The 108,236-nt window shown below is 69.6% G+C and carries 131 protein-coding genes, 2 tRNA genes and 3 pseudogenes (2 of these 136 cut by a window edge); 59 read left to right on the forward strand and 77 right to left on the reverse strand.

What is annotated here, in order from left to right:
- From Drose_RS06445 to Drose_RS06525, 18 genes and pseudogenes are all read right to left on the reverse strand, one after another.
- Positions 1-2,679: the 5' portion of a DNA methyltransferase gene (locus Drose_RS06445; protein WP_260727265.1), read on the reverse strand. It extends 927 nt beyond the left edge of the window; 2,679 of the gene's 3,606 nt are visible here — the first part of the coding sequence; its start codon is at positions 2,677-2,679; its stop codon lies beyond the left edge, outside the window.
- Between the two features lie 139 nt (positions 2,680-2,818).
- On the reverse strand, positions 2,819-3,163 hold the full coding sequence (locus tag Drose_RS06450; RefSeq protein WP_260727266.1) for a hypothetical protein: 345 nt from the start codon (positions 3,161-3,163) through the stop codon (positions 2,819-2,821).
- A gap of 569 nt (positions 3,164-3,732) precedes the next feature.
- Complete coding sequence (locus tag Drose_RS06455; RefSeq protein WP_260729986.1) at positions 3,733-3,975, reverse strand: hypothetical protein; 243 nt, start codon at positions 3,973-3,975, stop codon at positions 3,733-3,735.
- The gene (locus Drose_RS39325) at positions 3,962-4,069 is read right to left on the reverse strand and encodes a hypothetical protein (protein WP_425545098.1); all 108 of its coding nucleotides are present in this window, start codon (positions 4,067-4,069) and stop codon (positions 3,962-3,964) included. The genes Drose_RS06455 and Drose_RS39325 overlap by 14 nt, the downstream gene beginning before the upstream one ends.
- A 76-nt stretch (positions 4,070-4,145) precedes the next feature.
- Positions 4,146-4,334, reverse strand: a pseudogene (locus Drose_RS39330) (hypothetical protein); the annotation flags it as partial.
- Between the two features lie 54 nt (positions 4,335-4,388).
- Positions 4,389-4,814: a WhiB family transcriptional regulator gene (locus Drose_RS06465; protein WP_260727267.1), complete on the reverse strand. Its 426-nt coding sequence runs from the start codon at positions 4,812-4,814 to the stop codon at positions 4,389-4,391.
- Positions 4,815-4,884: 70 nt separating this feature from the next.
- The gene (locus Drose_RS06470) at positions 4,885-5,376 is read right to left on the reverse strand and encodes a single-stranded DNA-binding protein (RefSeq protein ID WP_260727268.1); all 492 of its coding nucleotides are present in this window, start codon (positions 5,374-5,376) and stop codon (positions 4,885-4,887) included.
- 9 nt (positions 5,377-5,385) lie between these two features.
- Positions 5,386-5,838, reverse strand: a complete 453-nt coding sequence (locus Drose_RS06475; RefSeq protein WP_260727269.1) for a hypothetical protein — start codon at positions 5,836-5,838, stop codon at positions 5,386-5,388.
- Positions 5,838-6,317, reverse strand: a complete 480-nt coding sequence (locus Drose_RS06480) for a hypothetical protein (protein ID WP_260727270.1) — start codon at positions 6,315-6,317, stop codon at positions 5,838-5,840. Before Drose_RS06480 ends, Drose_RS06475 begins: the two co-directional genes overlap by 1 nt.
- Entirely contained in the window at positions 6,314-6,808 is a 495-nt protein-coding gene (locus Drose_RS06485) for a YkgJ family cysteine cluster protein (protein ID WP_260727271.1), read from the reverse strand. The genes Drose_RS06480 and Drose_RS06485 overlap by 4 nt, the downstream gene beginning before the upstream one ends.
- Positions 6,805-7,320 (reverse strand): ASCH domain-containing protein, encoded by a 516-nt coding sequence (locus Drose_RS06490; RefSeq protein WP_260727272.1) that lies wholly within the window; start codon positions 7,318-7,320, stop codon positions 6,805-6,807. The genes Drose_RS06485 and Drose_RS06490 overlap by 4 nt, the downstream gene beginning before the upstream one ends.
- Positions 7,317-7,583 (reverse strand): hypothetical protein, encoded by a 267-nt coding sequence (locus tag Drose_RS06495; protein WP_260727273.1) that lies wholly within the window; start codon positions 7,581-7,583, stop codon positions 7,317-7,319. The genes Drose_RS06490 and Drose_RS06495 overlap by 4 nt, the downstream gene beginning before the upstream one ends.
- Complete coding sequence (locus Drose_RS06500; protein ID WP_260727274.1) at positions 7,580-7,921, reverse strand: hypothetical protein; 342 nt, start codon at positions 7,919-7,921, stop codon at positions 7,580-7,582. The genes Drose_RS06495 and Drose_RS06500 overlap by 4 nt, the downstream gene beginning before the upstream one ends.
- On the reverse strand, positions 7,918-8,418 hold the full coding sequence (locus Drose_RS06505) for a hypothetical protein (protein WP_260727275.1): 501 nt from the start codon (positions 8,416-8,418) through the stop codon (positions 7,918-7,920). The genes Drose_RS06500 and Drose_RS06505 overlap by 4 nt, the downstream gene beginning before the upstream one ends.
- 69 nt (positions 8,419-8,487) lie before the next feature.
- Positions 8,488-8,751, reverse strand: coding sequence for a hypothetical protein (locus tag Drose_RS06510; protein WP_260727276.1), 264 nt, complete (start codon positions 8,749-8,751; stop codon positions 8,488-8,490).
- Positions 8,751-9,077 (reverse strand): hypothetical protein, encoded by a 327-nt coding sequence (locus Drose_RS06515; protein WP_260727277.1) that lies wholly within the window; start codon positions 9,075-9,077, stop codon positions 8,751-8,753. Before Drose_RS06515 ends, Drose_RS06510 begins: the two co-directional genes overlap by 1 nt.
- On the reverse strand, positions 9,077-9,742 hold the full coding sequence (locus Drose_RS06520) for a hypothetical protein (protein WP_260727278.1): 666 nt from the start codon (positions 9,740-9,742) through the stop codon (positions 9,077-9,079). Before Drose_RS06520 ends, Drose_RS06515 begins: the two co-directional genes overlap by 1 nt.
- 65 nt (positions 9,743-9,807) lie before the next feature.
- Positions 9,808-10,656 (reverse strand): deazapurine DNA modification protein DpdA family protein, encoded by an 849-nt coding sequence (locus Drose_RS06525; protein ID WP_260727279.1) that lies wholly within the window; start codon positions 10,654-10,656, stop codon positions 9,808-9,810.
- 283 nt (positions 10,657-10,939) lie between these two features.
- Between Drose_RS06525 and Drose_RS06530 the strand changes: the two genes are divergently transcribed.
- A complete protein-coding gene (locus Drose_RS06530; protein ID WP_260727280.1) occupies positions 10,940-11,206 on the forward strand; it encodes a helix-turn-helix domain-containing protein in 267 nt (88 codons plus the stop codon).
- Positions 11,207-11,211: 5 nt separating this feature from the next.
- On the opposite strand, the gene Drose_RS06535 is transcribed toward Drose_RS06530, so the two are convergent.
- The 21 genes from Drose_RS06535 to Drose_RS06635 form a co-directional block, all read right to left on the reverse strand.
- Positions 11,212-11,553, reverse strand: a complete 342-nt coding sequence (locus Drose_RS06535; protein ID WP_260727281.1) for a helix-turn-helix domain-containing protein — start codon at positions 11,551-11,553, stop codon at positions 11,212-11,214.
- The gene (locus tag Drose_RS06540; protein ID WP_260727282.1) at positions 11,550-12,116 is read right to left on the reverse strand and encodes a RusA family crossover junction endodeoxyribonuclease; all 567 of its coding nucleotides are present in this window, start codon (positions 12,114-12,116) and stop codon (positions 11,550-11,552) included. The genes Drose_RS06535 and Drose_RS06540 overlap by 4 nt, the downstream gene beginning before the upstream one ends.
- Positions 12,116-12,535, reverse strand: a complete 420-nt coding sequence (locus Drose_RS06545; RefSeq protein WP_260727283.1) for a DUF3307 domain-containing protein — start codon at positions 12,533-12,535, stop codon at positions 12,116-12,118. The genes Drose_RS06540 and Drose_RS06545 overlap by 1 nt, the downstream gene beginning before the upstream one ends.
- Positions 12,532-12,729: a hypothetical protein gene (locus Drose_RS06550; protein WP_260727284.1), complete on the reverse strand. Its 198-nt coding sequence runs from the start codon at positions 12,727-12,729 to the stop codon at positions 12,532-12,534. The genes Drose_RS06545 and Drose_RS06550 overlap by 4 nt, the downstream gene beginning before the upstream one ends.
- A complete protein-coding gene (locus Drose_RS06555; RefSeq protein WP_260727285.1) occupies positions 12,722-13,174 on the reverse strand; it encodes a hypothetical protein in 453 nt (150 codons plus the stop codon). Before Drose_RS06555 ends, Drose_RS06550 begins: the two co-directional genes overlap by 8 nt.
- Entirely contained in the window at positions 13,174-13,614 is a 441-nt protein-coding gene (locus Drose_RS06560; RefSeq protein ID WP_260727286.1) for a hypothetical protein, read from the reverse strand. Before Drose_RS06560 ends, Drose_RS06555 begins: the two co-directional genes overlap by 1 nt.
- Positions 13,611-14,099, reverse strand: coding sequence for a hypothetical protein (locus Drose_RS06565; RefSeq protein WP_260727287.1), 489 nt, complete (start codon positions 14,097-14,099; stop codon positions 13,611-13,613). Before Drose_RS06565 ends, Drose_RS06560 begins: the two co-directional genes overlap by 4 nt.
- On the reverse strand, positions 14,096-15,013 hold the full coding sequence (locus tag Drose_RS06570; RefSeq protein ID WP_260727288.1) for an ATP-binding protein: 918 nt from the start codon (positions 15,011-15,013) through the stop codon (positions 14,096-14,098). The genes Drose_RS06565 and Drose_RS06570 overlap by 4 nt, the downstream gene beginning before the upstream one ends.
- A gap of 86 nt (positions 15,014-15,099) precedes the next feature.
- Positions 15,100-15,354, reverse strand: a complete 255-nt coding sequence (locus Drose_RS06575) for a hypothetical protein (RefSeq protein WP_260727289.1) — start codon at positions 15,352-15,354, stop codon at positions 15,100-15,102.
- Positions 15,351-15,686, reverse strand: a complete 336-nt coding sequence (locus tag Drose_RS06580; protein WP_260727290.1) for a hypothetical protein — start codon at positions 15,684-15,686, stop codon at positions 15,351-15,353. Before Drose_RS06580 ends, Drose_RS06575 begins: the two co-directional genes overlap by 4 nt.
- Positions 15,683-16,099: a hypothetical protein gene (locus tag Drose_RS06585; RefSeq protein ID WP_260727291.1), complete on the reverse strand. Its 417-nt coding sequence runs from the start codon at positions 16,097-16,099 to the stop codon at positions 15,683-15,685. Before Drose_RS06585 ends, Drose_RS06580 begins: the two co-directional genes overlap by 4 nt.
- Complete coding sequence (locus Drose_RS06590; RefSeq protein WP_260727292.1) at positions 16,096-16,395, reverse strand: hypothetical protein; 300 nt, start codon at positions 16,393-16,395, stop codon at positions 16,096-16,098. Before Drose_RS06590 ends, Drose_RS06585 begins: the two co-directional genes overlap by 4 nt.
- The gene (locus Drose_RS06595; protein WP_260727293.1) at positions 16,383-16,637 is read right to left on the reverse strand and encodes a hypothetical protein; all 255 of its coding nucleotides are present in this window, start codon (positions 16,635-16,637) and stop codon (positions 16,383-16,385) included. The genes Drose_RS06590 and Drose_RS06595 overlap by 13 nt, the downstream gene beginning before the upstream one ends.
- Entirely contained in the window at positions 16,634-17,518 is an 885-nt protein-coding gene (locus Drose_RS06600) for an adenine nucleotide alpha hydrolase family protein (RefSeq protein WP_260727294.1), read from the reverse strand. Before Drose_RS06600 ends, Drose_RS06595 begins: the two co-directional genes overlap by 4 nt.
- A complete protein-coding gene (locus Drose_RS06605) occupies positions 17,515-17,826 on the reverse strand; it encodes a hypothetical protein (protein WP_260727295.1) in 312 nt (103 codons plus the stop codon). The genes Drose_RS06600 and Drose_RS06605 overlap by 4 nt, the downstream gene beginning before the upstream one ends.
- A complete protein-coding gene (locus tag Drose_RS06610) occupies positions 17,823-18,254 on the reverse strand; it encodes a hypothetical protein (protein WP_260727296.1) in 432 nt (143 codons plus the stop codon). The genes Drose_RS06605 and Drose_RS06610 overlap by 4 nt, the downstream gene beginning before the upstream one ends.
- The gene (locus Drose_RS06615; RefSeq protein ID WP_260727297.1) at positions 18,251-18,478 is read right to left on the reverse strand and encodes a hypothetical protein; all 228 of its coding nucleotides are present in this window, start codon (positions 18,476-18,478) and stop codon (positions 18,251-18,253) included. The genes Drose_RS06610 and Drose_RS06615 overlap by 4 nt, the downstream gene beginning before the upstream one ends.
- Positions 18,475-18,918 carry a hypothetical protein gene (locus tag Drose_RS06620; RefSeq protein WP_260727298.1) on the reverse strand — a complete coding sequence of 148 codons (444 nt, stop codon included), beginning with the start codon at positions 18,916-18,918 and terminating at the stop codon, positions 18,475-18,477. Before Drose_RS06620 ends, Drose_RS06615 begins: the two co-directional genes overlap by 4 nt.
- Before the next feature lie 235 nt (positions 18,919-19,153).
- Positions 19,154-19,372 carry a helix-turn-helix domain-containing protein gene (locus Drose_RS06625; protein WP_260727299.1) on the reverse strand — a complete coding sequence of 73 codons (219 nt, stop codon included), beginning with the start codon at positions 19,370-19,372 and terminating at the stop codon, positions 19,154-19,156.
- A gap of 1 nt (position 19,373) precedes the next feature.
- Complete coding sequence (locus Drose_RS06630) at positions 19,374-19,649, reverse strand: hypothetical protein (RefSeq protein WP_260727300.1); 276 nt, start codon at positions 19,647-19,649, stop codon at positions 19,374-19,376.
- Position 19,650: 1 nt separating this feature from the next.
- On the reverse strand, positions 19,651-19,932 hold the full coding sequence (locus tag Drose_RS06635; RefSeq protein ID WP_260727301.1) for a helix-turn-helix domain-containing protein: 282 nt from the start codon (positions 19,930-19,932) through the stop codon (positions 19,651-19,653).
- 207 nt (positions 19,933-20,139) lie between these two features.
- Between Drose_RS06635 and Drose_RS06640 the strand changes: the two genes are divergently transcribed.
- From Drose_RS06640 to Drose_RS06660, 4 genes are all read left to right on the forward strand, one after another.
- Positions 20,140-20,550, forward strand: a complete 411-nt coding sequence (locus Drose_RS06640; RefSeq protein WP_260727302.1) for a helix-turn-helix transcriptional regulator — start codon at positions 20,140-20,142, stop codon at positions 20,548-20,550.
- 165 nt (positions 20,551-20,715) lie between these two features.
- Positions 20,716-21,099, forward strand: a complete 384-nt coding sequence (locus Drose_RS06645) for a hypothetical protein (RefSeq protein ID WP_260727303.1) — start codon at positions 20,716-20,718, stop codon at positions 21,097-21,099.
- A 106-nt stretch (positions 21,100-21,205) separates the two neighbouring features.
- Positions 21,206-21,281: transfer RNA gene (locus tag Drose_RS06650), tRNA-Ser, on the forward strand.
- Between the two features lie 1,237 nt (positions 21,282-22,518).
- On the forward strand, positions 22,519-22,788 hold the full coding sequence (locus tag Drose_RS06660; protein ID WP_260727304.1) for a hypothetical protein: 270 nt from the start codon (positions 22,519-22,521) through the stop codon (positions 22,786-22,788).
- A gap of 115 nt (positions 22,789-22,903) precedes the next feature.
- On the opposite strand, the gene Drose_RS06665 is transcribed toward Drose_RS06660, so the two are convergent.
- Both Drose_RS06665 and Drose_RS06670 read right to left on the reverse strand, forming a co-directional pair.
- Positions 22,904-23,353 (reverse strand): hypothetical protein, encoded by a 450-nt coding sequence (locus Drose_RS06665; protein WP_260727305.1) that lies wholly within the window; start codon positions 23,351-23,353, stop codon positions 22,904-22,906.
- A 232-nt stretch (positions 23,354-23,585) separates the two neighbouring features.
- A complete protein-coding gene (locus tag Drose_RS06670) occupies positions 23,586-24,149 on the reverse strand; it encodes a hypothetical protein (RefSeq protein WP_260727306.1) in 564 nt (187 codons plus the stop codon).
- A 125-nt stretch (positions 24,150-24,274) separates the two neighbouring features.
- On the opposite strand from Drose_RS06670, the gene Drose_RS06675 reads away from it, so the two are divergent.
- The 5 genes from Drose_RS06675 (at position 24,275) to Drose_RS06695 (ending at position 30,289) form a co-directional block, all read left to right on the forward strand.
- A complete protein-coding gene (locus Drose_RS06675; RefSeq protein WP_260727307.1) occupies positions 24,275-25,225 on the forward strand; it encodes a cobalamin biosynthesis protein in 951 nt (316 codons plus the stop codon).
- Positions 25,226-25,509: 284 nt separating this feature from the next.
- On the forward strand, positions 25,510-27,018 hold the full coding sequence (locus Drose_RS06680; protein WP_260729624.1) for a cobyric acid synthase: 1,509 nt from the start codon (positions 25,510-25,512) through the stop codon (positions 27,016-27,018).
- Positions 27,015-27,635, forward strand: coding sequence for a uridine kinase family protein (locus Drose_RS06685; protein ID WP_260727308.1), 621 nt, complete (start codon positions 27,015-27,017; stop codon positions 27,633-27,635). Before Drose_RS06680 ends, Drose_RS06685 begins: the two co-directional genes overlap by 4 nt.
- Before the next feature lie 114 nt (positions 27,636-27,749).
- Positions 27,750-28,859, forward strand: a complete 1,110-nt coding sequence (locus Drose_RS06690; protein WP_260727309.1) for a M48 family metallopeptidase — start codon at positions 27,750-27,752, stop codon at positions 28,857-28,859.
- Between the two features lie 77 nt (positions 28,860-28,936).
- A complete protein-coding gene (locus Drose_RS06695; protein WP_260727310.1) occupies positions 28,937-30,289 on the forward strand; it encodes a dipeptidase in 1,353 nt (450 codons plus the stop codon).
- 186 nt (positions 30,290-30,475) lie between these two features.
- On the opposite strand, the gene Drose_RS06700 is transcribed toward Drose_RS06695, so the two are convergent.
- From Drose_RS06700 to Drose_RS06710, 3 genes are read right to left on the reverse strand one after another with little or no spacing between them, the layout of a single operon-like run.
- Complete coding sequence (locus Drose_RS06700; RefSeq protein WP_260727311.1) at positions 30,476-30,928, reverse strand: response regulator; 453 nt, start codon at positions 30,926-30,928, stop codon at positions 30,476-30,478.
- Positions 30,925-32,514: a sensor histidine kinase gene (locus tag Drose_RS06705; RefSeq protein WP_260727312.1), complete on the reverse strand. Its 1,590-nt coding sequence runs from the start codon at positions 32,512-32,514 to the stop codon at positions 30,925-30,927. The genes Drose_RS06700 and Drose_RS06705 overlap by 4 nt, the downstream gene beginning before the upstream one ends.
- Complete coding sequence (locus tag Drose_RS06710; RefSeq protein ID WP_260727313.1) at positions 32,511-33,737, reverse strand: PP2C family protein-serine/threonine phosphatase; 1,227 nt, start codon at positions 33,735-33,737, stop codon at positions 32,511-32,513. The genes Drose_RS06705 and Drose_RS06710 overlap by 4 nt, the downstream gene beginning before the upstream one ends.
- Before the next feature lie 221 nt (positions 33,738-33,958).
- Here Drose_RS06710 and Drose_RS06715 point away from each other — a divergent pair, with 221 nt between their 5' ends.
- Together Drose_RS06715 and Drose_RS06720 are read left to right on the forward strand one after the other, a co-directional pair.
- Positions 33,959-35,533, forward strand: coding sequence for a Na+/H+ antiporter (locus Drose_RS06715; RefSeq protein ID WP_260727314.1), 1,575 nt, complete (start codon positions 33,959-33,961; stop codon positions 35,531-35,533).
- Between the two features lie 225 nt (positions 35,534-35,758).
- Positions 35,759-36,508 carry a DedA family protein gene (locus tag Drose_RS06720; protein ID WP_260727315.1) on the forward strand — a complete coding sequence of 250 codons (750 nt, stop codon included), beginning with the start codon at positions 35,759-35,761 and terminating at the stop codon, positions 36,506-36,508.
- Between the two features lie 68 nt (positions 36,509-36,576).
- On the opposite strand, the gene Drose_RS06725 is transcribed toward Drose_RS06720, so the two are convergent.
- Positions 36,577-37,746, reverse strand: a complete 1,170-nt coding sequence (locus Drose_RS06725; RefSeq protein WP_260727316.1) for a hypothetical protein — start codon at positions 37,744-37,746, stop codon at positions 36,577-36,579.
- Here Drose_RS06725 and Drose_RS06730 point away from each other — a divergent pair.
- Positions 37,745-37,999: a hypothetical protein gene (locus Drose_RS06730; RefSeq protein WP_260727317.1), complete on the forward strand. Its 255-nt coding sequence runs from the start codon at positions 37,745-37,747 to the stop codon at positions 37,997-37,999. The genes Drose_RS06725 and Drose_RS06730 overlap by 2 nt on opposite strands.
- Before the next feature lie 559 nt (positions 38,000-38,558).
- Here the strand turns inward: Drose_RS06730 and Drose_RS06735 are convergent.
- From Drose_RS06735 to Drose_RS06755, 5 genes are all read right to left on the reverse strand, one after another.
- A complete protein-coding gene (locus Drose_RS06735; protein WP_260727318.1) occupies positions 38,559-38,840 on the reverse strand; it encodes a YiaA/YiaB family inner membrane protein in 282 nt (93 codons plus the stop codon).
- A gap of 52 nt (positions 38,841-38,892) precedes the next feature.
- The gene (locus Drose_RS06740; protein WP_260727319.1) at positions 38,893-39,828 is read right to left on the reverse strand and encodes an AAA family ATPase; all 936 of its coding nucleotides are present in this window, start codon (positions 39,826-39,828) and stop codon (positions 38,893-38,895) included.
- Positions 39,829-40,147: 319 nt separating this feature from the next.
- Complete coding sequence (gene yidD / locus Drose_RS06745) at positions 40,148-40,579, reverse strand: membrane protein insertion efficiency factor YidD (protein WP_260727320.1); 432 nt, start codon at positions 40,577-40,579, stop codon at positions 40,148-40,150.
- A gap of 231 nt (positions 40,580-40,810) precedes the next feature.
- The gene (locus Drose_RS06750; RefSeq protein ID WP_260727321.1) at positions 40,811-41,224 is read right to left on the reverse strand and encodes a hypothetical protein; all 414 of its coding nucleotides are present in this window, start codon (positions 41,222-41,224) and stop codon (positions 40,811-40,813) included.
- A 108-nt stretch (positions 41,225-41,332) separates the two neighbouring features.
- Complete coding sequence (locus Drose_RS06755; protein WP_260727322.1) at positions 41,333-42,112, reverse strand: helix-turn-helix domain-containing protein; 780 nt, start codon at positions 42,110-42,112, stop codon at positions 41,333-41,335.
- Positions 42,113-42,199: 87 nt separating this feature from the next.
- On the opposite strand from Drose_RS06755, the gene Drose_RS06760 reads away from it, so the two are divergent.
- Both Drose_RS06760 and Drose_RS06765 read left to right on the forward strand, forming a co-directional pair.
- Positions 42,200-42,562 carry a nuclear transport factor 2 family protein gene (locus Drose_RS06760; RefSeq protein WP_260727323.1) on the forward strand — a complete coding sequence of 121 codons (363 nt, stop codon included), beginning with the start codon at positions 42,200-42,202 and terminating at the stop codon, positions 42,560-42,562.
- A gap of 56 nt (positions 42,563-42,618) precedes the next feature.
- Positions 42,619-42,858: a DUF4240 domain-containing protein gene (locus tag Drose_RS06765; protein WP_260727324.1), complete on the forward strand. Its 240-nt coding sequence runs from the start codon at positions 42,619-42,621 to the stop codon at positions 42,856-42,858.
- A gap of 75 nt (positions 42,859-42,933) precedes the next feature.
- On the opposite strand, the gene Drose_RS06770 is transcribed toward Drose_RS06765, so the two are convergent.
- The gene (locus Drose_RS06770) at positions 42,934-43,596 is read right to left on the reverse strand and encodes a permease prefix domain 1-containing protein (protein WP_260729625.1); all 663 of its coding nucleotides are present in this window, start codon (positions 43,594-43,596) and stop codon (positions 42,934-42,936) included.
- 154 nt (positions 43,597-43,750) lie between these two features.
- Here Drose_RS06770 and Drose_RS06775 point away from each other — a divergent pair, with 154 nt between their 5' ends.
- Positions 43,751-45,235 (forward strand): multicopper oxidase family protein, encoded by a 1,485-nt coding sequence (locus Drose_RS06775; RefSeq protein ID WP_260727325.1) that lies wholly within the window; start codon positions 43,751-43,753, stop codon positions 45,233-45,235.
- 309 nt (positions 45,236-45,544) lie between these two features.
- On the forward strand, positions 45,545-46,963 hold the full coding sequence (locus Drose_RS06780; RefSeq protein WP_260727326.1) for an MFS transporter: 1,419 nt from the start codon (positions 45,545-45,547) through the stop codon (positions 46,961-46,963).
- On the opposite strand, the pseudogene Drose_RS39000 reads toward Drose_RS06780, so the two are convergent.
- Positions 46,940-47,290 (reverse strand): annotated as a pseudogene (locus tag Drose_RS39000) (DUF2809 domain-containing protein); the annotation flags it as partial. The gene Drose_RS06780 and the pseudogene Drose_RS39000 sit on opposite strands and share 24 nt — an antisense overlap.
- On the opposite strand from Drose_RS39000, the gene pepN reads away from it, so the two are divergent.
- From pepN to Drose_RS06795, 3 genes are all read left to right on the forward strand, one after another.
- Positions 47,289-49,808, forward strand: coding sequence for an aminopeptidase N (gene pepN / locus Drose_RS06785; protein ID WP_260727327.1), 2,520 nt, complete (start codon positions 47,289-47,291; stop codon positions 49,806-49,808). The pseudogene Drose_RS39000 and the gene pepN overlap by 2 nt on opposite strands.
- 41 nt (positions 49,809-49,849) lie before the next feature.
- A complete protein-coding gene (locus Drose_RS06790; protein ID WP_260727328.1) occupies positions 49,850-50,206 on the forward strand; it encodes a YciI family protein in 357 nt (118 codons plus the stop codon).
- 120 nt (positions 50,207-50,326) lie between these two features.
- On the forward strand, positions 50,327-51,568 hold the full coding sequence (locus Drose_RS06795) for an RNA polymerase sigma factor (protein ID WP_260727329.1): 1,242 nt from the start codon (positions 50,327-50,329) through the stop codon (positions 51,566-51,568).
- A 90-nt stretch (positions 51,569-51,658) separates the two neighbouring features.
- Here the strand turns inward: Drose_RS06795 and Drose_RS06800 are convergent, their stop codons facing one another.
- The 10 genes from Drose_RS06800 to Drose_RS06845 all read right to left on the reverse strand — a co-directional run bounded on the left by Drose_RS06800 (position 51,659) and on the right by Drose_RS06845 (position 61,454).
- Positions 51,659-52,753 (reverse strand): winged helix DNA-binding domain-containing protein, encoded by a 1,095-nt coding sequence (locus tag Drose_RS06800; protein WP_260727330.1) that lies wholly within the window; start codon positions 52,751-52,753, stop codon positions 51,659-51,661.
- 39 nt (positions 52,754-52,792) lie between these two features.
- Entirely contained in the window at positions 52,793-54,772 is a 1,980-nt protein-coding gene (locus Drose_RS06805) for a helicase-associated domain-containing protein (RefSeq protein ID WP_260727331.1), read from the reverse strand.
- A 116-nt stretch (positions 54,773-54,888) separates the two neighbouring features.
- A complete protein-coding gene (locus tag Drose_RS06810) occupies positions 54,889-55,197 on the reverse strand; it encodes an MTH1187 family thiamine-binding protein (RefSeq protein WP_260727332.1) in 309 nt (102 codons plus the stop codon).
- Positions 55,198-55,251: 54 nt separating this feature from the next.
- Positions 55,252-55,815: a Uma2 family endonuclease gene (locus Drose_RS06815; RefSeq protein WP_260727333.1), complete on the reverse strand. Its 564-nt coding sequence runs from the start codon at positions 55,813-55,815 to the stop codon at positions 55,252-55,254.
- A 96-nt stretch (positions 55,816-55,911) separates the two neighbouring features.
- On the reverse strand, positions 55,912-56,139 hold the full coding sequence (locus tag Drose_RS06820; RefSeq protein WP_260727334.1) for a hypothetical protein: 228 nt from the start codon (positions 56,137-56,139) through the stop codon (positions 55,912-55,914).
- The gene (locus Drose_RS06825; RefSeq protein WP_260727335.1) at positions 56,140-57,471 is read right to left on the reverse strand and encodes a type I glutamate--ammonia ligase; all 1,332 of its coding nucleotides are present in this window, start codon (positions 57,469-57,471) and stop codon (positions 56,140-56,142) included. It lies immediately after the preceding gene.
- A gap of 440 nt (positions 57,472-57,911) precedes the next feature.
- On the reverse strand, positions 57,912-58,691 hold the full coding sequence (locus Drose_RS06830) for a hypothetical protein (protein ID WP_260727336.1): 780 nt from the start codon (positions 58,689-58,691) through the stop codon (positions 57,912-57,914).
- A complete protein-coding gene (locus tag Drose_RS06835; RefSeq protein ID WP_260727337.1) occupies positions 58,681-59,304 on the reverse strand; it encodes an RNA polymerase sigma factor in 624 nt (207 codons plus the stop codon). The genes Drose_RS06830 and Drose_RS06835 overlap by 11 nt, the downstream gene beginning before the upstream one ends.
- Before the next feature lie 204 nt (positions 59,305-59,508).
- Complete coding sequence (locus tag Drose_RS06840; protein WP_260727338.1) at positions 59,509-60,168, reverse strand: response regulator transcription factor; 660 nt, start codon at positions 60,166-60,168, stop codon at positions 59,509-59,511.
- Positions 60,159-61,454 carry a sensor histidine kinase gene (locus Drose_RS06845; RefSeq protein ID WP_260727339.1) on the reverse strand — a complete coding sequence of 432 codons (1,296 nt, stop codon included), beginning with the start codon at positions 61,452-61,454 and terminating at the stop codon, positions 60,159-60,161. The genes Drose_RS06840 and Drose_RS06845 overlap by 10 nt, the downstream gene beginning before the upstream one ends.
- Positions 61,455-61,494: 40 nt before the next feature.
- Here Drose_RS06845 and Drose_RS06850 point away from each other — a divergent pair, with 40 nt between their 5' ends.
- The 3 genes from Drose_RS06850 to Drose_RS06860 all read left to right on the forward strand — a co-directional run bounded on the left by Drose_RS06850 (position 61,495) and on the right by Drose_RS06860 (position 66,291).
- Positions 61,495-62,454 carry a CPBP family intramembrane glutamic endopeptidase gene (locus tag Drose_RS06850; RefSeq protein WP_260727340.1) on the forward strand — a complete coding sequence of 320 codons (960 nt, stop codon included), beginning with the start codon at positions 61,495-61,497 and terminating at the stop codon, positions 62,452-62,454.
- Positions 62,455-63,561: 1,107 nt separating this feature from the next.
- Positions 63,562-65,259, forward strand: a complete 1,698-nt coding sequence (locus tag Drose_RS06855) for a methyl-accepting chemotaxis protein (protein WP_260727341.1) — start codon at positions 63,562-63,564, stop codon at positions 65,257-65,259.
- 15 nt (positions 65,260-65,274) lie between these two features.
- Positions 65,275-66,291, forward strand: coding sequence for a Bug family tripartite tricarboxylate transporter substrate binding protein (locus Drose_RS06860; RefSeq protein WP_260727342.1), 1,017 nt, complete (start codon positions 65,275-65,277; stop codon positions 66,289-66,291).
- 20 nt (positions 66,292-66,311) lie between these two features.
- Here Drose_RS06860 and Drose_RS06865 read toward each other — a convergent pair whose 3' ends face one another.
- The 5 genes and pseudogenes from Drose_RS06865 to Drose_RS06885 form a co-directional block, all read right to left on the reverse strand.
- A complete protein-coding gene (locus tag Drose_RS06865) occupies positions 66,312-67,085 on the reverse strand; it encodes a phosphotransferase (RefSeq protein ID WP_260727343.1) in 774 nt (257 codons plus the stop codon).
- A gap of 66 nt (positions 67,086-67,151) precedes the next feature.
- Positions 67,152-67,663: pseudogene (locus tag Drose_RS06870) on the reverse strand (transposase); the annotation flags it as partial.
- Between the two features lie 615 nt (positions 67,664-68,278).
- Positions 68,279-69,688 carry a HEAT repeat domain-containing protein gene (locus Drose_RS06875; RefSeq protein ID WP_260727344.1) on the reverse strand — a complete coding sequence of 470 codons (1,410 nt, stop codon included), beginning with the start codon at positions 69,686-69,688 and terminating at the stop codon, positions 68,279-68,281.
- Positions 69,689-69,729: 41 nt separating this feature from the next.
- On the reverse strand, positions 69,730-70,380 hold the full coding sequence (locus Drose_RS06880) for a PDDEXK family nuclease (RefSeq protein ID WP_260727345.1): 651 nt from the start codon (positions 70,378-70,380) through the stop codon (positions 69,730-69,732).
- Positions 70,377-70,619, reverse strand: coding sequence for a helix-turn-helix domain-containing protein (locus Drose_RS06885; RefSeq protein ID WP_260727346.1), 243 nt, complete (start codon positions 70,617-70,619; stop codon positions 70,377-70,379). Before Drose_RS06885 ends, Drose_RS06880 begins: the two co-directional genes overlap by 4 nt.
- 64 nt (positions 70,620-70,683) lie before the next feature.
- On the opposite strand from Drose_RS06885, the gene Drose_RS06890 reads away from it, so the two are divergent.
- From Drose_RS06890 to Drose_RS06900, 3 genes are all read left to right on the forward strand, one after another.
- Positions 70,684-72,420, forward strand: coding sequence for a site-specific DNA-methyltransferase (locus Drose_RS06890; RefSeq protein WP_260727347.1), 1,737 nt, complete (start codon positions 70,684-70,686; stop codon positions 72,418-72,420).
- Between the two features lie 160 nt (positions 72,421-72,580).
- A complete protein-coding gene (ndk, locus tag Drose_RS06895; protein WP_260727348.1) occupies positions 72,581-73,075 on the forward strand; it encodes a nucleoside-diphosphate kinase in 495 nt (164 codons plus the stop codon).
- Complete coding sequence (locus tag Drose_RS06900) at positions 73,075-73,386, forward strand: hypothetical protein (protein WP_260727349.1); 312 nt, start codon at positions 73,075-73,077, stop codon at positions 73,384-73,386. Before ndk ends, Drose_RS06900 begins: the two co-directional genes overlap by 1 nt.
- Here Drose_RS06900 and Drose_RS06905 read toward each other — a convergent pair.
- Genes Drose_RS06905 through Drose_RS06915 form a run of 3 tightly spaced genes read right to left on the reverse strand, consistent with a single transcriptional unit; the run spans position 73,383 to position 74,867 of the window.
- Complete coding sequence (locus Drose_RS06905) at positions 73,383-73,784, reverse strand: NUDIX hydrolase (protein ID WP_260727350.1); 402 nt, start codon at positions 73,782-73,784, stop codon at positions 73,383-73,385. The two genes, Drose_RS06900 and Drose_RS06905, sit on opposite strands and share 4 nt — an antisense overlap.
- Positions 73,781-74,467 carry an NUDIX domain-containing protein gene (locus tag Drose_RS06910; protein WP_260727351.1) on the reverse strand — a complete coding sequence of 229 codons (687 nt, stop codon included), beginning with the start codon at positions 74,465-74,467 and terminating at the stop codon, positions 73,781-73,783. The genes Drose_RS06905 and Drose_RS06910 overlap by 4 nt, the downstream gene beginning before the upstream one ends.
- Before the next feature lie 49 nt (positions 74,468-74,516).
- Positions 74,517-74,867, reverse strand: coding sequence for a GntR family transcriptional regulator (locus Drose_RS06915; protein WP_260727352.1), 351 nt, complete (start codon positions 74,865-74,867; stop codon positions 74,517-74,519).
- A gap of 166 nt (positions 74,868-75,033) precedes the next feature.
- Here Drose_RS06915 and Drose_RS06920 point away from each other — a divergent pair, with 166 nt between their 5' ends.
- On the forward strand, positions 75,034-75,252 hold the full coding sequence (locus Drose_RS06920) for a hypothetical protein (RefSeq protein ID WP_260727353.1): 219 nt from the start codon (positions 75,034-75,036) through the stop codon (positions 75,250-75,252).
- A 109-nt stretch (positions 75,253-75,361) separates the two neighbouring features.
- Here Drose_RS06920 and Drose_RS06925 read toward each other — a convergent pair whose 3' ends face one another.
- A complete protein-coding gene (locus tag Drose_RS06925; protein ID WP_260727354.1) occupies positions 75,362-75,667 on the reverse strand; it encodes a helix-turn-helix transcriptional regulator in 306 nt (101 codons plus the stop codon).
- A 116-nt stretch (positions 75,668-75,783) separates the two neighbouring features.
- Here Drose_RS06925 and Drose_RS06930 point away from each other — a divergent pair, with 116 nt between their 5' ends.
- From Drose_RS06930 to Drose_RS06950, 5 genes are all read left to right on the forward strand, one after another.
- Positions 75,784-76,032: a DUF6284 family protein gene (locus Drose_RS06930; protein ID WP_260727355.1), complete on the forward strand. Its 249-nt coding sequence runs from the start codon at positions 75,784-75,786 to the stop codon at positions 76,030-76,032.
- Positions 76,033-76,057: 25 nt separating this feature from the next.
- Positions 76,058-76,282: a hypothetical protein gene (locus Drose_RS06935; RefSeq protein WP_260727356.1), complete on the forward strand. Its 225-nt coding sequence runs from the start codon at positions 76,058-76,060 to the stop codon at positions 76,280-76,282.
- Complete coding sequence (locus tag Drose_RS06940) at positions 76,279-76,410, forward strand: hypothetical protein (RefSeq protein WP_260727357.1); 132 nt, start codon at positions 76,279-76,281, stop codon at positions 76,408-76,410. The genes Drose_RS06935 and Drose_RS06940 overlap by 4 nt, the downstream gene beginning before the upstream one ends.
- Positions 76,411-76,484: 74 nt before the next feature.
- The gene (locus tag Drose_RS06945; RefSeq protein WP_260727358.1) at positions 76,485-78,101 is read left to right on the forward strand and encodes a cell division protein FtsK; all 1,617 of its coding nucleotides are present in this window, start codon (positions 76,485-76,487) and stop codon (positions 78,099-78,101) included.
- A gap of 708 nt (positions 78,102-78,809) precedes the next feature.
- A complete protein-coding gene (locus Drose_RS06950) occupies positions 78,810-79,508 on the forward strand; it encodes a hypothetical protein (protein WP_260727359.1) in 699 nt (232 codons plus the stop codon).
- 117 nt (positions 79,509-79,625) lie between these two features.
- On the opposite strand, the gene Drose_RS06955 is transcribed toward Drose_RS06950, so the two are convergent.
- From Drose_RS06955 to Drose_RS06965, 3 genes are all read right to left on the reverse strand, one after another.
- Positions 79,626-79,988 (reverse strand): signal peptidase I, encoded by a 363-nt coding sequence (locus Drose_RS06955; protein WP_260727360.1) that lies wholly within the window; start codon positions 79,986-79,988, stop codon positions 79,626-79,628.
- A 3-nt stretch (positions 79,989-79,991) separates the two neighbouring features.
- Positions 79,992-81,638 (reverse strand): hypothetical protein, encoded by a 1,647-nt coding sequence (locus Drose_RS06960; RefSeq protein ID WP_260727361.1) that lies wholly within the window; start codon positions 81,636-81,638, stop codon positions 79,992-79,994.
- 106 nt (positions 81,639-81,744) lie between these two features.
- The gene (locus tag Drose_RS06965) at positions 81,745-81,942 is read right to left on the reverse strand and encodes a hypothetical protein (protein ID WP_260727362.1); all 198 of its coding nucleotides are present in this window, start codon (positions 81,940-81,942) and stop codon (positions 81,745-81,747) included.
- Positions 81,943-82,654: 712 nt separating this feature from the next.
- Here Drose_RS06965 and Drose_RS06970 point away from each other — a divergent pair.
- The 19 genes from Drose_RS06970 (at position 82,655) to Drose_RS07060 (ending at position 96,796) form a co-directional block, all read left to right on the forward strand.
- Entirely contained in the window at positions 82,655-82,900 is a 246-nt protein-coding gene (locus tag Drose_RS06970; RefSeq protein ID WP_260727363.1) for a DUF6284 family protein, read from the forward strand.
- A gap of 10 nt (positions 82,901-82,910) precedes the next feature.
- Positions 82,911-83,186 carry a GIY-YIG nuclease family protein gene (locus Drose_RS06975; RefSeq protein ID WP_260727364.1) on the forward strand — a complete coding sequence of 92 codons (276 nt, stop codon included), beginning with the start codon at positions 82,911-82,913 and terminating at the stop codon, positions 83,184-83,186.
- Positions 83,187-83,251: 65 nt separating this feature from the next.
- Entirely contained in the window at positions 83,252-83,581 is a 330-nt protein-coding gene (locus Drose_RS06980) for a hypothetical protein (RefSeq protein ID WP_260727365.1), read from the forward strand.
- Positions 83,581-84,678: a hypothetical protein gene (locus Drose_RS06985; RefSeq protein ID WP_260727366.1), complete on the forward strand. Its 1,098-nt coding sequence runs from the start codon at positions 83,581-83,583 to the stop codon at positions 84,676-84,678. Before Drose_RS06980 ends, Drose_RS06985 begins: the two co-directional genes overlap by 1 nt.
- Positions 84,679-84,718: 40 nt before the next feature.
- On the forward strand, positions 84,719-84,883 hold the full coding sequence (locus Drose_RS06990; protein WP_260727367.1) for a hypothetical protein: 165 nt from the start codon (positions 84,719-84,721) through the stop codon (positions 84,881-84,883).
- Positions 84,884-84,962: 79 nt separating this feature from the next.
- Positions 84,963-86,705: a type IV secretory system conjugative DNA transfer family protein gene (locus Drose_RS06995; protein WP_260727368.1), complete on the forward strand. Its 1,743-nt coding sequence runs from the start codon at positions 84,963-84,965 to the stop codon at positions 86,703-86,705.
- The gene (locus Drose_RS07000; RefSeq protein WP_260727369.1) at positions 86,702-86,908 is read left to right on the forward strand and encodes a hypothetical protein; all 207 of its coding nucleotides are present in this window, start codon (positions 86,702-86,704) and stop codon (positions 86,906-86,908) included. The genes Drose_RS06995 and Drose_RS07000 overlap by 4 nt, the downstream gene beginning before the upstream one ends.
- Positions 86,905-87,105 carry a hypothetical protein gene (locus Drose_RS07005; RefSeq protein ID WP_260727370.1) on the forward strand — a complete coding sequence of 67 codons (201 nt, stop codon included), beginning with the start codon at positions 86,905-86,907 and terminating at the stop codon, positions 87,103-87,105. Before Drose_RS07000 ends, Drose_RS07005 begins: the two co-directional genes overlap by 4 nt.
- A gap of 4 nt (positions 87,106-87,109) precedes the next feature.
- The gene (locus tag Drose_RS07010) at positions 87,110-87,364 is read left to right on the forward strand and encodes a hypothetical protein (protein ID WP_260727371.1); all 255 of its coding nucleotides are present in this window, start codon (positions 87,110-87,112) and stop codon (positions 87,362-87,364) included.
- Between the two features lie 88 nt (positions 87,365-87,452).
- Positions 87,453-87,800: a hypothetical protein gene (locus tag Drose_RS07015; protein WP_260727372.1), complete on the forward strand. Its 348-nt coding sequence runs from the start codon at positions 87,453-87,455 to the stop codon at positions 87,798-87,800.
- Between the two features lie 109 nt (positions 87,801-87,909).
- Complete coding sequence (locus Drose_RS07020; protein WP_260727373.1) at positions 87,910-90,171, forward strand: cell division protein FtsK; 2,262 nt, start codon at positions 87,910-87,912, stop codon at positions 90,169-90,171.
- 137 nt (positions 90,172-90,308) lie between these two features.
- Positions 90,309-90,587 (forward strand): hypothetical protein, encoded by a 279-nt coding sequence (locus tag Drose_RS07025; RefSeq protein ID WP_313900001.1) that lies wholly within the window; start codon positions 90,309-90,311, stop codon positions 90,585-90,587.
- Positions 90,584-90,913 carry a hypothetical protein gene (locus Drose_RS07030; protein ID WP_260727374.1) on the forward strand — a complete coding sequence of 110 codons (330 nt, stop codon included), beginning with the start codon at positions 90,584-90,586 and terminating at the stop codon, positions 90,911-90,913. The genes Drose_RS07025 and Drose_RS07030 overlap by 4 nt, the downstream gene beginning before the upstream one ends.
- Positions 90,910-91,761, forward strand: a complete 852-nt coding sequence (locus Drose_RS07035) for an adenine nucleotide alpha hydrolase family protein (RefSeq protein WP_260727375.1) — start codon at positions 90,910-90,912, stop codon at positions 91,759-91,761. Before Drose_RS07030 ends, Drose_RS07035 begins: the two co-directional genes overlap by 4 nt.
- Before the next feature lie 185 nt (positions 91,762-91,946).
- The gene (locus tag Drose_RS07040; protein ID WP_260727376.1) at positions 91,947-92,960 is read left to right on the forward strand and encodes a bifunctional DNA primase/polymerase; all 1,014 of its coding nucleotides are present in this window, start codon (positions 91,947-91,949) and stop codon (positions 92,958-92,960) included.
- Positions 92,957-94,570 (forward strand): hypothetical protein, encoded by a 1,614-nt coding sequence (locus tag Drose_RS07045; protein WP_260727377.1) that lies wholly within the window; start codon positions 92,957-92,959, stop codon positions 94,568-94,570. Before Drose_RS07040 ends, Drose_RS07045 begins: the two co-directional genes overlap by 4 nt.
- Before the next feature lie 466 nt (positions 94,571-95,036).
- Positions 95,037-95,210, forward strand: coding sequence for a hypothetical protein (locus Drose_RS07050; protein ID WP_260727378.1), 174 nt, complete (start codon positions 95,037-95,039; stop codon positions 95,208-95,210).
- Positions 95,207-95,428, forward strand: coding sequence for a helix-turn-helix transcriptional regulator (locus tag Drose_RS07055; protein ID WP_260727379.1), 222 nt, complete (start codon positions 95,207-95,209; stop codon positions 95,426-95,428). Before Drose_RS07050 ends, Drose_RS07055 begins: the two co-directional genes overlap by 4 nt.
- Positions 95,429-96,796, forward strand: a complete 1,368-nt coding sequence (locus tag Drose_RS07060; protein WP_260727380.1) for a tyrosine-type recombinase/integrase — start codon at positions 95,429-95,431, stop codon at positions 96,794-96,796. It begins immediately after the preceding gene.
- A 161-nt stretch (positions 96,797-96,957) separates the two neighbouring features.
- Here Drose_RS07060 and Drose_RS07065 read toward each other — a convergent pair.
- From Drose_RS07065 to Drose_RS07075, 3 genes are all read right to left on the reverse strand, one after another.
- A tRNA-Arg gene (locus Drose_RS07065) sits at positions 96,958-97,032 on the reverse strand.
- A gap of 887 nt (positions 97,033-97,919) precedes the next feature.
- The gene (locus tag Drose_RS07070) at positions 97,920-98,543 is read right to left on the reverse strand and encodes a DUF305 domain-containing protein (protein WP_260727381.1); all 624 of its coding nucleotides are present in this window, start codon (positions 98,541-98,543) and stop codon (positions 97,920-97,922) included.
- Between the two features lie 13 nt (positions 98,544-98,556).
- The gene (locus tag Drose_RS07075; protein ID WP_260727382.1) at positions 98,557-99,492 is read right to left on the reverse strand and encodes a DUF3105 domain-containing protein; all 936 of its coding nucleotides are present in this window, start codon (positions 99,490-99,492) and stop codon (positions 98,557-98,559) included.
- A 170-nt stretch (positions 99,493-99,662) separates the two neighbouring features.
- On the opposite strand from Drose_RS07075, the gene argS reads away from it, so the two are divergent.
- From argS to thrB, 8 genes are all read left to right on the forward strand, one after another.
- Complete coding sequence (gene argS / locus Drose_RS07080; protein WP_260727383.1) at positions 99,663-101,321, forward strand: arginine--tRNA ligase; 1,659 nt, start codon at positions 99,663-99,665, stop codon at positions 101,319-101,321.
- Between the two features lie 5 nt (positions 101,322-101,326).
- On the forward strand, positions 101,327-102,718 hold the full coding sequence (lysA, locus tag Drose_RS07085; protein WP_260727384.1) for a diaminopimelate decarboxylase: 1,392 nt from the start codon (positions 101,327-101,329) through the stop codon (positions 102,716-102,718).
- Between the two features lie 2 nt (positions 102,719-102,720).
- Entirely contained in the window at positions 102,721-104,004 is a 1,284-nt protein-coding gene (locus Drose_RS07090) for a homoserine dehydrogenase (protein ID WP_260729627.1), read from the forward strand.
- 4 nt (positions 104,005-104,008) lie between these two features.
- Positions 104,009-105,058: a threonine synthase gene (gene thrC / locus Drose_RS07095; protein WP_260727385.1), complete on the forward strand. Its 1,050-nt coding sequence runs from the start codon at positions 104,009-104,011 to the stop codon at positions 105,056-105,058.
- A gap of 212 nt (positions 105,059-105,270) precedes the next feature.
- Complete coding sequence (locus Drose_RS07100; RefSeq protein WP_260727386.1) at positions 105,271-106,488, forward strand: MFS transporter; 1,218 nt, start codon at positions 105,271-105,273, stop codon at positions 106,486-106,488.
- A gap of 29 nt (positions 106,489-106,517) precedes the next feature.
- Complete coding sequence (locus Drose_RS07105; RefSeq protein WP_260727387.1) at positions 106,518-107,369, forward strand: SPFH domain-containing protein; 852 nt, start codon at positions 106,518-106,520, stop codon at positions 107,367-107,369.
- 3 nt (positions 107,370-107,372) lie between these two features.
- A complete protein-coding gene (locus Drose_RS07110; protein WP_260727388.1) occupies positions 107,373-107,591 on the forward strand; it encodes a hypothetical protein in 219 nt (72 codons plus the stop codon).
- Between the two features lie 31 nt (positions 107,592-107,622).
- Positions 107,623-108,236: the 5' portion of a homoserine kinase gene (thrB, locus tag Drose_RS07115; protein ID WP_260727389.1), read on the forward strand. It continues 331 nt past the right edge of the window; only the first 614 of its 945 coding nucleotides appear in the window; its start codon is at positions 107,623-107,625; the stop codon falls past the right edge of the window.

The following is a 108,236-nucleotide window of genomic DNA, read 5'->3' on the forward strand; positions in this document are numbered from 1 at the left end:
CTGCGCCCAAAAGTGATCGTTGTCGTCGGTGTGACCGAAGTCGTTGTACGACGGCGTGTACTCGTAGTGGTTCGCGAACGGGATCGACGTGACGATCAGGTCGACGGAGTTGTCGTCCATGCCCTGCGTCTCGAGCACGCAGTCGTTGTTCGCGACGAGCCACCCGTCGCCGGATTCCTCGACGCGGGTGACACCGATGGACCTGGTGAGGGCTTCGGTGACGCCTGCGGCGTCGAGTCCGTGCCGCCGGATGACCTGCGTCATCTTCGAGGTCAGCTCTTCGTGCTGGACCCATTTCTCCTGCAGGGTCCGCACGACCTCCCGCTCCGACTCGGCGTAGATGATATCGATCCGCACCGGGTGCTCCTGCTGGAACCTCTGAATCCGGTGGATGGCCTGATACCAGTCGTTGAATGAGAACCCGACCCCGACGAAGATCGCCCGGTGGCAATGTCGCTGGAAGTTGCACCCACTCCCGCTGAGCTCGGGCTTACTGGCTAGAAGGCGGATCTTGCCGTCGCTGAAGTCGATGATCCGCTGCTCGCGGACGTCGAGGTCGAGCGAGCCGTACACCTCGGCCGCCTCGGGCAGCGCCCGCTTGATCGCGCGACGCTCGTCCTCCAGGTCGTGCCACAGGATGAAGTGCTCGTCGGGCGCCTCGGCGACGAGCTCGGCCATTTTCGCGACCCGGGCGTCGAGGGTGTCGCGCTTCTCCTTCGCCGCGCCGGTGACACCGAGCGGGTCGCCGCCCTTGAACAGGCGGATCTGCCCGTCGCGGTCGGTGCCGGCGTCGGAGTGGTCGACGGGGATCTCGTGGTAGACGACCTCGATCGGCGGCAGGATGTATCCGTCGTCGGGGAAGTTCAGGTCGGACGGCTTCTGCAGGAAGATTGCCCATGTGTTCAGCCACAGGTAGAACTCGGCCTCTTTGTGGCTGTAAAGCCGCAGGTTGTTCGCCTTGGTGGAGTCCCGCTGGAACCACCTGGTGAGCGCCTGTCCTGAGTCCATGACACCGAGGAACCCGGCGTAGTGGATGAGCTCCTTGTACCGGTTCGGGCTCGGTGTGGCCGTGGCGACGAACCGGTACTTCACCTGGTCGAACAGGGTGAGGAACGTCTGGTACGTCTTGGACCCGAACGACCGCAGCACGGAGGCCTCGTCGAGGCTGGCCGCGTCGAACAGGTTCGGGTCGAGCCGGCCGTCGCGGACGGACTCGTAGTTGGTGAGGTAGATGCCGGGCCCGTCGACCTCTTCGGAGCGGCGGACGAACCGGGTGGTGATGCCGAGCATGGCGGCGTCTCGAGCGAACTCCTGGCGGACACCGAGGGGGCAGACGATGAGGGCGCGGTCGCCGTCGCTGGCGAGGATGAGCCGCAGCGTCTCCAGTTGCATGAGCGTGTTGTGAGTGACCACGTAGTCGCGCGTGACGTACATCTGCGACGGGTGCTCGACGGAGATGCAGACGGCCTCGGCCTCGGCTGCGGGAACGATCGACGTGATCTTGCGCAGTGGTGCGTAGTACCGATCGCGGCAGCGGTCAACCTTGCGCGGCAGCAGGAACGGCACGATGCCGTTCGGCAGGCGCAACGTGAGCGTGTAGTGCTCGCGGCCGTGCCGGCGCTCACCTCCGTGGGTGTACGTCGGGATCTTCGTCGAACAACGCGCGGTGCCGCCGAGGGACTGCACCAGGGCCGTCACGCCGTCCGCGAGAGCTGGCGAGGATGAGCCGAACTGGATGGTGCCGTCCTTCCCGACGAACCCGTCGGTGTCCATCAGGCCGCGCAGCAGGTCGAGGCGCTGGGCGACGCTGCCGGTCATGTACTCGACCGGGATGAACTTCTGGTGGGCGAGGCAGCCCTGCAACGTCCAGTGCTTGAGCGCGTTGAGGAAGGGGTTGGTCTTGTTCCAGTTGGTGTGACCGTCAACGACGAGGCGGTAGCTCGACACCTTCCGGTCGGGGTTGAACTGGCTGATCCGCATGCCTTGCGGCAGCCGGCTCTTGACCTCGGCCGCGATTTCGGGGTCGACCGAGGTGAACGACGGTCCACCCGGGTAGCGGAACGTTCCATCGCCGAGCAGGACGCCGAGGATGTACGGGTCAATGGCGAGATTCGCGGCCGGGTGCTCGACGGGCTGGACGACCGGCACTCGCCAACGCTGACGACCGCACGGTTCAGTCAGGCCGCTCTCCATGAGCTGGCGGGCGGTGAGCGTGCGCCAGGGCCGCTCGTTGAAGACGTCCGAGTCCGACGCGACGGTCCAGAGGTGGTCTTCGTCGCAGCGGACCTCGGCGCCGTCGGTGAAGGTGACGGTCACGATGCGGCGGCGACCCTGGGGGAAGACGCCGCGGACGCGCGTCGAACGGCCATCGACTGAGATGACCTCGTCACCGACGCCGATTTCACCGATGGGGCGCCAGCCCCGCGGGGCCAGGACCGGCTCGTCGACAGGTTGGGCCTTGCCGAGCCCGAACGAGGCGAAGATGGCGCGCCGGCCACCACTGACCGCCCATTTGACGATGGCGGCCTGGTGGGGCTTGAGCAGGGGGTTGATGTCGGCGGGGTTGATGTCGAAGCCGTACGCCTGGTCGAAGTCGACCTTGTCGTGGAGGAACTTGAGATAGGGGTCCGCCGTCGCGTCAGTGTCGGTGATGAGGGTCAGGTCGTGCAGTGTGGTCATGGGGTGCTCCCGCTGGTCGGCGGGCTGGACCTGTATCGACTGGGCAAAGAGGTCAATCGATGCCTAGGATGGGTCTAGCTCGCGGCGATGGTGGGCTTTTGGACCCGGCTCGCGTGGGGCGCGGCCGGGTTCCGCCTTTTCAGGCGGTCAGATGCTCGTGTTCGGCCATGGCGTCGGCGAGCGCGCCGAGCGCCGCTGCGGCGGCCTGGCGTTCGCGTTCGGCTTTCTTGCGCAGCCGTTCCTCGACGCCGAGGCGGGAGATGCGGGCCATGATTTCGCGGCGCCGCTGCCGGGCCCGGAATTCGACCTCGGCCGGCGGGAGCGTGCCGTCGGGGTCGATCTCCTGCATGAGCTGCTGGAGCCAGCCGTGTCGGGCGGGCGCGGTGAGGGCTCGCCGGTCGTCGGCGGTGAGGTCGCCCATCCATCGGGCGTTGCCTTCCTGCATGAGCAGGACGGCGCGTTCTTTCTCGTCGGAGAGGGGCACGGTGCGGTCCCTTCGTGTCGGGACCGGCTCTCGGTGGCGCCCTTGGCGTGCCGTGCGACGGTGGCTAGGGTTGCGCTTCTGGAGCGCTGCGGGCGTGCCGCTTGTACATGCCAGCCAGGTTCACTACGGTTTACCGTTGGTCGTTCGTCGTTGGCGCGACGTCTGACCGGGCTGCCTGGCCGAGGCCGGGCGGTTCAACAGGTAGGTGGGGCGAGTGCTCTTCGGGGCGTTCGCCCCATCGTTGGTTCCGCGAGGCCCAGTCGAGCAACGGTGTTACCTTACGTGGTCGCTAGTCGATTCGCCACCCGCAACGCGGGCGAGTTCCTGAAGCCTTTCGAGATCGCCATTCCGGCCACAGAATTGCTCCGTAGCAAGAAACCTAGGTAAGTGACTGCCGTCCGGCCGCCACTATGGACATCGGTCATCATGTATATGAATGGTCGAATACCGTCACTCTGTGTATAGATTCTGTCAAGCTTGATCCACTTGCGTCGGGTGCGTCAGGGACGCCAATGCACAACTGGAGACGCCAGTGCACGTAAATCCCCGCAGCGTGCCAACGGCCCACTTCACCCTCCGCAACCGAGCAGCCGCGCGTTTCGCCCCCCGATCCGAGCCTGCGCCGCCTCCCACCGAGCCCGCCGCTCCGGCGTGTCGTCGGCCTCCATGTCCCGCCGGACCACCTCAGCCACGGCCCGCAGCGCCTCGAACACCTCCGGGCCGGCATCCGGGGAGACATGCGCGACCGCCAGCACCTCCCCGTCGTCGCCGACGATCGCGCGGGGGACGTGGTCGTCGTCAGGCCTGGCCACGGTCACCCCACAGCTCGCCGGCCACGGCCCGGATCGCCTCGGCGTACCGCGTGTCGAGCGCCCGCACCTCCGGCGTGAGCTCCCCGAACGGCACCAGCGACCGATGGTTCGGGTTGGTCGCGGTACGCCGAGGCGATCCACGCGTCGTGAACCGCCTCCTCGGTGGTGTTGACGCCGGTGACGAGCACCAGCAGCGCGTAGAGGCGGAGCAGGTCCGGCTTGCAGTCGTCGAGTAGCACGCCGAGCTCGGCGGCGATCCTGTCGATGTAGTTCACGTCGCGCTCCTTTGATCCGACTTTGGGGCAGGTGACAGACGCTCCCACGGCCCGAGCAGCTCCCAGCCGCCGGGCAGCACCCACGCCTCGGAGCGCTCGACGTGCCCGCCGTGGCGCCGCGCCACCTCGCGGAGGCCATCAGGCGGCCACCGTCCCGGCGGGTTCCTGCTGCTTCTCCGCCTGGCGGTCGCTGCGCAGGCGCTGCAGGTCGCGGCAGACCAGGTCGACGGTCACGCCAAGCCGTGCGGCGATGGCCTCTGTCGGCACGCGCTTCCCGGCGAGCCGGGCGACCTCCTCGCGGCGGATCATCGCGGGTGATGGCGCACGGACGATGTGGGCGGGGACCCTGTTGTGCCGGAACATGGAGCGGCGGCGGGTCTCGGTGAGCCCACCCCAGACGCCCCACTGTTCGCGGCGGGCCAGGGCACCGTCGGCGCAGGCCTGCCTGATCTGGCAGGTGTCGCAGACGGCGACCGCACGGGCAGTGCCGAGGTCGTCGGACGGGGCGGGGTACATGTCGACGCCCGCGGTGGCGCAGGCGGGGCGTGGTTGACGGTTGGTCATGGCATGCTCCTGGGGAGGGTTGTCGATGGTTCGGGTGGGTGCCGCGTAGCAGCGCGGCACCCATGACCTGCTAAAACGGAGGCTCGTCCCCGAAGTTGGACGACTGGCCGACACTGGCCTGCGCTGATGCCCACGGGTCGCCGTCGTTGCCGCCGCCAAAGCCGCCGCCCGAGTTGCCGCCGCCCCCGGACGAGCGCGACATTTTCTGGACTTTGGCGGTCGCGTAGCGCAGCGAGGGGCCGATCTCGTCGACCTCGACCTCCATGACGGTGCGCTTCTCGCCTTCCTTGGTCTCGTAGCTGCGCATCTTCAGCCGGCCCGACAGGATCACGCGCGCTCCGCGCTGCAACGACTCGGCCACGTTTTCGGCCGCCTGGCGCCAGATCTGGCAGGACAGGAACAGCGGCTCGCCGTCCTTCCACTCGTTGCTGGCCTTGTCGAACTGTCGCGGGGTCGACGCGACACGGAACTTCGCGACGGCCGCCCCGTTCGGGGTGAAACGCAACTCGGGGTCATCGCAGAGATTGCCAATGACGGTGATGGTGGTGTCTCCCTGTGCCATGAAGCCTCCTCAGGCTGCTTGTTGGGTGAGGTTTGTGGCGTGCCGCATGACGCCGCGGAGTGCGTTGTCGAATGCGCCTTTGCTGACGCCCGCGCGCCGGGCGAGCTGCCGGTACGACTCGGTGGGGTGTGCGAGCCGTAGCCGGGCGGCCTGCCGCTGTTCGGCGGTGAGGGGCGTCCCGGCGGCGATGACGGCCTGGACGGCGGGGATGGCCCGGTCGGCGGCGAGGTGGGTGCGGTCTCGTCCGCGCCGGTCGTCGTGTGGGTCGGACTCGGGCTGGTCGACGTGGCAGGTGTGCCGCCGATACGGCCCGGCCGGGTCGACGACCACCCAGGGCGCGTCGTGGCCTGCGACGACGCGGAACATGCCGTCGTCGGTGGGGTGGTTGTCGAGCCAGACGGCCCACCCGTCGAGGTCGGCGCAGACGATGACGGCGCCGCACGCGCAGGTCCGGCGGATCATCACGCCACCGCCCCGACGTGCTCCCGCAGTTGCTCGGTGGCGGCGATCAGCGAGGCGAGCACCTTCCCGCGTAGCCGGTCGGCTTCCCGGGCCGGGAGTGGTGTCCAGCCGCGCAGGTCGTACATGAGCCGCATGAACGTGCCGCCGAGCAGCCAGGCGTTCCAGATCGGCACCCAGTCGACGACGATCACGTAGCTGTGGACCCATGCGTCCCGGGCGACCTCGGCCCAGGTGCATTCGACGAGCGGCTGGGCGGTCCAGTAGCTGTCGGGTTTCCACGCGCCGCTGTCGTCGGCGCCGAAGTAGGCGACGGGGCCGCGGTGGCTGCCCCACACGGACGGGTGGTTGAGCCGTCCGTGCGTTGTGCCGCCGTACGTCCACAGCGGCGCGGTGACCTGGTCGAGAACCCCGGCGGCGCGGGGCACGACCTTGAGCAGGTCGGCGTCGAGGTCGTCGGACCAGAACCGGGGCGCGGTCACGATGCCGCCTCCGCACGACGCTGGTCACGGACCTCGTTGAACTCGCGCCAGTTCGCTGCCGCACGCTGCCGCGCCTCCCAGGCCGCGAGGGAGCCGTCTGCGAGCCCGGCTCGGATTTCGGCCGCCCGGTCGTGCTCGCCGGCAGCTTCGTGGACGCGGGCGATGTACTCCAGCGCGACCGGCTCCGGCAGGTAGCCGCCTTCGGGGACGCAGCCATACGAGCAGCGCATGACCCTGGTGAGGCCCCACAGGCGGCAGATGAGGGGCCTGATCTCGTACACGGAGCAGCGCTTGAACATGGTCAGTGCAGGGCAAGGCATCACTGGGTCGTGGACGGTCCGCCGAGGGATGGTCACGCCGGCGACTTGGACGATGCGTCGTCTTTCGACACCTGTCATGTCGATGTTGGTGCACGAGTCGTGGCATTGTCCTCGGCATTCGATGGCTGGCAGCTCCGCGTAGATGGCGTCGAGGGTCTCGTGGATGGTCATGACGCCACCGCCGTGAGCTGTGCCCGGACGGCCGCCTCGACGTCGCCGGGCAGTGTCCACGGCACGGCGAGCTGCCCGGCGACGCGCACCGGCTCGCCGAGCGAGCGGACGTTGTCGAGCACCAGGTGGAACGCGGGCCGGCCCGGCGCATGCCACGGCTCGCCCCACGGCCAGCAGCACGTTTCACCGATCGCGTCGAGGAGTGCCGCCTGGTGGCAGTCAACCAGGTCAGCGACGGCGAGGACCGCACCGACGGCCAGGCCGAGCGCGAGGAACCCGGGTGCGGCCGGGTCGACGTACGTGCCGTGGAGGTACCGCTGGACGCGACCGTCTGCGAGGCCCGCCTTGCACCAGGTGGCGCCGGCGTGGATCGCGATCTCGCCGCGGTAGCCGGTCGGCCGGCCCCGGTTTTCGGTGCGCTTCGGGAAGCCGGCGCCGAACGCGGGGTGCAGCGGCGGCTCGGTGATCGCGTGCACCCACGGCGGGCGGATGGTGATGCCACGAAGGGTCATGACGTCGTCTCCTCGTCCACGTCGGGGATGATCTGTCGCTGCATTTCGGCGATGACCGACCCGGCGAGGGCGCGCAGCCCGGCCCGGTAGCCGCGACCGAACTCCGACCCGGGCTGGATCTCGCCCGGCTGGGTCGGGGTGTCGTGGGGTTCGCACAGGTTGAGGATCGCGTCGAGCGCCTGCTGGTAGCGGCGCGTGTACTCGCGTTCCTTGCCGTGGCCGACGTTCAGCGCGGCGCGCAGGTAGTTCATCTCGACGGTCACGGCTTCACGTCCTCGACGTGGGCGCACCACCGGCACTGCCGGATCTTCGGCGTCGCCGGGTTCTCCGGCTCGATGTAGTGGTAGCCGTCCGGGTTGTCCCACTGGTGTACGCACGTCTCCCGCAGGTACTCCTGCAGGTCGCACCGCAGCTTGCGGAGCCATTCGTTGGTGGCGCCGACCGCGAGACGGCCCTCCAGCCGCCACAGCCAGCGCCGGTCGGTGGACGTCGGATCGGGGTTGCCTTCCCGGTCGACGCCGATCGCGTCGTCCTGCAGCATCGGGGCGGCCCGGTCCTGCCAGCGGGTGCCAGGGATGGCACGCCAGACGTCGGCGGTCATGCGGTCACCGTCCCGGCGAGGTGCTCGGCCAGGGCCAGCTCGGCGGGGATGCCGAGGATCTGGTCGGCGGTCGCCACGGCCTTCACGAACGGCGGCCAGGCGGGGTCACACAGCGGCGACAGCCCGTACTGCACCATCTCGTCCAGCAGGTCGGCCAGCGCGTGCCCGACCGCCGGGTGCAGCATCCCGATGTAGTCGGCGTCCTCCTGCGACATCGGCACGCACTCGTCGCAGTCCTCCTTGACCTCGACGACGGTGCCGGTGCGGTAGCCGTCGACACCCGGGCCGGCGTACAGCGCCGACCGGTGACGGTCGGGGTCGCCGAAGCCGGACCAGCCGCCCGGGTACGGGTCGGCGCCCGGCGTGGCCTTGCCCGCCGCGTCACGGACGCGCTTCGCGGCGGCCCGCAGCCGCTCGGCCGGCGGCGCGGTGTGGTCGACGCGCGGCTCGTCGGAGCCGAGCACGTACATGACCATGGCGCTGTTCTCGTCGCTCATGAGATCCTCCTCGGTAGGTTGTGGCCGGTCCGCGCGGCTCGGGGGTCGGTGGACCGGCCTCGGCTTGTCTCAGGGGGCGGCCTTGTGCGGGCACGTGGCGGAGCCGAGCATCTGCGGCAGCACGTCCCGGACGTACACGTCGTGGTCCATCAGCTCCGACGTCACACCGCGGTCCATCGCCGTGTTCCGCTCGGCGGTCGTCTCGTAGAAGTCGCGCCACGCCTCGGAGCGGGTCAGTGCCCGCCCGGGCCCGCCGGAGTGCGGGAACCGGACCGCCTCGAGCACACCGAACGGGCAGCCGCACGGCTGGAAGAACACCCACTGCTGGCGCATCAGGCACCTGCCGCCGCGTTCAGCCCGGCCACCATCGCCTCGGCCTGCACCCAGCGGGCCTCGACCTCGTCGTACTCCTCGAAGTCGCCCCACTCGATGAGCAGGTCTTCGCCGTTGTGCCTGACCGGCAGGTATCTGTTGCCGTCAGCATCCGGACCGGTCGGCACGGCCGATCGGCGGACGATCGAGATCCGCGTCTCGCCGAGGTCGTCCTCATGCCATTCGCGCAACTCGTCGATCTGCTCGACGTGGCCGCCCAGGTCGGACAGCACCGCTTCCCACCGCCCGGCGAGCGCTTCGGCGCGGATCTCGGGGTCGATGGCCATCAGGCGGCCTCCGCCTCGTCGTTGACCTTCACCGGCATGACCGCCCCGACGAACCGGTCACCGATCGCGACCAGCGTCGCCGACGTCTCGCCGGTGAACGTCAACTCCAGCGGGCCCGTCGGCCGCACCTTCGAGAACACCGCCAGCCGCTTCGCGTCGAACCGCAGACCCATCACCTTCTGCGTCACCGACGCGTCCGCCAGCACCTGCCGCACGTCCGGGAATTGGGCATCGGCCGGCAGCGCCTCCACCGTCGTCCGCTTCGCCGGATGCCCGGTCTCCCGGCCCCGCTTCACTGTCAGCCGGGCATGCTCGTGGTCGTAGTCGACGGTCAACGGCACCCGGCCCAACTTCGGGGCGAGCTTGTAGTCGGAGACGATCTCCTTCGCGTCGTCGAGGGAGATCGTGATCGACCACGGGTCGTCGCCGGAGTTGAAGTCGGTGAACAGGTCGTCCTCGGCGACCTCGACGCCCCACGTGTCGTCGTCCTTCGCGTACGACGAGATGCCGACGGCGTACATGTCGGTGGCGAGCGTGTGGAGCTGGTCGCCGTCCCATTCGATGCGGACGGCGTTGATGAACGGCAGGTCTTTGTCGGTGCAGGCGAACGGGATGACGTCGGCGAGGGCGCCAACGAAGTTCCCGGTCGGGACGGTCACGGACATGCGGGTCTCCTCTCAGGGGTTTCGGGTGAGCTGGGTCAGGGCGGTGCGGGCGAGGCTGAGGCGCATCAGGCGGCCACCTCGAACAGGTCGAGGCGGAGCTGATCGGGCCGGTCGACGGCGATCTCGTCGGCGATCCGCTCGTGCCAGCGGGCGGCGAAGTCGAGGCAGTTCGCCTCGTTTTTGTGGCTGACCGACCCGCACCGGGTGGGGGTCCGGCGACCGGCGTACGACCAGGCCATCGAGTCGGCGGACGCAAGGTGCCGTGCGTATCGGGCGAGACCGGACGTCTTGACGCCGAAGCCGTGCAGGTTGAGGCCAAGATCGGCGAGCGAGGCCATGATGTCCGCGATCTCGGAGGTGGCCTGCCGCCGACAGACGGAACCGACACCGACGACGGGGTAGTCGGGCAGGTTAACGCCGACCTGTTCGTACGCGTCGGCGCAGCGCAGGTAGTCGGCGATGGTCCAGCCCTGGAGGACCGGCATGAACGGGCAGAACTCAGGGTCGCGGCCGGCGGCGTCGTGTTCCGCCCGCCACCACAGGTCGCACAACTGGAGGTAGTTGGCGACGGTGCGCCGCTGGTGTTCGGCGACGGTGAGCCGGGTCTTGGCGAGCATGAACGGCTCGACCATCCAGTCCTGCGGGGCGGCCCACTCCAGCATGCCGATCTCGCGGTCGTAGCGGCGGACGGCGGCGACGTACTCCTCGGGGGTCGTCCGCCATTCACCGAACAGCGACAGCTCGGAGAAACCGCCGGAGTCGAGCGCCCACGGGGTGCGGGCGCGCGGCAGGGTGCGGCGACCGGCGAGACGGCGATGGGAGACGAACAGCCGGATGGGTTGGCCGTCGCGGTCGCGGGGTGGGATGGCCAGCCAATGCGGGTGGTGTGCGCCGAGGTAGAACGTCGTGGTCATGTGTCGGTCAGCCCGCGATCGGCCTGTTCGCCGGTGAGGTGTCGAGCACGGAAGCGGCGCCTCCGTGGCGCGGGTCGATGGGTGGCTGTGCGGCTCGCGGGCTTGCGTCGCCGATTGCTGTCGGATGCTGCGGTAATGGTCACGCGGACACTCCTTGCGTATTCCGTGAACCGTATCCGTGAACGAGCATCACGCTATGACCTCACGAAGTCAAGCCACGGAAGTGACGAGAACTCACCACACGCAGTCGCCCCGTGAACAGGGGCGTGCGACAATCACCGGCATGCCGCGCGCCAAGGACACGACCACCGGGCCCGAGGCCGACGCGCTCGACGCTGCGGCCAAAGTGTTCGCGCGCATCGAGGAGCAGTTCGAGCGGGCGAGGGCCGACCTCCAGGCCAAGGCCATCGCAGCGATCGACGCCGACATGTCCGTGGCCGAAGCGGCTCGCCGGGCCGGCTACACGCGCGAGCACCTGTCCAAGGTCTACACCGCGGTCAAAGGGCACCCGCCGAAGCGGCACACCCGGGAAAAGCCGCCGGTCGAGTAGCACCGTCACGCCGCCGCCTCAGGCTGCGGGTCGCCCGGAATCCGTTCGGCATCGAGCAGCGCCGAACGCAGGTCGGCCCGGCGGTGAATACCGAGCTTGCCGTACGCGGACTTGATCTGACTGCGAACCGTGTTGACGGACACCCACCGCTCCCGGGCGATCTCCGGAAAGGACAGAGTCGACCAGGCCGCAGCCCGGGCCACCTGCAGCTCCATCTCGGTGAGCCTGCCGGTCGGGCGGCGCACCTCAGGCGCTTCCACCTGGACCGCAGCCCACAGTTCGTCGATCTCCCGCAGCCGCAGGTTGATCTGCTCGCGGGCCTCGTCCACCGTCAACGGCCCGATCACGCGGCGAACACCTCCGTGTCGTCGTCGCCGTCCCGCAGCTCGGTGATCGTCAACACCAGGAGTCCGCCGCCCGGGTACGCCTTCCGGTCGACGTTCGGTCCGGGCCTCATGTCGGGGCCGACAAGGAAGTCGTCGTTGTCGTCGGCGGTCAGCCCGTAGTCGATGAGTCCGTCGATACACGCTTTTGCGGTCGGGTAGCGGTTCCCGGCGTCGCGGACACGGGTCATCGTGAAGTGGCAGCGGGCCAGGACATGCACCCTGGTCAGGCCCTTCGGGAGTTTGGCCTGGAGGGCGTACACCCGGGCCGCGTCCCGCCACGCCTTCACCACGACGCCCAGGTTCCGGGCGTGGGTGCGGCCGTTGGAGCTCAGCCAGTCCGCCGGCGCCGGGATGTGCAGCGTCCACACCCGCCGGTTGAACCGGTCGACGCCCGCGGTGTGCTCGGCGCGGGTAGTGACCGCGGCGCCGGTGACGCGCGGGCTGCGACGCTTCGCCGGCTTCCGCGTCGGCTTGGCCGGGTTGTCGGGGAGCAGGCCGAGGAGTGTCTGCTGGGTGGCGGCCATCAGGACAACCCCCCGATGACCAGCGCGGCTATGAACAGGCAGCCGACATGCAGCGACTGGTCTGCCAGGTACGCGCCGTTGAGTCCGCCCCCGGCGAGCCGCGCGAACGCCGCCGGCCCGGTGTGCTTCATCAGCCACCGCACCGGCCACCGCCGGTCGATCAGCCCGTGCGTCACGACCGAGAAAGCGACCCCGGCCGTGGCCGGCCAGAGCGGCACCTCGACGTCGACGACCCGCAGCGCGACCAGGGCGAGCGCCTGGCAGAGCCCATAGCCGAGCAGATGCCCGGCCATGGGCCGCAGCCAGCCCCGGTCGGCGGCTTTCCCTGCCGCCTGCCTGTCGGTCTGCACCAGGTGATCACCGACCATGTGGGAGGCGTACAGGGCCGCGAACGCCGCGGCGAACACGGTGGCGCTCATGCCGCCCACCCGTCGACCGGCGCCCCGAACGCGTTCCCGTCGGCGAGCTCCAGCGTGTCGATCTGGGCCTGCACGCGCGCCGCCCGCTCCTCGGCGAGGATCGCGGGCAGGAACTCGTCGCCGGCGCGGCACTCGGCCGCGGTCAGCTCCAGCTCGTGCAGTTCGCGGCGCAACGCCGTCAGCAGGTCACCCACCGGACACCGCCGGCAGGAGAACCTGCGCGGTGATCACCAAGCGGGTGCCTTCGGGGAAGTCGTCGGCGTGCGCCTTGAAGCCGGGGCCGAACGTGAAGCCGCTGCCGGACGTGCCGCCTTCGGGCAGCCAGTACATGCCGGGCAGGAACTCGTCGGGCTTGCGCGCCCACATCGACCTGCGGGCGACCGCAGCCTCGAACCCGGCCAGTTCCCGCTCGTAGCCGCAGTTCCGGACCCGGCTCGCGATCAGCACATGCGAGGTGGTGGTGTTGTCCGGGCGAAGCACCTGCTCCGGGTTGGCGTGGCGTGTGCATCTCCACGGCGACCGGGCCTGCTCCTTGTGGATTTCGGCGTACTCTCGCTGCGAGGTGTAGGAGTAGTGCCTCGTCTCGCGGCAGCCGTCCTCGGCGCACCGGATGCTCGTTGTCCGCTCTCTCCGGCTCATCAGAAGTAGTCCTCCCCGTACTTGGCGACGGCCTCCTCGTGGGCCTTGACGTCGGCGGGCGTCGGGCAGCATGCCGGGCAGGGCCGCCAAGCCGGCGGCGTGCCGTCCTCGGCGGAGCCGAACGCGATCCGGCCCGTGTCGCGGCAGCCGACACACGGCCGGTCGGACTCCAGCACGCCGTCCGCGTTGCGCCACACGTGCGCCTGCCGGGTCGCGCACCACGCCGGGATCGGCATCTCGTGGCCCGGGACCGGGTAGTCCACGGTCGGCGGGTAGCAGACACCGGCTGGCTGCGACCCGTCCTGCGCCAGCGGCACGTACGCCCCGCCGCACGCCGGGCAGTTGCCCTCGATCGGTGTGGTCGGCTCCAGCAGTTGGGGCAGCGGCAGGGCCGCCGTGCTCGACACGGCGGCCACCACCTTCACGTTGTCGCCGGTCACGCCGGCTCTCCAGCCTCGGCCAGGCCCAGCATCAGCAGACCCTGGTTCGCCATGGTCGTCTTCATCCGGTCCCGGGCTTCGGCCGACGGCTTCGCCGCCAGGTACGGGTCGCCCTGCCGGACCTCGACACCGGGGATCACCTCGCCGGTGGCCGGGTCGACCGGGTCGCCGAGCTTCGCCGCGGCGGACAGCAGCCGCTCCAGCCATGCCCGCCGCACCTGCTGCACCACCTCATCCGGGTAGCGGGCGGCGACCCAGCCGAGGAGCGCCGCCTCGTCGACGACGACCGCGGACTTCCGGCCGGGCACGAGCACGACAGCGCCGTAGTCGACGGCGTTGCCGTCGGTTACCCGGACCCGCTCCGCGCCGGACGACAGCATCGCCTCGGCGAGCAACTCCCGGGCCGCGTTACCCTCCTCGCGGGCGACGTCGGCGAGCACCTTCGACGCCATCGCGACCCGCGCGAGGTTCCGCATGTCGGTCACGCCGCCTCACCGCCCGACGACACCGCCGCCAGCTTGGCGGCGTTGCCCTTCGCCTTGATGAGCTCGCCGAGGGTCGTCGGGTCACCGTTGTCGTCGACGACCGGCGCCCCCAACTGCCCGGCCGCCTCGACCCGCTGGTAGACGCTGTACAGCTCGTCGCGGGACAGGCCCGGCGCGAGTACCTCCTCGCGGACGGCGAGCGCGTCGAACGCCGGCGCCGCACCGTCCTCCAGCCACGCCCGAACGACCCCGCCGAAGCTCTCCTCGTCCGGCAACTGGATGACGGCCTTCGCCAGCACCTTGCACCTCGACTTCGCCACGACGAGGGTGTTCTCCAGGTCGAGGTCACCGACGATGTCGAACTCGTACTCGATGCCGTCTCGCTGCTCCGGCTTCAGACCGACCTTCCGGGGTACCTTCCGGCCCCGGCTGTCCTCCTCGACCACGTACTCGGTCTTGGTGCGCATCGTGACGATCACGTGGCCGGGGTAGGCGAGCAGCGCGTCGACCATGGCCCGCTCCATCGGCCGGGCCTCTTTCCACCCGGCGAAGCTGTTCCCGCCGCCGGAGCGGCGGGCGGCGTGGTCGACCTGCTCCAGCATGCCGCCGGTGCCGGACCAGAAGTGCGACAGCGAGTCGACGACGGCGACGTCGTAGCCGGCAGCACCGGCCGCAGCGAGGGCCTTGACCAGGTCGCGGGGGTCGAACGTGTTCATGGCGAGGGTGTCGAAGTCGAACTCGTCGGCGTACTTGGACGCGGAGCCGCGTTCGGTGTCGATGACGGCGATCCGCTGCCCGAGGGCGCGGGCGGTCCGCAGGGACGTGTAGGTCTTGCCGGAGCCGGACGGCCCGGCGAAAGCGACGCGGGCTCGGGCCTGCGCCTTGGTGGCCTTCTGGAAGGTGAAGACGGTCATGGGTGGGTCCTTTCGGTCCGTTCCGCGTGGACGGCGGGCGATGCAGTGGTGCCGGCCGAACGTGCGGTGTGGGTTGGGAGGGTGGTTCAGCCGCGCCAGGTACGCGCGGTGGTCTTGATGCGGCTGCGGCGGACGGCCTTGACGGTCCACTGGTCGCCGAGGACGTGACGCAGGTTGTCGCGGTACTCGACCGCCTCGCGGCGTGGCCGGGCATGCCACGACCGAACCTCACCAGTGGCGCGGTGCTTGGCGACGACCAGGTGTGTGTTCCTGCGGGCCTGGACGGCGAGCGTCCGCAGGTCGGCGGCGTAGTCACGGCCGGGGAAGGTGAGCACCGTCATTCGGCACCCCCGGCGAGGATTGCCTGGATCTGGTCGGCCGGGATCTCCCAGGTCCGTTCGATCCGCAGGTCGGGTCGCACGCCCGGCGTCCGGGCGTGCCGGCCGGTCTCCTCGGTCGGGGCGGCGCCGTTCGTGTGTGCCGGCCACCAGTGGCCATCGTTGTCGTCGCTCCAGGCGGCGTGTTTCGCCTGGTAGGCGAGGTTCCCGACCTCGGCGGGCTGCACGGTGGCGGCATCAGCGTCGGCGGCCCCGGTCCGGGAGCCGTGCAGCAGCACGACCGCGAACGCGGCGACCGCCACCCACGAGATGGCGGCGATAGCGGCGTACCTCATCGCGCACCTGCCTGCGGGGCACGGTGCCGGCCGCCCGGCAGTGTCAACCAGTCCAGGTCGTACACGACCTGCGCCGGTTCGGCCGGCTGCGGCGCCTCGTCCGAGACCTGCACGGCAGGCTCGTCGAGGCGCGCGTCGCCGTGCGCCCACGCCGAGTGCGGCGACAGCGCCCGCGTGTGCCAGCCGGACCAGCCCTCACGCTCACCGGAGCCGTCATCGGCCCACATCCCGTCCTCGTCGATCTCGGCGCCGGGCGCGGGGGAGAGGAGCGACCGGAAGAACGGCACCGACACCGCGGTGACGACCAGCCCGGCCGATACGGCGACCTGCCACGGCACGAACGGAGACGCGACCAGCACGCCGGTCACGGCGGCGCCGACACCGACGCCGAGCAGGTAGGAGCGGCGCTTCACAGCCGCACCTGCGCAGCGGTCGCGGTGTCGAGGATCGCCTGCTCGGCCTCCGCCTGGCGGGCCAAGGTGCCAGCCTCGGCCTCAGCGATCCACCGGTCGATGTCGGCACCAGCCCGCGACATTTCCCGCCAGAATTTCGACAGGCCCGCCGCGGCCAGTAGCCCGGCCGCCGTGGCGGTCACCACGAGCAGGCTGTTCAGGCGGGCGCCGAGGTGGACGGCCTCGGCAAGCAGCGCCCCGCCGGCCGCCAGAGCGACGACGGCGCACACGAAACGACGCAGCATCAGCGCCTCCACAGGAAGAATTCGACGGCCGTCGACGCGACTACCAGGACGACGACGAACACGACGGCGTAAATGGCCAGGTCAATGACGGCGGCCACGACGAACCGGGCCACGCCGAACAGGACCGTGAGCAGCACCCGGGCTACGTGGTGATCCCAGCTATAGTCGTCGCGGCGGACGGGCTTGGCGTGGCGCTGCCGGAACCGGACCGCCCACGGCGACAGGTCGACGGTGGTGGCGTCCATGAGGCTCACGCGACCACCCCCGACCGGCAGCCGTACGGCGAGCAGCCGTCCGGGTCGCCTTCCTCCTCAAGGTCGGAGAGCTGGCCGAAGATGTCGGTCTGCCGGTCCAGCCACTCCCGCCGGGTCACACGGTCGATCGGTGCGATGGACAGCGGGACCCGGGACCGGTGCAAGAACGCCTCGCCGTTGAGCGGTAGCCCCCGCGCGCCACCCTTTCGGATCGCCTCGTCGAACGCAACCGCGTCGGCCCACTCATCCGGGTAGTGGTCGCGTAGCTCCCGCCATTGACGGTTGCCGTGGTAGGGGCACCCGGTACAGGCGCTCTTGGCGACCGAGGTCCAACCGCGGGAGCGGAGCCAGCGTTCGCAGTCGTCGCGGCTCATGCCCAGCTCAAGCAGCGGGTACCGCTTGGTGATGTACGAGACGCCGTCCTTGTCGGAGACGCGACCGATCTCGTCGGTGGAGAAACCGATCCACTGCTCGGCACGGTTGCCTTTCGGCACTCGCCGGAAGTCGGGCGCGGGTGCGCCGAGCAACTCGCGAACCTTCCGGTTGATCGGCGCCAACTTGTACTCCGAGGTACATTGACGCCTGCCCATGCCTTCGGATCCGTCGGCGTTGCGCACGAAGTACGGCACCGAGGCGTAGCGGTGCGCCGGGTCCAGTGAGTCAGCGCGGAGGTTGCCCTTGCTGACCCTGTAGAGCGGCACACCGGCCACGTTCAGCACCGCGCCGAGCTTGTTCAGGTGGTCGTAGACCCGCGGCGGCTCCCAACCCGTGTCGGCGAAAACGGCTCCGTCGAGCTTGTCGAGCGAGCCCTCGGCAGCCATGAGGGCGAGGACTGTGGACTGGATGCCTGCACCGAGGCTCAAGAGGCGGAGATTCGTCACGCGGACACCCCCGACTTGCGGTCCTGCAGGTGGGCGTAGGCGCCGAGCGCGAGCAGTGCATCGTGGACCACGTTGCCCGTCTTCCACGCCGGCTCACCCGGCGCCAGGCCGGTACGCAGCCGCGTCAACGCGCGTGTGAGCTGGTTGGCGACGTAGTGCTCCGCGAACTGCGCGCCGAATCCGTTCCGGTACAGCACGTCGACCATGTCCGTCGCCGACGCGTCCCGGACCGGAGACGGGTCCGCGACGTGCTTCTCCAACTCGCCGACCAGCAGGTCGGCGAGCATCGCCGCCGTCACGGTGCTCACGCGGCACCGCCCTCGGCGCGCAGCGGACCGACCGGCCGATCGTCGGCACGGCTCGGCACCCACACATCCGGCTGGAGCCGGACCGCGGCAACCTCGGTCAGCAGCTCCACGACCCGGGCCGCCGACATCTGAACCAGCGCCGGCGGGTACTGGCGGCCGTCGAGCTCGACGACGAACCAGCCGTTCTCAACCCGCATCGTGACGTCCCCGGTCGGCTCGACCCACTCGCCCTCGAACAGGGCGTAGGTGATGCCCTCGACGGTCACGTCCACCGAGAAGCGGCCCGCAACCAGCGACACGACCTCGGGCCGCCGGGGCGTGTTGACGAAGCAGATGATGTCGCCGTCGACGACCTCGCCGCGTCCAACCAGAACAGTCCGGCCGGCCTGGGAGACGAACACCGGAAGACGCTCCATGATCGTGGTCATGCCGCGTCCTCCAGTTCGGCGAGCGCACCGGCGGCAGCGTCGGCGGCGAGCCGTAACGCGGTCGCGGCGCGAAGGTCGGTGTCGGTGCGGGCACACGTCTCATGCGCGGTCGCGGCGGCGCGAAGCCGGGCGGCGAACGCCCGCGCGGCGGCCGGATTGTCGGCCCAGTTGCGGCGGACGAACGCGGCAGCGTTCTCGATCCCGGCGCGGGTCAGGGGGCTCACGCCGCCACCCCAGGCATCCACCGCGGTCCCCGACGCTCGGCGTTCCCGCGCGTCACCGGCACGTTGACCAGCCGCAACTCGGCGGGCGCCGGACGCAGCGTCCCGTCCGCGAGGCACGTCGGCCCTCCGGCCCGCGCAGCCCATCCGGACAGGTGCGCGTGGTCGAACCGCAGCCGCTCGTCGCAATGCGTGCCACACCAGCCGCAGGCGGCGTCGGCGGTGAAGCATGAAGGGCAGATCGCCATCGACGCACCGAACGGGCGTCGCTGCAGCACGGTCAGCGCGCACCGGGTGTGGATGTAGTAGGAGCCGGTCGTGTTCGGCGCCCAGTGCGCGATCAGCCCGTCGTCCTCGTGGCGGCCGACGAACTCGACACCGACGAGCGTGCCGACCGCAGGCGATGTGGCGGTTGCGACGGCGTGCGGGAGGACGGCGGTCATGCGGCCCACCTCCGGCGGATGCTCGTCTCCGACTGGCGGTCGTAGCGAAGGTGCTCGGTCCGGGTGTTGCCGGTGCAGTGGGTGCCGCACCAGGGGCACGGCGGGACGGCGACGGTGGCGCTGACTGCGACCCGCCCCGTAGTGTTGTGCGTCAAGGGGCCACGTCCTTTCGTCTGGTTTGTGGCTGGTTCCTGTTGGGCCTCGGCGGGTGAGAGCGCCGAGGCCCGCGCTTGTTTCAGGCGACGATCCGCAGTTGGGTCGGCTGGACCTTGAACTTGTCGGCCCAGTAGGCGTCGGCGACCGACTCGGGGACGCGGAGCTTGCCCTGCTCGCCGCTACGGCTCAGGTCGACCGCCGCGAGGTTGCCGGCGTGGATCTCGTCGTAGACGAAGCGCTTCGAGACCCGCCACAGCTCGGCGATTTCGGCAACGGTGTGCAGGATCTGGGCGGCCATGTCAGGCCGCCTTCTGTTTGCCGCGGTTCGCGGCCCGGGCCCGGCTCGACTTGAGCTGCAGCGCCTTGTAGTAGGCCTTCTTCGCCGACTCGGCCCGTTCGGCACGGATGTGGGGTTCGAGAACGCCGTCGGGGTCGACCTGCTTCTCGAACCTGGCGAGCATGCCGTCGAGGGCGGGTCGCATCGCTTCCTTGCGGTCGGGTTCCCGTGCCCAGCGGCTGTGCGCGGCGATCGACGCCCGCATGCTGCGCTGGGCGGGGGTCAGTTCGTCGGCCATGTCAGGCCGCCTTCGCCATGGTCGGCTCGGCGGCTGCGGGGAACAGTTCGTCGACGGTGAGGCCGGCCGCGCGGGCGGCCTGGCTGGCGCGGGCGGGGGTGCCGGCGAACCGGCCTCGCCGCCACCGGTTCAGGGTCATCGTCGTGACGCCGGCCGCCTCGGCGCGGGCCGTTTCGGTGGTGTACCCGCGCTCGCGCATGGCCTCGTTGAAGCGCTGGCCGTTGAATGCCAGCCGCTTCGGAACGTCCGAGTGACTCGGAGCGGAGGTCTTGGTAACACGCATGTGACGACCGTAGCGGTAACATCAGTGTTACGTCAAGGCGCGTCTCCCCCCTTTTCGGCAATGCCGGAGGATGGGATAGTCACACGCATGAAACCCACATCTCCCTGCGTCAATGCCGAAGAAGCGATGATCAGGCGCTGGTCACATCAAAGTGACGTAACATCGATGCGACTCGTGCCGCACCCCAAAGCGCCATACCGTGCACACGTGAGTGACGAAACGGGCGAGCGCGGTAACACGTGGGGCGCTTACCTCAAAAAGGCGCGCGAGGCTAAAGGCCTCTCGATCGACGACCTCGCCGACGAGGCCGAAGTCAGCCGCATGACCATCATCAGGTGGGAGAGCGGCAAGACCGGCTTCAAACACGAGACCATCACCCGGGTCGCCGGCGTCCTCGGTGTCGACCCGAACAAAGCCATCGCACTCGCCCGAGGCAACGCCGCCGCCTCACTGCCGCCGCCGCTCCCGGCCGAGATAGCCCGCCTCGTCGACAACCTCAACGCCCTCGACTCGGACGACCGTGGCCAACTCCTCGACCGCGTGGCCTGGGTAAACGAATGGGCCGAAATGTGGATGCGGCAACGCCAGGAACGGGAAACAAAGCGCCATCAGGCTTAGCCCTAATGTTCAATTCTTCGGCGGACTGATCGTCCGAACCCGAACGAGCATGTAGCGTCAGCCGGGTCCGCAACGGCATTGGACGGGCCACTGCTACCCCGTTCACGGCACGGGTTGGGACAGCGATCCCCCCCCGTGCCCTGAAACGAGCGCGGGGGTATTCCCATGAGCCGCAAAGACCTCGCCGGCAAGGTCGCCCGAGGCGTCGCCTACCTCAGCGGCGCCGGTGCGTTCGCGGCTCTCACCCACCGGTTCAACGCCGAGGCCGCGACCGGCCTCGCTACCGCCGCCGGCGCCCTTGCCGCCGTCTTCGGCTTCCTGCCCCGGGTGATCGTCAACGCCCAGCGTGCCGAGATGGCCAGGATCATCGACGAACGGTTCGACGCGCTGCGTACCGAGTTGGGGGAGGACATCACCACCGCCCTCCGTCATGCCGTCGAGCTCGGCGTCCACGATGGCGCGCTCCGGCGGAGTCTCGACCGGCGAGACGGCGAACCACCCCGGCCGCGGCGGCTGCACTCCGTGCCGCGCAACCGCGAAGGTGCGTAGCGGCCGGGCCTGGACCGGCGGTACCGTGGACTCGTGGCCCGCAACGGAGATCGAAAATACAGCAAAAGATTGTCCGTACGGCATACATCGCCGCAGCTCACGACCAGCGCCATAGTACGGCGCTACGAGCAAGGGGACTTCTAATCCCAAGGTCGTAGGTTCGAGTCCTACCGGGCGCACCACTTTCAGCGCCGCCCAGGCGCTGAAGAGCCGCTGCGCGGCGTCTGCTCGATCTCGGGCAGGACGTGGGCGTGCGTGTCCGTCGTCAACCCGATCCGGCTGTGCCCGGGGACCTTCATCATGGTCCGGGGCGAGTCACCGGACGGTGAGGAGGAACGTCGCGCAGGTGTGCGGCCGGAGCCAGTCGAGCCCTGCCTTTGCCCGCAGTGTGCCAGCATCGGTTGAGGGTGTCCGGCTCTGGCGGCGTTTCGTGGAGCTACCACGATGTCCGTCGTGGTCCGGGCCGTCGCTCCCGTTGCCTCGCCCTTCGCGTGTAGCCGCGCGCTTTGCCTCCGGCGGAGCCTTTGGCGCCGGGGAGGTCGCTCCGCTCCCCGGGCCGTCGGCCAGGTCGAGCCCAGCAGACCGGTGTCAGCCCTGCTTTGCGGTCGCCTTCGGCGAGCCGGGCGCGGCCGGCGCCGCCTGGCTCCTGGAGGGTGGCCGAGGGCATACGGGGAGACTCCACGACGGGTGGGACGGTCGGCTCAGGGAACCACGTGCGTAGCCCTGAAGGCGTAGCCGTCCTGGCCCGGTGACTCCCACTCGAGTCTCACCGACTGGCCAGGCTCCAGACTTCGAAAGCCCTCCATCGCAACGGCACTGAAGTGCGTCCAGCAGCCCCCGGGGGTTTCCGGCGAGTCCAGTACGCCCCAACCTTCTTCCATCATCCAGGTACGCACCGTCGCTTCGCACGCACCTGAACGCGTCCCAGTCACGTCTCAATCGTAGGGGCCAGCGCTGGAAAAGGACCAGCAAAGCCGACGTTGACGGCGCCGGCCCCTACGTATCGTGTCCGTGAGCCGACCGACGAGCAATCACGCAGCGACACCCAGCCGCCGCAGCGCCGGGACGGATCGCTGAGCGCTCGGTGTGCGTGATCACCCTGAGCGGCGGTCGCCGCGTGGGGAGTCACCTGGCGCCGGACGCCGTGGACGAGCCGGTCGAGTGCGGGTGAACGTCGCCGGGGCCGGTCGGGTGCCTTTGGGCGGCCGGCCCATCGGATCTCTCGTCGGCGCGGGGACGGCGGTGCCGAGCGTCCCGCCGTGCGCCGCTGTGCCGGCGTCGTGCGGTCGGTCTTGTTTCGAGGGCCCGGAACGGTTCGGTGGGCGTTGGTAATGTTCCGGGGGCCTCGCGGTCGTAGGGTTGAGTCGTGACCGGGCGCACCATAGTTGCCAGAACCCAGCGACCAGCCGAGGCGGATCGTTGAATGAGCGCCGGCGCGAGGACACGCGCAACGCCATCGGGGTGCTGACCCTGCTTTTCCAGTCGCCGCTGGACACCGGGACACGCAGCGAATACCTCCAGCAAATCATCGGCGACGACGACGCCGTGGTGGATATCGGCCGTGCCTTCACCGGGATGACCAACCTCGCGGCGCTCATCCTGATCGAGCACAGCAAAGCCACCGGCCGGCCCGCCACCGAGGTGTTGCAACGGATCGCGGCCGGCCTGGCTGCCGAAGAGGCCTCCTGACGGCCGTGCCGTTCGTCGGGGGCAAGGAACCGGCACGCCAGGTCCCCGCGAGCGACGACGGGGACCTGGCATCAGGCCGGGCGTTTGCTGGCATGCCATGGAGGGCTGTGATCGATCAGGCGGCGGCCGGACGCGGGGTGCGCTGGAAGTGCCGCCCGGCGGACGGGACGAACATCAGGGGAACAGCGCCCCACACCGCTGCCAGGTGGACGGTGCGGGCGGCCGCGATCAGCCACCATGCTGTGTCGGCGTCGGCCAACTGGGCACCGACCGAGTTACCGTCGAGGAGCCAGCCGATCGGCTCCACGACGAGCGACAACGTGCCGATGATGCCCTGCACCAGGGCCAGTGCGAGCCGGGCCCAGCGCTTGCCCGCCCGCATTCGCGACGCGGTGACTATCACGGCGGCGTAGACGGCGCAGCGGATCGCGACACCGGCGATGGCGCCGTCGCCGGTTTCCCCGCTCGCCACGACCACTGCGGTCTCGAATGCTCCCGCGCCGACGGCCAGGAGCCACAGCCCGAACGCGGCCCGGACCGCGGTGGGCGCTGCAACGGTTGTCATGCCCCCACTGTCGTTCGATGCGCTGCCCTGCTCACGCCCGCTGGCCACCCGGTTCCGGGTATGGGCAGCACCACCGGCGGCGACCGCCCTCCGAGTTGCCGCAGTCTCCGCTTGTTGCCCGTGTCCGCCATCGCCGCCCCCTTCCCGCGTCCGGGAAGAGCTTGCGACAGGTGGAGCCACCGCCGCTCGCGCCGGCGGTCGAATCTGTGGACAACCGCCGGCTTGTGGACAACTACACGAAGCGGTGCTGTGTGCCGTCGAGGGCGGGCGCGGGCCGTACATCTGCGAAGAACTCCCAGATACCTCGACGGCGAACCAGCAGCTTGCGTGACAGCAGATAACGGTCGCCGGCGAAGAACACGCGGTCGACGGCCCGGCGGACCTTGGCGAGGCCGGGCGGCGAGTGGGAGCCCGTCACGATGACCACGTCGCGGGCCGGCACGCCCACCACGAGCTCGCCCGGGACGGACCGCTCGAGCCCGGCCCAGAACGCCTCCGCGAGCAGCAGGGTCGACGCGATGCCCTCGAAGTTGACCATGAGCGCGGGCGGCTGCCCGTGGATCGCGGCGGCTCCGAGGCGGGCGTCGAGATTGTGGGCGGCCTCCCGGCGCAGCGCGCGTCGAGGCATTTCCATGCGTTGCAGGTCGGCCCAGGTGGCGAGGCGCTGCCCGAACGGCGGGCCGTAGCTGTAGCCGACCCCGAGTCCGCTCATGAAGTCGTCGAGCACGGGCGAGTGCGCGTCGTCGCGGCGAACGTCCCGCAGCGGCACGAGAACGGGCAGGAGCACGAGCTGCACGAGTGCAAAATAGGACGGTGACGGATGTGAGACAAGCTCTTGTTTTTGCGCCGTCTGCTTGCTAAGGGGAGGTGCCCGGAGGGCGGCTCGAAAAATTGTCAGTCGGTCTCTGTAGGTTCTGGCGCATGGTTCGACCCAGGTATGCGGCGGACGCGGCCGGCATCGTGCTCGGCGCGCTCCTCGACGTTGTGTTCGGTGATCCGCGCCGGTGGCATCCGGTGGCGGGGTTCGGGCGGTTCGCCCTCATGGTGGAGCGGCGCACATACGCGGATGACCGGGGCGCGGGGGCCCGGTTCGCCGCGGTGGCCGTCGGCGTGCCCGTCGCCGCAGCCGGGCTCGCGGGATGGCTGACGCGGCGCAGACCGCTCGCCCGCGTCGCGCTCGTCGCGGCCGCGACCTGGGCCGCGCTGGGCGGCACCAGCCTGGCGCGGGAGGGGCGCGTCATGGCGGATCGGCTCGAGAGCGGCGACCTGTGCGGTGCGCGGGCACAGCTACCCAATCTGTGCGGGCGTGATCCGTCGGCGCTCGATCCGCCGGAGCTGGCCCGTGCGACCGTCGAGTCGGTCGCCGAGAACACGTCGGACGCCGTCGTGGGGCCGTTGTTCTGGGGAGCCGTGGCCGGGTTGCCGGGCATCGTCGGCTACCGGGCCGTCAACACGCTCGACGCGATGGTGGGCCATCGCTCCGCCAGGTATGCCCGGTTCGGCATGGTCTCCGCGCGCCTCGACGACCTCGCGAACCTGGCGCCGTCGCGGCTGACCGGGGTGCTGACCGCCGCCGCGGCGCCGGTCGTCGGCGGTGATCCCGCGCAGGCGCTCCGCGTCTGGCTGCGGGACGGCAGCCGCCACCCGAGTCCGAACTCCGGCCAGTGCGAGGCGGCCACCGCCGGTGCGCTGGGAGTCCGGCTCGGCGGGCGCAACGTGTACGGCTCGCGGGTCGAGGAGCGTCCGCACCTGGGCGACGGCGGGCCGCCGACCCCGCTGGACGTGCGGCGCGCGGCGATGCTGTCGGTGACCGTGGGCGCCGCGGCCGTCGGGCTGGCCGCGGCCGCACGTTGGTGGCGAGGGCGGCGATGAGCGACGAGCCCGGAGCGGAGAGTGGGCGCGTGACCGGTCCGGAGCGGAGCGGAGGGGCCGGTCACCATGGGCTCAGTGTGGAGGTCGCGCGGCCGGAGCGGAGCGGAGGGCGTGTGACCGGTCCGGAGCGGAGCGGAGGGGCCGGTCACCATGGGCTCAGTGTGGAGGTCGCGCGGCCGGAGCGGAGCGGAGGGCGCGTGACCGGTCCGGAGCGGAGGGAAGGAAGTGTGACCGGAAAGGGTGGGCTGCTCGTCGCGGGGACCACGTCGGACGCGGGCAAGAGCATGCTGACGGCCGGGATCTGCCGCTGGCTGCGCCGGCAGGGGGTCGATGTGGCGCCGTTCAAGGCGCAGAACATGTCGAACAACTCGGCGGTGGCGATCGAGCCCGACGGCACCGGCGGTGAGATCGGCCGGGCGCAGGCACTACAGGCGGTCGCGTGCGGGCTGGCACCGAGCGTCCGGTTCAACCCGGTGCTGCTCAAGCCCGGCTCCGACCGGACGAGCCAGGTCATCGTGCTCGGGCAGGCGGTCGGACACATCGGCGCAGCCAACTACGCCGAGATCAAGGACCGGCTGCGCGCCACGGTGCTGGAGACGCTCGACGACCTGCGGGCCCGGCACGACGTGGTGATCTGCGAGGGGGCGGGCAGTCCGGCGGAGATCAACCTGCGGGCCACCGACTTGGCCAACATGGGCCTGGCCCGCGCCGCCGACCTGCCCGTCGTCGTGGTGGGCGACATCGACCGGGGTGGAGTGTTCGCCGCGCTGTACGGCACACTCGCCCTGCTCGACGCCGATGACCAGGCGCTGGTCGCCGGGTTCGTGATCAACAAGTTCCGCGGTGACGCCGGGCTGCTGCGGCCGGGGGTCGAGTCGCTCACGGCGCTGACCGGGCGGCCGACGTTCGGGGTGGTGCCGTGGTCGTTCGACCTGTGGCTGGACGCGGAGGACTCGCTGGCCTACGACGGCCGGGTTCTGGGGCGCCCGGCGCCGGCGCGGGGGAGCCAGTGGTTGCGGGTGGGAGTGGTGCGGCTGCCGAGACTGTCCAACGCCACCGACGCCGAGGCGCTGGCCTGCGAGCCGGGTGTGCAGGTCCGGCTCACGGTCGAGCCCGCCGACCTGGCCGACGTCGACCTCGTGGTGCTGCCCGGCAGTAAATCCACAGTGGACGACCTGGCCTGGCTGCGGGAGCGGGGGCTGGCCGACGCCGTGCTGCGGCACGCCGCGGCGGGGAGGCCGGTGCTGGGGATCTGCGGCGGATTCCAGATGCTGGCCGAGCGGATCCACGACGACGTGGAGAGCCGCCGCGGGGCGGTGCCGGGACTGGGGTTGCTGCCCGTCGACATCACGTTCGCGGAGCGCAAGACGCTTGCGCTGCCGTCGGGAACGGCGTTCGGCGGGGTGCCCGTCAAGGGGTACGAGATCCATCACGGGCAGGTCGCGCGACCGGCCGGTGACCCGTTCATCCGGCTGCCCGGCGGGGCCGGTGAAGGGGCGGTCGTGGGCAACGTGTTCGGCACGCACTGGCACGGGGCGTTCGAGACCGACGGGTTCCGGCGGACCTTCCTCACCGAGGCGGCCCGGCTCGCCGGGCGGCACGGGTTCGTGGTCGCGCCCGACACGTCGTTCGCGGCACTGCGGGAGCGGACGGTCGACGTCCTGGGTGACCTGGTGGAGGAGCACCTCGACACCGACGCGCTGTGGCGGCTCATCGAGGGTGGCGCGCCGGGTGACCTGCCGACGATCGTGCCGGGCCTGCGGGTGACCGAGCCGGTGACGGGGGTCCGATGACCGAGGCGAAACGAACCTACGCCGCACTCGCGCGGACGGTGATCGAGCGGCCGCCGCGGCTCGGGCCGGTGCGGCTCGTCGCGGTCGACGGGCGGGCCGGCTCCGGCAAGACGACGTTCGCGGGGCGGCTGGCGACCGCGCTGAGGGCCGAGGGGGTCGCGGTCGCCGAACTGCACACCGACGACTTCCTCGACGGCTGGGCCAAGCCGATGGCCTGGCAGCCGCGCCTGCGCGAGTGGGTCTTCGAGCCGTTGCGGGAGGGGCGGGCGGGTGCGTTCCGGCGGTACGACTGGGCGGCGGAACGGCTGGTGGACACGTGGACGCCGCTCGAGGTGCCACACACGCTGGTCGTGGAGGGAGTGGGCAGCGCGTCGGCGGCGGTTCGCCCGGACCTCACCCTGAGCGTTGTTGTCCACGCGCCACGGGAGCTGCGGCTGGCGCGCGGTCTGGATCGCGACGGCGCGCGGCTACGGCCGCAGTGGGAGCAGTGGATGCTCGACGAGGACACCCACTTCGCCGCCGATCCGACCGCCGACGCCGTCGACGTGCGGGCGGACGGAGCGCCATCGGTCGAACACGATCCGGAAATTGAGTACATCATGACCGCGAGCGGGTAGACGCCCTGCGCAAGACTGGGAGACGATCCGGTGAGCGGTTCGGAGCGGCCGTCGCCGCAGGCCCGGCGCGGGGCGGTCGCGGCCGGAGCGACGGCAGACGGGGAGGCGGGGCGAATGAGCACCGATGAGGCGCAGGGCGGAAACCCTCCGGCGCGACGGCGGGTGGTGCTGACCGGGATCAGCTCCCGGGCCTGGGAGCATCCGGCGGACCGGGGCGCCCTGGTGGCGCTGCGAGAGCTGCGCGGGTTCGACGACGTGCTCAAGTCGCTGCACGCGCTGTGGAACGAGCGAGCCTGGCGCCTGCAGTTCCTGGGCAACGCGATCCGCGTCGACCACCGGCAATACCCACGGGTGCACCGGCTGCTCGCCGAGGCCGGCGCGTCGCTCGACCTGGCCGAGCTCCCCGAGCTCTACGTGCAGGCGGACCGCTCGATCAACGGTATGTGCATCGGCATGTCGAAGCCGTTCATCGTGGTCAACAGCGGCGCGGTGGAGCTGCTCGACGACGAGGAGCTGCGGTGCATGCTCGGGCACGAGCTGGGCCACCTGATCAGCGGCCACTCGGTGTACCGCACGATGGTCCTGATCCTGACCGACTGGGCGGTCCGGCTGGCCTGGCTGCCGGTCGGGTCGATGGTCCTCCGGGCGATCATCGCCGCGCTGATGGAGTGGTGGCGCAAGGCGGAGCTGTCCGCCGACCGGGCGGGGCTGCTCGCCTGCCAGGACCCGGCTGCCTCGCTGCGGCTCGCCATGAAGCTGGCCGGCGGCGGCGACCTGTCCGAGGTCGACACGACCGCGTTCCTGGAGCAGGCGGCGGAGTTCGACCGGGCCGGCGACCTGCGTGACAGCCTGATCAAGATCCGGATGGTGACGGCGCGGTCGCATCCGATGCCGGTCGCCCGGGCGGCCGAGGTCCGGGCCTGGATCGACAGCGGGGAGTATCAGCGGATTCTCGCCGGCGACTACCCGCGCCGCGACGGCGACGGGGACGCCTCGGTCAGCGAGGAGATCAAGGCCGCGGCGGCGTCGTACCGGCAGGCGTTCAACCGGTCGCAGGACCCGCTCGTATCGCTGCTGCGCAAGCTCGGCGACGGTGCGTCGGACGTCGGCGAGTGGGTCGGTGCCGGTGCCGGCCGGATGCGCGGCTGGATGCGCGGCAACGGCTCCGACGGGTCCGAAGGCACCGACGGATCCGAAGGCGCCGGCCGCGGACCGGCGGAGTGAGCACGCGGACGAGAGACGGGCACCCGGCACGGGGAGGCGGCACGGAGAGACATGGGCGGCACAGTAAGTTCGACGGTATGACAGCGCTCACCGAGGAAGAACTCCGCGCCGCGATCCGGCGGGAAATGCCAGGGGTCAGGGCCGACCTGGAGCGCCTTGTGCGCATTCCGGGCATCGCCTTCACCGGGTTCGACCACAGCCAGGTCGAGCGGTCCGCCGAGGCGGTCGCCGAGCTGCTGCGTGGTGCCGGCATCCCCGACGTCCGGATCGTCCGCAAGGGCGGCCAGCCGGCCGTCATCGGCCGCAGGCCCGCGCCTCCCGGCGCGCCCACCGTCCTGCTGTACGCGCACCATGACGTCCAGCCGGTCGGCGACCTCGCGCAGTGGAAGACCGACCCGTTCGAGGCGGTGGAGCGCGACGGGCGGCTCTACGGGCGGGGCGTCGCCGACGACAAGGCCGGAGTCATGGCGCACATCGCGGCCCTGCGCGCGTTCGGCGACGACCTGCCGGTCGGGGTGGTGCTGTTCATCGAGGGCGAGGAGGAGTTCGGCTCCGAGTCGCTCGAAGACCTCCTGCGCGAGTACCGCGACGACATCGCCGCCGATGTCATCGTCATCGCCGACTCCGGCAACTGGGACATCGGCCAGCCGGCGCTCACCACCGGGCTGCGGGGCATCGTCAACGGCTTCGTCGAGGTGCGGACGCTGGCGAACGCGGTCCACAGTGGAATGTTCGGCGGCGCGATCCCCGACGCGCTGATCACGCTCTCCCGGCTGATCGCCACCCTGCACGACGACAACGGCGACGTCGCCGTCGAGGGGCTCGTCCGCACGCCGTCCGCGCCGCTGGACTATCCGCAGGACCGGTTCCGCGAAGAGGCCGGAATGCTCGACGGTGTCTCCTTCATCGGCACCGGCAGGCTGGTCGAACGGCTGTGGACCCGGCCGTCGATCTCCATCCTCGGCATCGACGCACCGCCGACCGCCGGTGCGCCCAACGCCCTGGTGCCCGTGGCGAAGGCCAAGTTCAGCGTGCGGATCGCGCCCGGCGACAACGCACAGCGGGTGTACGACACGGTGACCGCCCACCTGCGCAAGCACGCGCCGTGGGGCGCGCAGGTGACGGTCGAGCTCGAGCAGCTCGGCGAGCCGTGTGTGATCGACGCGACCGGCCCGGCCTATGACGCCGCCCGGGCGGCGTTCACCGAGGCCTGGGACGGCGCCGAACCGGTCGACATGGGCGCCGGCGGCTCGATCCCGTTCATCGCCACGTTCCAGGAACTGTTCCCGAAGGCCGCGATTCTCGTCACCGGCGTCGAGGATCCGGAGACCAGCGCGCACGGCCCCAACGAGAGCCTTCACCTGGGCGAGTTCGAGCGTGTGTGCGTCGCCGAGGCGCTGCTGCTGGCCAAGGTCGCGCGACTGAGTTGAGTCCGGGACCCCGCACGGCCCCGGCCGTGCGGGGGCTTCCGTGCGGCTGAAGGCCGTGAAGGACGCTGAGCCGCACAGGGAAAACCCCGGAGTGGCGCAGCCTGAGGCCGGCGAAGAGCGCGCGGGAAAGCTTCCACGTGGCCCGGAGCGGCGGAGCCTGAGGCCGGCGACGGCTCTGAAGGCGGGTCAGCCGCGCGGGGGGAGCTTCACGACGCTGACGAAGAACTCGTCGATCTGGCGCACCACGGCGATGAAGCTGTCGAAATCCACCGGCTTGGTCACGTAGGCGTTGGCGTGGAGCGAGTAGCTGCGCAGGATGTCCTCGTCGGCCTGGGAGGTGGTCAGCACGACGACCGGGATGCGACGCAGGTCCTGGTCCTCCTTGATGACCTGGAGCACCTCGCGGCCGTCCACGCGCGGCAGGTTGAGGTCCAGCAGGATCAGGTCCGGGCGGGTCGCTTCGGCGTGCTTGCCCTCCCGGCGAAGATAGGCCAGGGCCTCCTCGCCGTCCGGCACCACGTTGAGCTTGTTGCGGACCTTGTGCTCCTCGAACGCCTCCTGGGTCATGAGCACGTCGCCCGGGTCGTCCTCCACCAGGAGCACCTCGATCGGCAGGGATGCTTCCATGGGCGCGGTCATGAGACGGACTCCTCGATCGGGGACGGGCTCGCGGCGGACTCGGCGGTTTGATCAGGCACCGGGAGCGTGAACCGGAACAGCGTACCTTCGCGGCGCGAAGGGTCGATCCAGATCTGTCCACCGTGGTACTCGACGATTTTCTTGGCGATCGCGAGGCCGATGCCGGTGCCGGGGTACGTCTCCTTGGCGTGCAGCCGCTGGAAGATCACGAACACCTTGTCGGCGAACTCGGGCTCGATGCCGATGCCGTTGTCCGCGACGCTGATCTCGTATTCGCCGCCGACCCGCTGAAAGTCGATCACAACCCGCGGAGCCCGGTCCGGGTGACGGAACTTGAGCGCGTTGCCGATGAGGTTGCTGAACAGCGCCCCGAGCAACGGGTCCTCGCCGCGGACCGCCGGCAGGTCGGCGAAGACGATCTCGGCGCCGGTCGCCTCCCGCTGCGCGTCGAACTGCGCCGCGGCGTCGGCGGCCACCTTGTTGAGGTCGACGTCGGTGAACCCGTTGGTCAGCCGGCCGATCCGGGAGAACGCCAGCAGGTCGTTGATCAGCCGCTGCATACGCTGGGCGCCGTCGACGGCGAACCCGATGTACTGGTCGGCCCGCTCGTCGAGCTGCCCCGAGTACCGCCGCTGGAGCAACTGGCAGAAACTCGCCACCTTCCGGAGCGGTTCCTGGAGGTCGTGGCTGGCGACGTAGGCGAACTGCTCGAGATCGCGGTTGGACCGGGTCAGCTCGGCGGCCTGCTGCTCGAGCATCCGGTTGGCCTCCTCGATCAGCCGGCGGGCCTCCAGGACGTCGGTGAGCTCGGCGTTGATCCGGCGGCGCATCGTGTCGACGTCTTCGGCGAGCGCCGACAGCTCGGGCGGGCCGCTGCTGCGGATCTCGTAGTCGTAGTCGCCCGCCGCCACCCGCCGCACCTCGCCCGCCAGGTCCGTCACCGGCCCGGTCACCAGCCGGCGCAGCAGCAGCGCGAGCGCGGCGCCGGCCACGACGACCACGACGGCGGCGAAGACCAGCAGCAGGACCAGCACCCTGCCGGTGCCACGCACCCGTCCGGCGACGTCGTCGCGGCGGCTGTCGAGCGCCCGGTTCAGCACGTTGATCCGGTTGGCGGCAGCGGTGTACACCGACCGGGCCTGGTCGGTCGGTGCGGCGCGCCCCGGGTCCGGCCCAGTGGCACGGGTCTGCTCGATCAGCGGATCCGTGACTTCGCTGCGGTACCGCGCCATGGCGGCGCCGACGTCGCGCACCGCGGCCACGAGCGCCGGTTCGTCGGACACGAGCCGCTCGGTTTCGGCGAGGGTCTGCTGCTCCTGGAGTTGCGCGTCACGGTACGCGTCGAGGTCCGACTCCCGCCCGGTGAGCAGGAACGTGCGCGTGCTGGTCTGCTGGCGCAGCAGTTGCGAGTACAACCGCTCGGCATTGACCAGCGCGGGGGTCAGCCGGTCCATCACCTCGGTGGTGTCGGTCCGGTTGGCGGCGGCGGTGACGGTCGCGCTGGCCGCGATCATCACGAGCAGGCTCGCGATCACCGCGCAGAGTGCGATGATCCGCCGCCAGAGCGACCAGGAGGTTGTGATCATGACGTCCTCGAGTCGGAGGTGCGCGGGCTGAGCACGAGCACGGCGATGTCGTCGGACACCGGACCCCCGTTGTGGGCCTCCACCTGCACCGTCAGCCACGCCGGCAGGTCTCGCGGCTGGGCGCGGTCGGGGCTCGCCAGCACCCGGCACAGCCCGTCGACGCCGAGACGCTCACCGGCGACGGAGCCCGGGCCGGCACCGCCCTCGATCAGGCCGTCGGTGTACAGCAACAGCGACCAGTCCGCCGTGCCGAACGAGACCTCGGCCGCCGGCCGGTGTATGCCGGGCAGCACGCCGAGGACCAGGCCGGGCTCCACGTCGCACGGCACGGCACGACCGCCGGCCAGCAGGATCGGCGGTGGATGTCCGGCGAGGCGCATGCGGGCGGTACCGGCGGAGACGTCGACGGTCACCACCGCGACCGTCGCGAACAGCTCGTCGGAGCGCCGCTCGCTGACCAGTACCTGCTCCAGCGAGGGCAGGACGTGGTCCTCCGGCACGCCGGCGAGCACCAGCGCCCGCCAGGCGACGCGCAGCGCGACCCCGAGCGGGGCCTCGTCGACGCCGTGGCCGCAGACGTCGCCGATGAGCAGGTGTAGCTGAGTCCCGTTCGCGCCGTCCATGGCGACCGCGTCGAAGAAGTCGCCGCCGAGCAGCGCCCGGTCGCGGCCGGGGCGGTAGATGGAGAAGAGGTCGGCCGAGACGTTGCCCATCAGCGGCTGGGGGAGCAGGCCGCGCTCCAGCCGGGCCGACTCCGCCTGGCGCAGCTCGGACTCACGCAGGAGCCGGGCGTTTTCGTCGGCGCGCTTCCGCTCGACCGCGTAGCGCACGGCCCGGGACAGCGAGGCGCCGTCGACCGTGCCCTTGACCAGGTAGTCCTGTGCGCCCTCCCCGACGGCGGCGATGCCGAGGTGTTCGTCCTCCATGCCGGTGAGCACGCAGACCGCGGCGCCCGCCGCGTGCTGCAACACCTGCCGCAACCCGTCGAGCCCGCTCGCGTCCGGCAGGCCCAGGTCGAGCAGCACACAGTGCACCTCGCGGAGCCGGGGACGCGCCTCCCGCATGGTCTGGGCGATGTGCACGTCGAAGGGGGCGTCCGCCTCGGCGAGCAGCTCACCGACGAGGAACGCGTCACCCGGGTCGTCCTCGACGAGCAGCACGCGGATCCGCTCCCCGGCGAACGGCCCGTGCCGCCGGTTGCGCAGGTCCACGGTCGTGCCCACGTCGGCCATGCTCACACCCACCCGTTGGGCACAGGTATTTGTCGCGCGGCACACATGAGGACGATCCTTCCCTACGTCACGGCTTGTTGCACGTGCGGATGAAGTCTCTCAGGAGCGGGGCCGACCCCGCACGGGACGGTCGCGGGCGCGTTCGCGCCGGTGACGCGTGGTGCGGATCACGTCACTCCCTCCCGACGGAACCGGTGGATAGGCTTCGGCCCGTGCACGGGCTGGAAAACGTCGTCGGACTGATCGCGGTCGTGGTCGCGACCTCCGTGGTGGCTCGCAGGATCGGTGTGCTCTCCCCGATCCTGCTCGTCATCGTCGGCATCGGCATTTCGTTCGTTCCAGGACTGCTGGAGATCGAGCTCGACCCCGAGGTGGTGCTGCTCGGCATCCTGCCGCCGATCCTTTACGTCGCGGCGCTGGAAACCTCGGTCCCGGCGTTCAAGTTCAATTTGCGGCCCATCCTGCTGCTCGCCGTCGGACTGGTCCTCTTCACCACGGCCGCGGTCGGTTTCACGTTGAAGGCGCTGCTCCCGGACGTACCACTCGCGGCGTGTCTTGCTCTTGGCGCGGTGGTGGCGCCGCCGGACGCTGTCGCGGCCACGGCCGTCGCCCGGCGCATCGGCCTGCCCAGGCGGGTGGTGACCGTCCTGGAGGGCGAGAGCCTGATCAATGACGCCACCGCACTGGTGACGCTCCGTGTGGCCGTCGCCGCGGCGGTCGGCGGGGCGGTGGACACGGTGTCGATCACCGAGCAGGCGCTGGTCGCCGTTGTCGGCGGGATCGCGATCGGCGTCCTCGGCGGGATCATCGTGATCTTCGTGCACAAGCGGGTCACCAACCCGCTCATCGACAACGCGGTCTCACTGCTCACGCCCTGGGTCGTGTTCCTGCCGGCGGAGGCGATCCACGCGTCGGGGGTCGTCTCGGTCGTCGTCACCGGCCTCGCGCTGGGTCACCGGATGCCCACGCTGATGTCGGCGGCGTCCCGGCTGCAGATGGACGCCTTCTGGCGGATGGTCAAGTTCCTGCTCGAAGGGGTCGTCTTCCTGCTGGTCGGCCTGCAACTGCGGACGCTCGTCGCCGACGTCGAGCGCGGCTTCTGGTTCACGGCCGGCGCTCTCGCCGCGGTGGTCGGTGTGGTCATCGTGGCGCGGATCGTGTGGATGTTCCCGACGGTGTACGCGACGCGGCTCATCCCGCGCATCCGCCGCCGCGACCCCTTGCCGCCGCTGGCCATGCCGGCCGTCATCTCCTGGGCCGGCATGCGCGGGGCGGTGACCCTGGCCGCCGCGCTGTCGCTGCCGGCGGCGCTGGCCGACGGTGCCGCCTATCCCCGTGGCCTGTTCGTCGTCCTGGCTTTCGGCGTGATCGTCGCGACGCTGGTACTGCAAGGAGCCACACTGCCCACGGTGGCGCGATGGCTGAAGGTGCCGCCGGACGACCGGAAGGAGGACGCGCTCGCCGAGGCGTCGGTCCAGCACGAGGCGTCACGGGCGGGCGAGCGGCGACTGGAGGAGGTGGCCGTGGACGCGCCCGAGGGGGTCGTCGAGCGGCTGCGACAGGTCGCCCTGAGCCGGTCCAACCTGGCCTGGGAGCGGCTGGGTCGCGCCGACCGGGAAACCCCGTCCGCGGCATATGCCCGGCTTCGGCGCGAGATGCTGAACGCGGAGCGGGAGGTGTTCCGCCGGGCCCGCGACAGCGGGAGGATTCCGGAGGAGACGCTGCGCCAAGCGCAGCGGGACATGGACCTGGAAGAGTCGCTCCTCGAGCGCGAGGACCATTCGTGACCTGTGTGCACATCGAGGCGGCCGAGAAGATCGAGCCGCCCGCCGTCGACGAGACCGTCGGATAGCCCGTACCACCTGCGGGTATGCGTGTTCTCAGCGCTTTCTAAGGAGACGCGGGACACAATCATGCTCAGTTGGGCATGCAGTCGGTGGTGACCGTGTTGCAGTGGTCAACGGGGAACAGTTCTGCCGACGGGGTTAGGGGCGGGCCATGGCGAGCTCGAGATGGTAGACGCGATATTGAGCCTGGTAGCTGCGCCGGGCGTGCTCTACGCGGTGGTTCTGGTGCTCCTCACCCTTGACGCGTTCATCCCGGTCGTGCCTGCCCAGGCGCTCATGATCGGCGGAGGCATCCTCTCCACGACCGGCCATGTCGAGCTCGTGCTCCTCGTCGCGGCCGGCGCCGTCGGCGTCGTCGCCGGCGACCTGCTCGCGTTCCTCGTCGGCCGGCGCCTGGCCCACCGCGACGCCACACGGATCGCCCGGCGCAAGCCCCGGGCTATCACGCTCCGCCTGACCGAGGCGATGCGCCAGCACGTCTTCCTGGCCGTGCTGCTCTGCCGGTTCGTGCCCGCCGGTCGCATGATCACCGCTGTGCACGCGGGCCGAAACGGCGTGTCGACCCGCCGTTTCGCGACGTACGACGTGGTCGCGGCGACGCTCTGGGCCTCGTACGGTGCGCTGCTCGGCCACTTCGGCGGCGAGGCGATCGCCGACTCGTCGTGGCTCCCGCTGGCCCTGGTCGTCGCCGCCGCCCTGCTCTTCATGGCCGGCGCTCCGCTGCTCGGCCTGATCGGCAAACTGCGCCGCCGGGCCGCCGCTGCCGCTCCGGCCCAGCTCCGCCGCCGCAGCGCGACGGAGACCCTGGCGGCCGCCGAGCCGCTGGCCGCGATCGAAGTGATGGTGGCCGCCGAGGCCGTCGCGGCCGCCGAGTCCGTGGTGGTCGGCGTCAACGGCCTCCAGCCCGCCGCTTGACCTGGGCAAGCAGTCAGGGGCGCGGCCCGGAAGCCGGGTCGCGCCCCTGACTGATGGTCCCGTCTGGCTTACTGGCCGATCTGCTGACCGCTGTCGTTCCAGGTGTTGTTGCTCCACTCGGGCAGCGTCGACGCCTGCATGGCCTGTGGGCCGTAGTAGCCGCCCTTGGGCCAGTAGCCACCACCGGAGGACCGCATGAACTTGTTGTTCGTGACCTTGCCGTTGGTGATCTTGTAGTTGGCGTCGTACCAGTAGAAGGAGTATCCGCCGCCGTTCATCAGGTTGCTGTCGACGACCACGTCACTGATCGGGCCGAGGTCGGCCTTGAGCAGGATGCAGGACGTCTGGGTGTGCTGGTTCTCCAGCCGGTTGTGCAGGATGCGGATGTACTTCGCGTTGGTCGACTGGATCACGTCGTTGTGCTGGGACGAGCCGGTCCCCTTGGGGTCGTGCAGCCAGGAGTCCTGGACCGTGCCGGTGCCGTCGATGCGCAGGATGTCACCGGAGCCGTGGGCGTTGACCCGAAGGAGGGTGAAGCCGGTCCGCCCGATGAGGGCGATACCGCCGGGCGACGCGTCCATGCCCTGGCCGTCGATCTCCGTGTCCTCGATGCGGAGGCCGGCGTCGTCGGCCGTGGCCGTGACGGCCTGGACGTTGGCGACGCGGATCCGGCTGTTGCGGATCGTCACGTTCTTCGCCTTGATCTCCAGGTGGCCGTTGATGTCCTTGCCGTCGATGACGGTGCCGTTGACCGTGATCGTCATCGGGCCCGTATACGGCGTGAGGGTGACCTTCTTGCGCGTGTCACCGGGCAGGCCCTGCGGGTAGCCGGTGTTGTGCGCGGCTGGGAAGCCGGCCACGGTGTACGTGGGGTTGCCGCCGCCGGCCGGCTTCGTCGGCGTGTTGCTCTTCGTCGGCGCGGGAGACGTCGAACTGGAGGGCGAGGTCGAGGCGACCGGGGCGACCGAGGCGCCACCCAGACCGGCGGAGGCGGACGGATCTGCGCCCGCGCTCTCGGAGACGCCGGGCTGAGCGCCGGTGGCGGGGAGGTTCTTGCAGGCGGTCAGGCCGCCGGTGGCGAGCAGGGCCGCCGCCACGATGCCGACGCTCGTCCGGCGCAGCGCGCTGCGTCCGACGGTGGCGCGCGAAGAAACCTGGGTGGGGTGGAGCGGGGAGCCGTCGGCGGTGGGGATGGGGAGTCCGCCGGCGAGATCGTTCGAGTTGTTGTGCGGGTTCATGCTGTGGGAATCCTCCCGGTCAGTCGACATCCGTCAGTCGACGGCCATTGGCCTGTCGCAGCTTTTCGGCGTGAAAGTCGGTTGGGGTTCCACTCCTAACTTCAACTTCCTATGTCTGCGGGAAACGCGACAGTTCATTTCGGAAAATACCGAAATGAACTGCGTCGTGATCGGCGTTTCCGCCGCCCGAGACCTTGCCGTAACCATTCCGGTCGAAAGCATGCCACGGCTCGGCGGGGGAGTGAAACCCTGAGGGCCAGATGAACCGCTACCTTTAGTATTCTTAAGTCGCAGCTAAGAGGCAGTACGACTAGGAAACCCCACGTAACTCCCGGATCGGGCAAATCGGTGTCGGGCTCGGAGTGGCCCGGATCACGCCTAGGGGTGTAGTGCGGAATGACGATCTTCGTCGTATCCGCGATGCCGTGAACCATACAGCTACCTAGCCGTTTGGCCTAGTGGGTGCGGGGTGTGATCTGGTTCGCCATCGATCCGTTGTCGACGGTTTCTCGCCATGTCCAGATAAATCGGACAAGGCGGCAGGATGGGGATTGCGCGGAAGGGCGCAGGGCGATGGGCCCCGGCGGCCCGCCGTTTGGGCGTGGCGGTAGGCGGCCCGCATCGGCGCGCGTGCGCGGCGTGGTGACGATTGAGTGCGTGCGGTGGCTATTGCCACTGCGCCCCCATGATCGCGACTGATTCGCAATCCTGAATATCGTGCGGCTGGGGCGCCCCCGTCCTGTTGACCTTGGTCGATTTCCGCTGCCCGGACCACGGAAATCGGCCAAGGTCAACAGGACGGGATGGGTCGATTACCCGCGAAACGGGTCGTGGTCCGTCAGGATCTTGTCGAGCCTTGCCTGGTCGACGCGGTGTACCACCGACTCGGTTTCCTGGTGGTCACGGATGCATTTGGCCAGGGTGAAGGCAGACGTAACGGTATAGAGCAGGCCGATGCCGAGAAAAGCCCGCATCCACGCGTTCACCGGCAGATAGGCGATGCCGACGCCGAGGCCGACGAGCGCCACGCCGAACGAGACGGCGGACTGCATGAAGAATGCCGACGTGGTCTTCGGTGGGACTGGAGCGGTCATGCACAGAGTCTCGGCGAACCCGGGCGCGGCTCGCCTGAGTACGCCTACTCAATCAGCGTCCGACGTGGACCCCGAGTGGGTTGTGGGCCGGGACGGGCAGCTCGATCCGGTGCAGGCGCTCCCACGCCTCGACGACCGGGCCGGTCACGTGGGCCCTGAAGTAGTCGTTCGCGCTCAGGCGGCCGGTGACGGGCTCCTCACCTTCGGCGAGCAGGCTTGCCGGCACGAGATGGAGACCGCTCCGCACCGCGGCACTGAGCCGGCGGTGACCGTCGATGACGAAGTAGTCGGGGCCGGAGTGCCCGATGGTCAGCGGCTCCATCGTCTCGGGCGTGTCCACCTCGCTCGCCGGCGCGGGGAACTCGATCTCGCGGGTCGGGTACACCCTCATGGGGTCGAGCAGCAGCAGTGGCGGCCGCTCGCGCAGGATGTCGGCGCCGAGCCGGCCCTCGAACGCCGCCTGCACCAGGTCGACGATCTCGCCGGGCCGTGCCCGGGTGCTGTCGCACACCAGGTCGTAGTTGCGCAGCCGGTACTTGTCCGCGCCGTACCGCGTCAGGAAGCGCATCCGCTCGCTCTCGCTGCGGCTGCGGAGGTTGGTCTTCGCCTCGTCGAGCGACGAGTAGTTTTCCACCTCGCTGTGCGGACGGGCCAGCACCCGGCGGGCCGCCTCGTTCGGCTCGGTGATGAGGTGCACCTTGAACGCCTCGTGGAAAAAGAACCACGCCAGGCGGCTGTCGACGATGAGCTGCTCGCCGGACTTCGCGATGTCACTCTGCAACTGGTCGACCGCGCTGTCGATGGCGTCGTCGAGCTCGGCGTGCAGGTTGAGCTGGAGGGCGGTCATGCCCCGTCGCTGGGCCATCTCCCGGTACATGTCCCCGACGCTGATCCGGCGCAGGTTGAGTCGGCTGGCCAGCTCGACCGAGACCGTACTCTTGCCGCTGCCGAGGTCGCCGTTGATGACCACGGACCGGTGATTGCTCATGCGCAACTCTCTACGTAGTGGGGCCCTGACCATGAGCTACGCCCACCCGGGGTCAGTCCAGGGCTGGAGCCTAACACGCCCTGGTTGCGACCCTTTCCGAATGCGAGCCCGGCAAACCAAGCGCAGATCGCGCCGCGAAGATCCCACATCGTACCGAAATATCAGTTCAATCGTGCCGAAACATCGGGATGGAACCATCCGGCCGCTGGCCGCGGGCGGCACGCTGGACCCAGGCGGAGTTCCTGCGGACGCGGGCGGAGGTGGAGGACCTGGTCGCACCTACCACCGCCGTCATGCGGGAGCCGTCGCCTGATCCCTCCTACGGCACCGGGTCGTGCGTGCCCCGTGGTGTCGACGGGTTGCAGCGCCTGATCCGGGCCGCGGTCAGACGGGAGCCTTCCACCAGGCCGTACCACTGGACGGCCCGCAGGCCGTAGTCGCTGCACGACGGGATCTGCCGGCAGCGGGTCGGCAGGTGGGGGGACAGCCATCGCTGGTACCCCCGGATCGCCACCATCCCGGCCCGCCCCGGCCCGCTCGCCGACCTCCGCGGCGGGCGGGTCGGCGCCGCCAGCGCCATCATGCCGAGGATCGAGCCCAGCATGAACGGGTTGCAGTCGCAGTCGCAGAAGTCGAAGTCACCGCAGTCGCACGAGTCACGCTTGCGCTTGCGCTTGTGCTGCTGGTGCGCCCGGCGCTGCTGGCGGCGGTGCCGCCGGATCGCCAGGAGGTCGCCGAGTCCGATGCCCATGGCGGGATTGTGTGACCTCCGAGCAGGGATGATCAAGGGCCGGTCGGAAGCCGGACAGAGGAGAACGCACCCGGATGGCCGACTTCGTTCGGGCGGCCGGGAATGTCCGGACAGTCCCGGACGCCCGAACGAAGTCGAACAACCGAGTGCGTCTGTTGCTGTGTGGGGACTCCGGCCGGGGGCTGAGCCGCCGGCCGGGCCTGAAGCCACACCATGAGCCGCGGGCCGTTCTTACTTGGCCGTCAGCTCGCCCTCGCTGCCGCGGAACTCCGTGGCGTCGACGAACGCGGTGTCGAAGCGCTCGCGCAGCGCGTCGAGCTCGCTCCACTCCGACGCCTCCACCGACTGCGAGCCCGAGGCCGCGAAGATGTGGTCGGTCTCGGCGGCCGAGTGGTTGTAGTTGGTGTAGTCGGTCTCCGAGTAGCTGGCGCCGTTGCCGTCGGTCCACTGAACGTTGTGGCCCTGCTGGAAGCTGGTGTTCTCGGCGGCGGCGTGGTCCTGCTCGTAGACGTTGAAGTCCTCGTCGCGGCTGTACTCGCTGCCCGAGGCCTGGTGTAGCTGGTCGATCTCGCCGTGCTCCTGGCCGGCCGAGTAGTCCGCATACTCGACCTCGTTGCCGCCCTCGTAGGTCTCGATGTCGCTCATGGTGCGCTCCTTCTGGGAAGTTGTCGGTGTGGCCTTGCGATGAATATGAAGTTACGGTCCACCACCGGCCCCCGAATCCCGGAAACGTGCCACCCCCGCCAGAGCGCTTCAGAGACGCCTCAGCGCCTCCGCCGTCGCCGCGTCGGCCGGGAAGAACGACTCGATCGCCAGCTCGGCGACGGTCACGTCGAGCGGCGAGCCGAAGACCGCCGTGACGCTGAAGAAGCGCAGCTCACCCTCGCCGGCCCGGATGCACAGCGGCACGACGACGTCCTGCGGGCCGGGGCGGCCTCCCGCGGTACCACCCGGATATCCACGCAGCTCCTCGAGCAGGGCTCGCAGGTCGGCGTCACCGATCGCCGCGGCCTGCCGCTCCAGGCGGGTCAGCAGATGGGCCCGCCACTCGCCGAGGTTCACGATCCGCGGCGCCAGCCCGTCGGGGTGCAGCGCCAGCCGCAGCACGTTGACCGGCGGCTCCAGCAGCTCCGGTGCGGCACCCTCGGCCAGCCGCAGCAGCGGTCCGTTGGCGTCGAGCACGTCCCACCGCCGGTCGACGACTACCGCCGGATAGGGCTCGTGGGCGGTCAGCACCTTGCGCAGCGACGCGCGGACCGCCTCGAGCTGCGGCCCGTCCAGCCGCCCCTCCGGATACGCCGGCGCGAACCCGGCCGCCAGCAGCAGCGTGTTGCGCTCCCGCAGCGGCACGTCGAGGTGCTCGGTGAGCCGCAGGATCATCGCGCTCGTCGGCCGCGACCGCCCGGTCTCCACGAAACTGAGGTGCCGGGTCGAGATGTCCGCCTGGATCGACAGCTCCAACTGGCTGAGGCGGCGCCGTTCCCGCCACTCCCTGAGCATCACCCCGACCGGCCGGACAGAAGCGCTGGTCATCGCATGATCGTAGAAGCGGTGCCGACGGCCCGGCCATTACCCCCGGCGTAATCGACGGCAGGCACCCCGAGCGGCACGCTGAGGTCCATGACGGATTTTGCAAAGATCGTCGAGCGGTACCTGCGAATCTGGAACGAGACCGACCCCGGCGCCCGGCGGGCGGCGATCGACGAGCTGTTCACCGAGGATGTTGCGTTCGTCGACCCGATGGCTTCGGTTTCCGGCCGGGCCGGCGTCGACGGGTTGATCGCGGCCGTCCAGGCGCAGTTCCCGGGCTGTGGGCTGGCGTTGCTGGGCGGGGTCGACGGCCACCACGAGCAGGCCCGTTTCGGCTGGGAGATGGGGCTGCCGGGCCGCCCCGCCGACGTCGTGGGCTTCGACGTGGTGACGCTGGCGCCGGACGGGCGCATCAACCAGGTGCTCGGCTTCCTGGACCGCGTGCCGGCCTGACCGGAGGTGTCACACGGGCAGGTCGGCACGGCAGACCTGCCCGTGGGTGCGCCGGGGTGGCAGACCTCGTTGCCGTGGACAGCGAAACTTTCTGGTCGATCATCGACGGCGCCCGGTCCGCCGCGGGCGACCGTGTCACGCCGGGCTTCGTGGAGCGTTTCACCGCCGCGCTGCGCATGCGCCTGGCCACCCTGGACAAGAGCGGACTGCTGGACTTCGACGCCCGCCGCACGGAGTTGCAGGCCCGCGCCAACTCGTCCGGCCGCAGCCGACGCGTGATCTGCCCACGTGGTTGACCTTGGTCGTTTTCTGTTGTCTGGACCACGGATTTCCGCCAAGGTCAACCAGGTGAGTGGTCGGGCGAGCCGAGGTCAGGCTGCGGCGCGGATGCAGCGGAAGCCGGAGTAGAGCATCCAGGCCGGCAGGGCAGTGGTGATCGCGGCCGAGGTCAGGCCGAGCGGGGTCGCCGCGAGGGTGGCGGTGTGCCAGGCCGGGCTGAGCAGTGACAGCGCCGCGCCGCCCAGGAGGAAGAAGCCGACCACCGTGATGGCGGCTATGCCCGTCGCGCGGGCGAAGGGGCGGCCGACCGTGCGGAAGCGGGTGCCGATGCCGCAGGTCGCCGCGGCCAGCAGGGCGCCGACGAAGACGGCGTAGCCGGCGTAGTCCACCGTGTTCGCCAGGATCGCGTAGAAGCGGTCCGGCTGCCAGGACCAGCTCGTCGCCGCCGTGCGCCACGCGATCTCCGAGACGACGGTCTGGGTCGCGACCGCCAGGGCGACCAGCAGCGCGGTGCGGCGGGCCTGCGCAAGGGCGAGCTCGCGCTGGTAGTCGGGGGCGAGCTCGCGCACGTCGCCGAACTCGTCCACCGCCAGGCGCTCGGCCTCGGCCCGGTCGAGGCCGTCCCGCTCGTAGTGCTCGGCGGCGTCGAAGAGGCTGTCGCGTGCCTCCCGCACCAGGTCGGCCTTGGCGCCGCGGGGGCCCCGCAGGGCGCCGCGCAGCGAGGCGACATATGCGTCGATCGGACCACCGGCCATCACCACCCGACCAGTATGCCGACCCCGCAGTCTGGGGGAGTGGGGGTTGACCCTGACCTTTCCCCGGGTTGTCGGCTCGGCTCTGGCGAGCGGCGTCGAGTACAAGGGAGGCTACATGTAGCTATGCTACCTATGAGCGAAGAGGGGAACGACCGTGCGCAAGTGGCTCCTGGGCGGCCTCGGCCTGCTGCTCCTGCTCTGCGGAGGCGGGGTCGCCGCTGTTACCTGGTTCCTCACCCGGTCCGGGATCGACACGACCGGCAAGGTCGAGTTCGAGCGGGCGCTCCGCATCCCGCCGCTCGCCGAGTCCACTGTGGACAAAGACGGCCGGCGGGTCTTCGAGCTGCGTGCGCAGGCCGGCGAAAGCGACCTGGGGCACGGCGCGACCCGCACGTGGGGCTACAACGGGTCGTACCTCGGGCCGACGCTGCGGGCCGGGCGCGGCGAACAGGTCGTGGTGAACATCCGCAACGGCCTCGGCGAGTCGACCACGCTCCACTGGCACGGCATGCACCTGCCCGCCCGGGCCGACGGCGGCCCGCACCGCCCGATCGTGGCCGGCGGCTCCTTCCAGGCGGCGTGGAAGCTCGACCAGCCGGCGGCGACCCTGTGGTACCACCCCCACCCGGACCGGCACACGGAGGCGCAGGTCTACCGGGGACTCGCCGGCATGTTCATCACCGACGACCCGGGCACCGACAGCGCGGCGCTCCCGCACGAGTACGGCGTCGACGACGTGCCCGTCATCGTGCAGGACAAGGACTTCGACGGCAGCCAGCTCAGCATGGGCGGCAGGTTCGGCGGCGACATCGGCGTGCTCGGCGACGAGATCCTCGTCAACGGCACCCCCGGGCCGTACCTCGACGTGCCCACGGAACTGGTCCGGCTGCGCCTGCTCAACGCCTCGACCGCCCGGATCTACAACTTCACGTTCTCCGACGGCCGCCCGTTCGCGCTGGTCGGCACCGACGGCGGGCTGCTCGAGGAACCGTACCCGATGCGGCGGTTGCGCCTGTCGGTCGGCGAACGCGCCGAGATCGTGGTGGCCATGCGGCCGGGCGAACGGGTCACGCTGCGCAGTGTGAAGCCGCTGCCGGACTTCGGCTTCGGCGACCGGAAGTTCAGCGGCGGCGAGGACTCGTTCGACGTGCTGCAACTGCGGGCCGCGCCGGCCCTGCGCAAGAGCACCGCGGTGCCGAAGACGCTGGTCGCCACGCCCCGGCTGGACCCGGGGCAGGCGGCGAAGACGCGTGACTTCACGCTGTCCGGCCGCCAGATCAACGGCGACCGGATGGACATGGAGCGGGTCGACGCCGTGGTCGTCAAGAACACGATCGAGGTGTGGAACGTGCGCAACGGCCACGACACTCCGCACAGCTTCCACATCCACGACGTGCAGTTCCAGGTGCTGACGGTGGACGGCGCCGCGCCGCCGCGGCAGTTGGGCGGCTGGAAGGACACGATCTTCCTGGAGCCGCGGAAGCGCTACTCGGTCATCGCGCGGTTCTCGGACCACGCCGACCCGACGACCGCCTACATGTTCCACTGTCACGTCCTGCGGCACGAGGACGAGGGCATGATGGGCCAGTTCGTGATCGTGGAGAAGGCGGGCGACAAACCGCGGCTCGCGCACGGGTGAGGCACGTCGAGGTGCCGGGCCCCCGTGGCGGCGCGGGCCCGGCACGTCTCGCAAGCGTTCCGTCGTCCCCGTGTGCGTCGGCCCTGCGGCGGTGGCAACCCAACGAGACCCGCTCTGTGACGGGCATGAGACATCGATCGTCGCCCCCGTGTCAAGAGCCGGGTGTCGGGGATCACTGTGGCGCACCGAGGTGCCGGGCCGGGCCGAGCGGCGCGAACCGTCCGGCACACAATGTCAACGATCGTTGAAATAGCGATGAAGGCCACGTCAGGTTGACCTGAAGGCCACTTGAGATGCGACTGTCAGTGCGTGCAGAACAGACGCGCCCTCACCGTCGGCATGGTCACGCTCGTCACGTTCGTCGCCTTCGAGGCGGTGGCCGTGACGGCGGCGATGCCGACCGTCGCCCGCGCCCTCGACGGCGTCCCGCTCTACGGGTTCGCGTTCGGCGGGCCGCTCGCCACGAGCCTCATCGCGATGGTGCTCGCGGGAAGCTGGAGCGACCGGCGCGGGCCGGCGCAGCCGACGGCGATCGGCGTGGCCCTGTTCTGTCTCGGACTGCTCATCGCCGGGCTGGCGCCGGACATGTGGATCTTCGTGGCCGGACGGCTGGTGCAGGGCTTCGGCGGCGGGCTGGTGACCGTCGCGCTCTACGTCGTCGTCGGTCGTGCGTACCCGAACGAGCAGCATCCGCGCGTCTTCTCCGCCCTCGCCGCGGCCTGGGTGCTGCCCGCCGTCGCCGGGCCGGCGGTCGCCGGGCTCATCGTCGAGCACATCGGCTGGCGCTGGGTCTTCCTGCTCGTGGTGATCGTGTCGGTACCGGCGATGCTGCTGATCTGGCCGCAGGTGCGCTCGGTCACCGCGCCGCCATCGGAGCGGACCGTCAACCGGCGCGTCCCGTGGGCGGTCGGCGCCGCCGTGAGCCTCGGGCTGCTGTACTTCGGCGGCCAACACGTGGATCTCGCCGCGCTGGTCTACCTCGCCACCGGCCTGGTCGGCGTCGTGGTGTGCGCGCCCCGCCTGCTGCCTCGGGGTACCTTCGCCGCGCGGCGCGGCCTGCCGAGCGTCGTGCTCCTGCGCGGACTGTCCGGCGCCGCGTTCCTGCAGACCGACGTCTTCATCCCGCTCATGCTGACCCGCGAGCGCGGCCTCAGCCCGTCGCTGGCCGGGCTGACCCTCACCGCCGGCGCGGTCTTCTGGTCGGCCGGCTCCTGGGTGCAGGCCCGCCAGGCGCAGCGACTCACCGCGGCGACCCGGCTGCGGATCGGCCTGGCCGCCATCACGGTCGGCGTGCTGTCGGCCGTCGCGCTCGTCGTGACCGCCGCTCCTGTCGCCGTCGTGCTGGCCGGCTGGGCGGTCGGCGGCTTCGGCATGGGCCTCGCGTACCCGACGATGTCGGCGCTGGTGCTGAGCCTGTCCAAGCCGGGCACGCAGGGCGCCAACAGTTCCGCGCTCCAGGTCGGAGACGCGCTGCTGACCACCACGGTGCTCGCCGCCGGCGGCTCACTGTTCGCCGTGCTCGTCGACGGGCCCGGCCCGGCCGCCTACCTCGCGGCCTTCGGCGTCGCGCTGGTTCCGGCCCTGCTCGGCGTCTGGGTGGCGGGCCGGACGGCCCAGCAGAAGGTGGGCGACGACGAGGGGGAGGACACCCACCGGATACCAGAGGAGGTCGGTGGCGTCGAACGTCACGCCGAGCGCCAGCCGAGCGAGCACGCTGTGCGCGGATAGGGTCGCTGGGACGCCGGTGAGCTGGGCAAACTCGACGAGCCAGCACCAGCCGAGCGCGCCGGCGGCGGTGCCGAGCGGCGTCATCCGTGGCCGTACGACCAGCAGCCCGGCGTAGACCATGGCCGCGTAGAGAGCCGTGCCGGAGTGCTGTTCGACGGCGTTGTTGGTCTCCAGGTAGCCCCCGCTGAGCGCCCGGATGCCGAATGCGAGCCCCATCGCGGCGACGACGGTCCCGAGCGCGATTCCCCGGACAGCCCACGGCCTGATCGACATTCCCCGGATGGTAGCCACCGCGCGCCGCCCGCCGCAGGGTACCGTCTCGATCATGACGAACGCCGCGGGGGCAAGCCACAGTCTGACCCGTGCCGAGGCGGAGCGCCGTGCTCGGCTGCTGCGGGTCCGCGCCTATGCCGTCGATCTCGACGTCACCGGTGACACCGACTACGACACCGCCACGGTTGTCGACTTCGCCTGCACCGAGCCGGGTGCCGACACCTTCGTGGAGCTCAAGGGCGCGCGACTCGTCAAGGCCGTCCTCAACGGGCAGCCGCTCGACCCCGCGCGGCTCGACGGCAACCGGCTGCCGCTGACCGGCCTGCGAGCCGAGAACCGGCTCGAGGTCGAGGCCGTCGCGCCGTACTCGCACGGGGGCGAGGGCATCCACCGTTTCACCGACCCGGAGGACGGCGAGGTCTACCTCTACGGGCAGGCGCCGCTCGACGACGCCCAGCGCATCTTCGCCTGCTTCGACCAGCCGGATCTCAAGGCGCCCATCACGCTGAGGGTCACCGCACCTCCACAGTGGACGGTGCGCGGGAACGCGGCCGGGGCGCGGGTCGCACCCGGGCGGTGGGAGTTCGAGGCGCCGCCGCCGCTGTCGACCTACCTTTTCAGCCTCCTCGCCGGGCCCTGGCACGTCCGGGCCGCCGAGCACGACGGGATCCCGCTCGGGCTGCTCTGCCGCCGCTCGCTCGCGCCACGTCTCGACGCGGACGCCGAGGAGCTGTTCTCGGCCACGGCCGCCGCCTTCGACCGCTACCACGCGCTGTTCGGCGTGCGATACCCCTTCACGAAGTACGACCAGTCTTTCGTCCCCGAGTTCTCGGGTGGCGCCGTCGAGAACCCGGGCCTGGTCAACTTCCGCGAGGAGTTCCTGTTCCGCGCCGTGGCCACCGGCAGCGAACGCCGGCGGCGGTTCGTCGTGATGGCGCACGAGCTGGCCCACATGTGGTTCGGCGACCTGGTCGCCCTGCGGTGGTGGGACGACATCTGGCTCAACGAGGCGTTCGCCGAGTACATGGGCTGGCGGGTCGCCGGGGAGACCGGCCGCCACCCGGCCGCGCTCGCCGACTTCGCGATCTGGCGGGAGCGCTGGGGGCACCTCGCCGACGAGCGGCCGTCGACGCACCCCGTCGCGCCCGACGACGTCACCGACACCGCACTGGCGATGCTGAACTTCGACGGCATCTCCTACGCCAAGGGCGCCGCCGCGCTGCGCCAGCTCTCCGCGCTCATCGGTGACGACGTGTTCCTGACCGGCCTCCGCGCGTACTTCGACCGCTTCCGCTTCGCCAATGCCACCCTCGCCGACCTGCTCGCGGTGCTCGGCGAGACGGCCGGCCGGGACCTGACCGGGTGGGCCGAGCTGTGGCTGCGCAGCACCGGCGCCAACACCCTGCGGCCCGTGGTGACCCGCGCCGCCGACGGCACGCTCGAGACGCTGGCCGTCGAGCAGTCGGGCCGGCCGGTGCGGCCGCACAGCACAGCGGTCGCCGCCTACGCCTCCGACGGTTCGGTACGGCGTGTGCCGTTCACCCTCGACCGTGACGCCGTCCCGCTGGACGGTTTCGCGGGCTCGCCGACCGGCACCGTGTTGCTGCTCAACGACGGCGCCGCGACGTACGCGAAGGTCCGCCTCGACGACGGCAGCCGCGCCGCGCTTCCCGCGGTGCTGCCGGACCTGGACGACGCTCTGGCGCGGGCGGTGATCTGGACGGCGGTCATCGACGCGGTCCGCGACGCCCTCATGCCCCCGGCCGAGTTCCTGGCCCTGCTCGTGGCGGCCCTGCCGGCCGAACGTGAGGAGGGCGTCTTCGACGAGGTGCTCGCGTTCGCCCGGGACGGGCTGGCCCGGCGCGGGCTGATCCCGTTCGCCCCGCTGGCCGGGGTCTGCGCGACGGCGCTCGCGGATGCCGCACCGGCCAGCGGCCGGCAGCTCACCATGGCCCGCGCGCTGGTGAGCGTCGCCGATGCCGGGGTGCTGCGGTCCTGGCTGGCGGGGCAGGATCTGCCCGACGGGCTCACCGTGGACGCCGGGCTGCGGTGGGCGCTGCTGCTGCGGCTGGCCGTCCTCGGCGCGGCCGGCGAGGACGACATCGCCGTCGAGGAGCTGCGCGACCCGAGCGCCGCCGGGGCCGAGCGCGCCGCCGCCTGCCGGGCCGCCCTGCCGACGGCGGCGGCGAAGGCGAAGGCGTGGGACGTGCTCGTCGGGGACGAGCGGCCCCGGATCGCGATGGCGACCGCCGCGAACTTCTGGCAGCCGGGCCAGGAGCCGCTCACCGACCCGTACGTCGAGCGCTACTTCGCCGACGTGCCGGCCATCCTCGGGGGGCGGTACGCGCTGGCCGGGCTCCAGGTCGTCCGGTTCAGCTTCCCGCAGTACGACTCCCGGGCGCTGCCGCTGGCGGACGCCATGCTGGCGCGGGCCGACCTCGACCCCTCGCTGCGGCGCGAGATCGGCGACGGCGCCGACGAGCTCCGCCGCTGGACCCGCCTCGGCGAAATGCTTCCGGGTCCGTCGTCGAAGCCACGGATCGCCGTTCGACGCGTAGACGAAGGCCGGTGATCCTGCCGGCCAGCACGACACGACGCCACAGGGAGACCGATATGCGGTACATGCTGCTGCACAAGTTCGACGACAAGGACCCGGCCGCCTGGTCGCCGACCCCCGAGTTCATCGGCCGGATGGGCGCCTTCATCGAGGAGGCCGTGAAGGCCGGGGTGTTCCTCGCCGGCGAAGGGCTGCGGCCGACCTCGGCCGGCGCCGCGAAGATCACCGTCAAGAACGGCGGCACGACCGTCGTCGACGGGCCGTTCGCCGAGGCGAAGGAGGTCATCGCCGGCTTCGCGATCCTCGACGTCCGGGACCTGGCCGAGGCCGTCGAGTGGGGCACCCGGTTCGTCGCCCTCTTCGAGGACACCGAGATCGAGGTCGAGATTCGCCGGGTCGCCGAGTTCGAGTAACGGCTCGTCCACACCGGGCGGCGGTTGGCTGTCCATGATCATGTGCTTCTCGGGAGCCTGGAGACTTTTTGCTGTTAACACCCCGTCATCGCCGCCCCGCCCCGGCGCTATGTTGGGCCGGTGACGGCAACCGACACGAACAAGGCGATCGAGGCGGTCTGGCGGATCGAGGCGGCGCGGGTCATCGCCGGCGTCGCCCGGCTCGTCGGCGACGTCGGGCTGGCCGAGGAGGTCGCGCAGGACGCGCTCGTCGCGGCGCTGGAACAGTGGCCGTCCGAAGGTGTCCCGCGAAACCCCGGGGCATGGCTGACGACCACCGCCAAGCGGCGGGCCATCGACCAGATCCGCCGCCGGCAGCGGTTCGAGCAGAACCTCCCCGACCTCGTCCGCCCGGAGGAGGCCGACACGTCCGACTTCGACGCGCTCCTCGAAGAGGAGCCCATCGAGGACGACCTCCTGCGGCTCATCTTCACCTCGTGCCACCCGGTGCTGTCGCCGGAGGCGCGGGTCGCACTCACCCTGCGGCTGCTCGGCGGGCTGTCCACCGACGAGATCGCCCGGGCGTTCCTGGTCCCGTCGCCGACGATCGGGCAGCGGATCAGCCGCGCCAAGAAGACCCTGGCCGACGCGCACGTGCCGTTCGAGCTGCCGGTCGGGCAGGACCGCACCGAGCGGCTCGCCTCCGTCCTGGAGGTCATCTACCTGATCTTCAACGAGGGGTACTCGGCGACGGCGGGCGACGACTGGATGCGCCCGGCCCTGTGCCAGGAGGCGATGCGCCTCGGCCGGGTCCTGGCGAGCCTGATGCCGGCCGAGCCGGAGGTCCACGGCCTCATCGCCCTGCTCGAGATCCAGGCGTCGCGCAGCGCGGCCCGCACCGGCCCGTCCGGCGAGCCGATCGTCCTGCTGGAGCAGGACCGGCGCCGCTGGGACCGGCTGCTGATCAGCCGGGGACTGGCCGCGCTGGACAAGGCCGAGGCGCTCGGCGGCGGGCTCTACACCCTCCAGGCCGCCATCGCCGCCTGTCATGCCCGGGCCCGCACGGCGGAGGAGACCGACTGGGTGATGATCGCCTCGCTCTACCGCCGGCTGGCCGAGGTCGCCCCGTCGCCGATCGTGGAGCTGAACCGCGCCGTGGCGGTGTCCATGGCCGACGGCCCGGCGGCCGGCCTGGCGGTGCTGGATCCGCTGCTGGAGGAGCCGGCGTTGCGCAGCTACCACCTGCTGCCCTCGGTCCGTGGCGACTTCCTGCTGAAGCTGGGCCGCCGGACCGAGGCGAAGGAGGAGTTCGAGCGGGCGGCGTCGATGACGCGAAACGAGCGTGAACGGGCGCTGCTGCTCGATCGCGCCGCCGTCTGCTGACGCGGCCAGCCGGGTGGCGGCCCGTTCCACCCCTGGGCCGTGGACCGCCGCCCGGATCGTCGACCGGCCGGTCCGTCGGGGCGGACCCGGTCAGGACGTGGTGGTGCCGGGCTGGTCGAGCCGGACGACCGCGTCGGGGCCGAGCCGCAGGAAATCCAGGAGGTTGGCCGCCTCGCCGAGGACGGTGGCGGCGTCGGTTTCGGACAGGCGGCGAAACGGGGTGATCCGCAGGGTCGCCCGATCCACCGCCCAGATGCCCGCGACGAAGCCGTCGACGAGGAACGTCGGGTGGACCATCGAGTATCCCGGGCAGACCCGCGCCCGGTCCGTGTCACTGATGATCCGGGTCCGATCGTCGTGGCTCAGCACCAGGTTGTCGAACTCCGGCAGGAAGCGCACCGGCGCCGGCTCGTCCGGGTCGGCGATCGGCAGGTCCGGCAGGTCGAACAGCTCGCGACCGTCCTCCGCGCGGTACACCCGCAGTGCCGGGCGCAGGGCCTCGACCTCGTCCCGCAGGCGGCGCAGTCCGGCCCAGTTCCGCAGGTCGGTGTGGGTCGCCGGGCCGCACGACAGCAGGTACCGCTCCAGCAGGGTCTTGATCTTCGGTTCTTCCTCCAGGGGTCGGCCCAGCCAGTCCTCGGCCAGGGCCACGGACACGTGCCCACGCCGGCGCCAGACGCCGGTCGGCGGCGGGTGGATCAGTGCGAGCTGGTGCTGCGCCGCCCAGGCCAGCGGAAGCGCGTCGCGCCCGGGGAACCGCTCGCCGAGCAGCTTCGCCAGCTTGGGTCGGGTCAGGACCTGGCCGCGGAGGATCTCGCGGCCGGCCGCCGCCAGCTCCGCCAGGTCGAGCCCGTCGAGCTGCCGGCGAAACGCGGACAGCCCGCCCCGGCCGATCCGCTCCCTGACGAGCGGCCGCAGCCAGAGATAGTCGTCCCCGGCGGTGATGTGCTGCGTGCCGCGCAGTAGACCGCCGCGCACCAGCCGGCGGTCCTCGAGCGCCGCGGTGAGCTGCTCGTGCTTGAGGCCGGCCATCCGGGTCCAGAGCCCGACGTACGGGGCGTCGACCTCCTGCGCCTGCACCGCCACCAGGTGCGCCACCACCTCGTCGACCGGGCGGGGATCAGGGCGCAGGAGGAGTTGCCGTTGCAGGTAGGTGCGGTTGAGCTGCCGCGTGGAGAGCTTCACGCCGTCGACCGTACGGCCGGATGCGGTCAGGAACGGTCCTCATTCTTCGAGGACGGCGCGGTGCCGGACCACCCTTTCCAGGGCGAAGGTCCCGTCCGCGTTCTCTCCGGCGGGCGCGTAGCCGGCGGCACGCAGCGCGGCGAGCGTCTCGGCCGGGGGCAGCACGCTCACCAGCACGGTGGGCGCGAGCGCCGACAGGCCGAGCCGGGCCAGGCTCTTCCCGCGGAGGATCTCCTCGAGCAGCGTCGGGTCGTCGCTGTGCACGACGCAGCCGACCGGCCGGACGCGGACGTTGCCGTGCCGGCGGGCGAGGTCGGTGACCAGGTACTCCAGCGGCTGCGGCACCCGGCTCGCGCTCGCCGCCTCGCGCAGCGCGGCCAGCAGCTCGTCGGCGGACGAGCCGGCGTCGAACGCCCGGCGCACCGACGCCTCGGAGAACCGCCAGGTGTGCGCGCCGCCGCGGGACTCGCGGTCGGCGGCCAGGTCGAGAAACGCGGTCAGCCGGGCCGACGGGGGGCCGGTCGCGACCGCGGTGAGGTCGCTCTGGAGGATCACCGTACTCTGTGCCGCCGGCAGGAACCGGCTCAGCACGTCGGCGATGCGCTCGGGATCACCGGTGACCAGCGCCCGGCCCAGTGCCGTCGGCGCGAGGTGCGCGCCGACCCCGAGCAGTTCCGCCTCCCGCCAGAAGGCCAGCGCGCCCGCCAGGGCCTGCTCCGGATCGCTGACGATGAGCGGCCGCGCGAACATCAGGGAGCCGCCGAGGACGTCGACGTTCGCCGCGCCGCGCCCCTCCGGCAGGCCGGTGAGCAGCGTGACGAAACTCTGCCGGACCAGCGCCGCTCCCTCGTCGCGGCGGCTGCGCAGGAGCGCGGCCGTGTCCAGGGCGAGCAGCGGCGCGGCGTCCATGTCGATCCAGCCGTCGAGGAGCCAGCCGTACTGCCCGGCGGGGTCGAGCTTCAGCCAGTTGTCGTACTCCTCGCTGGGCGCGACGCGGTTCCCGGCGAGCCCGATGAGGCCGCTCAGCCCGGCCAGCACCAGCCAGAACCGCACGTCGGTCTCGTCGCAGCCGAGCAGCTTGCGGAGCCGGCGCAGCTCGCGGACGCCGACCCCGCCGTTCTTGAGCGTCGGGACGGGTTCGCGGCCGCACTCGTCGAGCAGCGCGGTCATCGTGGCCAGCGCCGCGCGCGCCGCGGCGGCACCCTCCCGGTCGACCAGCTCCGTGCTCACCTCGACCGGCGCCAGGTGGGGCGGTTCGGGGTCGAACGGGGCACAAAAGCCGTCGCGCAGCACCACCCCGACCTCGCTCGGCAGCATCGCGACGCCACCATCCGGGTTCCAGATCAGGAGGCCGTGGTCGACGGCCCAGCTCAGCGGGGTCCGGCGCGCGGTGCGCAGGGCGGCCATCTGCCGCGGGTCGTAGAAGTACGGCTCCGCGCCGACCAGGTCGAGCACGAGGTCCCGGGTGTCGTCGGGCGCGGCCGCGAACTGGGCCCGCACCACGTCGGCGTCCGAAAGCGCCGCGACGATCCCGCCGATCAGACCGGCGCGGTTCCGCCCGACCGGCGCGCCGAGCTCGTACGCGATCCGCTGGAGCTGGCCCACCGGCACGAACTCCAGTGCCGCCACCGCCGACGGCGCGAACCCGAACCCGCCGTCGATCACGCTGTGCAGCGGGAGGCAGCGGATCCAGTCGCCATCGTCGTCGGGCCAGGCCAGACCCCACTCCTCCAGGGCCGTCAGGGTCTTGTCGAGCCCGGGGTCGTCGGCCGGCACGCCCACGGCGGCCGCCAGGTCCCGGCGCCGGGTCCCGCCCGCGCGCAGCGCCAGCACCTCGGCCAGTTGCAGGGCGGGCAGCGTCTGGAGCGTCAGCGTCCACACGATCGACTCGTAGGTCGACAGCTCAGCCGCGAACCGCCGCAGGTCCGTCGGCGGCGGCCCGTCCGGCCGGTGCAGCTCGGCGAGGTCTGCCAGTCGGCCCGGTGACAGGCCGTCGAGGTAGTCGAGCAGCGTCTTCACGCTCGCGAGGTCTCCACCGCAGCGACCCTACTCCCCGGCGGCCGGCGGGACCCCTACCGACCGCGCGGGTGCGCGACGGGGATGGACAGTTCGACGATGTCCGAGTCCGCAGAGGTTCAGGCCGATGCGCCGAGGCGACGCTCGACGCTCGCGACCTTCGCGTCGAGTGCTCCGGTCGCGTTGTCGCGCCAGTCGACCTTGATGACGGTGCTCGTGCGGGGCGAGCGGGCGTGGACGGCCGCGACCGCGGCTCGTACCACCTCCATCACCTCGTCCCAGGTCGCTCCCTCGACGGTGGTGAACATGGCATCGGTACGGTTCGGCAGGCCCGACGCGCGCACCACCCGCACGGCCTCGGCGACCAGCTCCCCGACGTCCTCCCCGACCCCGAGCGGCGTGACGCTGAACGCGACCAGCACAGACATGCCTCCGACCCTACCGCCGCGCCGGCCTCGGCGGCGCCCCGTCGTTCGGCACCGTCAGTCGAGCAGTCCGTCGGTGTCGAGCCGGAATGGAAAGGGGACGTCGGAGACCAGGGTCTCGCCGCCCTTCGCCACGGCATGCTCGACGTAGTGCTCATCGTCGAGCCGATAGAGCCGCAACGTCACCGATTCCTGCTCGGACGGCTCCGGCTCGACGAGCAGATACCACTCGATCCTGGCGGCGGCGTAGTACCGCATCTTCTGTACCCGGTCGGCGGAGGCGTTGCCCGGCGAGACGATCTCACAGATGAGGGCCACGTCGGAGGCGTCCGTGACGGCTCCGAATCGGCTGGTGTCCGCCACGACGACGTCAGGGATGACGATGCGTCCGGGCGCCAATCTGATGTTGATGGCCTCATAAGCCCTGAGGCCGACCGCCCGAGCCTTCGGACGAAGCGCCGCTGTCAGCAGGAACGAAACGTCGTGGTGCGGCTTGCTCGCGGCCGGGCTCGCCACTAGACCCCCGTCGATCAGTTCGATCCTGTCGGGGGTCTCGCCGAGAGCGAAATAGTCCTCTTCGCTCCAAGGTCCGGAGTGGTTGATCGGTAGGGCCATGCTCATCGACATCTCACCTCCACACGGATCTGCCCCAAGTTTGCCAGTTCCAACGCCTTCGCCGCGACGGCCGCGAGTTTAGCAGGTGAAATAGCCATGTGGCTACATGCGGGTGGGGGGTGTCTCAGAGCCGATAGACGCGGCGGGCGTTGTCCGTGCCCACCGCTCGGGCCAGGCGTTCGGCGTCCGCGGCGGACATCGCAGCAGCCGGCACGCCTGCTCGGGGCCGAGCGTCGACAACATCGCGAACGCGCCCGCGTCGAGGGGGTCGCCGACGACACCGTGGCAGTGCCCGTCGACGAGGCCCGGGCCGTCCAGCAGGTCGTCCACTCAGTACCGCCAGCGGGTGGCGGCGACGATCTCCTCCGGCTTGCTGTCGGCGAACAGTTCGACCTCGCCGCGCCGTACCGCCAGAAACGCCTCGAACAACGCATCGCCCATCGCGGCCCGGAGGCCGGAATCGGCCGCCAGCCGGTCGATCGCCTCGGGCAGTGTCGTGGGCAGGCGGGGCGGCCGGCCGTCCGGATCGAGTATCGCCGGGTCGACCGTGACCTCGGGCGGCAGCCGCAGCCCGGCGTCGACCGAGTCCACGACGACGGCGCAGACCGCACCGACCATGAGGTACGGGTTGGCGGCGCCGTCGCAGGCCTTGACCTCCGCGTTGGCCGCGCGGTCGCCGGTGCCCGCCACGCCGGTGACGAAGCGCAGCGCGGCCTCCCGGTTCTCCCTGCCCCAGCACTGGTACGCGCCGGCCCAGTGTTGCGGCACCAGGCGGAGGTAACTGGCCACGCTGGGAGCGCCGATCGCGCACAGCGCCGGCAGCCGGGCGAGCACCGCGGCGAGGACGGACTCGCCGCGCTCGGTCAGGCCGTGCGGGCCCGGACCGCCCGCGAACAGGTTGCCCCGCGCGTCCCGCGCGGAGAAGTGGAGGTGCGACCCGTTGCCGACCTGCCAGGCGGTGACGACCGGCGCGAACGACACCCGCAGCCCGTGGCGGGCGGCGACGGCACGGATCGTCTGGCGCACGAGGACGTTGAGGTCCGCGGCGCCGACCGGGTCGGTGGCGGCGACCGAGACCTCGAACTGGCCGGGGGAGTACTCGGGGTGGAACTGCTCGACCGCGACGCCCTGCGCGGCGAGCGCGGCAAGCAGGTCGTCGGCGTAGGTGGACAGTTCCACGACGCGGATCATGCCGTACGCCGGGCCCTCGCACGCCGGTTGCGGCTCCGAATCGTGGGCGCCGACGAACCACTCCACCTCGAACGCCATCCGCAGCGTCAGGCCGGCCGCGGCGGCCCGCTCGACCATCGCGCGGGCGAACCGTCGCTGGCACGGCTGGTACGGCTCGTGCTGCTGCGTCCGCCGCTCGACCGGCGCCCAGGCCCACCCGGGCTGGGCGGCCAGCACGGTCAGCCGCTCCAGGTCGGGGTGGAGCCGCAGGTCGCCGACCGGTCCGCCGATGAACCGGCTGGTCGTGACGGAGTCGTCGACGAGGAACACGTCGAACACCGGTGACATGCCCACGCCCGCGACGGCGACCTCGGGCAGCCGGTCGAGGGGCACGGTCTTGACCCGGGTGATACCGGCGTTGTCGACCCAGGTCATGGCGACCGCGCGCACACCCCGGGCGGAGAGCGCGGCGGTCGCGTCGCGCGCCTGCATGCCCACATCCTCGCCGCACCCGAGTGACCGGCGGGGCGAATCCCGGCCCTCCTTCACCCGCCGGCTCACCCGCCGGCGGGTGCGGGACGGAGTAGCTTCTGGTGTAGACCTACGAGACGTGCGGGAGAGCCCAACTGGATGACAGTTGAGCTGAGAGGCTGAACGACCGAGAGGCCGAACGGCGATCCCCATTCACCTGATCCAGGCAATGCTGGCGAAGGAAAACCGCCTCGTAGGTCTTTGTCGTGCCCGTTGGCCGCGACTGGCCGATCATACTGCGCCGGCCCCCGGAGCCGCTTGATCTTGGATCGTCAACATCATCTTCTTGCGTCGCGGCTGACTTGAGCCCAGACGCCCTCACCCGCACCTACAGAGACAGCCGGCCGGCTCGCCCGAGGGTGCGCCAAGGGCGAGCCGGGGTCACCCGGAGTCCGCGTGGGTCAGCGGCTTCGCGAGGGGTTGGCCGTGGCGGTGGATCGCTGCGGGTCGGGGGACGACGACGTGCGGTTGTCGGTCGGGCCGGGGGCTGACGACGGGTCGCTCGCCGAGCGGCTCGTGGAGGTGGTGGAGCTTGGGGGCGACAGCGTTGGAACGCCGTAGAGACCCAACCAGGGCTGTCCCGGTTCGTAGCAGGTGGGGCCGGGCTCACGGAACACGTCCCTGATGACGTGCGTCCGTTCATCCCCCGCCGGCCCGACGCGGATCACGCTGATGACCAGCACTTCGCCGGTCCCGATGTGGTCGGGGCGGATGATGATGGAGTTCGCGCCCAATTCGGGGTGTTCCTTGTCGTCCCGGAACATCTGTGCCACCCCGGTCGTATATGGGCGTAGGTGTGTTCCCCGCTGATCGGCGGGGCAGGTGCCGGGCTGGTGGGCGGGCAGGACGATCGCCCGAATGCCGGCCCGGCGCAGCGCGCGGGTGGCGCCCTCCGGATCACTGACGTCGTTGATCACGAAGGTGACCGTTCCGTCCGCGTTGGGCGTCAACGCGTACGCCGGGTTCGACCTCGACCCGATCAGGCTCGGCACGCCGATCGCCGCGGCGATGACCAGACCCGCGGCCGCCAGCGTCAGGTGTCGGCGCCGGTGGGATCGCACCGTTTTCGGGAGGTCCGCGGAATGCTTGTGGAAGGCGGTGATGACCTGCTCCTTTCGAGCCAGGAGCCGGTCGGCGGAGAATTCGGGGGGATTCGGCGGTGCGAACGGGTCAGGTTCCATCGAACACCTCCAGTGCCGGCCGGGACAGCGCGGTGCCGTCACCGGGTTCGTGTCCGCCGCGCTGCGGCGCTTCGTCGAGTGATTTCTTGAGCCTGGTACGGGCCCGGTGCAGCCGCGAGTGCACGGTCCCGACCGGGATGCGTAGCGCCGCGGCAGCCTCGGCCGGGCTCAACCCCATCCAGACGCACATCTCAAGGACGTCCCGTTCTCTTCGGGGCAGCCGTTCCAAGGCAGCGCGTACGGCTTGCATGTTCCGCTGTGCGTCGATCCGGTCCGCGATCTCGTCGACCGGATCGGGCGAATCCCGCAGCGGCGGCAGCCGCGCAAGAGCGGCGCGGCGTCTTCGCGCGGATCGCCACTGGTTGCGTACAAGGTTGTGGGCCACGCCGAGGAGCCATGGCAGCAGGCTGGGCTCGGTGAGTTCGGTACGCCCGCGGGACGCCCACACCTGCAGAAACACCGCAGCGCTGAGGTCCTCGGCGAGTGCGGCGTCGGACGTGCGCCAGAAGCAGAAGGCGTAGACCGCCCGCGCGTGCCGCTCGTACAGCGTGCCGAACGCCGAGGCGTCGCCCGCCCGGGCCCGGCTCCACAGTTGCTGGTCGTTGTCATCCATCACAAGAACCGTGTTCCGAGCCGGTCCCCGCTTCCCGGTTGATGGTCACGAGATGGTAACTGCTGACCCGGTGTTGGCGGGGTTCGCGGCACTCGTCCGAACGGGTGGCCTGCCGAGCGTCGCAGACGACGGCTGTTCCTTTCCAGTCTCGGCAGCAGGTAGAAGTACCATCGCGGCCCGAACTCCAACAGGATTCTTGGGCGCTTATGGCAGCTCGGGAAACCGTTCGCGTAGGTAGGTCAACACTGCCAAGACGCGGCGGTTGGTGTCGTCGGTGGGCGGGAGGTCGAGTTTGGCAAGGATGTTGCCAACGTGCTTGCCGATCGATGCCTCGGACAGGACCAGTATTTTGGCGATGGCCGTATTGGAGTGGCCCTCGGCGACCAGCGCGAGCACCTCGCGTTCGCGTTGGGAGAGACGGGCGACCGGTTCGTTGTGGCGGTTGAGCAGGCGGCGGACGACCTGGGGGTCGATCACGGTGCCGCCGGCGACGACGCGGCGCAGGGCGGAGACGAAGTCTTCCACGTCGACGACACGGTCCTTGAGCAGGTAGCCGACGCCGAGGCCGCCGCCGGAGTCGAGGAGCTCAGCGGCGTAGCCGTGCTGGACGTACTGGCTTAGCGCGACCACGGCCAGGCCGGGGTTGTCCCGGCGCATCTCGACGGCCGCGCGTAAGCCCTCGTCGGTGAACGTCGGTGGCATGCGGATGTCGGTCACCACCAGGTCGGGTGAGTGCTGCGCCACGGCCCGTAGGAGTTCCGTGGCGTCGGCGACGCCGGCGACGACGGTGAAGCCGAAGCGTTCCAGCAGGCCGGCTAGGCCCTCGCGCAGCAGGACACCGTCCTCGGCCAGGACTACGCGCATGGTAGCTCCGCTCGGATCAGGGTGGGGCCGTCGGGCGGGCTGGAGAGCAGCATTCGCCCACCGGCGACGGCGACCCGGTCGGCAAGGCCGGTGAGTCCGGTGCCGTTGGAGGGGTCGGCGCCGCCCCGGCCATCGTCGCGGATCTCGACGGTGAGCAGGTCTGCGGTCTCGCGGGCGGTGACAGTGACGGTGGTGGCGCCGCTGTGTTTGGCGACGTTCGTGAGGGCTTCGGCGACGACGAAGTACGTGGTCGCCTCGATGTATTCCGGTGGGCGCCGGGGCAGATCGGTCTCGACGACGACGGGGACGGCGGACTGGTCGGCCAGTTCGCGCAGCGCGGCGGGCAGGCCGAGGTCGGTCAGCACACCTGGGCGAATGCCGTGGATCAGCTCGCGTAGCTCGGACATGAGCTGTTTGGCCTGATTGTGGGCTGTTTCGACGGCGCCCGCGACGGGGGAGGCGGCTGGGAGGTCGAGTTTGACCAGGCCGAGTTGGAGGGTCAGCCCGACGAGCTTCTGCTGTGCGCCATCGTGGAGGTCGCGTTCGATTCGGCGGCGTTCGGCCTCGAACGCGCCGACCAGCCGGGCCCGTGACCGCGACACTTCGACGAGTTCCGCATGAAGCTCATCGCGGCTGCCGGGGTGGAGCAGCGCCCGGGCGACCGCGCCGTGGAAGCCGGCGGCGAGGGCGAGCAGGTAGGGCACGGTCACCAGGGCCGCAATGCCGGCGATGGAGTAGGGCACGGCCTGTGACGACGTGGTGATGACAATGACGCCGAAGTTGATCTCGCCCGCGGGGACCAGCCAAGGGCTCAGCGCGCACACCCCGATCAACACAAGGGCCAACGCGACCATGCCGTAGAGCGCGGGGACCATGGTCACGAGCAGGACGGCGTACGCCAGCTCCCGCCAGGTCAGCGACTGGCGATACCAGGACGGGCCGAACGGCACCCGGCGCGCCGGCGGGACCGGCCGGGAGTCGACCAGACGCAGCCGGACCCGCTCGATGGCGGCCAGCGGCCAGGCCACCAGCGGCCCGAGCCCGGCCACCAGGGCGGTGCCGAGGAGGAGCAGGAACAGCTCGAACGCGGGCTGCCCGGTGCCGGCGGCGACCCGCCGCGCGAGCAGCGCCCATGGGAAGGCGAGCAGGCCGAGCGGTACCGCGAGGAGCATCGCGATCGGAACCGTCGACAGTACGTACACCACGGACTTGATAGGCCAGACGGAGATCAGGAAACTCCGTCTGACGAGCGCGGAGAATGCGGTGCGGGGCGGGTTGGCGGACACCGGATCACGCTAGCCAGCACAGACGGCTGGCTCCACCGGCTTGCTGCTACACCGGAGGTATAGCCAGCCCTACCAGGAATCGGTGACTACACGTAGTGCCCGCCCACCCGGCTCGCTGGTCTGCTTCCTGGCCATGAGAAAGCATCCGCTACTGGCCTACTTCGTACTGTCGTATGGCCTGACCTGGCTGTGCTGGATTCCCTACGTCCTCTCCGAGACCGGGCTCGGTCTGCTGCCCATCCGCTATCCCGAGATTCTGGGAAGCTCACAGACCTTGGGGGTACTGCCCGGTGCCTATCTCGGCCCGATCACGGCTGCGTTCATCGTCACCGCCGTCGTGGATGGCCGGCCCGGACTGCGGCGCTGGGCGAAGCGGCTGGTCCGCTGGCGGGTGAGCCTGCGTTGGTACCTCGGGATCGTGCTGGTGGTCCCAGTCGTTGCGGTCGTCTCGACGTTCCCGGTTCCCGGTGCACTGGACGACTTTCGCATTCCCGGCGCGACCGTCTTCCTGATGTACATCCCGCTGCTGGTAATGCAGTTCCTGACAACCGGTGTGGCGGAGGAGCCGGGCTGGCGTGACTTCGCCCAGCCCCGGCTGCAGGCCCGCTACGGCCCACTCGCCGGCTCGCTGATCCTCGGCCCGCTGTGGGGTGCGTGGCACCTGCCACTCTTCTTCAGCGAGTGGGCCGGTTGGCCCGACGTGAATTGGCTGACGGCTGCGGAGTTTGTCGGATCGGCCGTCCCGCTGAGCATCGTGATGACGTGGGTTTTCAACCGGACGGACGAGAGCCTGCCGCTCATCATGCTGTTCCACGCCAACATCAACACCGTGTACTCCCTGGCATGGGGCGAAGTCTTTCCGTCGCTGGACGTGTTCAGTGACAGCTTGCATTCGCTGGCGATCGGCTCCGCGGTGACGGCGGTCGGGCTGCTCATCGCCACCCGGGGCCGGCTCGGCTACAAAACAATCGCCGCCGGGCTCCAGAACGCCAGCTCGTAGCGCTGCGGCACGCGAAGCGCCCCGCCCAGGAACCTGGCCGCTGCGGCGCCTCGGGACGATCAGGTTACGACCCCGTCTGCGATAGGTCTCGGGCGCCTGGGTGAGATGCTTTGCGTGTCACCCAGGACGCGAACCTGCGACAACTCTGGACGGCGCCGCAGGGCAGTTGAGCTGCGCAGACTGCCGATAAATGAGACGCCGACACGACCCTCAACATGACTTCACGACCGCCGCCATGCCACGATCAAGGCGCTGAGCTGCTAAAACTCATCGAAGGTTGGTGCCCCCGGCAGGACTCGAACCTGCGCTCCCGCCTCCGGAGGAACAAGCGCCTCGGGATTGGAAGGCCCCCTCACCTGGGATTCCCTGCGACTGCCAAGATCCGTGACAGAAGTTGGCCGCCTATTTGCCGTAGCGGATCGAGTGACGCAGACCTCCGCGCCCGGCCCAACCCGCGACCTCTTCGGCGTGAATTAGGTCCATGATCGCGGCCGTACTGGGCCGGGTTGCAAACGTGCTGCTCGGGGCGTTGGTGGCCGTTGGTCTGTGTTGGCCTGGCGACCTCTCGTTTCAAGATCGTCCCCTGGATTTCCCCTGCGGTCGCAGTTCACGTTCGCGGCGAAGACGCGAAGCGTCTCGCCGAATCTCCACCCCCGGCCTGGCTTCCCGTCGCGCAGGCGCGGTCTGGCTGCCTTCGGTGCGCGACGGGGAGCCAGGCCCCTACCGCAACCACCCCCTGGCCGGTATCGCTTCGGCGTGCCGGGCCGGGTCGGATGCGGGTGGCGCGCACGAAGGTTGGCAGTGATGCTCGCCACGTGGGTCGATCTCCGCCGTCAAGAACGCCGTCACCGCAACGAAAGGCGCGTCCGCAAGATTGGCGCGGAACATCGCCGAAGGCACAAAGAACCACTATCAAGATCGGGTGCGGGGGGCAAGGGCTTCAGCCCGGACACCAAGGTTCAGATGGCCGACGCTGCCAGACGCCCGCAAGGACATCAAGGTCGACGACACCGTCCTGGCCACCGACCCGATTATCGGCAAGATCAAGCTCCAGGCGAGGCGGAACCCCACACGGTCACGGCCGGCGGGCGTGGCCAAGGAGTTGTGTTGCTCCGCGAGGGCCGCTCGAGGTACCAAACAAAATTCCCTAACCTGCACCTGTCGCAGTCCGATGTCGGGGATGTGGAACGACTGTTGCGTCGGTGGAGTGTGCGGGCTCGGCTCGTCGCCGGGTTCGCCCTGGTGCTGGCTGCCACCGCCACGCTGGTGCTTGTGGGCTATGTCGGGATCGGCGACCAGTCCACCGTTTCGGCGACCGCGAGCCAGCAGTCGGTGTTGGTCGAGCGAGCGCTGGAGACGAAGCACTGGGCCGCCGACTGGGATGCGCGGCAGACCCGCTACGCGTTCGACATCGTGCGCGGTGTCCCGGACGCGACGAGCGATGAGGCCAAGAGTCGTAAGGCGTTCCTCGAGGCGACGGCCAGTCTGCGCAAGGCGGTGGACCAACTCGCGAGTTCGACCGGAATTTCCGAAACCTCCAAGGGAGCGATCCTGCGTGTGGTGACGGCGATCAACGCATGCCTCGCCACCGACAAGAAGATCATCACAGCCTATCGGGAAGGCACGCCGGCCGGATTGCGCACGGCGAACAACCTCATCACCGGCGAACAGATCGTCCTCTACCAGGCGGTGACCGGGGCGATCGACGACATTGTCGGCGAGATCGTGCCCGCCAACGTGGCGGCGCTCGCCGAGGCGCACGAGACTGCCACACATACGCAGGCGACAATGCTGATCGTCGGCCTGCTCGCCCTAGTGCTCGTCGCCGGGATCACGCCGCTGCTGGTGCGGTCGATCGTCCGACCGCTCAAGATGTTGAAGGCGAAGCTCGTGGACATCGCCGATGGCGAGGGTGACCTCACCGCCCGGCTGAACATCGGCGGGCACGACGAGATGTCCGGTGTGGCACACGCGTTCAACCAGTTCAGCTCGCGCATCCAGCGGCTGGTCCAGCAGATGGGCGACGCGGCGGCCAGGTTGTCGGAGTCGGTGCAGAGCCTCGGTGGCGTCGGCGACAAGATGTCCTCGGCCGCCGGGCACACCAGCGATCGGGCTACTACCGTGTCGACCGCGGCGGAGGAGGTTTCCCGCAATGTCGGCACCGTAGTCGCGGCGATCGAAGAGCTGAACAACTCCGTCGGGGACATCGCCGGCGGGGCGTCCAAAGCGGCTGCCCTGGCTCACAGCGCGGTGGGGGTCACCGAAGCGGCGAACCGGACCGTGGCGCAGCTCGGGCGATCCAGCGAGGAGATCGGCGACGTCGTCAAATTGATCACGTCGATCGCCGGGCAGACGAACCTGCTTGCCCTGAACGCCACCATCGAGGCCGCTCGGGCCGGCGAGGCGGGCAGAGGCTTCGCGGTCGTGGCGAACGAGGTCAAGGAGCTGTCGCTGGAGACCGCCAGGGCGACCGAGAAGATCATCCGTCAGGTCGACGCCATCCAGAACGACTCCGGCGGTGCGGCCAGCGCCATCGAGGAGATCGCCGAGGTGATCAGCAGGATCAGCGATTACTCGGCATCGATCGCGTCGGCAGTGGAGGAACAAACGAGCACCACCAATGAGATGGCCCGCAACGTCAACGATGCCGCAGCCAGCGCCGCGGACATCGCCGAGAACATCGTGGAAGTCGCGGCAGCCGCAGGTGTCACGACGGACGCGGCCACCGACGCGACAACCGCCACCACGGCCATCGCCGCCGTGGTGGCGGAGCTGGAGCTCGCGGTCGGCCGATTCCGGTACTGATCATAGTGAGGGACGATGTTCGAGCGTCGGAAACGCAGTTGGCAGTTCACCATCGCGGTATGCGCTCTGGTGGCGGTGCTGAGCACCAGCGCTTGCCGGGACGGGGCTAGCGGGCCTCCGGCCGCCACCTACCCGAACGCTCCACTGGAGCTGGTCGCGCCGGCCGCGGCCGGCGGTGGCTGGGACCTCACCGCCCGCTCGATGCAGCAGGCGCTGGTCGGTGCCGGTCTGGTCAAGGGTGAGGTCAAGGTGGAGAACGTCCTGGGGGCGGGGGGTGTCATCGGCCTGTCCCAACTGGTCACCACCCACCGCCGCGACCCTCATCACCTCATGGTGACCGGCCTGGTGATGGTCGGCGCGGCAGTCGTCAACGAGTCCCCGGTCGACCTCGCCGCCGCCACGCCGATCGCGACCCTGACCGCGGAGGCCGAAGCAATCGTCGTGCCCGCCTCGAGCCCGTACGTCAACCTGCGGCAGCTCCTCGACGCGTGGAAGGCCAACCCGACCAGCGTCAAATGGGGCGGTGGCTCAACCGGCGGCACCGACCACATCCTGGTCGGGCTGCTCGCCAAGCTGGTCGGCGTCGGCGCCCGGAAGGTCGAGTACGTCGGACACTCCGGCGGCGGCGAGATCAAGAGCGGACTCACCAAAGGTGATTTCACCGTCGCGGTCTCCGGCGTCAGTGAGTTCAAGGACCTCATCGCCGGCGGCAAAGCACGTGCCCTCGCCGTCTCCAGCGCGACCAGCATTAACATCGCGGGTCGGCCCGTACCAACCATCGGATCGAGTGGCTACAATCTCGAACTGATGAACTGGCGCGGGGTGCTTGCCCCACCCGGGATCACCGAGGCGCAACGCGCGGCAATGGTGAAGCTCGTCGACCAGATGCACGACACACCGCAGTGGAAGCAGATCCTGGCCGACCAGGGCTGGACCGACCTGTACCGCAGCGGATCCGACGCCGCGACCTACTTTCGCAGCGAAACCGAGCGGATCAAAGGTGTGCTCGTCGATCTCGGCATGGCACCCTGAGCCACCGGGTCGGACGCGCGTCAACGCGCCCAGAAATCGTCCGGCAGCATCTCGACGTCCGCCGCAGACGTTTCGAGGTTGTCGGCGACTGGCAGCAGAGCGATCGCAGCCGGGTCCCCGGCTTCGGCCATGCCGCGAATGACGCTTGCCTGCCGTCGAGCGCGCTGCGCGGTCACGGCTCGGAACGCGTGTCGATCGCCGTCGTACCCGTAGGCGTCGAGGAGGAGATGAAGGCGACGGGATCGATCCTCGAAGTCGTGGAAGCCCAACTCCTCGGCCGCCCCTCGCGGGTAGATCGGTACCCAGGAAAGCATCGAGAACGCCAGATCGAATTCCCGTGACGACGGACCCGCGGTGTCCCAGTCGAAGAAGCCGACCAGCCTGTCGCCGTTCATCGCCGCGTTGTACGGAGCCGCATCCTGGTGACCGACGATCAACCCGGGTTGCATGGTGGAGCCGGCAAACCATCGTTCATCCGCGGGCGGTAGGAAGTCGGCTGTCGCGTCGTGGACGCGTCGCAGCCACCGGCCCACCTGCACGAGCGTCGAGTCGGCGAAGGCCCACGCGGGCCAGGGGAGGCGGCCGCCGATCGTTTCCCCCGGCAAATAGGTGATCATTTCGCGCCCCTGGTCGTCGAAGCCGAGCGCTCTTGGGGCGCCGTCGACGCCGGCCTCCTCCAGATGCCGCAGCAACGCGTGCACCGTAGGTGTCCAAGGCGAGGCCAGCTTGTGGACGACGGCACCGATCCGCACGGCGCCGGCGGTGTTGCCGCCCCGCAGGGCTTCTTCGCTCATTGGTGGTTCATACCGGGCGTCGAGCGGCGGCGATACCGAATTAAGAGGTGGCGCGAATAGGTGGCTTCAGGGTCGGCGGGTGGGGCGGGTATCCCAGCGGTAGAGGGTCCAGTCCTGGCGGATGAGGCTACGGATGGTGATGATGGCATCGGCGAGGTCGAGGTAGGCGTGGATCACGTTTTCCTTGCGTTCGTAGCAGCGTTGGAGTCGGTTGAAGGCGTTGTGCCAGGCGTTTGTACGTTCGATGTACCAGCGTCGGGTGGCCTGGACGGGGGCTTTGACGCCCTTACGGGCGATCTCGCCGGTCAGTCCGCGGGCGGTGAGCAGGTCGCGAGTGGCGGCGGAGTCGTAGCCGGCGTCCAGGTGCACGGTGATGTCGTCGGGTAGCGGGCCGCGAGGTCGTTGAGCCGGTCCAGAGTGGCCTCAAGGAGCGGGGAGTCGTGGCGGTTGGCGCCAGCCAGGACCCGGCCCAGGGGGATGCCGCGGGCCTCGACCATCATCGAGCGTTTCATGCCTTGTTCGCCGCGGTCGACCGGGGATCTTCCAGCGACCTCGCCGCCGCCGGGGGCCTTGGTGATGCGCCGCCGCACGCCACCCGATATAACGAACCCGCCCACAGTGGCCGTGTATTGACGCTGAACGCGAGAATTCCCGGAAGCTCAGCCGGGGCATTCTCGCTAGCCTGCTTTCCGCAGGTTCTGAGTTTTCGCAGGTCGCCCAGCTTGCAAGATCCGTAACCGACCGTAATCGGTGCTGTTCCACGAGCCGATGTGCGGAAAGCAGGGCTAGCTCGATGCTGAGTTGCGACCGGCCGGCTCTGCGCCTCGAACAGCCCTGCTACTGGACCCAGCGCCCTTGTAACTCCCTCAGGAACCTTGCACGGGAGACGCCCCGGCACGTGCCGGGGCGTCTCCCGTGCAGCTCAGGACTGCCGGAGCGGCGGTAGCGGGTAGGTCGCTTCGATGATCAGCACGCCCGTTGGGGCGGCGCAGTTCTTTCTGGTGCCCCGGAAGGATTCGAACCTGCGCTCCCGCCTCCGGAGGGCGGTCAAGCCATGCACCGATACCTGTACTCTGACCTGCTTGAACGCCCTCCGAGGTTCCCCGGTGGTCGAGGAGTTGGGCATGTATTGGGAACGTGTGGCGGTCGGGACGCGTACCACTGCTGTGGTGGGGTGTGGTCGTCTCCGACCGTCACGGTCGTACGGACTCGGGAGCCCGCAGCGATTGACCAGCAAGGAACTGGAGTTCGGTCAAGTTGGTCGGCTCGTTGTGGGTATCACGCAGGTTTCGGCGCCAGAGCGCATCAAGTGCAGCCTGATCTTCGGCGCAGAGTTGGCTGACTTTTTGTCTCACGAAAGCAGGATCAATCTGGCCGAGCGACTGGATCGCCCATGCGTGACTTTGATCGTCAGACAGAGCGGCGGCCAGCTCAGCGACCGATCTCGACCGCGCCAATAGCGCGGCCGCGAGTGGGGCTCGATCTACTTCCTTCAGCGCTGCAACGAGGTCTGGAAGATCGTTCTGAGTCGGCGCCCCGAGGCTTGCCTGGGCGTGCCGACGGACCTTTTCGCTCGCGTCGAAGGCGAACGACCAGCAGTAGCCGAAGTGATCGTGCCATGCAGCGCCAAGTCCCCAGACGGCTGCTGCCCGAACCTCGTCCGAATAATCAACGCCTTTAGCAATCTGAAGGAGGGATTCGGTCGCAGCTTGCGACCCAACGAGTTCAGACAGCAGGAGCACACGCTCCATCTGCATTGCAGCGTCAACGTCTCCGTCATCCAAGTCAGCGAGCCGGTCGACAGCGTGCGGATCGCTAAGTCGTGCCAGAGAACCGAGCGCCTCGATGCGTAGCCGCATGTCTCGCTCGTCGTCGTGGGCGATAGCGCGAACTGGGTCGACTAGATGCTCAGCTTTCAGCACGCCTGCCGCTTTGACTGCTGCGAAAGCTTCGACCTCGTCGTTACTAGCGATCGCTTCATGGAGGTTCCACGTGGCGCCAGAGCAGTTTAGGTTGGTTGCCGGAGTAACAGTCGAACTGAGCACCGTGCCATTTTCGACATGATCGCCAACCTGCACCAGCGGCTGATCGCCCGGACGTCCGAGGGTGCTCGCCTTCGCGCCGGGGGGCTGGACCGTCACTTTGCCAGATTGGATGCGGGTCACGATGCCAGCTCGCTTGGCAACCGTAATCGGCCAGTATACGTCCCGTTCGGAGCCGTCTGCGGCACTCTTAAGCTGGCCCTGTTTGGGCGTAATTCGGTTCATTGACGCTGTCGCTAGATACAGCGGACGACCGATTCCTAGCGGCATGTTATTGCTGTCGACCGTTACGGGCAGGAACGCAAAAACGTCGTCTGGCCGCATACCGTCGCTCCAACCGCGGCCTGCCTGCTTACTATCACTGAGTTTGACCTCAAGCTTGGACTTGGCTTTTGCCTCGAACCGCCGTCCGCATGACACACAAAGCAAGTCGGCCATCCGGAGCCGCTTGACCTTGGTTGTCCAGATCTTGTTAGCCATGGCGTAGCGCTCTAGCTCGATGATGTGGTGGCCGCGCCCAGCGAGATCATCGGCGACACGTTGAGCGCCGAGCGCTCCCATCGTAATGAACCGAGCGAACTTGCTGTCCTCTTTGAGTCCCACTAATAGTTGCCGACTGGGTTCGAGCGGCCAATTTGCGGCCACACCTGGACACCGTGAAGCGCAATCCACTTGAGCGGAATCTTCGGATTGTTCAAATGGTTGGGTGCACCACCGACCGGCTGACCTTGCAATGCAAGCTTTTTCTCCCATTCAGCGAAGTACCGTTCTAGCTTCGCGGGCGGGATTTCGTAGATTACCTCTGGGCGCGACTGATCGAACACGGCGACGATCCAGAGAAAGGTTGCGCGATAGCGGTCGATATTGGCCTGGGTCAAGGTGTGCTCGGTCGTGATCGAAAGGCTTGTCTTGCGTTTGCCCGTAGAGCTGACACGAGCAACCGTCTTCATTTCGTAGCGCCGGCCTTCTGCGTCCTCGGCGTCGTCGCCCTCCCGGTGGAGCTTGCGTAGGTTGAACAGGCTGAGCATAAGGAGCTCCTTGTACCCACCGTCATCGAAGACATTGTGGATACCTCGGAGAGTCGCCGCAGCTTGAATCTCGGTACCTTGGGCGAGTAGGTGCTCGATGTCGCCGGTCGGCTCAAGTACAGGTAGGTGCGTGCCGTCGGGAGAGATTCGCTCGCCGAAGTCCGGCTCCGGAATTGGCGGATCGTGGTCGCCAAGTGTTAGGTCTTGGTCGCCGAAGAGTGTCACGGCGTATCCTCCGCGAACAGGTCGGCCGCGGGAACGCCAAGAGCAGCGGCAATCGCCAAGATGTTGTCCAGTCCGACGTTGCGTTGCCCGCGCTCCAAACTCGACATGTAGGTCCGGTGAACCCCCGCCAGCTCGGCCAACTCTTCCTGGGAAAGTCCGCGCGCCTGGCGGAGATTTCGGACACGCCGACCGAAGCTGAGGTGCTGGGCGCGCACGTCGTCGTCGTTCCTCTCGGGCATGATGACGGAGACGGTAGGACCTATGCAGACTATGGGGCTACAGACTATGAGTAACATTGACCGGGTGTCCGAAGAGCTCAGCGTCGGCCGAGGCGATCCCGTCTACATGGCCCACGCCTACCTGACCAAAGTGCCGGTACCCGCGATTGAGCCGTTCATCAATGCCTACTCGCCCCCTGGTGGTACTGTCGCTGACCCGTTCGCAGGATCAGGCATGACCGGAGTCGCTGCAGCCATGATGGGCCGCAAGGCTCGGCTCTTCGACATCAGCGTGCTCGGGCGGCACATCGGCCGAAACTTCGTTAACCTGGTCGACGCGGAGCAGTTCGTGAAGCATGCCGACGAAGTCGTGCGCGCAACGCAGGCGGAACTCGGTGACATCTACGCCGTCAAGTGCGCCGCCTGTGGCTGTGGGGGGACCCTTGGGAAGACTGTCTGGTCCATCGTTGTGGAGTGTGTCCAGTGTAAGGAGCCGGTGAACTATTACCGCTCGATGGAAGCGGCGGGATGGCGTAAAGCCGACATGGTTTGCAGCAACTGCCATGCCCCCGTCAGTAGTCGTAATCGACGCATCGGCGAGGCCCCGGTACTCGACTCCATCGGCTCGGAATGCTCAGCCACTCAGCTAGATCAAGCACCCGCCTCTAACTCGATCAAAATCGACCTAACAAAGATCGACTATCCGAGGGTTGAAATCACGCCTGATCGCCAGATGTATAAGGCATCAGCCCTCGGCAAAAGTGGCATGACAACGATCGCCTCGTTCTACTCGGATCGCAACCTTGCCGTCCTCACAACGCTGCACAGGTACATCAACAATGTCGATGATGCCGCGATTCGTAACAAGCTTTTGTTCGCCTTCACCGCATGTCTTACTCGTGCATCAAAGCGTTACCAATGGTCTCGGCAGCGCCCGCTCAATGCGGCTAACGCCAACTATTACGTGGCGGCCGTCTTCTACGAGTGGAACGTCTACGACCTATTCCTTCGCAAGACCAGGGCCGTCCTGAAGTCCGACGCTTACATTCGGGCAGCTCGTGAGGGTCATGTTGAGTGCTCGGAGATCAACGCTCCCGACATCACCTACAGCATTGGAAGCGCGGATCGTATCGCCCTCGACGATAACAGCGTCGACTACGTATTTACCGACCCGCCCTTCGGTTCCAATCTTTTCTATGCGGATATGGCGCTATTTCAGGAGGCGTGGCTCGACGGCTTCACTGACGTCGACCAGGAAGCGGTTATCGATCGCAGCAAGGATGGCAAGCGAACAGCGGAACGGTACGAAGCGTTGCTGACCAGCGCGCTCCGCGAGTGCAATCGAATCCTGCGGCCGGGCGGTCACGTCAGTATGGTGTTCGGAAACTCGTCGGGCAGCGTTTGGGGACTGATCCAACGTTCGGTTGCGAATGCTGGACTGATGATCGAGCCTGACAAGCTCGTCGTCCTCAACAAGGGTCAGCGCTCGGTGAAGGGACTGGCGTCAGGTTTTGAAGATGTCGCAACTCTTGATTTGATAATCACGATGCGCGAGGCTGACGGCGAGGTGCCGACGACACTCAAGACGGTTGATCGGGCGACTGTGGCTACGACGATCCAGGAATTGGCTAATGCCAGTCCGGCGACGCCAAGCCATCTCTATCTTGAGCTCCTGCGGACGGGAATCCGTGAAGGCTGGGAGCTCGGCAAACTGGACTTACGAGATGTCACCGCCGCCTTAATTGCGGACGGCTGGGACATCGACTCAAAGACTGGGCGGCTTAGTAAGGGTGACACAGGCGAAAGCGGCGGGCTTCGGTAGGTTTGTTTTCGTCCGGGCTGACGGGATTGCGTCCGTCTCCCGAACTGGCAGCAGCTTATGGTGGCGGATCTTAAATGGTTGTCTGCCCCAGTGCACGCCGTGTCCGCCGGATGCGGCAAGCTTATTAGGGTTGAACAACTTCGGGAACTGGAGACTGGGTATGGCGGCGTTGGAGCGGACCCTTGTACTGCTGAAGCCGGACGCGGTGGCGCGTGGGCTGGCTGGGCGGATCATCCAGCGGTTTGAGGACGCTGGGTTGAAGATCGTGGGCACGAAGATGGTGCAGATGGACGCCGAGCTGGCGAAGAAGCACTACTTCGACCTGGAGGAGCGGTTCGGCAAGTCGGTCTTCGACGTTACCGCGAACTTCATGCAGACCGGGCCGGTCATCGCGCTGGTCCTGGAGGGCGTCGAGGCGGTCGCGACCGTGCGTCGGCTCGTCGGCGTCACCTTCCCGAACCAGGCCAATCCTGGCACGATCCGCGGCGACTTCGCGCACACCTCCAAGGCGTACACCGAAGCGAAGCACACCGTCGCGGCCAACCTCATCCACGCGTCCGGCAACCCGGAAGAGGCGAAGTACGAGGTTGAGCTGTGGTTCGGTGCGGCGGAGCTGTTCGACTACCAGACCGTGGCCGAGAGGTTCCTCTTCTGATGTTCGACGAGGCGCCGGTCGTGACGATCGGCGAGTTGCGCAAGCAGTACGACGAGGAGCGGTTCTACCAGGACGACCGGGCCGCCGCGGAGTACGCTTACGCGCTCGCCGTGCGACTGCGCGAGCTGGGAGAGACCGACGAGGCGCGCAAGTACGCGCGGGAGTGTCTCCAGCTCGCCGAGGCGCTGCCGTCGCGCAGTCTCGACGATGTTGCCTCGACACGGCAGGACGTTGGTGGGGTGCCGTTGCCGGACCACTTTCACGACGGCGTGGTCCGGGCGCGCCTGGCCGATCTCCTCGAAGCGGCTTAAGAAAGCACGGTGTCGAGGTACTCCTGCACCGGTCCGAAGAACGGATACGGCACGTACTCGGTGAGGGTGGCGCGGTCGCACCACGCCACCTCTGCCAATTCCTCCTCGTCGCCGACGTAGGCGTCGCCGCTGAGGCGTTCGCACGCGATGTACGCCATCGTGCGCCCGGTGTTCGGATGCACCCGGCTGCCGAGTGACTTGGTCGCTCGTACGGTGAGGCCGGTTTCCTCCAGCGCCTCCCGTACCGCCGCATCCTCATCCGTCTCGTCCGGCTCTACCTCGCCGGCGGGGAACTGCCACGAGAGCTGTCCCTCGCTGACTTGGCGGCGGACCATCAGCAGCCGGCCGTCCTCGACGATGATGGCGGCGGCGATCGTGGGTCGGGTGGGCTCGCTCATGGCTCCTCGTTCGATGCGGTCAGCGCCTGCAAGGCAGGCGGGTAGATGCGTTCGGGCGGGATGAAGTCGGTGACCCGTTGCCGGGGAATCCAGATCGCGTCGAGGTTCTCGGCGGTGTCGCGGTTCTCGACCTGGCCGGCGAGGTAGACACAGAGGAGGTACTCGGCGAAGACGCCGGTGACCGGGTGGATTCGGCTTCCCAGCTCCCGTACGACCGAGCAGTGGATGCCGGTCTCGGCGAGGGTTTCGCGGATCGCGACGGTGCGGGAGCTGGCGCCCGGCTTGACGATGCCGGCGGGGAACTGCCATGTGATGCCGCTCGGATCGTCTTCGCGGCGGCAGACCAGCAGGACGTCGGTGTCGTTGGTGACGACGGCGATGGCGACCGTGAGCGTGACGCCGCTCGGGGCTGCGTCGATGTCGGCTCTGTCGTCGGCGCGGAGTTGGCGCGCGAAGCGCACCTTGACGGTTTCGGGTGCTCGCTCGTACGCGGTGTCGAGTGCCCGTTGCAGCTCGGGCCGGATTCTGACGTCGGCTCGTTCGTGCCAGGCGGCGATCGTGCGCTTCGCTACGCCGATGAGCGCCGCCATCTCGTCCTGCGACATCCGTAGCGCGGCTTGGAGCGCGGTGGCGTGGCGTCCGGTCCACTGGTCGATGACGGTGTGCCGTGCGGGCTGACTCACGGAGGTACCTCGGAGTCGGGCGCTGCGCGGCTGGTGGTCATCGGTGCTGTCAGTCGGCGACCGTCAAGGTGGTGCTTGCGGGAAACGTCTCGATCTCGCCGTCTGCGCGGGTCACCGTGAGGCCGGCGCTCGACGTGACAGTGTCGCCGGGATGCAGCTCGACGATCGGCGGCGCGTCGACAACGAATGTGCCGTGTCCTTGCCGTACGTCGATCAGGCCCTCTTGCCGCAGGACGGCCAAGGCGCGCCGGACGGTCTCACGTGCCAGACCGAACTCGTCGTGCAGATCCTTCTCGGACGGCATTCGCCGGCCGGGTGGTAGCTCACCGTTACGGATGCGCTCGCGCGGGACGGCGGCAAGCTGTCTGTACGCAGCGCCTTCGCAATCCGGCGTGATCATGACGTCATTCTATATGGCCCTGTAGGCATCAGGTGGTGTATGTGTCCAGGCGTCCGGACCTTTGAGCTTTAGCCATCAAAGGAGAGGAAGGGGAAGCGCGACCGCAAACCCTGCGGCTCCGGCTGTGACCGGCAGCCCTGTCTGGTGTCGCACCAACCGCAGGGCGATGGGTGCGGTATTCCACACGTACTGCGCCGGGGAATTGGGCTGGACCGAAGGCAGCATCGACCTCATCGTGACGAAACGCAGTTACGGCGAGGGTGTCGAACTTGCCTACCATTCGGCCAGCGATGCTCCGGCGATCGCGTTCCTCAACCGCGACAACGTCCGGCGCCTCCGTGACTGCCCGGACGATGCCCTGAGCGCCATGGACAGTGCGGCGTAGGTGCGGCAAGCAGAAGGCCCCGAGCGCGGATGCTCGGGGCCTTTCGTTGTACCAGGCGGCGAAGTGCACTGTTACCGCATCGGCACTGCATCGATGATGATGGTTTGCCTCATCGGCGGCGCGTCGGCTTCCCGGTTGACTTGTCCTCACCGGAAGACGACGCACCGGAGGGAGGTGAAGCATCCGTGTTCGGTTCCACGGCAACAGATCCGCGGCGCGGGCGTGAGGCTTGCCAAGCCTTGACCGCCGCCGGCCGCCAGGCCGGCGACCGGCCGAACATGCGGTCGGCGGCGGGCGCCTGGCCGCGCGATACGTAGGCCGCCCACGTCACGCGACTGATCGGCGCACCCGCGGATCGCAGGTACGCCAGCACGTTTTCAGTGGTCCACCAGTCTGCTGGCAGCTCGTCGGTCATCACCGCGAGCGTACGTCAAGCGTGCTTTGCACGGCTGGATCCGACCTTGCCCGATTACAACGTCAAGTTGTACCGTGCGGATACTGAATACAACGTCGAGTTGTAAAAGATCTCTCGTGAAGCTTGTCCGTCCCGTGCCGAGCGACGGCCCGTCGCCGGCCGACCTGGCCGCCATCCAGCGCGAATGGCCGCTGATCGAGGCAGAAATGGCCCTGGTCGCCGCCGAGATCCGCGTCCTCACCGCCGAGCCGCAGCCCACCGTCCGCGACTGGCACCGGCTCCGCACCGCCGAGCGGCGCGTCCTGCGCGAGGCCGCCGCGCTCGTCTGTGCCCGCCTCACCGAGGCACTCAACGACGCCGCATGAAACCCCTTCAGAACCGGAGGCTCCGATGAGCCTGGGAATCTTCGCCATGATCCTGCTCGGCCTACTCGCAACGCTGTTCGTCGACCGCCGGACCCGCGGCCGGATCGCCGTCACCGCCGTGTCCGCGTTCCTGCTCGGCCTGGTCGTCGCCGCCTCGAACGGCGTACTGACCAAGCCGTCGCACGCCCTCGTGGACGGCGTCCGCACGGGCATGACCGCCATCGGCGAATCACTCGGCGGTGGTAAGTGACCGAGCAACACCTGATCCGCGTGCGATGGGGAGTGCGCGGCGCCCTGGTCCTGAGCGTCGCCACCTCCGTCGCCGCGAACATCCTGCACGCCGACCGGCGTGGGCACGGTCGCGAACCGAGCTGCTGACCCAGGCCCGGTGGGTCGTCGGCTTCTACACGCATGCCACCACGTACCACCTCACGCGCTTCCCGAAGTACACGATGAAGCTCTTCGCTCGTGCTCCGCGTGGCGCGATCCGGTTCGTTGCCGGCACCGCGCGGTGGGTCACCGACGCCGAGGGCGCCCCGGTCCGCGCGGCGGCGGTGCGGCGGGAGAACGCCGAGGAGTACCTCCGGCTCTCGCGCCAGCGTGACGCCAGGGTGCGGCTGCGCACCCTGGTGTTGCTGGCGTTGGGCATGCTCGGCCTCGGCGGCGTGATGTTCCTGCTCATCATGACGCCGCGGGTGTACTGGTATGCCGCGCTCACCGCCGCCGTGGCGCTCCTCGGCGCGGTCGGCTCGCCCGCGGACCGGCCGCTGCTCGACACCGCCGTGTCGGTCACCCGGGCGCCGAGGCTGACCTCCGACGTGGTGCTCGCAGCGCTCAGTGCCATCGGCGTCGCCGGCATCAACCAGGCCGTCGCCAAGAAGGGCGCCAAGGACGCCATCCGGTTCGCCGAGCCGATCAGCCGCGACGGCCCCGGCTGGCGCGCGGTGGTCGACCTTCCGCCCGGCACGACCGTCGACCAGGTCGCCGACCGGCGCAAGGAACTCGCGTCCGCACTCGGCCGCCCGCTCGGCTGCGTCTGGCCGGAGGGCAACCTCGACGTGCACCCGGGGCGGCTGGTGCTGTGGGTCGGCGACGAGGATCTCTCCAGGTCCCGCCAAGCCGCCTGGCCGCTGCTGAAGTCGGGAACGGTCGATCTGTTCAGGCCCATCCCGTTCGGTACCGACCAGCGCGGCCGACCCGTCGTCGTCACGCTCATGTTCGCCTCGATGGTCATCGGCTCCATCCCGCGCGTGGGCAAGACGTTCGCCGCTCGGCTGCTGCTCCTGGCCGCCGCGCTCGACGTGCTCGCCGAGCTGCACGCGTACGACCTCAAGGGCATGGGTGACTTCGCGCCGCTCGAACCGGTCTGCCACCGATACCGCGCCGGCTCCGACGACGAGGACATCGCCTACGGCCTGGCCGACATGCGCGAGTTGGCCGCCGAGCTGACCCGTCGTACGAAGGTGGTGCGCGGCCTGCCGCGCGAGCTGTGCCCGGAGTCGAAGATCACGCCGGAGTTGGCGGCGCGGAAGTCGTTGCGGCTGCACCCGATCGTGCTCGTGGTCGACGAGTGCCAGCGCTGGTTCGAGCACCCGACGCAAGGCGACGAACTGCGCGGCATCGCCGAGGATCTCGTACGGCGCGGCCCGGCCGCCGGCATCATCGCCGTCTTCGCCACCCAGCGCCCCGACTCGAAGTCGCTGCCGACCGGCATCTCGGGCAACGCGGTGCTCCGCTTCTGTCTCAAGGTGATGGGCCAGATGGAGAACGACATGGTGCTCGGCACCAGCGCGTACCGCAACGGCATCCGCGCCACCATGTTCAGCCGGCGCGACCTCGGCATCGGGTACCTGGCGGGGGAGAGCGACGAACCGCAGATCACCTGCACGTACTACGTGGACGGCCCGGCCGCCTCGGCGGTAGTCGCCCGCGCTCACGCGCTGCGGGAGCAGGCCGGCACGCTTCCCGGCTCGGTCACTCCCGTGGCCGTCGCGACGGTGTCGTTGCTCGACGACATCGCCGCCGTGGTGTCGACGGCCGAGGCGATGCGGCCGGATCGCTGCCGCTGACCGGTCCGACCGCGCACGGGCGTGGCGTCTGTGGAGGCACCATCGGTGGCGGGTTACCTGTGTTAGGGCTACACGCCTAACTCGATGGTGTCGGAACGCTACAGACAAGAAGAGCGGCGGAATGTCGCCGGCACCAGAATTATCGTGTTCGGTGAACCGGCTCCAGAGGCCGTGAAACTTGGGAACCGCTTGGGAACAGCCGGCCGATCACGGTCGGTCAGAGCCCGCTACAGCCGTAGACAACAGCGAAGCCCTGGACAGCGTCTGCGCTGCTCCAAGGCTTCGTTTGGCCTGCTAGACCGCCTTCTGATGGGTGGTGCCCCCGGCAGGATTCGAACCTGCGCTCCCGCCTCCGGAGGGCGTGAAGATCGCGGCGCCAGTTGGAGCGTTGACGTGCTGGAACATCGTTGTGGACCATGCTTGCGTTCGGTTCGGTGGCGTGCCGGTGGCGTGATCATGCCTGCACATCATCTGCGGCTTGCGTGGTCCCCGCGGCTTTCAGCCTGTTGGTTGGCTGTGCCTGTATCAAGTTGCCGGGCGCAGTCCTGCCACAGTTCGGCCAGGGTTGCTGAGTCGGCCGCACCGTACGTGTGGTTGCCTGCCTTGTACTGGGTCACCCGTCACGCCAGGGCGGTTAAGTAGTCGTAATAGCTTCGTCTTCGACCTATCATCGATGCCGCCTGTTCGCGACGACGCTGGGAGCACGGGATGCCGGACGTAGACAAGTTGCTGGCGTATGCACGCGAACTTTCTAGTCAAGCACAGAAGGACATGACCTGGACGCATTCGGAGTATAGTGGTTGGTCCTGGCGAGCAAACGGCAATGAGAGCGTCGGCATCATCGAGGCACGCGCGGTAAGCGTTCTTGAGTTCCTTCGCCAATATGCAGGTGAAGGTAGTTCCTGGGCAAAACACGCTACCGAGAAACTCGCAAAAAAAGGCGATACGATTGCGGACAAGTCTCACGGTCTCGGCGACATATTGCGCGGCTGGGTTGATCAGGTTGAGGCGGGCGTTGTCGAGATTGCCGGTTCACGCGCGTGGGCAGAGGTAAGCGTCGTAAGCACCGACCTAATGAGCCAAGTCCGCCGACTTCTCAATGATCGGGAAACGCATCCCGCAGCGCCGATTGTTCTTTGCGGCGCTGCCCTTGAAATTGCCCTGCGCGCCCTCGCGGACGCCCGGAACGTGATCGTGCCATCGCGCCCGACCATAAGCACGCTCAGTGCTGTCCTGCGGCAGGCGAGTATCCTCACTGCGCAAGACGTCAAGGATCTAGAGCAGTGCGGCGGCATTCGCAACGCAGCCGCGCACGGCGAATTCGATATTCTCAGCAAGGAGCGCGCCGGGCTAATGGAACAGCAAACAAACCTGCTGCTCCGTAGGCTTGCTGACCTCCATCCTTAAAGCGCGTCGCCTTGAAGGCCCGCTAACGATCCGCTGCCTCCGGAAGGCTGAGAGCGCACAAAAAGCAGGGCTGCTCAACGGGAGCATGCCCCGTGAGCAGCCCTGATGTGCCAGTGCTCAACTGGTCAGCGAGGGCCACCGAACGGTGATCACCACCGAATCTTCTTCGGCCTGCCAGGAGTGATCGATACCGGGGCCCCACACCACGTAGTCTCCCTGGCGTTCCAACACCGTGCTGTTGACCGTAAGGTCGAGCCGGAACCGGCCTTTGACGAGCAGAAGTAGCGTCGTTCGCTGGTCATCCGCGGTCCACTCGGGCCGCTGTTGGCCCGCCGGGTGGATGCCCCACTTCACCTCCACGTCGTTCGACGCGCGAATGCCGGAGCCGGGCGTTTCCGACGCGATGAAGTGGCCGAGCAGCCAGCCGCGATGCTGGTCTGCGTCGTCGGCAGCGTTACCCATGTACCAGTTGTCCGACATGACTCAAAACTCCCATTCAACGGCTGGTAGATCGGTGCGGGCGCCTCCAACGACGGCGAGGCGCCGGAAGCCTTGCAGCAGGGCGAACAGGCCCTCATTGCTCCATGCGGCATCGTGCGCAAGCGCGTCGAGCGGCCCTCGGTCGCGGCTGGAGTAGCGGCGGAGCGTGTCCGACTCCCAGTTGGCCTCAACGCTGCCCCCGAAGCGGCCCCACCACTCCTCATCCTCGATCACGATCAGGCTGGCGAACTCGTAGTTGCCGCTCACCAAGTTGAAGCCCAACCCTGTGCATTCCATCCGCCAATGCCCACCGTCCAAGCGGTCTAGAAGCCACCGCATCGGCTCGGAGAGCCGGCTTGGGTGCATCGGGTCTGCATGGCGCTGCTCCCCGCTCGTGGAGTCGACGTCCGTGCGCCCGAAAAGCTCCTCCTCCATCTCACGCTCCAGCGTCGCTCCAATGGCTGCGTCGTCACCGTAATCCACGAGCGGCTCGTGGAATGCCTTGGGGATGACCGCAAGGCGCCTGGACGAGTTGAGCACGCGCCCGGACCGCTCCTGCACGAGCAGCAGGTAGTCGCCGCCCTGGCGCCGTCGGCCACCGGGCCGAGCAATTGCGGTCAGGGCGAGCGGGCCACCGGCGCAGAGGCGCCGCCCGATGCCGCAGACGGCCGCGACATCGGGCAGGTGGCGATCCCGAAGCGGCAAGTGACCTGGGGTCACAGGTCGGCCCTCGGCAAGCGCGTCGATCAGCTCGTTTTCGAGCAGGTCCATGGTCAGCGCGTACCCGACGAAGTCGGCGAGGGCGACGGTGCCGGACAGGCCGGTGCTGCTCGCCTCGACCTCGGTCAAGCGGTAGATCGGCGCGTTCACGAGCATCATGTTCAGCGTCAGCACCTCGGCGAGGCGCTGCACCGCTGCCGCGCCGGCCGCCGCGTCGACCTCGGGCAGCACCTCAGTGGCCGGAGCGAACCGCAGCCCATCCGTGTCGAGCGGTAGCGACAGGTCAAGCCAGTCGGGCCGAGTGAGGATGCTGGTCACCAGCGACCCTGACTCGGTTCGGGCAGCGTACGGCCGGTAGTCGCCAGACTGGCCGTAGTAGGCGCCGAGCGCCTCAGCAATCACGCGCTGACGGACACGCCCGCGGCCGTGCCCGCGATCCTGCAAGGCGCGAGGATCTGCGTCGTCTAGCCGCGTCGCGACGCGGATGCGCGCAGTCCCCGGCGACCAGCCTGCGGCCCGATCGAGCCAGTCAAGGGCGGCTCCGATGTTTCGATCCGCCGCCAGCCGTAGCTCTGCTGCTGTCGCTTCTCGGGGCGTCGCCAGGGCGCTGCCGTCATCGATGCCAATTTCGCTGGTGAGGAGCATTGCGAACCTCGCTTTCGCGCCATCGGACGATTGTGTAAGCAACGTGTCAAGCGCGTGCTGCATGTCGGGTGTGGGCACCATGGCGGGTTCGGCGTTCCACTTGGCGACGGTTCGTATTGCGGTGCCCAAGCGTTCAGCGAAGCGCTCGTTGGTCAAGCGCAGCGCCCTGCGCAGTAGGGCGGCACGGCGCCCGGTCCACTCATCAACCACGTCCACCTGTTCGGCCTTTCCCCGCGATTGAACGGCGTAGCTGCACCACGAGTGCACCGCCAGTACATCGCCCATGCATGGGCGATGTGTCAGAGAGCAGCTTGAATGAATTCGTCAAGCAAGCAGCAAGAACGACGGAGGTGAGCACTGGATGGCAAGCCGTGCCAGACCAGATCGGCGCTTACCGAATCCCGCGGATGACGGTCTTGACGGTTGCCAGGGACACGCCAGCCGCTTCCGCAATCTCGGGCACGGTGTGGTCCGTCGATCGGCGTATGTCCCTGATCAGGTCATCGCGTTCCTGGCGAATGTCGTCGAGAGCTTGATCGGCTGCGCGCACTCGCTCAGCCGCGGCCCGGAGGTCATCAAGAGTCGGCATGTCAACAGTCTACCGGACACCAAACTATCCGGAGAGACGGCTTGACGGCTAGTCGACTAGCCGTATAGCGTACCAACCAAGCAAGGATGCAGGGACCCCGGAACGGCGGCACGTGGTTGCCGCGCGCCCATGTTCTGCCGGATTCATCCGTATTGATCCGCATTGTTGATTGAGAACTCCATAGAGGCAGCGTTGACCGGCCTGCATACCGAACGGTCAGGCGCCCTGCCCGGGACTGTCGGGAGACAGCAATCCGGACGGCGCCAGCAGTAAAGCGACAGGTCTAGGCCCCGCTGAGTGGCCAGCACGAACACTGGCACCCCCGTACCTGCCTGCATAGGCGGCGGGGTCGCATGCGCACCGTGGCGGACAAGTAGACCTAGCTCGATACGTAGACCTGCCCGAAGGTCGAAACCCCTTTGCGTGGGCCGCGCGCCGAGGTTTGGCGTGCGGCCCGCTGAACGTTCCTGATCCGACTTTCTACCGGTCCTGACTTGGGGAGGCGTTCCGGTGATGACTTCGAAGCTTGCGGCGACTGTCCGCATCACGGCCAGGGGTAACGCGGTGTGGCGTGAGTGCGCCGGTTGCGGGTCCCTGGCTCCTTTGGCCCCGAACGAGTCTCGCTGCCGGGAGTGCCCGGCGGTCGGCCGCGCTGGCCGTCGCCGCCGTGCGGCGCCGCCCCGGCCCGTGTCCGGAAGGAACTAGCGACGTCATGGAGTACGACCAGGATTTCGACGGTGCGGAGCCGTCCGCGGCGCAGTTGGCCGCGATCGAGGATGAGGAACCGGTGCTGGCCGCAGAGCTTGAGTTGCTGGACGTGCAGTTGATGCTGCTTTCCGGTCGCGGCCCGGTCGACGCGGTGACCGCGTATCGCCTTGAGCGGGCGCGTGCCGCGGTGGTCCGCGAGACCTGCGCCTGGTACCGCCGCCGGTTCAACGCGCGGCGTAGCGCGGCCTGACGGCGCGCTGATGGCCGTTGCCGGCATCGTGTACCTGCTGCATTTTGACCGCGCGTTCGGTCACGCCCGGCATTACACCGGCTGGACGAGGGACCTTACGGCCCGGCTCGCCGAGCACGCCGCGGGTCGTGGTGCTCGCCTCCTCGCAGTGGTGCATGCGGCCGGGATCGGCTGGCAGCTCGCCCGGACGTGGGAGGGCACGCGCGCCGATGAGCGGGCGCTGAAGCGGCAGGGCGGCGCTTCAAGGCGCTGCCCGTTGTGTGGTGTCACCGCGCGGCGCCGGTAGGGCATGGCCCTGCTGTCGAGTGCCGCGCACCCCCTTCTTTGACTTCGTGAACTGGAGGTTCACTCATGTACAGCACAACCCCTGACGCGGTGGCCGATGAGCTGGTCGCCCTGGCCGAGGCGGTGCGGGCCGCTGGTGCGTCCACGGTGCAGCTCTACGTGAGCTTCGGCCCGGACATGTTCGCGCCCGAGCCGGACCGTATCGCCGACGTCGACCGGCTCGCCGAGGCGTTCGGCCTGACCGCGGAGACCGCGAAAGGTTCCAGCGGTTGGTACCGCGGCGCGAAGCGCGACCACGACGGGATCTTCGTCAAGGTCGACACGCGCGTGTCGGCACCGGCGCAGCGGTGCGCGTGCGGCGCGGTGTGCGAGCACAGCGGGGCGGTGGCGGCGTGATGGGCACGACGGCTGAGCTTGACGCCGAGCTGGCCGCGACGGTCCGCCGGACCGGGTACATGCGGCAACTGTTCTACGTGGTGGTGCTGCTGGTCGCGCTGGCCGGGCAGGTGTCCGGCGCGGTCACGGCCCTCGGTATCCCGCTGATCTGGGCCATCCCGGCGGTTGGCGCGTTGGAGCTCGGCGGGATCGTGGTGCTGTCCAACGCCGACGTGCGCCGCCGGCTGGGGGAGCGGGCGACCGCTTCCCGGCTGCTGTCCGCTGCGATCGCTGCGGGTGCGGTGACGTTCAACTGGCTGGCCCACAGCAATAAGCTCCTGGCCGGGTTCTTCGCCGGCATGTCGGCCCTCGGCTATCTGGTGTGGTTGATGCACACCGAGAACCAGCGCCGCGACCGTCTGCGGGCCAAGGGTGACTTGCCGCCGACCACCCCCGCCTATGAGCTGTTCGGGCACTGGCTGCGCCACCCGGTATTGACCCTGCGCGCGAAGTCCGTGGCCAAGGCCAGCCCGGAGCTTGGCCTCTACGGGTCGCTTGCCGCGGCCCGCGTCGAGATGCGGCGGGAGCGGCAGCACGCCGCGATCGCTAAGGTGCTGCACCGCAAGATTCGGTCCGCGGTCGACCCGACCACGGCGGACATCGCGACCGCGACGTACGACCTTGGCGAGGTCGCCGCCCGGCTCGCCGCGGGCGCGGACTATGACGGGCTGACCGCGCTGATCGCCGCGGACCTGACCGCCGAACGCCTTGCCCCGACCTCCCCGGCCGAGCCGGCCGCCGAGGTCGGCGAGCCGATGGCCGAGCTGTCGGCACCGTCCGGTGAGCCGGTGGCCGAGCGGCCCGTGCCGGTCCGGCTGGCGTTGCAGGCCGCCCCGACCGGCGACGATGCCGCGCCGAGCACAACGCCGAGCACATCGCGGGGTGTGCGGCCGGCGAAGCGGCAGCCCTCGGCGGCTGAGCGGGTCGCGAAGGCCAAGGCCCGCAACCCGGACGCCACCCCGGCGCAGCTCGCCGCCCGGCTGAAGCTGTCGGAGCGCACCGTACAGCGCCACCTCGCCGCGAACCGCGCCGCGACCCCCGACACCGACGCGGCCTGACCCCTGCCCTTGACCCGCCATCCACAACAGGAGACCGACGATGACGAGCAAGAAGCTGCTCGGCTGGGCCGTGCTGGCCCTGCTGCTGTACTACGCCGCCACCGCCCCGGCCGACGCCGGGCACACCGCGCGGGACGCGATGTCCGCCGCCGCGCAGGTCGGCAACGGCCTGATCACGTTCCTGAAGTCGGCGACCAGCCGTTAGCCCTGCCCGGCGCGCGGCCCTCTGGCCTAGGAACCGTGGCCGCGCGCCGGCCCCCTCTCCTGAAGGAGGAACGCCTTCCATGGCGAGCACACGCACCTTCCGTCCCCGCGTGTTCGGCGCCGGTCTGATCGCCACGGCGACCGGATGGGTGCTCACCCAGGCCCCGGACACGCTCGATGTGGCCGGCTACGGCTATGCCCTCGGCGTGGCCGGTGCGGCGACCGCGGCCGGGACCGTCTACGCCCGGTTCCGCGGCGCGGCGGGCAGTAACCGGCTGATCGGCCGGTGGGACCGCAACACCCGCCGCAACGGCGGCACCGCCTCCCGCTGGCAGATGCTCACCGTGTCGTCGCGCTGGAGCATGGCCCGCCGCGCGCCGGTGTTGCGCCCGTCGCTGCGCGACCTCGGCTGGTGGGACCGCTGGCGGACCCCGGCCCTGTCCTACGCCACCCCGCTGTGCAAGGTCGGCGGTCAGACGGTGTGGACCTCGTGTGAGGAATCCACGCTGCGTATCGGCATCCCGGGCACCGGCAAGACCGCCGAACTCGCCTGCCGGGTCATCGACGCCCCCGGCGGCGCCGTGGTCGCCTCGACCGCGACCGACCTGTACGACCTCACCGCCAAGCTCCGCGAGCCGCGCGGCCCGGTCACGGTGTTCAACCCGGGCGGCATCGGCGAGGTCGCCTCCACGCTGCGATGGTCGCCCCTGGCCGGGTGCAAGGACCCGGCGACGGCGGCCCGCCGCGCCGCGGACCTGATCGGCCCGTCCGGCGGCAACGACGAGGGCGAGCGGTGGAACATCCACGCCCGCCGAGCCCTGGCCGTCATGCTGCACGCCGCCGCCCTCGGCGGCTACCGGATGCGCGACGTGCAGCGGTGGGTAGCCAACCCCGACGCCGCCGCCGCACAGGTCATGACCGCCCTAGCAGGGTCGCCGAACCCGGCCGAGATGTGCCAGACCGCCGAGCAGACGCTGCGCATGACCGCCCGCACCCGCGACGGCGTGATGCTGGCCGTGGCCCCAGCGGTGGCGTGGGTGATGCAGCCGGCCGCCGCCAAGTGCGGCGACGCCGACCCCGACACCGCCGCCGAATTCATCGACGACCTCACCGACAAGGCGGGTACGTTCTACCTCCTCGGCGACGAAGACGGCACCGTTGGGCCGCTGGTCGCCGCGTTGACCGCAGAGATCGTGCACCGCTCCCGAGCGATCGCCGCCGCCCGTCCGGGTGGCCGCCTCGATCCGGGGCTGGCGCTGATCCTCGATGAGGTCGCGCTGATCTGCCCCACACCGCTTGACCGGTGGATGGCCGAGCTTCGCAAGCGCTCCATCGTCGTGCACGCCGCCTGCCAGGGCCTCGGCCAACTGCGGCAGCGGTGGGGCAAGGACGGCGCCTCAATGATTCTCAACGCCGCCGCGGCCGTGCTGGTGTTCGGCGGCTGCAAAGACCCTGGCGACCTGGCCGCCTTCTGTGACCTGGCCGGGGAACGGGAAGAGGTCAGCGCCACCCGCGACGCGGACGGGCGGGTCACCTCGAGTACGACCCGCCGGGTGCCGGTCATCTCAGCCGCGATGCTGGCCGGGCTGCCCAACCATCGGGCCATGCTCATCCGCCGTGGCATGCCGGTCGCCCTCGCCGCGACGCCGATCGTGTGGCGCCGCCGCGACGTGCGCCGCGCCGTCCGCGGCCAGACCCGCACCGCCCGCGCCGCGGCGTGGACCCTGCGCACCGTCCGCCGGGCGGCCCGGACCAAGGCGGCCCAGACCAAGACGGCCCAGACCAAGGCGGCCCAGACCAAGACGGAGGAGGTGCCGGCGTGACCCGACGCATCGACAGACAGCCGGAAACCGCGGCAGACACCCGGTTTTTCGACCTGCGCGAGTCCGGCTACACCGGCTGGATCGATCAGGACGGCTACGCGGTCGCCGGGCCGCCGGCATGGCCGACCAGCACCGCCGACACCGCCGACACCGCCGAGGCCGCCGAGGCCGCGGACGGGGACGGGGACGGGGACGAGTGGTGACCGGCACTGACCGCGAAGAGGAGATCCGGTTCCGGGACTGGCTGCGCACCCTCGACGCGCAGCCGTCCGAGGTCAACGGCGACAACCGTTGGAATCACAACGTCATCGCGGACACGTGGGACTACGTCACCGACCCCATCCCCACCGGTACCGCCGCACGGGTCGACACGGCCGACGACGACACGGACGGGATGTGACCCGTTGACGACACCGTACGGAATCGACCCGGACGAGTGGGCCGAGGCGATGCGCGACGCGATGCTCACCGGCGGCGCCACCGAGGCCGAAGCGATCGCCGAAGCGGACCAGGCCCGCGCCTGGTTGACGGACCCGGCCCGCGCCAACGACCCCACGTACGTGCTGCACAACACCACGGAGGACATCCGGCAGTGGGAAGCCGAGCTGTCCAGCACCGCCGACACCGCGGACGACACCGACGACGCGGACACCTTCTGACCCTGTGCTGATCCTGCCCGGCGCGCGGCCCTCTGGCCTAGGAACCGTGACCGCGCGCCGGCCCCCTCACAACGGAGGAACCCACATCATGACAACCGATTCGCAGTCCGGCTCCGGCTCGACGTTCGATCCCGCCGCGTTCAGGCAGCGGGCGATCGAGCAGGCAACGCTGTCGTGCAGCCGCGACGCGGACGCGTTCGACCGTGACGCGCAACGACTCGACGCCACCGGCAACCACGACCGGGCCACCACCCAGCGGCACACCGCCGCCGCGATCCGCGAGGTCGCCGCAGGCTGGTCCGACGCACCGAGTGCAGCCGTTGACCTGCAAGCCGCCGAGCGGTTCGCCGCAACGGCCGCGCGCCTGGCACCGGCCGACAGTCACACCGACACCGACACCGACGACAACACCGACGACGACGCGGACACCTTCTGATCTGTGCTGACCCTGTTCTGATCCTGTGCTGATCCTGCCCGGCGCGCGGTCCTCTGGCCTAGGAACCGTGACCGCGCGCCGGCCCCCTCACAACGGAGGAACCCTCATCATGACAACCGACCCGCACCCCGGGGAAGGGCGGGCTGACGACAGCGTGTCGACAGCCGAGACCGACGCCGCCGTGCTCGACCTAACCGCGGCCCGCGCCCGCCGCGGCGCCACCGACCCACCCGACCATGACCCGGCTGTCGGCACTGCTGTCGGGCCGGCTGTCGACAACCACGGCGACACGGCCGGTCGCCCGGACCCTCGCCCGGACGCTCGCTCCGACGCACCCGACACGCACTTTGACGTGGCGCTGGACGAGGAACCGCAGCCCGGCGGGGCGCTGGTCGACCCGCCACCGGTCGACAAGGCCGGACGACAGCCGATCATCCCGGCCCGGCTGATGGGCTGGCAGAACTTCAAGGCCACCTTGCGCGACATCGCCACCGACACGCTGCACCGCTCCGCCTACCACGCGGTCCGCGCACCCTGGTACGGCCTCCAGGCCGGACTCTGGTCGACTGTCGGCGTGGTCCGGCTGATCGGCCGACAGTTGCGCTGGTGGTGGCTGTCGGAACAGTACGGACTCCGGCAGGCCGCCGCGGACGCCAACGACCCGCAGACGTGGTACCGGCTGCACCGCGAGGTCAAGGCCACCCGCGCGTGGCGCGGCATCGTCCTGGCCGCCGAGACCGCAGCTCTCGCCATCGGCGGGCCGGTCGCCTACGCCCTCGCACCGTGGTGGGTCGTCGGGCTGGCCGCGGCCGGCGCGGTGTGCGGGCTGGCCCGGCTCGGCCGGCCCGAGGACCGGCCGATCCTGCGTCCGGCGGTGGTCACCGGACGGTACCGGCGGGTCAACCCGGACATCATCCTGCGCGCCTACTACGCCGCCCGGCTCGGGCACCCGGACAAGCCGGATCAGCAGATCACGTTCGCCTCCACGATGTCCCGCGACGCCACCGGCACCGGGTCGCAGGTGCTCATCGACCTGCCGTACGGCAAGGGGTGGGACGACGTGGTCAACGCCAAAGCAGCCATCGCGTCCGGCCTGGACGTGTCGGTCAACCAGGTGTATCTCACCAAGGACCCGACCTCGCACCGGCGGCATCTGCTGTTCGTCGCCGACCGCGACCCGCTTGCCATCCCGGCGGGCAAGACACCACTACTGGACGGCAAGGTCCGTGACATCTGGACCGAGGCCCCCCTCGGGCTGGACGAGCGCGGGCGCAAGGTCGGGCTACTGCTGATGTGGATCAGCGTGCTCATCGGGGCGCAGCCACGCAAGGGCAAGACGTTCTTCACCCGGCTGCTCGCGCTGTACGCAGCGCTGGACCCGTACGTGACGCTGCTGGTGGTCGACGGGAAGATGTCCGCGGACTGGGACAAGTTCCGGCTCGTGGCGCACCGCTACGTGTGCGGCGTGGTCCCCAACAGCCGCGACAACGACCCGATCACCCACATGCTCGACATGCTGCGCGAGGTCAAAAAGCACATCGAGGACGTCAACGACTTCCTCTCCAAGCTGCCGACCTCCGAATGCCCCGAGGGGAAGATCACGCGGGAACTGTCGCGCAAGTACCCGCTGCTACGGGTGTGGATGCTGGTCATGGAGGAGTTCCAGAACTACTTCGAGACCGACGACCAGGCGGTCAACAAGGAGATCGCCGCCCTGTTGTCGTTCATCAAAGCGGTCGGTCCCTCCGCGGGTGTGATCATCCTGTCCAGTTCACAGAAGCCGTCCGGCGTCGGCGCCGGGGACGTGCAGCGGCTGTTCAACCGCTACCGCGACAACCACGACGTACGGTTCGCGCTCAAGTGCGGCAACCGCATCGTGTCAGAGGCGATCCTCGGCGGTGACGCCTACGCCGAGGGCTTCGACGCCTCCGCGCTGCCGGTGGGCATGCCGTACCGGGGTGTCGGCATCCTCTACGGCGCCAGCGACGACACCCCGACCGTGCGGACCTACCTGGCCGACCACACCGACGCCGAGCAGATCCTCACCGCGGCCCGCAAGCACCGCGAAGCGGCCGGCACCCTCACCGGGTTCGCCGTGGGTGAGGTCGTCGCCCGCCAGGCGCGTGACGTGCTGGCCGACGTCCGCGGCGTGTTCGAGGCCAACGAACCGGGCCTGCACTGGTCCACCATCGCCGAACGGCTCGCCGAGCGGCTGCCGGAGCACTACGACGGCATCACGGCCGAGGCGATCTCGGCAACGGTCCGCGGCCTTGGTGTACAGAGCGTAGGCGTCAAGGTCCGCGGCGTGAACAACCAAGGGTGCCGTCTGGAGCGCCTGAGCGCCGCGATCGACAACCGCGAGATCTCCTGAACGGTAGGGGCAGTCCTCCTACCGGTAGGACTGCCCCTACCCCCAGGCCCTACCGCCCTGGCCAGCCCACACCTTCCCAGGTAGGAGGTAGGGCCAGCGGCCCCTCACACCCGAAAACCGGCCCTGGAGGCACTTTCGTGGTCCCGATCGCCGCTACTACTACCCCCGACCCCGCCACCGCCGGACTCTTCCTCCTCTGCCTGATCGTCGTCACGTTCGGTTACGTCACGGCGTGCTGGCTCTGGCCGTTCGTGGCCTGCCGCCGCTGCCACGGCACCGGCAAACGACCCGCCCTGTTCGGCGGCAAGGCGTTCGGCATCTGCCGCCGCTGCGACGGCACCGGCCGCCGGCTACGCCCCGGCCGCCGCGTTCTCAACTACCTGCGCACCATCCGCGGAAGGGACACCAACCGATGAACCCCATCACCCGCCGCACCCGCACCGCAGCCACCCGGTTCGACCCCCGCAAGCACACCGACTGGTGCGCCGGCGGGCACCGCTGCAACCTCGGCGAACACCGCGCCGACCCCCTCACCATCGACGTGCCCGGACTCGGCCGCGCACTGCTCACCCGCGTCCGTGGACGCGACGGCCGCGAACACGCCGAGGTGACCCTCACCGTCGCGCTCGCCGCGGACGAGCCCCGCGCCCGCGGGCAGTTGCTCGGGCTGGCCCGCGACCTCACCGCCGTGATCGAGCGGGCCACCGGCCCGGCCAGCACCGGCCAGCGGCGGGCAGCATGAGTACGGTCGTTCGGGCCATCAGCTACGGCGGCGGTGTCCAGTCCACGGCCCTGCTGGTGCTCGCCGCCACGGGGCGGATCGACTTTCCGGTGTTCCTGTTCGCCAACGTCGGCGACGACTCGGAAGACCCGGCGACGCTCGCCTACCTCAACCGGTACGCCAAGCCCTACGCCGCGGCGCACGGCATCGAGCTACACGAGCTGCACCGGGTACGCCGCGACGGCAGTACCGAAACGCTGTACGGCCGGCTGACCCGGCCCCAGTCACGGTCGCTGCCGATCCCGGTCCGGATGTCCAACGGCGCACCCGGCACGCGAAGCTGTACCGCCGATTTCAAAATCAAGGTCATCGGCCGGTGGCTGAAAGCGCACGGCGCCAGCGAAGCGGCCCGCGCAGTGGTCGGCATCGGCATCAGCCTCGATGAGATCGAGCGGGTCAACGCCCGCCGAGCCATGGCCTACGAGCGGCCGGTGTATCCGCTCCTCGACCACGATCCGCCGCTACGGCGCATCGACTGCCAACGCATCATCCTGGCCGCTGGCCTGCCGATCCCGCCGAAGTCGGCGTGTTGGTTCTGTCCCATGCGGCGGCCGTCGACGTGGGCCGAGATGCGCCGTGACCGGCCAGCACTGTTCGACCGCTCGTGTGCGCTGGAGGAGCTGCTCAACCAGCGGCGCGCCATGCTCGGCCGCGACCCGGTGTACCTCACCCGGTTCAACCGGCCGCTACGGGCCGCCGTCAGCACCGCACAAGCCACCCTGCCCGGCCTGTCACCCGACCGATCGCCCGGCCTCGATCACGCCGACGACGAGGGCGGCTACTGCGACAACGGGGCGTGCTTCACATGACCCCCGGCCCTGGCAGGTGCGGCTTCTGGTTCGGCGACCTGACGCGGTTCTGCGGCGCCGCCGAAGATGTGCGGCCGTACCTGCCGGGGTGGCGCTGTCCGCTGCACACGCCCGCGGCGATCGCCGGACGGGCCGAACCGCCGTCCGTTCCGCTGCGCCCGCCGCCGACCTTTGGAGAGTCCACAATGGCACTTCGTGCTGACCCTCAGGCGTTGCTGCGCAACGCATTGGCCGCCGCCGCGCGTGGCTGGCACGTCTTCCCGCTCCGCCCCGACAACCGGCCCGGAGCCGATGACGACGAGGCCAAGCGGCCCGCGTTCCCCGCCCGCTGCACCGCCGAACACTGCGACCAAACCGACCCGCGATGCCGGGCCGCCGGCCGGCACATCGGATGGGAGGAACGCGCCACCACCGACCCCGACCGGATTCAGCGGGCATGGAGCCGCGTCCCGTACGGCATCGGGATCGCGTGCGGCCCGTCCGGACTGCTGGTGGTCGACCTCGACCGGCCCAAGCCCGGCAAGGCCCGCCCGGACCGGTGGGCGATACCCGGCATCGAGGACGGGTTCGACGTGTTCGCCGAGGTCTGCGCCGAGGCCGGTCAGCCGTTGCCGACCGAGACGTACACCGTCACCACCGGCCGTAGCGGGACCCACCTCTACTTCCGCCACCCCGCCGAAGGCGAGCAGTTGCGCAACACCGGCGGAGACCGCGGCGGCGGCCTCGGCTGGCTGATCGACACCCGCAGTCACGGCGGCTACGTCGTGGCCGCGGGCAGTACCGTCGCCGGACGGCCGTACACCGTGGCGCACGACATCGACCCGGCACCGTTGCCCGGCTGGCTGGCCGAGCGGCTCCGCCCGGCGCCGCAACCGCCGGCCCGGCCCGCCGTGGTCCACCTCGCCGGACTCGGCCGGCAGACCAAGTTCCTGAACAAGGCGATCACCGCCAGCCTCGCCGCGATCGCCGCGGCCGGCGCACCCAACAGCGGCATTCTCAACAACGTGGTGTGGGGCGCGGCGGTGTCCCTCGGTCAGTTGGTGGCCGGCGGCGCGCTCAACGAGCACGACACGGAAGAGCTGCTGCTGGCCGCCGCGGTCGCTGCCGGGCACCCGGCCGCTGGGGCACGCAAGACGATCCGGTCCGGGTTCCGGCGCGGCGCCGAGCGTCCACGCAGCCTCGGAAGCGAGGCGGCATGAGTAGCACGGCCGCGCCCGCCGCTGCACCGACCGACTCGCCGGGCCGTGAGCCGCGGCGGGTGGAGGTCGGTTCCGGCCCGGAAACGATCCGGGTCCTCAAGGCCGAACTGGTCAACGGGCTGCTGCCCGACACCTACGTCTCAGAGGGAGCCCTGGTCCACATGGAAGAGATCTCCGGCGGGCAGATCAGCCCGGCCGCGGATGAAGACTCACCGCTGCCGATCGCGGCCAGTCCGCTCACCCCGGCCACGTTCGCCGGCCTCCTTGCCGAGCACACCTACACCTACCGGTGGCGGGCACGCAAAGACGGCAACGGCGGTATCGAGACGTTCGAGGAGGAGTTCACCCCCTCGCGGGAAAACCTCGCGTCGGTGCTGGCCGGCAAGACCTGGCCGGGCGTGCCGCCGCTGCGCGGGGTGATCGGCGCGCCGGTCCTGCGCCGCGACGGCACCCTGTTGCAGCAACCCGGGTACGACCCGGCCACCGGCCTCTACCTCGCCTCCAAGGTCGACCTTCCGCCAGTGCCGGACCAGCCGACCACACAGCAGGTGGCCGAGGCGCGGGAGTTCCTGCTCACCCGGTTCCTGCGTGACTTTCCATGGTCCAGCCCCGCGGACAAGGCCAACTATGTGGCGCTGCTGGCAACGCCGATCCTGCGGCACTACACCCGGTCGTTGACCCCGTTCGCGCTGATCGACGCGACCATGCCCGCGTCCGGAAAATCGATCCTGACCGCCGGTCCGGGCATGCTCTACGGGCAGCGGGTCATGCCCTGGGCCTACACCGAAGAAGAGTTGCGCAAGTCCATCACGGCCGTGTTCGCGCAACAGGTCGGGGTGGTCATCTGGGACAACCTCGCCGAGGGCACCGTCATCGACTCGGCCAACTTGGCCCTGCTGGTCACGGCCGGGGTGTGGTCCGACCGGCAGCTCGGATCGTCGCGCAACGTCGCCGCGGTCAACGACCGGTTGTGGATGGCCACCGGCAACAATCTCCAGGTCGGCGGTGACATGGCCTCCCGGACCGTGCGAGTGCATTTGGACCCGAACATGCCGCGGCCGGAACAGCGGGACCAGTCGAAATTCGGCATCCCGCACCTCGACCAGTGGATCACCATCCCGGCCAACCAGATGACCGTGTTGTCGCACCTGCTGGTGTTGGTGCTGGACTGGACCCGCAACGGCGCGCCCCGCGCCAACACGGTGTCGATGCGGCAGTTCACCCCGTGGGCGCAGGCCCTCGGCGGGTTCCTCGCCCACCACGGCATCGGCGGGTTCCTCACTAACGCCGCCGACGTGCGCGCCATCGACGAAGATGAAACGCGCTGGCGCGCCTTCCTTTCCTGCTGGCACAGCCTCCACAGCGGGCAGCAGATGACCGCCGCGGACCTGCGCCGTTCCGGAGAGCCGGACCACTTCGCCGGCAACGAAGTCGACCGGTGGGACGGACAGTTCATCACCACCCACACCGGGAAACTGCCCAACGCTCTCGCGCTCGGCCGGCTGCTCACCGGACAGGTCGGCCGGTGGCGCGGCGACTACGTGATCCGGGCTGGCAAGAACGACCGCGGGGACCGCGCCGTGTACTGGGTCGAACACCACACCGGTTGACGGCCGGTCGAGCGGACTCAAAACCGCTGAAGCATCTCCGGATCTCCGGATCTCCGCAGCGACCGTTACTGACCTGCGCAAACAGTTGCGGAGATCTAGCCGATCGAGAAACGTCCATCTCCGCATCTCCGCAACCACTGCGGAGATGAAGGCCGGTTGCGGAGATGGAACCCATCGACCAGTTCCCATCTCCGCAACTGTTTTCGCAGGTCAGCGCCATATCTGCGGAGATCCGGAGATCCGGAGATGCTTCAGCCCTCCTGAGCAACGACGCACCGTAGGGCTACAACCAGAACGCCCGCGCGGGCGCTCTCAGAAGCTCTCTGCCGACTCGACGCTTAAGGAAGACATCGACCTTCATAAGATCTTGGCTCTGTGTGGCTCTCAGCGGGCCGTTCTAAGGCCCGCTGAGAGCCACGCCCTCCACTTGCGCCCCGACCCGTTCCAGACCCGAAAGGCGCTCACCGTGCGACTCAGGCTTCACGGCACCCGGCCAGAGATAGCAGCCACCCTCGCCGCGCTCGCCGAAGTGCTCGACATCCGCACCATCAGCCGGCACTACCCCGACCGGCCGCCGTCCACCCTTGAGCGCGTCTACGTGGACGCTGCGCCGCGCGACAGGAAGGAGCTTCACCGATGACAACCCCCGCTCCGCGTCGCGCGCAACCCAAGGTGGCGAGAGGGCATCTCACCGTCGCCGACGTGTGCGAAGAGCTTGGGATTACCCGATCGACGTTCTACGACTGGCGCGCAAAGCGGAAGGCCCCGCCGTGCCTCAAGCTACCGAACGGCGATATCCGCATCCGTCGCGCCGCTTTCGAGAACTGGCTGAACAAGCTCGAAGAGGAGGCGGCATAGGTGGCATTGACCTACGACGTTACGGTCTGGAAGACCGAGGTCTACGAGGGCAAACGGCGAAACTCGTATCGGGTCCGATGGGTCGTTGCCGGCAAGCCATGGAAAGAGGTATTCCACACATCGGCACTCGCGGAAAGCTTCCGGTCGGATCTGATTGCCGCCGCGCGGAAGGGTGAGGCATTCGACATCGACACGGGACGTCCGGTCTCGATGGCCCGCACGGAACGCGACATGACGTGGTATGAGTTCGCCTGCAAATTCGTGGACATGAAGTGGCCACTAGTGGCCGCGACCACGCGTCGTACACATGCGGAAGCCTTCACGGCATTCACTCCTGCAATGTTCGCCACGACGCGCGGCAAGCCGGATGACAAGCTGATCCGGCGGGCGCTGTGCCGGTGGGCATTCAACACCGCCAAGCGCAGCGATCCTGAATGTCCGGACGATGTGAAGGCGGCTCTGGCGTGGGTGAAACGCAACACTCGCTCGGTGTCTGCGGTCGCCGACCCCGAAATACTGCGACCGCTACTTGACGGTCTTGCAGTACGACTGGACGGTGTCTCAGCCGCATCGAGCGTCATAAGCCGTCGCCGGAAGATCCTGAACACCGCTGTTGAATATGCGGTTGAACTGAAACTGCTTGATGCGAATCCGATTCCGGCCCTGAAATGGAAGAAGCCCAAGCCGGTACAGGTGGTCGATCCGCGCTGTGTGCCCAATCCGGTTCAGGTGCGCACGCTATTCGATGGCGTGCGGAAACAGGGCCGTGTGGGTCGCCGTCTGGTTGCGTTCTACGGATGCCTGTATTACGCCGGGATGCGGCCGGAAGAAGCGGCATTCCTGAACAAGCGGCATCTTGCGATTCCAAAGGAGGGATGGGGGGAATTTCACCTCGACGGCGCTGATCCGTACGCAGGAAAGGACTGGACGGACACGGGAAGGGATCGAGACAGGCGGCAGTTGAAGCAGCGCGAGCGCGGGGAATCGCGAATCGCGCCATGCCCGCCCGAACTGACCGCGCTCATCCATGCCCACCTGGACGAGTTCGGCACGACGCCAGACGGACGGCTGTTCGTCGGTGATCGCAACCGCGACGAGCTGCCGAAGCTCACGGTCGTGCGGGTGTGGGACCGAGCGCGCAAAGCGGTGTTCACGGAGGATGTCGTGGCCTCGCCGCTGGCAGGCCGCCCGTATGACCTCCGCCACGCGGCTGTGTCGACGTGGCTCAACGGTGGCGTTCCGCCAACGGACGTAGCGGAATGGGCGGGGCAGTCGGTAGAGATCCTGTTCAGGATCTACGCCAAGTGCCTCGACCGTGGCGTACAGCGCAACCGACAACGCGTTCAGCAGGCCCTCGGCCACGGGTAGGCACGCCCCAGCGTGCCCCTAAACGGTGGCGCGCCGGTGGCGTGGCTGACCGATCAAGGCCGGATAGCGCCAGTGGCAACCGGACATTACAACGGCGCCGCTGACCCGCATATCCGCAGGTCAGCGGCGCCGTTTCTGCTGCTAGAAGGTGATTTGATCAATGGTGCCCCCGGCAGGATTCGAACCTGCGCTCCCGCCTCCGGAGGGCGGTGCTCTATCCCCTGAGCTACGGGGGCCTCTCGGACCTCGAAAAGAGTAGCAGAACCCACCGCCCGGTCGCGCATCGGTTCCCGTGTGGCGGCTGTGGCACACGATTCGCTGGTCGGACCGGGTCGGCGTGTTCCAGGTCGGGCGGCGCCGTGACGCTTCTATCGAGGTGGTGATCGGGCCCGGGGTTCGTGATCATGGAAAGAACTCGGCGTCGCGGCGCATGGCCGCGTAGTTGAGGCGAGCGGTCGTCTGGCAACCCCGGTGTTGCGCTACGGACAGTGACGCACAGTCGCGCGGGTGGTATCCGTCGCTCGTGGTCGCCGCCGGACCCGGGATGGCGCGGTCCGGGCCGGGCGACTCCATGATCATGGGAAAGATGTGGCTATCGGGGCAGCCATATCTTTCCCATGATCATGAGGTCGAGCGGCGTGGTGGCGGATTGCGGTGGAACGCGCGTCGGCCGGCATGCCTCGGCGACGACGTCCCGCGCTCGAAGTGGCGGCATTGTTCGGATTGACCCAGCTAAATACGGAGCGGGTAAGACGAGCGCGCCGAAGAGGGAGGGTGCCGGGGGCGTCGTGCGGAGACGTCCCGGGGGGAAGGGACGAGGTGTCGGCGAGAATGAGATACCGGGGGAGAGGGGTGCCGGTGAGGAGTGCGGCGTCCGCAAGAGTTCGTGCCGGCCCAGGCGTGCGTCGAAAACGTCAGCGGCTGATCCACCAGCCGCCCTTGCCGCGATCTTGCAGAGCCGGCCCGCCCCGCACCAGCGCCGTCCGTGCCGAGACGTGCAGGGGGTCGCCGGGGCTGGGTGAGGCGGGCTGCGGTTTTGGGAATGGGTCGGTCGTGGAGTCCTGTGGTCGTCTGGGCGACCAGAAGACTCCACGGCCGACGAAGGTGGTAGGTCCCGGGAGAGCTACGAGGACAAGGGTTGGGCGCCCAGGTCCTTCAGTTTGTCGGTCAGCGCCGATATGTCGTACTGCTGGGCGGCCCGCATCTGCTCGGCGGCGGTGCGGACCTCCGTGGTCTGGGCCTTCTGGGCCGCGACCTCGGCCATGTGGATGCCGCCCAGGTGGTGACGGAGCATGAGCTGGCACCAGAGGACGTCGAAGTCCTTGCCCGTCGCCGACTTCAGGCGCTTGAGCTCGTCGCTGGAGGCCATGCCCGGCATGCGGCCGTCCGGCTGGAGCGTGTTCTGCCCGTCCGGCATCCAGGACATCGGGCGGTTGTCGGAGTGCGGGAGCAGGTGCCACTGCGTGAGCCAGGTCTGCATCTGGCCGATCTGCCACTGCTGGCTCGCGGCGATGTCGTAGCCCAGCGTGCGGATGTCGTCCGTGCTGCCCAGCCGATAGGCGAACATCGCCATCTCGACGGCCTGCGCGTGGTGAACGCTCATGTCCCGGGCGAAGCCGGCGTCGATCGAGTCGTTGCCCGGCTGGCGCAGGACGGGGACCAGGTAGCCGACGGCGATGCCGGTCGCGAGCAGAAGGACAGCGGCGAGCGCGCCCAGGCTCAGGCGCGCTCGCCGTGACAGTCGCATGAACACGATCGGGTCAGTTGCCCTGCGCCGGCATGCCGCCGCCGGAGTCCTTGCCGAGGTCGCGCGGTGCGGTGCCGGTCTCGGTGATGATGTCGCCGCTGGAGCACGGGGTGCCCGGCTCGAGGCTGGCGTTCTGCCGCAGCGCCTTGACGAACTCGTCGATCCGGGCGTCACGGGCGTTGTCGACCTTGAGCTGGAAGCCCCACGCCTGCAGCGAGATCGGCCGGTCCTGGCCCGGGAACGGGCTCATGAGCATGTAGTCGTTGCCGCGGACCTTCTTGGCCAGCGCCTCGACCTGGTCGGCCGGCAGGTCGGGCCGATACGTGATCCAGACGGCGCCGTGCTCCATGCTGTGCAGCGCGTGCTCGGTCGCGATCGCGGCCGGGTAGACGTCACCCAGGCAGCGCTGCCAGTTCTGGTTGTGGTTGCCGGCGACCGGCGGGTTCATCGAGTACTTCTGTGCGCCCCACACGTGGTCGCGCTGGCCGACGAGCGCCTTGTCGGTCTTGCGGTAGTCCACGAGGCCCTCGATGCGGTCCGCGCGGTCCTGCCAGTTCAGCCCGTTTTCGTAGACCTGCCAGCCGGCGAAGCCGATGATGCCCAGAGCCAGGACGCCCACCGTGGTGAACAGCGCGATGGGGCCCCAGGAGGTGCCCTGCTTGACCTTGACCGGGGCGATCTTCTTCGCGGCCGGGCGCGTCGAGCCGGCGGGGCGCTTCGGGCCACCGGGCGCCGTCTTGCGGACCGGCGCCGACTTGCGCGGGTTGGCCTTGGGGCGTGCCGAGGTGGTCTTGGCGGCCGGCTCCTCCGACTCCTCCGCCGTCTCGTCGGCCGCGGTGGCGTCGAGATCCTCGAGATCCTCGTCGCCGCCCTGTTTGGGCTTGGCGCCGGAGGCAGCCTTGGTGGACGGTTTGCGGTTGCCGCCACTGTGCTGGGTGCTCATGCTCATCGCGTCGCCTCGCTACGCTCAGCGGTCTGCTCGCTCATCGGGCCTCGTCTGGTCGGCGGTCGGGGTCAGGGCGGACAGCGAACGTCCCGGTGGAAAGTGCCGTCCCGCATTGTGACCAGCACAACGGGCCGCCGCCAAGTACCGGAGTCTACCCCCGATAACATTTGTCGGTGACTCCCGCTGAACTCGCCGTAGCAGTCCTCGAAGCCGCCCGTGCGGCGCTCACCGAGCGTGACCTCGACACGTCCGTTCTTCCGGCGACCACCAGCGTGGAGCGACCCCGAAACCCGGAGCATGGTGACTATGCGTCCAATATCGCCTTGCAACTGGGCAAGAAGGTAGGTCTCAACCCGCGCGAGCTGGCCGCCGCCGTCGCGGAAAACTTGCGGGAAACTCCCGGGATCGCCAGTGTCGAGATCGCCGGGCCCGGCTTCCTGAACGTGCGGTTGTCCGCGGCCGCCGCGGGCGCGCTCGCGCGTCTCGTCGTGCGGGCCGGCCCGGCCTACGGCCGCGGCGAGACGCTCGCCAAGGAGAAGGTCAACCTCGAGTTCGTCTCGGCGAACCCGACCGGGCCGATCCACCTGGGCCACACCCGCTGGGCGGCGGTCGGTGACGCGCTCGGCCGCATTCTCGCGGCCGCCGGCGCCGACGTGACCCGCGAGCACTACATCAACGACGCCGGCGTGCAGGTGGCCCGCTTCGGCGAGTCGGTGATGGCCGCCGCGCACCGTCGGCCGACGCCGCCGGACGGCTACCCGGGTGAGTACATCCAGGAGATCGCCGCCCAGATCGCGCAAACCCATCCGGACATTCTGCAAAAATCCGAAGAAGAGCAAGCAAATGCCTTCCAGCAGGAAGGCTACAAGGCGATGCTCGCCGAGATGCGGCAGAGCCTGGAGCGGTTCGGGGTCCACTTCGACGTCTGGTTCTCCGAGAAGACCCTGCACGACGGCGGCGCCGTCGAGCACGCCCTCGACGAGCTGCGCAAGCAGGGGCACGTCTTCGAGAGCGAGGGCGCCATCTGGCTGCGCACCACCGACTTCGGCGACGACAAGGACCGGGTGCTGATCCGGTCCAACGGCGAGAAGACCTACTTCGCCGCCGACGCCGCGTACTACATCAACAAGCGCGAGCGGGGCTTCGAGCGCTGCATCTACATGCTGGGCGCCGACCACCACGGGTACATCGGCCGGCTCAAGGCCATCGCCGCCTGCGCCGGCGACGACCCGGACCGCAACATCGAGGTGCTCATCGGCCAGTTGGTCAGCCTGCTGCGCGGCGGCGAGCCGGTCCGGCTCAGCAAGCGCGCCGGCACGCTGATCACCCTCGACGAGCTGATCGACGCGGTCGGGGTGGACGCGGCGCGCTACTCGCTGGCCCGCTCGTCGACGGACTCGCCGCTGACCCTCGACATCGAGGTGATCACCCGGCAGAAGAACGACAACCCGGTCTTCTACGTGCAGTACGTTGGCGCCCGGACGGCGTCGGTCGCGCGGAACGCCGCCGATCTCGGCCACGAGCGCGGCGAGGACTTCGACGCCTCGCTGCTCGCGCACGAGAAGGAGCTCGACCTGCTCAAGGCCCTGGGCGACTTCCCTTCGGTCGTCGCGACCGCCGCCGAGCTGCGGGAGCCGCACCGCGTGGCACGCTATCTGGAGGACCTTGCCGGCGCGTACCACCGGTTCTACGACAACTGCCGGGTGCTGCCCCAGGGCGACGAGCCGTTCACGGAGACCAACCGGGCGCGGCTGTGGCTCAACGACGCCACGCGCCAGGTCATCGTCAACGGCCTCGACCTGCTCGGGGTCTCGGCACCGGAACGGATGTAACAGCGATGCGAGCACATGAGGCCGGAGCGCTCCACGCGGACCTCGGCGGCAGCCGCGGCCCGTCGTGGCTCCGCACGCCCGGGGACGTCAACGCGCTCGTCCCGATCCTGTGGCCAAAAACGGTCAAAAGGGATGATCTGACCGGCGCGATCACCGTGGCGGGTGTCGACGTCAACAAGATCGCCGAGCAGCACGGCACCCCCGCCTACATCTTCGACGAGGCGGACTTCCGCGAGCGGTGCAGGCGGTTCAAGGAGGCGTTCGGCGGCGCCGACGTCTACTACGCCGGCAAGGCTTTCATCGCCACCGCGATCGTCAGGATCCTCGTCGAGGAGGGCCTGTTCCTCGACGTGTGCACCGGCGGCGAACTGGCGGTGGCCCTCCAGGGCGGCATGCCGCCGGAGCGGCTCGGCCTCCACGGCAACAACAAGTCGACCAGCGAGCTGTCCAGGGCTGTCGAGGCCGGGGTCGGCCGCATCGTCGTCGACTCCTTCGACGAGATCGACCGCCTGACCCGGATCGCCCGGGACACGGGAAAGACGCCGAAGGTCATGATCCGCGTGACCGTCGGTGTCGAGGCACACACCCACGAGTACATCGCCACCGCCCACGAGGACCAGAAGTTCGGCTTCTCGCTGGCCGGTGGCGCCGCGGAGCGGGCGGCCGAGCGCATCCTCGCCGAGGGCGTGCTGGAGCTGCGCGGCCTGCACTCGCACATCGGCTCCCAGATCTTCGACTCGTCCGGGTTCGAGGTCGCGGCCCGGCGGATCCTCGGCCTGCAAGCCAAGATCCACGAGAAGTGCGGTGTCGAGCTGCCCGAGCTCGACCTCGGCGGTGGCTTCGGCATCGCCTACACGACCCAGGACAACCCGGCCGAGCCCGCCGACCTCGCCGGCGACCTGATGCGGATCGTCAAGCAGGAGTGTGCCGCGCTGCACCTGAGCGTGCCGCACCTGTCCGTCGAGCCGGGCCGAGCGATCGTCGGACCGGCCATGTTCACGCTCTACGAGGTCGGCACGGTCAAGGACGTCGACGGCATCCGCACGTACGTCTCGGTCGACGGCGGGATGAGCGACAACATCCGCACGGCCCTCTACGATGCCGCCTACTCGGCGACGGTCGCCGGCCGGACGTCCACCGAACCGCCGATTCTCGCCCGCGTGGTGGGAAAACATTGCGAGGCGGGGGACATCCTCGTGAAGGATGAATTCCTGCCGGCAGACGTCCGTGCCGGAGATCTTCTCGCGGTTCCGGGCACCGGCGCCTATTGCCGCAGCATGGCGAGCAATTACAACCACGTGCCACGCCCACCGGTGGTGGCGGTGGCCGACGGGGCGTCGCGGGTGATCGTCCGCCGGGAGACCGAGGACGACCTACTCAGACTGGACGTGGGGTGACAATGCCGCAATCGGTCAAGGTGGCCCTGCTGGGCTGCGGGACTGTGGGTTCAGAGGTCGTGAGGCTGCTGCATGAGCAGGAGGACGACCTCACGGCCCGCATCGGGGCGCCGCTCGAGCTCGTCGGGATCGCGGTCCGGCGACCGGGCCGGACCCGCGACCTGCCGGTGCCGGAGAGCCTCTTCACCACCGACGCCCTCGGCCTGGTCAAGCGGGACGACGTCGACGTGGTCGTCGAGGTCGTCGGTGGCATCGAGCCGGCGCGCACCTGGCTGCTCGAGGCGCTGCACGGCGGCAAGAGCGTGGTCACCGCCAACAAGGCGCTGCTCGGCGAGGACGGCGCCACGCTGCACAAGGCCGCCGCCGACGCCGGTGCGGACCTCTACTACGAGGCGTCCGTGGCCGGCGCGATCCCGCTGCTGCGCCCGCTGCGCGACTCACTGCACGGGGACCGCATCACCCGGGTGACCGGCATCGTCAACGGCACGACGAACTTCATCCTGTCGTCGATGGACGCGACCGGGGCCGGGTTCGCCGAGGCGCTCGAGGAGGCGACCGCGCTCGGGTATGCGGAGGCCGACCCGACCGCCGACGTCGAGGGCTTCGACGCCGCGGCGAAGGCGGCGATCCTCGCCTCGATGGCGTTCCACACGCGGGTCACCGCCGCCGACGTGTATCGCGAGGGCATCACCGAGGTCACCGCCGCCGACGTGGCCAGCGCCAAGGCCATGGGCTGCACGATCAAGCTGCTGTGCATCGCCACCAAGCAGGACGGCGCCGTCTCCGTGCGCGTCCACCCGGCGATGATCCCGCGGACCCACCCGCTGGCCGGCGTCGGTGACGCCTTCAACGCGGTCTTCGTCGAGGCGGAGGCCGCCGGCCAGCTCATGTTCTACGGTCGGGGTGCCGGCGGCGCGCCGACCGCCAGCGCGGTGCTCGGCGACATCGTGGCCGTGTCCCGCAACCGGCTCGCCGGCACCCACGCGGCGTCCGAGTCGGCCTACGCGGACCTCCCGATCGCACCGATCGGGGACGTGCTCACGAGGTACCACATCTCCCTCGACGTCGCGGACAAGGCCGGTGTGCTCGCGGCCGTCGCCGGGGTGTTCGCCAAGCACGGGGTCAGCATCGCGACCGTCAACCAGTCGGGTCGCGGCAACCAGGCCGTCCTGGTCATCGTCACGCACGCCGCGCCGGACCGCGCCCTCGCCGCGACCGTCGCCGAGTTGCGGGCACTGGACATCGTTCGCGCCGTGGCGAGCGTTCTGCGGGTCGAAGGAGAGTAGCGCCATGTGGCGTGGATTGATCGAAGAGTTCCGGGACCGGTTACCCGTCGGTCCGCAGACGCCGGTGGTGACGCTGCACGAGGGCAACACGCCCCTGCTGCCGGCGCCGGAGCTCTCCGCGCGCACGGGTTGCGACGTGTACCTGAAGGTCGAGGGGTCCAATCCGACCGGATCGTTCAAGGACCGCGGGATGACGGTCGCCGTCTCCAAGGCGGTCGAGGAGGGGGCGAAGGCGATCATCTGCGCCTCGACGGGCAACACGTCCGCGTCGGCCGCCGCCTACGCCGCGCGGGCCGGCATCACGTGCGCGGTGCTCGTACCGACCGGGAAGATCGCGCTCGGCAAGCTGGCGCAGGCGCTGGTGCACGGCGCCCGGCTGCTGCAGGTGGCCGGCAACTTCGACGACTGCCTCGCGCTCGCCTCCAAGCTGTCGCTCGACTTCCCGGTATCGCTGGTCAACTCGGTCAACCCGGACCGGCTCGAGGGTCAGAAGACGGCGGCGTTCGAGATCGTGGCCGGCCTCGGCGACGCGCCGGACATCCACTGCCTGCCGGTCGGCAACGCCGGCAACATCACGGCGTATTGGATGGGCTACAAGGAGGACAAGGCGGCCGGCAACGCGACGCGCACCCCGCGCATGTTCGGCTTCCAGGCCTCCGGCGCGGCGCCGATCGTCAACGGGGCCGTCGTCCGGGAGCCGAGCACCATCGCCACCGCGATCCGCATCGGCAACCCGGCGTCCTGGACGCGGGCCGTCGACGCCCGCGACGAGTCCGGCGGCCTCATCGACGCGGTGAGCGACCGGGACATCCTCCAGGCGTATCGGCTGCTGGCCCGCTCCGTCGGGGTGTTCGTCGAGCTCGGCAGTGCCGCCAGCGTGGCGGGCCTGCTCCAGGCGAGCGCCCAGGGCCGGATCGAGCCGGGCCAGACCGTCGTCTGCACGGTCACCGGTCACGGCCTGAAGGACCCCGACTGGGCCATCTCGACCGCACCAGCCCCGACGACGGTGCCGGCGGACGTGCTCGCCGCGGCGAAGGCGCTGGATCTGGCGTAGTGCTTTTCAGGGGGCTCGGGTCCGTGCAACTGACGACCGTCGCTCCCGCCAGACACCGGCCGTGCGGGGCCCGGCATCCGCCGGGCCCCGCACGCGCCTGCCGGCGCCGTCGTCCCAAGAGCCCGCGGCCTGCGGCCGCGCCGTGGCGCCCGCGCGGCGCGGGCGGAGCACCGTAAGATCGGCGCGGTTGGATGTCGCCTAAGGTGGCGTATGTGCCGCCAATCCTCTCGGTCCTTACCCGCAACAAGGACTTCCGCAACCTGTTCACCGCCGAACTGATCGGGCTGGGTGCCGACTGGTTCGTGCTGATCCCGCTGATCAGCCTCCTGCCCCACCTCACCGGGTCGGGGTTCTGGGGCGGACTGGTGCTGGCAGTCGACACCGGGGTCATCGCGCTGCTGCTGCCCTACACCGGCACGGTCGCGGACCGGATCGACCGGCGGAAGATCATGCTGGCGGCCAACCTGGCGATGGCGGCGTGCACGCTGGCGCTGTTGCTGGTGCGCAGCGCCGGCACGGCCTGGATCGCCCTCGTCGCGGTCTCGGTCATCGCGGTGGCCAAGGCGTTTTTCGTGCCGGCGGCCGCCGCGGGCCTGCCGAACGTCGTCGACGAGGCCGACCTGTCGGCCGCCAACGCGCTCAGCGGCTCGGCGTGGGGCACCATGCTGGTCGTCGGCGCCTCGCTGGGCGGGGTCGCCTCGTCGCTCGTCGGGCCGTACCCCTGCTTCCTCATCGCGAGCGCGCTGCTCCTGCTGGCGCCGGTGCAGACCTGGCGGATCCGCCGTCCGCTGCAGTCCGGGACGCCGGCGGTGCGCACGCACCCGTTCGCCGCCGTGGGAGAGGCGCTGCGGTACATCCGCCACCACCCCCGGGTCGCCTCGCTCGTCACCGTCAAGTGCGCGGTCGGCCTCGGCAACGGCGTCCTGACCGCGTTTCCACTGCTGGCCGCGGGGCTCGGTGCCGGGCCGCTGGGCACCGGCCTGCTGTTCGCGGCCCGCGGGCTGGGCGCCCTGATCGGCCCGCTGGTGCTGCGCCGGGTGCTCACGCACCGCTCCTGGCTGCTGCCGGGCCTCGCCGTGTCGATGGCGATCTACGGCATCTCGTACCTCAGCGTGAGCCTCCTGACCTGGTTCCCGCTCGTGCTGCTCGGGGTCGTCGTCGCCCACCTCGCCGGCGGCGGCAACTGGATGATGTCGAACTACGTGCTCCAGGCCGAGGTCCCCGACGCGCTGCGCGGCCGGATCTTCGCCACCGACGTCATGCTGGCGACCCTTTCGGTGTCGGTGTCGCAACTGGCCGTCGGGGCGCTCGTCGACCGGGTCGACCCGCGCCCGCTCATCGCCGCCTGCGGCGCGGTCACGCTCCTCTACGCCGTCGGCTGGGCGCTCGTCACGAGGCGTGGAAGGGCCGGCGCGCCTGAGCTATCGTAGTGATATCACTTCGATAGCCAGGAGGCGTGATGGAGCGACCGGCGTTCCGCATCCCAGGGTTCGTCATGCTCGGTCTGCTGACCGTCGCCACGGCCGCCGTGGTGGCGGTCGTCGCCACACAGCCCGAGGACACCGCCGGTTGGCTGATCGCGATCTTCGTGGTCGTCGTCAGTCCGGTGCCGGCCGGCTTCACCGTGGTCAACCCCAACGAGGCCCGCGTCGTGCAGTTCTTCGGGCGATACGTCGGGACGGTCGGGACCGCCGGCTTCCACTGGACCGTCCCGTTCAGCGCCAAGCGGCGCATCTCCCGCCGGGTCCGCAACTTCGAGACCGCCCGGCTCAAGGTCTCCGACGCCGACGGCAACCCGGTCGAGATCGCCGCGGTCGTCGTCTGGCGGGTCGTCGACACGTTCAAGGCGTCCTTCGGCGTCGACGACCACATCTCCTACGTCGCGGTCCAGGCCGAGGCGGCCGTGCGGCACCTGGCCACGAGTTATCCGTACGAGTCGCACGGCGACGGCCGGGCCAGCCTGCGCGAGGGCAACATCGTCAGCGAGGAGCTCACCACCGAGCTCGGGGAGCGGGTCGCGCTCGCCGGCGTCGAGGTGCTCGAGTCGCGGATCACGCACCTGGCGTATGCGCCGGAGATCGCCCAGGCGATGCTCGCCCGCCAGCAGGCCAGCGCGATCGTCGGCGCGCGGTACAAGATCGTTGAAGGGGCGGTCGGCATGGTCCAGAGCGCGCTGGAGAGTCTGAGCGCGCTGGAGGTCGTCGAGCTCGACGAGGAGCGCAAGGCGCAGATGGTGGCCAACCTGCTGGTGGTGTTGTGCGGTGACCGCAACGTGCAGCCCGTCGTCAACACCGGCTCGCTGTACGGCTGACCCGTGGCCGAGCGCAAGAAGCTGCTGCTGCGGCTCGATCCGCAGGTCTACGACGCGGTCGCCAAGTGGGCCGCCGACGACCTGCGCAGCGTCAACGCGCAGATCGAGTTCGTGTTGCGGCTCGCGTTGCGTCAGGCCGGACGGCCCCCGCGACCCGGCGTCGCGGGGGATTCCGACACCGTGGGGGATTCCGGCGATGCCGCGGAGGCGCCCGAAGAGTGAGCGGTGCCGTCCCCATGGTGAGATGGGAGGTATGGCCCTGCTGTCCCACCCGGTCGTCGCGCGCGTGCCGGCGACGAGTGCCAACCTCGGCCCCGGCTTCGACGCGCTGGGACTCGCCCTGACCCTGTACGACGACGTCGAGGCACGGGTGACGGCCGGCGGCGTCACGGTCGAGGTTCGTGGCGAGGGTGCGGGTGACCTGCCCGGCGACGAGCGCCATCTCGTGGTGCGCGCGATGCGCCAGGCGTTCGACGTGCTCGGTGAGCAGCCCGCCGGTCTCGCATTGCGGTGCCGCAACCGCATTCCCCAGGCCCGCGGGCTCGGCTCGTCGTCGGCGGCGATCGTCGCCGGGATCGTCCTGGCCCGCGGACTGGTCGAGGGCGGCGCCGAGCGCCTCGACGACACCGCCGCCCTGGTGCTGGCCAACGACATCGAGGGCCACCCGGACAATGTGGCGCCGTGCCTGCTGGGCGGGTTCACCATCGCGTGGACCGACGATTCCGGCGCCGCCGCGGTGCGGCGCGAGCCCGCACCCGGCATCCGCCCGATCCTGTTCGTCCCGGAGGAGCGCGGGCTGACCGAGGTCGCCCGGGCCGCGCTGCCGCCGGCCGTGCCGCACGCCGACGCCGCGTTCAACGCGGGCCG

The sequence above is a fragment of the Dactylosporangium roseum genome (assembly GCF_025264685.1).
GTDB lineage: Bacteria > Actinomycetota > Actinomycetes > Mycobacteriales > Micromonosporaceae > Dactylosporangium > Dactylosporangium roseum.

What these genes read in the sequence shown, in the direction of transcription:
- Drose_RS06465 (WP_260727267.1), bottom strand. Translation starts at nt 4,814, where the DNA reads ATGACCAACCGTCAACCACGCCCCGCCTGCGCCACCGCGGGCGTCGAC.
- Drose_RS06470 (WP_260727268.1), bottom strand. Translation starts at nt 5,376, where the DNA reads ATGGCACAGGGAGACACCACCATCACCGTCATTGGCAATCTCTGCGAT.
- Drose_RS06475 (WP_260727269.1), bottom strand. Translation starts at nt 5,838, where the DNA reads ATGATCCGCCGGACCTGCGCGTGCGGCGCCGTCATCGTCTGCGCCGAC.
- Drose_RS06485 (WP_260727271.1), bottom strand. Translation starts at nt 6,808, where the DNA reads ATGACCATCCACGAGACCCTCGACGCCATCTACGCGGAGCTGCCAGCC.
- Drose_RS06490 (WP_260727272.1), bottom strand. Translation starts at nt 7,320, where the DNA reads ATGACCCTTCGTGGCATCACCATCCGCCCGCCGTGGGTGCACGCGATC.
- Drose_RS06500 (WP_260727274.1), bottom strand. Translation starts at nt 7,921, where the DNA reads ATGACCGCCGACGTCTGGCGTGCCATCCCTGGCACCCGCTGGCAGGAC.
- Drose_RS06505 (WP_260727275.1), bottom strand. Translation starts at nt 8,418, where the DNA reads ATGAGCGACGAGAACAGCGCCATGGTCATGTACGTGCTCGGCTCCGAC.
- Drose_RS06510 (WP_260727276.1), bottom strand. Translation starts at nt 8,751, where the DNA reads ATGCGCCAGCAGTGGGTGTTCTTCCAGCCGTGCGGCTGCCCGTTCGGT.
- Drose_RS06515 (WP_260727277.1), bottom strand. Translation starts at nt 9,077, where the DNA reads ATGGCCATCGACCCCGAGATCCGCGCCGAAGCGCTCGCCGGGCGGTGG.
- Drose_RS06520 (WP_260727278.1), bottom strand. Translation starts at nt 9,742, where the DNA reads ATGTCCGTGACCGTCCCGACCGGGAACTTCGTTGGCGCCCTCGCCGAC.
- Drose_RS06525 (WP_260727279.1), bottom strand. Translation starts at nt 10,656, where the DNA reads ATGACCACGACGTTCTACCTCGGCGCACACCACCCGCATTGGCTGGCC.
- Drose_RS06530 (WP_260727280.1), top strand. Translation starts at nt 10,940, where the DNA reads ATGCCGCGCGCCAAGGACACGACCACCGGGCCCGAGGCCGACGCGCTC.
- Drose_RS06540 (WP_260727282.1), bottom strand. Translation starts at nt 12,116, where the DNA reads ATGGCCGCCACCCAGCAGACACTCCTCGGCCTGCTCCCCGACAACCCG.
- Drose_RS06545 (WP_260727283.1), bottom strand. Translation starts at nt 12,535, where the DNA reads ATGAGCGCCACCGTGTTCGCCGCGGCGTTCGCGGCCCTGTACGCCTCC.
- Drose_RS06555 (WP_260727285.1), bottom strand. Translation starts at nt 13,174, where the DNA reads ATGAGCCGGAGAGAGCGGACAACGAGCATCCGGTGCGCCGAGGACGGC.
- Drose_RS06570 (WP_260727288.1), bottom strand. Translation starts at nt 15,013, where the DNA reads ATGACCGTCTTCACCTTCCAGAAGGCCACCAAGGCGCAGGCCCGAGCC.
- Drose_RS06575 (WP_260727289.1), bottom strand. Translation starts at nt 15,354, where the DNA reads ATGACGGTGCTCACCTTCCCCGGCCGTGACTACGCCGCCGACCTGCGG.
- Drose_RS06580 (WP_260727290.1), bottom strand. Translation starts at nt 15,686, where the DNA reads ATGAGGTACGCCGCTATCGCCGCCATCTCGTGGGTGGCGGTCGCCGCG.
- Drose_RS06610 (WP_260727296.1), bottom strand. Translation starts at nt 18,254, where the DNA reads ATGACCACGATCATGGAGCGTCTTCCGGTGTTCGTCTCCCAGGCCGGC.
- Drose_RS06620 (WP_260727298.1), bottom strand. Translation starts at nt 18,918, where the DNA reads ATGACCGCCGTCCTCCCGCACGCCGTCGCAACCGCCACATCGCCTGCG.
- Drose_RS06625 (WP_260727299.1), bottom strand. Translation starts at nt 19,372, where the DNA reads ATGGCCGCCCAGATCCTGCACACCGTTGCCGAAATCGCCGAGCTGTGG.
- Drose_RS06630 (WP_260727300.1), bottom strand. Translation starts at nt 19,649, where the DNA reads ATGGCCGACGAACTGACCCCCGCCCAGCGCAGCATGCGGGCGTCGATC.
- Drose_RS06635 (WP_260727301.1), bottom strand. Translation starts at nt 19,932, where the DNA reads ATGCGTGTTACCAAGACCTCCGCTCCGAGTCACTCGGACGTTCCGAAG.
- Drose_RS06645 (WP_260727303.1), top strand. Translation starts at nt 20,716, where the DNA reads ATGAGCCGCAAAGACCTCGCCGGCAAGGTCGCCCGAGGCGTCGCCTAC.
- Drose_RS06665 (WP_260727305.1), bottom strand. Translation starts at nt 23,353, where the DNA reads ATGACAACCGTTGCAGCGCCCACCGCGGTCCGGGCCGCGTTCGGGCTG.
- Drose_RS06675 (WP_260727307.1), top strand. Translation starts at nt 24,275, where the DNA reads ATGGTTCGACCCAGGTATGCGGCGGACGCGGCCGGCATCGTGCTCGGC.
- Drose_RS06680 (WP_260729624.1), top strand. Translation starts at nt 25,510, where the DNA reads ATGCTGACGGCCGGGATCTGCCGCTGGCTGCGCCGGCAGGGGGTCGAT.
- Drose_RS06685 (WP_260727308.1), top strand. Translation starts at nt 27,015, where the DNA reads ATGACCGAGGCGAAACGAACCTACGCCGCACTCGCGCGGACGGTGATC.
- Drose_RS06690 (WP_260727309.1), top strand. Translation starts at nt 27,750, where the DNA reads ATGAGCACCGATGAGGCGCAGGGCGGAAACCCTCCGGCGCGACGGCGG.
- Drose_RS06695 (WP_260727310.1), top strand. Translation starts at nt 28,937, where the DNA reads ATGACAGCGCTCACCGAGGAAGAACTCCGCGCCGCGATCCGGCGGGAA.
- Drose_RS06700 (WP_260727311.1), bottom strand. Translation starts at nt 30,928, where the DNA reads ATGACCGCGCCCATGGAAGCATCCCTGCCGATCGAGGTGCTCCTGGTG.
- Drose_RS06705 (WP_260727312.1), bottom strand. Translation starts at nt 32,514, where the DNA reads ATGATCACAACCTCCTGGTCGCTCTGGCGGCGGATCATCGCACTCTGC.
- Drose_RS06720 (WP_260727315.1), top strand. Translation starts at nt 35,759, where the DNA reads ATGGTAGACGCGATATTGAGCCTGGTAGCTGCGCCGGGCGTGCTCTAC.
- Drose_RS06730 (WP_260727317.1), top strand. Translation starts at nt 37,745, where the DNA reads ATGCTGTGGGAATCCTCCCGGTCAGTCGACATCCGTCAGTCGACGGCC.
- Drose_RS06725 (WP_260727316.1), bottom strand. Translation starts at nt 37,746, where the DNA reads ATGAACCCGCACAACAACTCGAACGATCTCGCCGGCGGACTCCCCATC.
- Drose_RS06735 (WP_260727318.1), bottom strand. Translation starts at nt 38,840, where the DNA reads ATGACCGCTCCAGTCCCACCGAAGACCACGTCGGCATTCTTCATGCAG.
- Drose_RS06740 (WP_260727319.1), bottom strand. Translation starts at nt 39,828, where the DNA reads ATGAGCAATCACCGGTCCGTGGTCATCAACGGCGACCTCGGCAGCGGC.
- yidD (WP_260727320.1), bottom strand. Translation starts at nt 40,579, where the DNA reads ATGGGCATCGGACTCGGCGACCTCCTGGCGATCCGGCGGCACCGCCGC.
- Drose_RS06750 (WP_260727321.1), bottom strand. Translation starts at nt 41,224, where the DNA reads ATGAGCGACATCGAGACCTACGAGGGCGGCAACGAGGTCGAGTATGCG.
- Drose_RS06755 (WP_260727322.1), bottom strand. Translation starts at nt 42,112, where the DNA reads ATGACCAGCGCTTCTGTCCGGCCGGTCGGGGTGATGCTCAGGGAGTGG.
- Drose_RS06760 (WP_260727323.1), top strand. Translation starts at nt 42,200, where the DNA reads ATGACGGATTTTGCAAAGATCGTCGAGCGGTACCTGCGAATCTGGAAC.
- Drose_RS06770 (WP_260729625.1), bottom strand. Translation starts at nt 43,596, where the DNA reads ATGGCCGGTGGTCCGATCGACGCATATGTCGCCTCGCTGCGCGGCGCC.
- pepN (WP_260727327.1), top strand. Translation starts at nt 47,289, where the DNA reads ATGACGAACGCCGCGGGGGCAAGCCACAGTCTGACCCGTGCCGAGGCG.
- Drose_RS06790 (WP_260727328.1), top strand. Translation starts at nt 49,850, where the DNA reads ATGCGGTACATGCTGCTGCACAAGTTCGACGACAAGGACCCGGCCGCC.
- Drose_RS06810 (WP_260727332.1), bottom strand. Translation starts at nt 55,197, where the DNA reads ATGTCTGTGCTGGTCGCGTTCAGCGTCACGCCGCTCGGGGTCGGGGAG.
- Drose_RS06815 (WP_260727333.1), bottom strand. Translation starts at nt 55,815, where the DNA reads ATGAGCATGGCCCTACCGATCAACCACTCCGGACCTTGGAGCGAAGAG.
- Drose_RS06825 (WP_260727335.1), bottom strand. Translation starts at nt 57,471, where the DNA reads ATGCAGGCGCGCGACGCGACCGCCGCGCTCTCCGCCCGGGGTGTGCGC.
- Drose_RS06830 (WP_260727336.1), bottom strand. Translation starts at nt 58,691, where the DNA reads ATGGAACCTGACCCGTTCGCACCGCCGAATCCCCCCGAATTCTCCGCC.
- Drose_RS06835 (WP_260727337.1), bottom strand. Translation starts at nt 59,304, where the DNA reads ATGGATGACAACGACCAGCAACTGTGGAGCCGGGCCCGGGCGGGCGAC.
- Drose_RS06840 (WP_260727338.1), bottom strand. Translation starts at nt 60,168, where the DNA reads ATGCGCGTAGTCCTGGCCGAGGACGGTGTCCTGCTGCGCGAGGGCCTA.
- Drose_RS06860 (WP_260727342.1), top strand. Translation starts at nt 65,275, where the DNA reads ATGTTCGAGCGTCGGAAACGCAGTTGGCAGTTCACCATCGCGGTATGC.
- Drose_RS06865 (WP_260727343.1), bottom strand. Translation starts at nt 67,085, where the DNA reads ATGAGCGAAGAAGCCCTGCGGGGCGGCAACACCGCCGGCGCCGTGCGG.
- Drose_RS06875 (WP_260727344.1), bottom strand. Translation starts at nt 69,688, where the DNA reads ATGGGAGCGCTCGGCGCTCAACGTGTCGCCGATGATCTCGCTGGGCGC.
- Drose_RS06885 (WP_260727346.1), bottom strand. Translation starts at nt 70,619, where the DNA reads ATGCCCGAGAGGAACGACGACGACGTGCGCGCCCAGCACCTCAGCTTC.
- ndk (WP_260727348.1), top strand. Translation starts at nt 72,581, where the DNA reads ATGGCGGCGTTGGAGCGGACCCTTGTACTGCTGAAGCCGGACGCGGTG.
- Drose_RS06900 (WP_260727349.1), top strand. Translation starts at nt 73,075, where the DNA reads ATGTTCGACGAGGCGCCGGTCGTGACGATCGGCGAGTTGCGCAAGCAG.
- Drose_RS06905 (WP_260727350.1), bottom strand. Translation starts at nt 73,784, where the DNA reads ATGAGCGAGCCCACCCGACCCACGATCGCCGCCGCCATCATCGTCGAG.
- Drose_RS06915 (WP_260727352.1), bottom strand. Translation starts at nt 74,867, where the DNA reads ATGATCACGCCGGATTGCGAAGGCGCTGCGTACAGACAGCTTGCCGCC.
- Drose_RS06920 (WP_260727353.1), top strand. Translation starts at nt 75,034, where the DNA reads ATGGGTGCGGTATTCCACACGTACTGCGCCGGGGAATTGGGCTGGACC.
- Drose_RS06925 (WP_260727354.1), bottom strand. Translation starts at nt 75,667, where the DNA reads ATGACCGACGAGCTGCCAGCAGACTGGTGGACCACTGAAAACGTGCTG.
- Drose_RS06935 (WP_260727356.1), top strand. Translation starts at nt 76,058, where the DNA reads ATGAGCCTGGGAATCTTCGCCATGATCCTGCTCGGCCTACTCGCAACG.
- Drose_RS06945 (WP_260727358.1), top strand. Translation starts at nt 76,485, where the DNA reads ATGAAGCTCTTCGCTCGTGCTCCGCGTGGCGCGATCCGGTTCGTTGCC.
- Drose_RS06950 (WP_260727359.1), top strand. Translation starts at nt 78,810, where the DNA reads ATGCCGGACGTAGACAAGTTGCTGGCGTATGCACGCGAACTTTCTAGT.
- Drose_RS06955 (WP_260727360.1), bottom strand. Translation starts at nt 79,988, where the DNA reads ATGTCGGACAACTGGTACATGGGTAACGCTGCCGACGACGCAGACCAG.
- Drose_RS06960 (WP_260727361.1), bottom strand. Translation starts at nt 81,638, where the DNA reads ATGGGCGATGTACTGGCGGTGCACTCGTGGTGCAGCTACGCCGTTCAA.
- Drose_RS06965 (WP_260727362.1), bottom strand. Translation starts at nt 81,942, where the DNA reads ATGCCGACTCTTGATGACCTCCGGGCCGCGGCTGAGCGAGTGCGCGCA.
- Drose_RS06970 (WP_260727363.1), top strand. Translation starts at nt 82,655, where the DNA reads ATGGAGTACGACCAGGATTTCGACGGTGCGGAGCCGTCCGCGGCGCAG.
- Drose_RS06975 (WP_260727364.1), top strand. Translation starts at nt 82,911, where the DNA reads ATGGCCGTTGCCGGCATCGTGTACCTGCTGCATTTTGACCGCGCGTTC.
- Drose_RS06980 (WP_260727365.1), top strand. Translation starts at nt 83,252, where the DNA reads ATGTACAGCACAACCCCTGACGCGGTGGCCGATGAGCTGGTCGCCCTG.
- Drose_RS06985 (WP_260727366.1), top strand. Translation starts at nt 83,581, where the DNA reads ATGGGCACGACGGCTGAGCTTGACGCCGAGCTGGCCGCGACGGTCCGC.
- Drose_RS06990 (WP_260727367.1), top strand. Translation starts at nt 84,719, where the DNA reads ATGACGAGCAAGAAGCTGCTCGGCTGGGCCGTGCTGGCCCTGCTGCTG.
- Drose_RS06995 (WP_260727368.1), top strand. Translation starts at nt 84,963, where the DNA reads ATGGCGAGCACACGCACCTTCCGTCCCCGCGTGTTCGGCGCCGGTCTG.
- Drose_RS07015 (WP_260727372.1), top strand. Translation starts at nt 87,453, where the DNA reads ATGACAACCGATTCGCAGTCCGGCTCCGGCTCGACGTTCGATCCCGCC.
- Drose_RS07020 (WP_260727373.1), top strand. Translation starts at nt 87,910, where the DNA reads ATGACAACCGACCCGCACCCCGGGGAAGGGCGGGCTGACGACAGCGTG.
- Drose_RS07030 (WP_260727374.1), top strand. Translation starts at nt 90,584, where the DNA reads ATGAACCCCATCACCCGCCGCACCCGCACCGCAGCCACCCGGTTCGAC.
- Drose_RS07035 (WP_260727375.1), top strand. Translation starts at nt 90,910, where the DNA reads ATGAGTACGGTCGTTCGGGCCATCAGCTACGGCGGCGGTGTCCAGTCC.
- Drose_RS07040 (WP_260727376.1), top strand. Translation starts at nt 91,947, where the DNA reads ATGGCACTTCGTGCTGACCCTCAGGCGTTGCTGCGCAACGCATTGGCC.
- Drose_RS07045 (WP_260727377.1), top strand. Translation starts at nt 92,957, where the DNA reads ATGAGTAGCACGGCCGCGCCCGCCGCTGCACCGACCGACTCGCCGGGC.
- Drose_RS07055 (WP_260727379.1), top strand. Translation starts at nt 95,207, where the DNA reads ATGACAACCCCCGCTCCGCGTCGCGCGCAACCCAAGGTGGCGAGAGGG.
- Drose_RS07070 (WP_260727381.1), bottom strand. Translation starts at nt 98,543, where the DNA reads ATGCGACTGTCACGGCGAGCGCGCCTGAGCCTGGGCGCGCTCGCCGCT.
- Drose_RS07075 (WP_260727382.1), bottom strand. Translation starts at nt 99,492, where the DNA reads ATGAGCATGAGCACCCAGCACAGTGGCGGCAACCGCAAACCGTCCACC.
- lysA (WP_260727384.1), top strand. Translation starts at nt 101,327, where the DNA reads ATGCGAGCACATGAGGCCGGAGCGCTCCACGCGGACCTCGGCGGCAGC.
- Drose_RS07090 (WP_260729627.1), top strand. Translation starts at nt 102,721, where the DNA reads ATGCCGCAATCGGTCAAGGTGGCCCTGCTGGGCTGCGGGACTGTGGGT.
- thrC (WP_260727385.1), top strand. Translation starts at nt 104,009, where the DNA reads ATGTGGCGTGGATTGATCGAAGAGTTCCGGGACCGGTTACCCGTCGGT.
- Drose_RS07105 (WP_260727387.1), top strand. Translation starts at nt 106,518, where the DNA reads ATGGAGCGACCGGCGTTCCGCATCCCAGGGTTCGTCATGCTCGGTCTG.